The sequence below is a fragment of the Pantoea sp. RIT413 genome (assembly GCF_003057675.2).
Lineage (GTDB): Bacteria > Pseudomonadota > Gammaproteobacteria > Enterobacterales > Enterobacteriaceae > Pantoea > Pantoea eucrina.
Genome location: NZ_QBJB02000003.1, coordinates 1 through 115,343 on the forward strand (window position 1 = coordinate 1; position 115,343 = coordinate 115,343).

Genomic DNA, 115,343 nt, shown 5'->3' on the forward strand with positions numbered 1-115,343 from the left:
CGCGGTGAGCAGGAGCGAATGGCGGCCGGTCCCGGGGAAGCGGGCTTGAGCGAGGGAACCGCGCAGCGGCGGATGGGGCTGGCGCAGGGCCGGGGAGTGCAGAGGGCGCGGCCAGGCGTCCTCTGCCCGGTCGCCGTGCCGGGGCACAGGCTGCTGCCGCCGCTGACGGCGAACGGAACCGGCCCCGGAGCAAACGGAACCGGCCCCGGGGCAGCAGCGCCGTGCCGGAGCACAGGCCGCCGCCGCAACTGACGGCGAACGGAACCGGCGCTTAATCTGCGCCCCCGCAGCTGACGGCGAACGGATCCAGCCCCCGTGGGGCGAACGGAACCGGCTCGTAACCAGCCCCCGCGTCCTAACTAAACCACTTCCCGAACCAGCCGTGGAATTTCATCATAATAAAATCCCAGATCCGCCCGACAAAGCCGCCTTCCGGTATGGCTTCCATCGCCACCAGCGGGCGCTGCTCGATGGTTTTTCCATCCAGCTGGAAATCGATAGTGCCGACAACCTGATTTTTAGCGATGGGGGCTTCCAGCTGCGGCGTATTCAGGGTAAAGCTCGCTTTCAGATTTTTCATCTGACCTTTAGGTACGGTAATCGCCGCATCTTTCGCCACGCCGAGATCCACTTCTCCCTTATCACCAAACCAGACGCGCTGGCGGGCAAACGGCTTATCTGCCTTGATAGGCGTTACCGTTTCATAAAAACGGAATCCCCAGGTCAGCAGCTTTTCACTTTCGCGAAAACGAATGGCGTCGGTTTGTGCGCCCAGCACTACCGAGATCAGACGCATATCGCCATCAACGGCAGACGCCACCAGATTGTTGCCTGCGCCTGAGGTATGTCCGGTTTTAATGCCGTCCACTTTCAGGTTGGAGCTCCAGAGCAGCCGGTTGCGGTTGCGCTGCTTAATATTGTTAAACGTGAACTCTTTCTCGCTGTTCAGCGCATACTCGTCCGGCACATCGCTTATCAGCCGCTGGCCGATAATCGCCATATCGCGGGCGGTGCTGTACTGCCCTTCCGCGTCCAGACCGTGCACCGTCATAAAATGCGTATTTTGCAGACCGAAGGCTTTAACGTAGTTATTCATCAGCCCGATAAAGGCATCCTGGCTGCCGGCAACATAATCTGCCAGCGCAATACAGGCATCGTTGCCGGACTGAATAACAATGCCTTTATTTAATTCTGATACCGGAATACGGTCGCCGGGCTTGAGGAACATCAGCGATGAGCCGCGCAGCTTTGGATTACCGGTCGCCCAGGCATCCTGGCCAATCGTCACCATATCACCGTTGTGAATCTTTCCTGATTTCAGCGCCTGCCCTACCACATAGCTGGTCATCATCTTGGTCAGACTGGCAGGATCGAGCCGCTGATCGGCATTCGATTCAGCCAGAACTTTGCCGCTGTTATAGTCCATCAGAACCCAGGCTTTGGCCTCGATTTGCGGGGCAGCCGGAGCGTCAACGGCCTGAGAAACAGCCGGGAAAATAAACAACAGCGAGGAGGCAGCCAGGGGCCGTAATAACGATGCGCAAAGGTGTAGTTTCATGGGCGTAACCAGATTGTCCTTGTAAAATCGGGGCTTTCGCGGGCGGGCAAGATCTCGTGTAAAACGCTAACGGTTCACGCTGGCGAAAAAAACCGTTGAATCGTAAAGTTAATTAAGTTTTCTTATATTAATCCAGGTCAACATCCTGTCCGGTCCAGTGTAAGCCGTCAGCGGTGGTAAAAAACTGCGCACAATTCTGAATTTGTCCGGAAAAGCTAAGCCTGTCACAAAATTCCGCTACGCTGGGATCAGTCAGCCTGAGGAGAGCGTTATGGATCTTGCCGTGTTCGATCTTGATGAAACCCTGATATGTGATGACAGCACCAGCCTCTGGTTGCGCTGGCTGGTGTCACAGGGGTTTGCGCCTGAAACAGTGATTGATGAGGATCGCAGGCTGATGCAGCGTTATTACGCCGGCGAGCTGCCCATTGAAGAGTATATGCACACCACGCTGGCACCGCTGGCTGGCATGGCCACGCCGACCGTGGCTGGCTGGATAAGACGCTTTATCCACCGTGACATCCTGCCGCGTGTGTTTCCTGCCGCACGGGAGCGCATTCAGTGGCATCAGCAGCGTGGTGATAAGGTGCTGATCGTGACCGCCAGTGGCGATCACCTTGCCATTCCTATCGCTGAACGTCTGGGCGTGGACGGTGCGCTGGCCATTCATGCTGAAGTTGTTGATGCCCGCTACAGCGGCTCTATGCTTGGCACCGCAACCTATCGCGAAGGTAAAGTGGTTCGCCTGCGCGACTGGCAGGCCCGTCAGCAGGCGCTCAGTTTCACACGCACCTGGGCCTACAGCGACTCGTTTAATGACCTGCCGCTGCTGGCCTGGGCTGACCACGCCTGGGCAGTCAATCCGGATGCGCGCCTGCAGCATGAGGCGGAGCAGCGCGGCTGGCAGATTTGCCGCTGGGCGCGCTGATTAGTTACCTGTTTCAGCCTGCTCCGGCTGCACGCCTACCCGGAGCAATTTACCGCTGGCTTCATCGGTCAGTACGTAAAGCCAGCCATCCGGCCCCTGACGCACATCGCGGATACGTTCATTACGATCGCTCAGCAGCCGCTCCTCCTCCGTGACCCGATCGCCCTCAACGCGCAGCCGGATCAGGCTTTTATCTTTCAGTGCACCGATAAACAGCGCGTTTTTCCACTGCGGAAAGCGCGTACTGTTGTAGAACGCCATGCCGCTGAGAGCCGGTGACACTTTCCACCAGAACAGCGGCTGGTCGGTTCCTGCTACCTGCGTGCCCTTCGCTTCCGGCACCGGCTGCCCGCTGTAATCGATGCCGTACGTGGCAAGCGGCCAGCCATAGTTGTGGCCTTTCTCCAGCCGGTTTACCTCATCGCCGCCGCGCGGCCCGTGCTCACTTTCCCACATCTGCTCCGTCCAGGGATTCAGCGCCAGTCCCTGAGGATTACGCACGCCATAGCTCCAGATCTCCGGACGGGCGCCCTGGGTGTGAACAAACGGATTATCCTGCGGTACGCCGCCCTCCTGCGTCAGGCGAACAATTTTTCCTGACAGCTTATCCAGCTGCTGGGCGCTGCTGCTGACAAAATTGTCGCCGAAAGCCACATAGAGAAAGCCCTGCCGGTCAAAGGCGAGCCGGGTACCGATATTGGCACCACCGGAGAGTTTAGGCGTCTGCTCCAGCACCACGCGAAACCCGTTAAGCTTCTGCATATCCTCGCTCAGCTGACCGTAACCCACGACGCCACCGGCACGCCCGCGGCTATCGGCCGTGGTGTAACTCAGCCATACGCGGCGGCTTTGCGCGAAATCAGGTGCCGGAACCACATCCAGTAACCCGCCCTGCCGCTCAGCCCAGACCTGCGGCACGCCCTGAATCGGCTTCGACAGGCCGCCTTCAGGCTGCCAGCTGCGCAGCTGACCGGTGCGCTCGGTGATAAGCAGCGTGCGGTTATCCGGCAAAAAAGCCACCGACCAGGGATGAGAGAGGTTGTCCTGTAGCACCTTTACCGCCACATCCGCAGCCAGCGCCAGAGAAGAACAGCTTAGTGCGCCGGAAATCAGCGCTGCTCGCCAGATATGCATAGGTTGCTCCTGTATTCGCTCTGCCGTTAAGGGTAGACAGCGCGCACGCAGCAGCGGGGGAAATTTACAAAACATTAAGCCCGGCGCAGGCCGGGCTGGAGGAGATTACTCGAAGCAGGTTTCAGGGTTGTCAGACAGGCAGATAAACTCTGCGCCGCCTTTGGTCAGGGCGTTGATTTTCCCCGTTTCGATATCGTAAACCCAACCGTGCAGACGCAGCTTGCCTTTACGCAAAGCAACCGAGACGGAAGGATGCGTTTTGATATTGTTCAGCTGCGCTATAACGTTCTCTTTCACCATCTCATTAAGGCGCACCTCAACAGAATCGTAGTTGCGCTCGTCAACCACGGCTTTTGCGGCGTTAGCGTAGTGCAGCCAGTGATCGACCGCCGGCATGTTTTCCAGATCGGCGTTGGAGGCGATCGCGTTCATTGCGCCACAGTTGGAGTGACCGCAAATAATGATTTCCGTTACGCCCAGCGCCAGTACCGCATACTCGATGGTGGCAGAGACGCCGCCTGGCTCCGGGCCAAACGGTGGCACAATGTTGCCGGCGTTGCGGATCACAAACAGCTGCCCTGGCTCCTGCTGCGTGACCAGCTCCGGCACCAGACGGCTGTCTGAACAGGAGATAAACAGCGCTTTAGGATTCTGGTTGGAAGCCAGACTCTTGAAAAGATCCTTCCTTTCAGGGAATACGTTCTGTTGAAAATTCAGAAAACCTTTGACGATCTCTTGCATTTGTCTGCTCTCACTCTATGCACTGCTGCGCTGTCATCGCATAGCCTGCCAGCGCACGCGTTTAAATTCTTCAGCGTTGAGAATAAGTTACCTTCAACAACCCGTCATTTAAGCAAAATCGCAGCAACCGCACAACCCGCTGCGGGCTTAAATACCCGGCGTCAGGCTGCGCCGTGCACTCTAAGCATAGCGCTGCATTCACATTCTGCAGGCAGGCAGATTGTTGCTTCAGCTATACATTTTCCGCTGCAACCTCTGTACAATCGCGCTCCTGTCCATACTAATTATGATGAATTTTTATCCTTATGAGCCATGTCACTAATCCGCCACGCGTGGGCTTCGTCTCACTCGGTTGTCCTAAAAACCTCGTTGACTCAGAACGTATCCTGACGGAACTGCGTACTGAAGGCTATGACGTGGTACCACGCTACGATGACGCGGAGATCGTTATCGTTAATACCTGCGGATTTATTGACAGCGCGGTTCAGGAATCTCTGGAAGCGATTGGTGAAGCGCTGAATGAAAACGGCAAAGTGATCGTCACCGGCTGTCTGGGTGCCAAAGTGGATCAGATCCGCGAAGTGCATCCGAAAGTGCTGGAGATCACCGGTCCGCACAGCTATGAGCAGGTGCTTGAGCACGTGCATACCTATGTACCTAAACCTGTTCATAACCCGTTTCTGAGCCTGGTGCCTGAGCAGGGCGTGAAACTGACGCCGCGCCACTACGCCTATCTGAAAATCTCGGAAGGCTGCAACCACCGCTGTACGTTCTGTATTATTCCGTCCATGCGCGGCGATCTCGACAGTCGTCCGATTGGCAGCGTGCTGGATGAAGCGAAGCGTCTGGCTGAGTCAGGCGTGAAAGAGCTGCTGGTGATCTCGCAGGATACGTCTGCTTACGGCGTGGATGTGAAACATCGTACCGGTTTCTGGAACGGTGCGCCGGTAAAAACCAGCATGGTGAGCCTGTGTGAACAGCTGGCAAAACTCGGCGTCTGGGTACGCCTGCACTATGTTTATCCCTATCCGCACGTGGATGATGTCATCCCGCTGATGGCAGAAGGCAAAATTTTGCCCTACCTCGACATTCCGCTGCAGCACGCCAGCCCGCGCATCCTGAAGCTGATGAAGCGTCCGGGCGCCGTGGAGCGTACGCTGGAGCGCATCAAACGCTGGCGTGAGATCTGTCCGGAGCTGACGCTGCGCTCTACGTTTATCGTGGGCTTCCCGGGTGAAACCGAAGAAGATTTCCAGATGCTGCTCGATTTTCTGAAAGAGGCGCGCCTCGATCGCGTAGGCTGCTTCCAGTACAGCCCGGTAGAAGGCGCCACCGCCAATCAGCTGCCGGATCCGGTTCCGGAAGAGGTAAAACAGGCGCGCTTTGACCGCTTTATGCAGCTGCAGCAGCAGATCTCCAGCGAACGCCTGCAGGAGAAAGTGGGCCGCGAAATACTGGTCATCATTGACGAAGTGGATGAAGAAGGTGCCGTCGGACGCAGCATGGCAGACGCACCGGAAATCGACGGTGCCGTCTATCTCAACGGCGACCGGCAGGTAAAAGCAGGTGATGTGGTGCGGGTGAAAGTGGAGCACGCGGACGAATACGATCTGTGGGGCAGCCGCATCTAACCATATTTCTGCTGGTGCGCTTTTTTACGCTTCAGATAATCTTCGTCGGCGCGTAATTTATCCCAGCACGCTTTAAAGATGGCCGCCGCTGCGGCCTTCTCTTTTTCTACCGTGCGCGGCAGCTCTTTGCCATCCGCATCATATTTACGTCCTCCCTGATGATTGCTGTAGCGCCGGGCGCGCGTATACCCCATCTGAATAAATTTGCGCGCCATATCCATACCGACAAAATCATCTTTCTCGCGATACGCTTCAAACAGCTGCATGATTTTTTCCGAGGACTCTTTCGCTACCTCTACGGTACGAAAACGCCACCAGGGCAAAATCTCACTTTTGTAAGGCTCCACCATCAGTACGCCCTGCTCGCCCCGCCCCACGCGATAAAGCTCAGGGTGCTGTCGCAAATCAAGATTTTTATAATCCTGCTGATAATCAAACGGTTCCATCTCTCTTCTCCTTTGCGCCCTGAGCTGCCACCGGGACGGCTTTGCGCCGGCAGCATCCTTACCGGCGGAGCAACGTCCTGCGCAACGGCCCGGGGAAAATCTGTGAAAGCGTTATCGCTGCTCCTTTAATATTAGACACTTTTAGTAGCCCGGGCCGGTTCGCTGCTCAGCTTTTCAGTTTTGGATCCAGCGCATCGCGCAGGCCGTCACCCAGCAGGTTAAACGCCAGAACGGTCAGGAAAATCGCCAGGCTGGGGAAAATAGCGACGTGAGGCGCCATCACCATATCCGCTCGCGCTTCATTCAGCATTGCTCCCCACTCCGGCGTAGGCGGCTGTGCGCCGAGCCCCAGAAAAGAGAGGCTGGCGGCGGTGATAATTGAGGTACCAATACGCATGGTGAAATAGACCATGATGGAGGAAATCGTGCCGGGCAAAATATGCCGGAAAATAATCGTGCGATCTGACGCGCCAATGCTGCGCGCCGACTCGATATAGGTCTGCTGCTTGAGCACCAGCGTGTTACCGCGCACCAGCCGGGCGAACGCAGGTATGCTGAAAATCGCCACCGCCACAATAACGTTGCTCATCCCGCTGCCCATAATGGCGACGACCGCTATCGCCAGCAGAATACCGGGAAAGGCAAACAGCACGTCGCAGATGCGCATAATCAGCCGATCCCACCAGCCCTCATAGTACCCCGCCAGCAGACCCAGCAGCGTACCGATCAACGCGCCGATAATGACAGAGAAGAATCCCGCCATCAGTGAAATACGGGTGCCTGCCAGCACCCGGCTGAAAATGTCCCGCCCCAGCGAGTCCACGCCAAACAGGTGCAGCCACGACGGCCCTTCATTCAGACGATCGTAGTCAAAATAGTTTTCCGCATCGAAAGGCGCGATCCACGGCGCAATAAAGGCCAGTACAATCAGCAGCAGGACAAAGCTGCCCGCCAGCAGCGCCACATGCTGCTGGCGAAAACGGCGCCAGAACTCACGCCACGGGGTACGCACCCGGTTTTCCGTCAGGTGCGGCAGCTGTTTCACCACCGCATCGCGTCGCCAGTTTTTCAATCGCGACTCCTTATTTGTAGCGAATAGCCGGATTGATTGCCGCGTAAAGCATATCGACAATCAGATTGATCAGGATAAATTCCAGTGAAAACAGCAGAACTTCCGCCTGAATCACCGGGTAATCCCGCATCTCCACGGAGTCCACCAGCAGGCGACCGAGGCCAGGCCAGTTAAACACCACCTCCACCACGATCGATCCTCCCAGCAGAAAACCAAACTGCAGGCCCATCATCGTGACCACCGGGATCAGGGCGTTGCGCAGCCCATGTTTCACCACCACCAGCGATTCGCGCACGCCTTTAGCCCGGGCGGTGCGCATGTAATCTTCCTGCAAAACCTCAATAAATGAGGCGCGGGTAAAGCGCGCCATAATCGCGGCAACGGCAGCGCCCAGCGTGAGAGAAGGCAGAATATAGTGCTGCCAGCTATCTGCGCCCACGGTGGGCAGCCAGCCCAGCTCCACCGAAAAGATCTGCATCAGCAGCATACCCAGCGCAAAGGCCGGAAACGAGATGCCGGAAACCGCCAGCGTCATGCCGATGCGATCGGGCCAGCGGTTGCGCCACACGGCAGAGACAATACCCAGCGCCATACCCAGCAGCACTGACCACGCCATACTGGTCAGCGTCAGCCACAGCGTCGGGTAGAAGCGCTGCGCAATTTCGTCCGCCACCGGGCGTTTTGAGACCAGCGACTGGCCAAACTCTCCCTGCAGCGCATTGAAAATAAAATGCCAGAACTGCTGGATCAGCGGCTGATCCAGCCCGAGTTCGCTGCGTACCAGCGCAACAACGGAGGCATCCGCTTCGGGGCCGGCAATCAGACGGGCCGGATCGCCGGGCAGCAGATGTACAAACAGAAACACCAGTACGGCAACAATCAGCAGCGTGGGGATCAGTCCCAGCAAGCGTTTTAAAAAGTAGTTGAGCATGCAACATCCTGCGCAGCAGCGGCCAGCCGGAGCGGCTGGCCAGTCTGGTTACTTCAGATCCGCTTCGTCGAAATTAAACGAGGTATCCGGCATGACGTAGAACCCGGTCAGGTTTTTGTTGCTGGCCGAGAGCAGCTGCTCGACAACCAGCGGGATCCACGGATGGTCATTCCAGATGCGATCCTGCGCATCTTTATAGAGCTGCGCTTTGCGTTCACGATCGGTAGTCTTTAATGCATCAGCCAGATCTTTATCCACCTGCGGATTACTGTAAAACGCGGTATTGAAGATCGCTGGCGGCCAGGAGGTCGTGGCGAACAGCGGCGTCAGCGCCCAGTCGGCCTCACCGGTCGAGGCGGACCAGCCGGTATAAAACATGCGTACGCCACTCTCTTTTTGCCCTTTGCTTTCCACTTCCGCAGCGCGCTGTCCGGCATCCATAGCGGTGACTTTCACTTTCACGCCCACCTGCGCCAGCTGCTGCTGGGTAAACTGCAGCACTTTCTGCGCCGTGCTGTGGTTATGCGAGGACCAGAGCGTGGTCTCAAAGCCGTTGCCGTAGCCCGCTTCTTTCAGCAGCGCCCGCGCTTTAGCCGGATCGTATTTGATAGCCGGGTAACGCTGAGCGAAATCGATAGAGGGCGGCACGATACCGGTAGCGGGCGTGGCATACCCGGCAAACGCCACTTTTGCCAGCGCCTCGCGGTTAATGGCATATTCCAGCGCCTCACGCACTTTCGGGTTATCAAACGGCTTTTGCGTGACGTTCAGGCTGATATAACGCTGCATGATCGAAGGCGTGGTAATGACGTTCAGCTTAGCGTTACTTTCAAGGCGTTTGGCCTGCTCAAAAGGCACCGGAAAAGCAAACGTCGCCTCGCCGGTCTGCAGCATGGCCGCACGGGTGTTGTTATCCACGATAGGACGCCAGGTAATGGTATCGAGTTTCGGATAGCCCGGCTTCCAGTATCCCGCCCACTTTTTCACTTTGACAAAATCGGTCTGATTCCAGGTTTCAAACACATAAGGGCCGGTGCCGACCGGATGGAAGCCAATCTCTTTGCCATACTTTTTCAACGCGGTGGGCGAAATCATCGCCGCCGCCGGATGCGCCAGGTTGTTGATAAACGCTGAAAAAGGCTGCTTTAGCGTGATTTTTACCGTGAGCGGATCGACCACTTCCGTGGTCGCAATATATTTGAACAGGTTATAGCGTTTGAGATGGTTATCAGGATTACTGGCGCGATCGAGGTTCACCTTAACCGCCTCAGCGTTGAAATCGGTACCATCCTGAAATTTAATGCCGGAACGCAGTTTGATGGTGTAAGTGAGCCCGTCATCACTGGCCTGAGAGCTTTCGGCCAGCACGTTTACCAGCTTCATCTCTTTATCAAAGCTGAACAGCCCCTGATAGAAAGATTTGGCAACCGCCTGCGACAAGGTGTCGTTGGCGTCGTAAGGATCCAGCGTGGTAAAGGTTGAGCTCACGGCAATGACCGCATCTTTTGCCGCCCAGGCGGGCAGCGTCAGCGCAGCGCTCAGCACGCCAGCGGTGATAATCCCGTTACGCATAATCTGGTGCATGATGGTGCTTCTCCTGTAGTCCCTTGTGCTGCGTCCTGGGTTCAGGACGCTATGTTATTCGTCAGGCGCCACCGATCGCATGGCGTGCCACAAAGTGTCCTGGCGCCACCTCCAGCAGCGGCGCGACGTCCGGCTCATCCCCCAGCGGACGTACGGCGCTGGGGATCTCATCAACCATTAACGCCCGTTCGCGATGCCGGTGTGCCGGGTCCGCCACCGGTACGGCCGCCATCAGTTTGCGGGTATAAGGATGACGCGGCTGCTCAAACACCGCCTGGCGCGGTCCTGTCTCAACGATCTGCCCCAGATACATCACCGCTACACGGTGGCTGATACGCTCCACCACCGCCATATCATGCGAAATGAACAGAAAAGCGATGCCGGTTTCCCGCTGCAGATCCAGCATCAGATTGATAATTTGCGCCTGGACCGAGACATCCAGCGCTGACACGGACTCATCCGCAATGACCACTTTGGGATTCAGCGCCAGCGCTCGCGCAATACAGATGCGCTGCCGCTGGCCGCCTGAGAACTCATGCGGGTAGCGCTGCGCATGCTCCGGCTGCAGCCCTACCCGCTCCAGCAGCCAGGCAACGCGCTTCTCCGCCTGCGCGCGGCTCATCACGCGATGGACCAGCAGCGGCTCCATCACAGAAAAGCCTACCGTGAGGCGCGGATCGAGCGAGGCGTAGGGATCCTGAAAAATAAACTGAATATCGCGCCGCAGCGCCGCCAGCGCGCTCCCCTGCAGCGCGTCGATACGCTGACCGTTAAAGGTGATGCTGCCGCCCTGACTGGCGACCAGCCGCAGCAGTGAACGACCGGTGGTCGATTTACCGCATCCCGACTCGCCAACCAGCGCCAGCGTCTCTCCGGCATAGAGATCAAAGCTCACCTTCTCTACCGCGTGCACCCGGCGCGTAACCCGGTTAAAGAGACCGCTACGCAGGTCGAAGCGGGTTGTCAGATCGCGCACCTGCAGCACCGGCGGGCGATCGCGACGCACGGTATCCTGCGGCAGAGCCGGCGCCTCCTGCCCGGTGGTGCTCAGCAGAGGAAATTTTGCCGGCAGTGGCTGCCCGCTCATCGCGCCCAGCCGGGGCACGGCCGCCAGCAGCGCGCGGGTATAAGGCTGAGCCGGCGCGTTAAACAGCTGCTGCACCGGCGCCTGTTCGATAACATCGCCGCGATACATGACCTGCACGCGATCGGCCATTTCAGCGACGACGCCCATATCGTGCGTGATAAAAATCACGCCCATCTGCATCTCTTTTTGCAGCACGCGGATAAGCTGCAGGATCTGCGCCTGAATAGTGACATCCAGCGCCGTCGTCGGCTCATCGGCAATCAGCAGTGCGGGCCGGCAGGAGAGCGCCATCGCAATCATGACGCGCTGGCGCATCCCGCCAGAGAGCTGATGCGGATAACGCGACAGGATAGCGTGCGCATCCGGAATGCGTACCAGATCCAGCATGCGCCGCGCTTCAGCGAGCGCCTGCTGATGGCTCATCTTCTGGTGTAGTCGTACTGACTCAGCAATCTGTTCGCCCACGGTAAATACCGGATTCAGCGAGGTCATCGGCTCCTGAAAGATCATCGCCATGTCAGCGCCGCGCACCTGCCGCATCTGACCGGACGACGCGCGCATGACGTCCAGGATCTCCCCGTTTCGGCGGCGCAGCTTTATCTCACCGCTGATCTCGCTGCCCGCCTGCTGAATCAGGCGCATCAGCGCCAGTGACGTCACTGATTTCCCTGAGCCAGACTCCCCGACCAGCGCCAGGGTTTCTCCCCGCAGCAGATCGAGCGAAAGATGACGCACCGCTTCAGTTTTACTATCTTCATGCTGAAAAGTGACGCACAGATCGCGTACCGCCAGCACCTGTTGCTGTTCCATTCTGCCTGCTCCTTAGCTGTCGCGGTAAATGGCCACCTCAACGGCACCCTCAACGTAAGCAAAACCCCGGTACATGCCTTCGCTGTTAAACGGCAGTGCAAGGTTACCCTGTGCATCAACTGCAATCAGCCCGCCGCTGCCTTCCAGCTCCGGAATGGTGTCGTGGATGACGCTGGCGGTCGCCTGCTGCAGCGAGCGTCCTGCATATTTCATCTGTGCCGCAACATCATAAGCGGCCAGCGTTCGCATAAAGACTTCGCCAGTACCGGTGCAGGAGACAGCCACGCTGTCGTTGCTGGCATAGCAGCCGGCGCCAATCAGCGGCGAGTCGCCCACGCGGCCAGCCTGCTTGTTGGTCATGCCACCGGTTGAAGTCGCCGCGGCAAGATTGCCGTGCAGATCCAGCGCCACCGCACCCACGGTGCCGAGTTTGCGATCCTCATCCAGCGGCGTAGCAGCCGCGTCGTGATCGAGCTGCGTGGTGTTGCTGTCGCGCACGCGCAGCAGCTGCGCCAGGCGTTCTGGCGTTGAGAAAAAGTCAGCGGCAACGGGTTCCAGCCCCTGCGCCACGGCAAAGGCTTCTGCGCCGGCGCCGATCAGCAGCACGTGGGGACTCGCCTCCAGCACTTTACGCGCGGCGAGGATCGGATGTTCAATATGGCTGACGCCCGCTACTGCGCCCGCCTGCAGCGTGCGGCCATCCATGATGCTGGCGTCCAGCTCGTGTGTGCCCTGATGAGTGAACACCGCGCCCCGTCCGGCATTAAACAGCGGGCACGCCTCCAGCCGCCGCACCGCGTCAGTCACCGCATCCAGCGCGCTGCCGCCCGCGGCCAGAATCTGCTGCCCCGCTGCGACAATGTCGTGCAGCTGCTGCCGGTATTGCTGCTCGCGCGCCGCGCTCATGGTACTGCGGGAAAGCGCGCCCGCGCCGCCGTGGATAGCGATTACTGCCCTGGTCATTAGCTGCACCTGTCAGGATTATCAGCAGAAAAAACACTGATTTAGAATGGTTTTCATCATTTTCAGACAATTTTCGACTATAGGAAGCACCCGGCAGCTTGTAAAGCAGAAAGTGCATCAGCCCTCATAACCTTTTCTCAGGCTTTATATCTTTTTCCTTTGCCGGCAGACCCCATTGGCGGCTCACCGCGCGATCTGTGCGGCCGCGCCAAACGGGTCTGGCCTTACGCCAGCGCCTTAACCCATAATAGGTGACATCTGACATTTATCCGCCAGGGAGCGATATGGAACCCAACACCGCAGGCTTAATTTCACTGGAAGAGGCGCAGCACATGATGCTGCAACCGCTGCAACCGGTCAGCGGGACTGAACAGGTTAGCCTGGCTAATGCTGCCGGGCGCATTACCGCAGAGGCGGTGGTTTCACCGCTGGATGTCCCCTCATTTGATAACTCCGCAATGGATGGCTACGCGGTACGGCTGAGCGATCTCGGCGCTGGCGCGCCGCTTGCCGTGGCGGGCAAAGCCTTTGCCGGTTCTCCCTGGCACGGTGAATGGCCGGCAGGCAGCGCGATCCGTATTATGACCGGCGCTCCGATACCGGCAGGCTGCGACGCGGTAGTCATGCAGGAGCAAACGGAGCAGCATGCGGATGGTATTGTGATGACGGCGCCGGTAAGCGCAGGCCAGAATATCCGCCGTATTGGTGAAGATATTCGCGCCGGGCATCAGGTTCTGGCAGCGGGGGTGCGGCTGGGTGCCGCTGAGCTGCCGCTGCTCGCCTCGCTGGGCATTGCCAGGGTAACGGTACGGCGCAGGCTGCGCGTGGCGATATTCTCCACCGGGGATGAGCTGCAGGCGGTGGGTGAACCGCTGGCAGAGGGCCAGATTTATGACACCAATCGCCTTACCGTCTCTCTGATGCTCAGCAAGCTGGGCTGCGACGTCATCGACCTCGGCGTTATCGCGGACGACCCGGCCGCGCTGCGTCACGCCTTTACCACAGCAGACAGCCAGGCTGATGTGGTCATCAGCACCGGCGGTGTCTCCGTAGGCGAAGCTGATTTTACCCGGGAGATCCTCAACGAACTCGGATCTGTCAGCTTCTGGAAGCTGGCGATCAAGCCAGGTAAACCGTTCGCTTTCGGCCAGCTGGCGAATAGCCTGTTCTGCGGGCTGCCGGGCAATCCGGTCTCCGCCGCCGTGACCTTTTATCAGCTGGTGCAGCCGCTGCTGGTCAGGCTGAGCGGCCAGACAACGCCGGCAATGCCGCTGCGCCAGCGTGCGCGAACGCTGGATCGCCTGAAAAAATCGCCGGGGCGCCTCGATTTTCAGCGTGGCGTGCTCAGCCGCAGCAGCGAAGGTGTGCTGGAGGTGCGCTCCACCGGTGCGCAGGGTTCACATGTTTTCAGTTCGTTTGCGCTGGCCGACTGCTTTATTGTGCTGGAGCGCGAACGCGGTACGGCAGAAGCGGGTGAATGGGTTGAGGTTGAGCCCTTTAACAGCCTGCTGGAGGGGTAATGTCACGCGAACTGACGCATGAAGAGATGCTGCGCTATAACCGGCAAATTGTCCTGCGCGGCTTCGACTTTACCGCACAGGAGCAGCTCGCTGAGTCACGCGTGCTGATCGTCGGCCTGGGGGGGCTGGGATGCGCGGCTGCCCCCTGGCTCGCCTCCGCCGGCGTGGGGTATCTGACGCTGCTCGATTTTGATACCGTCAGCCTGAGCAATCTGCAGCGGCAGATCCTGCATCGCGATGAGACGATTGGCCAGCCCAAAGTAGAATCAGCGCGCGCGCAGCTGGCGGCAATCAATCCGCACTGCATTATTGAAACCTGTGACGTGCAGGCCGACGATGCGACGCTGAGCGCACTGATTGCGCGGCATGACGCGGTGCTGGACTGCACAGATAATGTGGCCACGCGTGAGCAGCTGAACCGCCTCTGTTTCCGGCAAAAGGTCCCGCTGATTTCCGGTGCGGCGATCCGCATGGAAGGTCAGCTGAGCGTTTTTACCTGGCAGCCTGGCGAGCCCTGTTACCGCTGTATCAGCCGCCTGTTTGGCGAACAGACGCTGAGCTGTGTGGAAGCTGGCGTCATGGCCCCGCTGGTGGGCGTAATTGGCGCGATGCAGGCGATGGAGACGCTGAAACTGCTTACCGCGTTTGGTGAACCCGCCCGCTCTCGCCTGCTGATGTATGACGCAATGCGCGCTGAATTTCGCAGCATGAAAGTGATGCAGGACGCACACTGTGACGTGTGTGGCTCCCCCTGAAATGCAAACAGGCCGCCCGGTCGGGCGGCCTGTTAAGCAGACAGAATGAGCAGGATTATGAAATGCCCTGACTGCGCAGGTAATCTTCATAGTTGCCGGTGAAGTCAACGATGCGCTCACCTTTCATCTCCATCACGCGCGTCGCCAGCGAGCTGACAAATTCACGGTCATGTGAAACAAAGATCAGCGTGCCTTCATACATCTCCAGCGCCATGTTCAGTGATTCGATCGATTCCATATCCAGGTGGTTGGTCGGCTCATCCATAATCAGAATGTTAGGCTTCTGCATCATCAGCTTGCCAAACAGCATCCGGCCTTTCTCACCGCCCGACAGCACTTTGGCCGGTTTTTTGATGTCATCATGGCTGAACAGTAAGCGGCCCAGTACGCTGCGCACGGCCTGTTCATCATCGCCATCCTGCTTCCACTGGCTCATCCAGTCGAACACGCTAAGGTCTTCAGCAAAATCTTCGGCATGATCCTGTGCGTAATAGCCGATGCGCGCATTTTCAGACCATTTAACGCTGCCGCTGTCCGGCGTTAATTCGCCCACCAGCGTTTTCAGCAGCGTGGATTTACCGATACCGTTGGCACCCAGAATTGCCAGCTTCTCGCCCACTTCCAGCATCAGATTCAGCTTATTAAAGAGCGGGCCGTTATCAAATCCTTTCGTCAGCGCTTCAACTTCCAGCGCATTACGGAATAATTTCTTATCCTGCTCAAAGCGAATATAAGGGTTCTGACGACTGGAGGCTTTGACTTCATCCAGTTTGATTTTATCAATCTGTTTTGCGCGCGATGTTGCCTGACGGGATTTAGAGGCGTTAGCACTGAAGCGGCTGACAAAAGATTGCAGGTCAGCAATCTGCGCTTTCTTTTTCGCGTTATCGGCCAGCAGACGTTCGCGCGCCTGCGTCGCCGCGGTCATATATTCATCATAATTACCGGGATAAACGCGCAGCTCACCATAATCAAGATCCGCCATATGGGTGCAGACCATATTTAAAAAGTGACGGTCATGCGAAATGATGATCATGGTACTGTTACGATCGTTCAGCACCTGCTCAAGCCAGCGGATAGTATCAATATCCAGGTTGTTCGTCGGCTCATCAAGCAGCAGAATATCGGGATTAGAGAACAGCGCCTGCGCCAGCAGCACACGCAGTTTCCAGCCCGGTGCGATTTCGCTCATCGGCCCGTAATGCTGCTCCACCGGAATACCGACGCCCAGCAATAACTCACCGGCCCTGGATTCCGCGCTATATCCATCCATTTCACCGTAGGCGACTTCGAGATCGGCAACTTTGTAGCCTTCTGCTTCACTCATTTCTGGCAGTGCGTAAATACGATCGCGCTCTTCTTTTACGGCCCAGAGTTCCTGATGCCCCATTATGACCGTATCCAGCACACTATATTGTTCAAAGGCAAACTGATCCTGACGAAGCTTACCAATACGCTCGTTGGGATCGAGTGAGACATTGCCGTTGGTAGGCACCAGATCGCCGCCCAGTATTTTCATAAAGGTCGATTTACCGCTGCCGTTTGCACCGATTAAACCGTAACGGTTACCCCCGCCAAACTTAACGGAGATATTTTCAAACAGCGGCTTGCTGCCGAACTGCATAGTGATATTGCTGGAAACTAACACGGCATTGACCTTTGTTACACGGTGGATGAAAAAACAGCGGGCATTATGCCAGAGATGGGCTATATGAGCCAGTCTGCGCCTGGCGTTGGCGCAGCTTTTACGCAAAGGGATTGTTAGCAGACGCAAAATAGTGTTGCCGGCATCCGGCAGCAGACGCTTCTCGCCTGCCGACGTTACGTCATCGTTATCAGTTAGCGCAGTTTGTTACACAAATTAAAACGTCAGCCAATAAAAAAAGCCGGGGGCAATATGCCCCCGGCTCCCATATACAAGGATTGCGTCGCTTATTTAATCAGGAAACTGTCCAGGCTCTTGCCGGCATCCAGGGCTTTTTTAATCGCTGCTGGCGTGCGGCCCTGACCGGTCCAGGATTTTTCATCACCGTTTTCGTCGGTATAAGTATATTTAGCCGGACGCGGTGCGCGCTTGGCGCGTTTTTTACCGGTTTCAAGTGCGCCCAGTAATTCGTTAGGATCGATGCCATCAGCCAGCAGCATTTCGCGATATTTAGACAGCTTCTCTTCTTTTTCGCGGTTTTGCGCTTCTTCGGCTTCAACTTCTTCACGACGCTCAGTCACAACGACAGTTAATTTTTCCAGAATCTCTTCCAGATCGCTCAGTGGCAGTTCACGCGCCTGCGCACGTAATGTGCGAATGTTGTTCAGTACTTTAAATGCGTCACTCATCACAATGTCCTTGTTTAAGGGGTATAAATAAACTGTAGCGGCAAGATTACCCAATTCAAATAAAAAAATAAATTAATTTTGCAGACCGGATTATTCTTAACAGGTTCGCTTATTGTTATTGTTCAGTAAGGATAACCCTCACCGGTTAACATTAAGCGTTAATAAACTGATAAGGTTTCCCGGCAGCTGTTGCATTGATATCGATTTCATTTGCTAATCCCGCGAGCGAAACAAGTAGTTAGCAAAATTTTAGTTTGTGACATTCTGCAGGCGAAGCGTAAAAATAATTAATCATGTATCCGTTATTCACTTTTAATGCGCGTTTTAATGACGTGGCTCTCAGCCTGACTGACAGACTAAAAAGAAAAACCGGCCTGCGCCGGTTTTATCAGGGAAATCTATTTTTAACTACCCTTTTGGGCCGATGGCCTCATTACCTGACGCGGCGATGTTTCCGTCAGCCAGTCGCGCAGATAATGTTCAATCTGCTCCAGTGAACGATTACGGGTTTCCGGTACGCAGCAGAAAACAAACAGCGTTCCGAACAAGCCGGCTGCGGCAAAAATAAAAAAGGCACCTGACAGCCCCACCCATGCAAGCAGCAGCGGAAACAGTAACGAGATAGTAAAATTAGTCAGCCACATGGCAAATACCGCCCCGCCCATAAATATACCGCGCAGCCGCGTCGGAAAAATTTCGGATAAGAGCAGCCAGGTAACCGGCGATAACGCTCCCTGCTGAAAACTTAAAAACAGCAGCATGCCCAGCAGGACCATATAGCTGCGCAGCATATCAGGCTGACCGTTTACCGTTTCCGGCATGAAGTAGCTGACGGCCCCGATCAGAACCAGGCAGGCGGTACATCCTATCTGTCCGATAAGCGCGAGGGGGCGGCGTCCGATACGCCCAAGCAGCCAGATCCCCGCAAAGGTCATCAGCACTGAGATAACGCCATTGGCGATAGTAGCAACCAATGCCGCATTATCATCCATACCGACTGCTTTCAGCATTACCGGCGCATAGTACATGATGGTGTTGACGCCGGTGAGCTGCTGAATAGCGGCTATGCCTGTGCCGATGAAAAAGAGCTTCAGCAGCCAGGGCTGGCGTAACTCCCGCAGGCGTGGGCGCTGCTGCTGCTCCTCTTCCAGCGTCTCAGTGATTTCGGTCATCTCCCACTCCACGTCCTCACGTGCGCGGGTCCGCTCCAGGACTCTGCGGGCTTCAGCCAGACGCCCCTTCATGGCATACCAGCGCGGCGTATCCGGCATAAACATCATGCCAAACCAGAGCAGCACTGCGGGCAGCGTCGCCACCGCCAGCATCCAGCGCCAGGTACTCTCACCGCCCCAGGCGGCATGAAACCCGGCATTGGAGATATAAGCCAGCATCTGGCCGGAGACGATCATCAGCTCCTGCATTGTGACCAGCTGACCGCGTTTATTGGCAGGTGCCATCTCCGCAATGTAAACCGGAACGGTGGCAGACGCGCCGCCGACGGCGACCCCGAGGATCAGGCGGAAGAAAATCATCCATTCAGCATCCGGCGCCAGCGCCGTGCCCAGCGCGCCGGCCGCAAAAATGGTTGCCAGTACCAGAATGATTTTTCTCCGCCCGACCGCTGCGGCAAAATGCCCCGATATCAGCGCACCAAATGCCGCACCAAACAGCAGGCTGCTGGTGACAAGGCCGGTGGTTAATGGCGTCAGATGTATATCATCCCCCATGAATAGCAGTGCGCCGGAGATAACGCCGGTGTCATAGCCGAACAGCAGTCCGCCGAGGGTGGCAACGGCCGCAATAACTTTAACAAAGGGTTCAGTACGCGTATTACTGTTCGGCCCTGAGGCTTTATTGAGGGTAAGCCAGGTTTCACGAGGCATAACTAACTCCATTTCTGAAAGATGCATCAAAAATAGAGTATTTTTGCCATAAAAATTAAATATGAAATTTTAGTTTTGCCATATTCATCATAACTGATGCCAGGAAATCAGATACCGATCACATAAACTCAGCGTGAATATCTTTTTATGTCAGCGACAATACGCTCAAAATTTAATCCTTACATAAAAAGGAACATTTATTTCAATTATCAGGTCGTCCCGGTGGCGGGACGACCCGGGGGTCAGTTGACCTGCGTGGCCGGACCAAATACTGCGTAATCCGGCAGAGTCACCTGCTGATAATTTTCCCAGCCGCCGCCCAGCGCTTTATAGAGCGCGACCAGATCGAGCGCGCTTTGCGTACGCGCCTGAACCGACTGTGCTTTTGCCTGCGCCAGCTGCCGCTGCGCATCCAGCACGTCAAGAAAGGTCGTCAGGCCCTGTCGATAGCTGTCGCTGGCCAGGTCGAATGTCCGCTGCAGTGCGCCGGTAGTTTCATCCAGCGCGGTAACCTGCTGCTGATCCGCCCGGTAGCTGACCAGCGCATTCTCCACATCCTGCAGCGCCGTCAGCACTGTCTGCCGGTAATCCAGCGCGGCGCTGGCCTGCTGTGCCCGCGCCAGCTTCACGCTGGAAACCAGCCGTCCGCCCTGGAAAATCGGAATAGAGAGTGACGGACCGATGCTGAAAAAGTGGCTGCTCCAGTCATCAAGGTAGCTGGCGTCGGTGTTCCTGACCCCGAGCTGCCCCGTCAGGGAGAGAGCCGGGAAGAGGCTGGCAACCGAGACGCCAATATTGGCGGTCTGCGCGTGAAGCGTGGCCTCAGCCTGACGAATATCGGGCCGCCGGCGCGCCAGCGTCGCCGGGATCCCTACCGGTACCAGACCTGGCAATGCTGGCAGCGCTTTCGCCGTCATCAGCTCACTATCCAGCGCACCGGGCGTTTTACCGAGCAGGACCGCCAGACCGTTCATCGCCTGCCGCGCCTGCGCCTCATACTGCGGCAGCTGCGCATTAAGCGAGGCGAGCTGCGCCCGGGCATTTTCCACATTTGTCGCCGGTGCCAGCCCGTTTTGCTGCTGGCTTTGCGTCAGCTCCCAGGTCTCCTGCGCCACCTTTATCTGCGTCTGCAGCGTAGCCAGCACCGCCTGCGCCCCGCGCAGCTGCAGATAGGCGCGCGCCACTTCAGCTTCCACTGAAATCAGCACGTCGTCACGCTGTGCGACAGCCGCCTGCTGCTGCGCATCGGCGGCCTCCATCTGCCGGCGTACCTTGCCCCAGATATCCAGCTCCCAGCTGGCATCAAAGCTGCCCTGATAGAGCGTTACGGAATGGTTCAGTCCATCCAGCTGTCCGGCGATATCATCATCCACCCGATCGTATACGCCGTTGGATTTCAGCAGACCTTTCAGGCCCAGCTGCTGGCGCGTGACTTTAGCTGAGCCATTCAGCGCGGGAAACAGCCCCCCGCGCGCCTGCGCCAGCTGCTGCCGCGCACCGGCGATGCGTAACACCGCCTGCTGCAGCGAGAGGTTACCGCTGATGGCGCGATCGATCAGGCTATTGAGCTGCGGATCGTTAAAGCTGCGCCACCAGAGCGGGTTGGGTGCGGCGGCCAGTGGCTTAGAGGTTTCCTGTGACGACAGTGCGCGAAAGCTGCCGGGCGTCTGCGGGCGCGGGGCCTGATAGTCGGGGCCGACGGCACAACCCGCCAGCAGCAGCGTCAGCGGCAGCGCAACGCGTGAAAAGGTTCTCATTTTAGTGTGCTCCTGCACTGCCTTCGCTCTTAATCGGCGAAAGTAACCAACATAGAGGGATCAGTATCATGGCGACGATGCTCAGTCCCGTGAACACGTCGATATAGGCCAGAATGCGCGCCTGAGCGATCATCTCCTGATAGAGCTGACCCGCGGCAAGCTGCAGCGGATCGCCAGCTACCTGCGTAAAATCGCGGATCGCCTGAGCCCACTGCTGCAGTGTCAGGTTGAACTGCTCATTCAGCGGCGACATGTTATGCACCATGTGCGCGGAACGCACCTGTTCACGCTCGGTGATCCCGGCGGTTGCCAGTGAGATACCGATAGAGCCGGCCACGTTACGAAACATGGTAAACAGCGCGGACGCATCGGCGTTAAGCTTCTGCGGGATGGTGACAAACGCAATGGTGGTAAGCGGAACAAACAGAAAGCCCAGCCCGATAGATTGCGCGCTGCGCATCATCACCAGGGTTTTAAAATCCACGTCCGGCGTCAGCGTACTGGAGTAAAAAAAGGCCAGCGCCAGGCAGCTGAAGCCGAAGGCGATAATATAGCGAGTCTGCACAACTGGCATCAGCTTCAGTACCAGCGGAATGGTCAGCACGATCAATACGGCTCCGGGCGACAGCACCAGTCCTGACCAGGTGGCGGTATACCCCAGATCCTGCTGCGCCAGCTGCGGCAGCACCACTGAGCTGCCGTAGAGGATCATAGCCATACCGGCCATCAGCAGACCGGCGACCCAGAAGTTGCGATCTTTCATCACGCGGATATCCACGACCGGCTTACGCGCATAAAGCAGCCAGTAGACCGCGCCCACCAGCCCCACCGCGGCCAGCATGGCGAACAGACGAATAAAGTGCGAAGCGAACCAGTCTTCATCTTCACCGCGATCGAGAAACACCTGCAGACAGCCAAGGCCAAGCGTGATCAGGCTGATGCCGATATAGTCAATTTTCAGCCGGCCTTTATCCCACTTGCGCTCCCACGGCGGATCTTCAAGCAGCTGGTAAATCGCCAGCACGGTTAAAATCCCTACCGGAATATTAATAAAGAAGACCCAGCGCCAGCTGTAATTGTCGGTGATCCAGCCGCCCAGCGTCGGGCCAATCACCGGTGCTACGATAATCGCAATCGAAGAGAGGCCAAAAGCTTTGCCGCGATCGGCAGGCTTGAAGTAGTCGAGCAGTACCGATTGCTGAACCGGCTGCAGGCCACCGCCAAAAAAGCCCTGCAGCACACGAAACAGAATGATTTGCCACAGCTCGGTGGCAATGCCGCAGAGAAACGAGCAGATAGTGAACATCACAATACAGATCAAAAAGAACTGCTTGCGGCCAAACAGACGGCTAAAGAAGGCGGAGATCGGCAGCACAATGCCATTCGCAACCAGGTAGGAGGTGAGTACCCAGGTGGATTCGTCATAGCTGGAGGAGAGCGAACCCGCAATATGCGGCAGCGCAACGTTTACGATGGTGGTGTCCAGGATCTCCATGAACACCGCCAGCGTAACCGTGATGGCGACCAGCCAGGGGTTGCTGGCCGGGCGCCAGCTCTCGCCTGCACTCATTCTACTGTCACCTCAGGCTCTACCGAGAGTCCAAGCGGCAGTGGATGAGCAGGATCCAGTCCGCTATCGATAACGATTTTAACCGGGACGCGCTGCACAATTTTCACATAGTTACCGGTAGCGTTTTCCGACGGGAAGGCGGAGAAACGTGAGCCTGACCCCATCTGGATGCTGTCGACGTGGCCGTGCAGTTTCATATCAGGCCATGCGTCCACGCTGATCTCGACTTTGTCACCCGGATTCATGCGCGCCAGCTGTGACTCTTTAAAATTAGCGGTGATCCAGATGTCGGGTGACACCAGCGAAAAAAGGGCTGACCCAGCCTGCACCAGCGTACCGAGCTGCACGTTGCGTTTGGTGACAAAACCGTCGTAAGGGGCACGCACTTCGGTGTAAGAGAGATTGAGCTCTGCGGTATTAAGCTGCGCCTGCGCCTGTTCCACCTGCTGCTGGCGCGCTTCCACATTTGTTTCCTGTTGCCGGATCTGCAGTTTGACCTGTGAGGCGACCTCAACCTGCGCTTTAGCACTCTGCAGCTGCGCTTCCGCTGAGCGCAGCTGCGCCGCGGCGGTATCGATATTACGCTGAGACGTGGCGCGGGGATCCACGCCGCGCTGCCGGCGGTAATCCGCCTGCGCATTAAGTAAGTTCGCCTGCGCGCTCGCCTGCTGCGCCAGCGCCTGATCGCGCTGCGCCGGATACTGCACGCGCGACAGCGCCAGCTGCGCCTGCGCCTGATGCAGCTGAGCCTGAGCCAGCCCCAGTTGTGCTTTTGCCTGATCGCGCTGTGCAGCACTGTCGCGCGGATCGATCACCACCAGCAGATCGCCTTTTTTTACCCGCTGGTTATCTTTTACCAGCAGCTGCACCACGTAGCCTGAGGCTTTAGGTGCCACGGTAACGGCGTTACCTTCCGTAAAGGCGTCATCGGTGGTTTCAATATTGCGGGTGGTAAACCAGAACCAGAACCCCACGATCAGCATAATCACCACAACAATCGCGAGAATAATCAGCGGCTTTTTACCCGGCCGCTTACGCGGCTGATCGTCATCCTGATTATCTTTGTCCTGTTGCTGCTGCTGGCTGTTGTCCTGCTGCGGATCGTTGTCGTTATCTGACGGCTTCTGCGGGTCCTGCTGCTGATTTTCGCTCATAATTTGTCATCACTGGCTGAAAGCCCGATCCCCGGGCATAAACGGTCAACTTAACATTAGATAATAAATTGACAAATTCCAGTGTAACTTTACATAAGCAGAGACGGGCGGCACGTTATGCCACAGCGGTGGCTAAGGCGCTGAAGAGCCAGCGCCCGCACTCAGTGAAGCCACTGCAGCAGCAGCCAGCCGCACAGCATTGACCACGCCAGCATCGGCAGTGAGTAGAGATGAAAACGCCACCAGACTGCTTTGTCCTGCGCCATGCGCAGCGCAATCAGGTTGGCCAGCGAGCCTGGCAGCAGGCCAAAGCCGCCAATATTCACCGCCCAGGCGAGCACCACAGAGGGATCGGTTTTTTGCAGCAGCAGGATAGTGGCCGGGACATTACTGATAAACTGCGACAGGCCGATAGCCAGTAAATAGATACCGCCCTCCCCCAGCTGTCCGATACGGGCAAACCACGGCTGCAGCGCAGGCAGATGCATGAGCAAAAAGACGTCGATAAACATTGCGACAAAAACCAGCAGCAGGCTCCAGTCAATGGCGGCCAGCACCCCTCGCGCCATGATCAAAAAGCAGGCGGCGACCAGCAGCAGCGCCCAGCCCGTCATCTTCAGCTCCAGCGCCACGATAAATACGATATAGAGCAGCAGGCTGACGCTGAACAGGCGCCGGCTCCACTGCTGCGCACCGGCGTCACTGTGTTTATCTATGTGCTGCGCCGGGAAGCTCCACCAGGTCAGCGCGACCAGCGTTATCATCAGCACGGCTGCCAGCGGCAGCATCTGCAGGATGAATCCGCCCACGCTCAGCGAGCCGTGACTCCACAGCAGGATATTTTGCGGATTGCCGACCGGGGTCAGCAGCGATCCGGCGTTAACCGCCAGTGCTTCAAAGATAATGAGCCGCGAGACCGGCAGATGTGAAAATTTACGCAGCGTCAGCGTCAGCGGTACCAGAATAAATAGCGCGACATCGTTGGTCAGAAAGGTTGAAAGCAGCGCGGCGGCGCAGACCATAAACAGCGCCAGCGCACGTTCATGCTGAAAGCGCTGAATCAGGCGGGCGCCCAGTACGTCAAAATAACCGCTGTTCTCCAGCCCTTTCGTCAGCATCAGCAGGCCGGTCAGCGTCATGATGGTCTGCCAGTCGACGGAAGCCGGCAGCTGCGACCAGCGATACTCTGCCAGCGGCAGCAGTATCACACCCAGCAGTAACAACAAATGCAAAATACGGTCACGCATTAAGGATCGAAGCACGATGGGCATGATAGCGGCAGGCCTTATAAGTTAGCGATTCTCGTAAAATTTCTGAAAGACGGCCAGGGTTTCGTCGCTGACGTGATGCTCCAGCCCTTCAGAGTCGCGGCGTGCGGTCTCCGGGCTGACGCCTAATGCCAGCAAAAACGTTTCAACGATATGGTGGCGAACGCGGCTCGCCTCGGCGAGTTTTTCACCTTCCGGCGTCAGGAAGACGCCACGATAGGGCACCTGCTCTACCAGGCCGGTGGTGCTCAGGCGCTTCAGCATTTTTGCCACGGTAGGCTGGGATACGCCAAGGCGCGCCGCCATATCCACCTGACGCGCCTCACCAAATTCACGAATGAGATCGGAGATCAGCTCGACGTAATCATCAATCAATTCACGACGATGAGCTTCGCGCACCTGACGAAAGCCTTCAACATGCTCCTCAATATCCTTAAGCGGCCCCTGAGGGGTATTGATGGCATTTTTCGCACGACGACTCATTAAGCTTCCTCTTTATTATCTGCCGCACCTTACCTGCCGTGCGGACTGGCTGCGCTCATTGTAAACCAGGCGCAAATAAGCACAAATTTTTCATGAATAGTGTTGGCTAAAGAGTATAGCCAATGCTATCTTTGTACATGATGTAAGCGAAAAGCGTGAAAAGGCAGCAATGTCCGGTACGCACCAGCGCTTACGCATCATCTGTTATTCATGGGGAGGTGAAGATGAGCACCCTGAAAAACTGCCTTGATTGCGGCAAATGCCCGCAAGCCGCTCAGCGCAAGCCCGCTTTTGATATCAAATCGCTGCTCTGCCTGTTCAGCCGCTCGCCCTTTGCGCTCCGCCTGATGCTGCTGGAAAAGCTCGCAGGCAAAAAGTGCGAACGCCCGTGCAACCAGATTATCTGGCGCGGCTGAAAGCCCGCAAGGCTACTGCTTAACCCGCCCGATGGCGGGTTTTTGTTTTTCTGCTCTGCTGCACCGGCACCCTCTTCAGGCAAAAAAAAACGGCCCCCTGCGGGACCGTTTCATGTGCAACTCTGGTCTAAGCTAAACTTAGAAGCTGTAGCCGACGCCAGCGATCCAGGTGCCTACGTCAACGTTGCGGATGCGGCTCTGCTCGTAGCCTACGTCCAGTGCAACGTTTTCAATTGGGTTGAACTGCATACCTGCGCCGTAAGCGATGCCTACGTCGCTGCTGTCAGATTTAGACTGACCGGCAGATTCGTTCTGCTGGAATTTACCGTAGCCGATACCTACAACGCCGTAGATGCTCGCCCAGTCGTTCAGACGGTAAGCCGGGCCGCCGGTGAAGCCGTAGTACTGGCCTTTGTTATAAACGCCATCTTCAGTACGATCTTTTTCGGTGTAGGTGAAAGAACCGATCCAGCCCAGTGGGTTTGAACCGTCTTCGTAGCGGTATTTCAGGTTGAAGCCGTTAGCTTTGTTAGCAACGCCCTGATAATCGCTCTGTGCGTAACCGCCAGAAACGGTGCTCTGTGCCATGGCTGAGCCAGCAGAAACTGCCAGTACACAAGCCAGTGCTGAAAGACATGCAATTTTTTTCATAACCACCTCAAATGTGAAAATACTTCTCTCCTGACAACGCTAAAAATATAACAAAAGTTAGGGAGAAACTCTGCCCGGATTTTGTTGTCCAAGAGATTGTTTGGTGTAACAGAAAGTTAATGAAGTTTCCTATGTCATTCATTTTACTTATAAAATGCCTCCCTGTTTAGTTCAATAATTCTGCGAACAAAAAATGCCTTTAAGTAAATTCCTAAAGTAATCTGACAATTCTTTACAAAATTGGCCCTGTAAACGGCTCTTTTTTAGCCATTTTCTGAAGCGAAACTGGCCTTATTTTTTCCCGTCAGCCTGCAATTGCTTTAAGCTACTCTCCTTCGCTCACCCCTCATTTCCGGAATCGACAACAGGATGTCTGCGCCTCTTTCTCGTAAAAATAGCTTTCCCGTATGGCTGCCCATTGTGATTTTGCTTTTCGCTATGATGTCGCTGCAGGGTGGCGCCTCGCTGGCAAAATCGCTGTTTGACGTCGCGGGCGCGCCCGGCATCACTGCGCTGCGTCTCGGACTCGGTACGCTGCTGCTTTGTCTCTTTTTCAAACCCTGGCGTTTGCGCTTTACTCCGGCGCAGCGTAAACCCCTGCTGATTTACGGCCTGGCGCTCGGCTGTATGAACTTTCTGTTTTACCTCGCCCTGCGGACAATCCCGCTGGGTGTGGGCGTGGCGCTGGAGTTTCTCGGTCCGCTGGCGCTGGCGCTGGCAGGCGCGCGCCGCCTGCTTGATTTTCTCTGGATAGCGCTGGCAGTCGCCGGGCTCTGGTTTCTGCTGCCAATCGGTGACGGCATCAGCCATATTGATCCGCTCGGCGCACTGCTGGCAGTAGGTGCCGGCGTCTGCTGGGCAATCTATATCCTCTCCGGACAGCGTGCCGGCGCGGAGCACGGCCCGGCAACGGTGGCAATGGGCTCGCTTATCGCTTCTGTTATCTTCGTGCCGCTGGGACTGCTGTTTGCCTCCCCCGGCATCTGGCACTGGGAGATCCTGCCGCTGGCGCTGCTGATCGCCCTGCTCTCCAGCGCAATTCCCTATTCACTGGAGATGATTGCCATGACCCGCCTGCCGGCGCGGATCTTTGGCACCCTGATGAGCCTCGAACCGGCTGTCGCGGCCCTTTCCGGCATGCTGTTTCTGGGTGAACAGCTTACCCTGCCGCAGTGGTCAGGACTGCTGGCGATTATCGCCGCGTCGGCAGGCACCACGCTGACCATGCGCCAGAAAGCCCGTCTGAAAGAAGTCGCCTGAGTTACGCTTAATTAACGCTGTCTATCGCAGCCTGTTATTTCAGCAGGCTGCGCCGGCATCCGGAATCATTATCATTCCGTTATTGCATCGCCGGGCCGTTATTATTTTGTCACACAGATAACATCTTTAAGACCTATATAATAAACCATTGATTATGGTTACTTAATTCATGATTGCATCCGCAACGTTGCATGACGTCTTTATCTATCTCTGCTATCGGCCAGATCGCTTCAGCATATTTTATAACAGCTGCTATACTTATTTCCGTGCTTGATTAGGACAACATCAATTAGAGGACATAAATGATGAGTACCGCAAAACTGGTTAAAAACAACGCTTCCGATCTGATTTACACCCGCAATGATGTGGCTGACAGCGAAAAGAAAGCCACCATTGAGGTGCTCAACCGTCTGGTTGTGGAATTCATTGACCTGTCCCTGATCACCAAACAGGCGCACTGGAACATGCGTGGCGCAAACTTTATTGGCGTGCATGAGATGCTGGATGGTTTCCGTGCTGCTATCACCGAACATCAGGACACCATCGCTGAGCGCGTGATCCAGCTGGGTGGCGTAGCGCTGGGTACCACGCAGGTCGTGAATGATAAAACGCCGCTGCAGAGCTATCCGCTGAACATTCACAGCGTTCAGGATCACCTGAAAGCGCTGGCCGATCGCTACGCCATTGTGGCTAACGATACCCGCAAAGCGATCACCGAAGTCAAAGATGAAGATACTGCCGATATCTTTACCGCAGCGTCCCGTGACCTCGACAAGTTCCTGTGGTTTATCGAAGCCAATATCGAATAATCATCAGAGGCGGGTTAACCCGCCTTTTTTATTGCTTCAGATCCGCTTTTTTGACCCTGTTAACACTTCTTTCATCCCACCCTTTCCTTGTCATTATCCTGATGCACACTGTGGCTGCACCAAAAATGTTTCATGCACCATAATAGTGCCCACAAATGGTGCAAAGGATCATTTTTCTGCAAAATCGTGTCAGCTGACAGCCCTGCCGCCGGTAATTTCGGGCTGTTATTAAAGTTGGCATAATTTTTTCATATGACAGTCGTAGTGCAGACCATCAGGTCTGCAGAGCAATAAAGGATAAAATGATGAAGTCTCTGTTTAATGTCTCTGTGGCCGCGCTGGCGCTGGCCTTTTCTCTTTCTTCTACTGCCGCAGATAAAAAACTGATTGTCGCAACCGACACCGCATTTGTTCCTTTTGAGTTTAAGCAGGGCGACAAATATGTGGGTTTTGATATCGACCTGTGGGATGCGGTGGCAAAAGAGCTGAAGCTCGATTACACCCTGAAACCTATGGATTTCAGTGGGATTATTCCGGCTCTGCAAACCAAAAATGTCGATCTGGCGCTGGCCGGTATTACCATTACTGACGAACGTAAAAAAGCTATCGACTTCTCTGATGGCTACTATAAAAGCGGTCTGCTGGTGATGGTGCGCAATAACGAAAACGAGATCAAAGGCATTGACGATCTCAACGGCAAAACCGTTGCGGTAAAAAGCGGAACCGGTTCGGTGGACTACGCCAAAGCGCATATCAAGACCAAAGATTTGCGTCAGTTCCCGAATATCGATAACGCCTATATGGAGCTGGGAACCAATCGCGCCGATGCGGTGCTGCACGATACGCCGAATATTCTCTACTTTATCAATACCGCCGGTAAAGGTCGTTTCAAAGCGGTTGGCGAGTCGATTGAAGCTCAGCAGTATGGTGTGGCGCTGCCAAAAGGCAGTGATGAACTGCGTGACAAAATCAACGGCGCGCTGAAAACGCTGCGCGACAACGGTACGTACAACACAATCTATAAAAAATGGTTCGGTACTGAGCCAAAATAATGCCTGCATAAGCGGGCTTATGCAGCAGGGCGCCCTTTGCGCCCTGCTTTTACCTTTTCCATTGCAACATATTCCGGAGTAACACCATGGAGTTTGACTGGAGCGTCATCTGGCCAGCCCTGCCGATTCTGATCGAAGGCGCCAAAATGACCCTGCTGATTTCCGTTCTTGGCCTGATAGGCGGCCTGATTATCGGCCTGGTGGCTGGCTTTGCCCGCGCCTACGGTGGCTGGATCACCAATAACGTCGCGCTGGTATTTATTGAGCTGATCCGCGGCACGCCCATTGTCGTGCAGGTCATGTTTATCTACTTTGCGCTGCCAATGGCTTTTCCCGATCTGCGCATCGATCCTTTCACGGCGGCAGTCGTGACCATCATGATCAACTCAGGCGCCTATATTGCTGAGATTACGCGCGGCGCCGTGCTCTCTATCAACAAAGGCTTTCGCGAAGCGGGACTGGCGCTGGGCCTGTCACGCCGCGAGACCCTGCGCTATGTGATTATGCCGCTGGCCCTGCGCCGTATGCTCCCGCCGCTGGGCAACCAGTGGATTGTCAGTATTAAAGATACGTCGCTGTTTATTGTTATCGGCGTGGCGGAACTGACGCGACAGGGCCAGGAGATTATTGCCGGTAACTTCCGTGCGCTGGAGATCTGGAGCGCGGTTGCCATTATCTATCTGATTATTACGCTGGTGTTGAGCTTTGTGCTGCGCCGTATTGAGAAAAGGGTGAAAATCCTGTGATTGAATTTAAAAACGTCTCTAAAAATTTCGGTCAGACGCAGGTTCTGCACGACATCAATCTGAAAATTAATCAGGGCGAAGTGGTGGTGATTATCGGTCCTTCCGGCTCCGGTAAATCAACGCTGCTGCGCTGTATCAACAAACTGGAAGAGATCACCAGCGGCGATCTGATTGTGGACGGCATGAAAGTCAACGATCCGAAAGTGGATGAGCGGCTGATCCGTCAGGAAGCGGGCATGGTGTTTCAGCAGTTTCATCTGTTTCCGCAGATGAGCGCGCTGGATAACGTCGCCTTTGGTCCGATTCGCGTCCGCGGCGCGAAAAAAGAGGAGGCCCACAGGCTGGCGCGCGAGCTGCTGGGCAAAGTGGGCCTGGCGGAACGGGCGCATCATTTTCCGGCTGAACTCTCCGGCGGTCAGCAGCAGCGCGTGGCCATTGCGCGGGCGCTGGCCGTGAAGCCAAAAATGATGCTGTTTGATGAGCCGACGTCCGCGCTCGATCCGGAGCTGCGTCATGAAGTTCTGAAAGTGATGCAGGATCTGGCCGAGGAAGGCATGACGATGGTGATCGTCACGCATGAAGTGGGGTTTGCACAGAAAGTCGCGTCGCGCCTGATCTTCATTGATAAAGGTACGATTGCGGAAGATGGCGATCCGGATACCCTGATTACCGCGCCGCCAAGCGAACGTCTGCGCGAGTTCCTGCAGCACGTTTCCTGACGCGCTGCGCGCGCTGAATAAGGCCGCACCGGATAACCGGGCGGCCTTTTTATCGGGTGATACGCTTAGCGCTTCATCCGCTGCGCGCGGGCGGCGGGCGTCATAAAGCTCCAGGCGAGGAAGCGGCTCTGTTTCTGACCCTGCGCCATATTGACGATGCGCACCTCACAGGCCTCTGCTGCGAGCCGGTCGCGCAGCGCCGGTAAGTTCTCTTTTCGCGAAACCAGCGATGTAAACCAGACAATGCTGCTGCCCAGCGCGACGCTCTCATCGATCATCCTGCCGATAAACGCCAGCTCGCCCCCTTCACACCACAGCTCAGTCTGCTGACCGCCAAAATTGAGCGGCGCGTTCTGCTTCAGTCCCAGGTTGCGTACTTTGCGCTGGCTGCCCGCTGCGGCATCAGCTGCCGATGCGTGAAACGGCGGATTGCACATCACGGCATGGTAGCGCTCATTTTTATGGATCACGCCGCTGAAAATCGCCTGCGGCTGTTTCTGGCGACGCAGACGTACCGCACGCTGCAGGCCGGGATTACCCGCCACAATCTGGCTGGCGGCGGTAATCGCCTCAGCGCTGGTATCCGTACCGGTAAAACGCCAGCCATACTCGGCGTGGCCAATCAGGGGATAAATGCAGTTGGCGCCGCAGCCAATATCCATGACGTCCAGATCGCGCGGGATCGCCCCGCCGTTATCACCCGCCAGCAGATCGGCCAGCGCGTGAACGTAATCAGCACGCCCCGGTACCGGCGGCGTCAGATACCCTTCCGGCAGCTGCCAGTTAAGGTTATAAAAGAGCTTCAGCAGCGCCTGATTAAGCAGCATTACCGCCTGCGGATCGGCGAAATCGATCGACTGCTCGCCGTGACCGTTAGGACGAACCTTCGGCGCAAGCGGCGGATGCGCGGCAATCAGCGCAGGAAAATCGTAACGCCCCTGATGGCGATTACGCGGATGAAAGGGCGCACTGGCGGCTGGCTTATTCATAGTCTCTCCGGAAAGTAAGGCGGGCGTAAGATACTCCGGCTGCCGCCAGCGCACAATCCGCTTACCGCAATTTTACGTTTACACCAGACTCTCTGCGAACCCTTTTACTGCAATGCACGCCGCCTGCCGCGACGTGCCTTCACCCTGACTCAGGAGTTTTTATGACGCGCCATCGCTACAGCTACCAGCCCCGGACCGGACACGGCCTGCCCCACGATCCGCTGAACGCCATTATCGGTCCGCGTCCGATTGGCTGGATCAGCTCCCGGAGCGGCAGCGGCCAGGATAATCTTGCGCCGTACAGCTTTTTTAACTGTTTTAATTACCAGCCTCCGATCATCGGCTTTGCCAGCAGCGGCTGGAAAGACAGCGTGCAGAACATCAGCGAAAGCAAGGTGTTTGTCTGGAATCTGGCCACGCGTCCGCTGGCGGAAGCGATGAACGAAAGCTCCGCCTCGGTCAGCAGCGATGAGTTCGCGCTCGCGGGCCTGACGCCGGTTGCCGCTTCCCATATCGACTGCAGCATGGTGGCAGAGAGCCCGGTTAACTTTGAGTGTCGCCTGACGCAGCTGATCCGGCTGCAGGATGCGCAGGGCGGGGAGCTGGAGAGCTGGCTGGTGCTGGGTGAAGCGGTCGCCATTCATATTGATGAAGCCCTGCTGGAGGATGGCATTTACCAGACCGCCAGAGCGCAGCCGATTCTGCGCGCCGGGGGGCCTTCTGCCTATTACGGCATCAGTGAGGCGCAGCGTTTTGATCTGGTCCGCCCGGACGCGCGTAAGCGGTAAGCGTTTAACGCTTTCCTGCCGCCAGCAGCGCGCCGATCAGCTGCTGCAGCACCGGCTGCAGCTGTGAGGCGCGCGCTGGCTGCCAGGCAAAAGTCAGCGACTCATCCATATAGTTGTGCTGCGCCAGCTCCAGCTGTACCGCCTCGACGCCCTGCGCCGGCTGGCCATAGGCGCGCGTAATATAACCGCCTTTAAAACGGCCATTCAGCACCCAGCTATAGCGCTGCTGAGCCTTACACACCTGCCCCAGCGCGTCGCTCACCGCCGCTGAGCAGCTGGCGCCATCACTGGTTCCCAGATTCAGATCGGGCAACACGCCGCTGAACAGCCGGGGCACCCGTGAAGCGATAGAGTGCGCATCAAACAGCAGCGCATAGCCATATTGCGCTTTCAGGCGCGCCAGCTCCTGCTGCAGCTGCTGATGATAGGGCTGCCAGAGGGTCTGCAGATAGCGCTGACGCGTCGCCCGATCCGGCGTCATGCCCGGTCTGAACACCGGCGTGCCGTCAAACAGCGTCTCTGGCCAGAGTCCGGTAGTGGCGGTGGTATAGAGCGGCCGGTCGTCAGGCGGCCGGTTGAGATCGATAACGAAACGGGAATAGCGTCCGGTCAGCACGCTGGCGCCAATATCCTGCGCAAAATCGTACAGCTGCGGCAGATGCCAGTCGGTGTCCGGCAGCGGGCGTGCCGCGTCGCTCAGCCCCGCCTCAACCTCCGGCGTAAGCTGCGTACCGGCATGCGGTATTGAGATCAGCAGCGGCAGCCTGCCCGGTACAAAATCAAAGCTCATTGTGCTTCTCCACGATAGATAACCCGGCACGGCAATTCGCCGCCCAGCCAGTAAGCCAGCTCGCCCGGACGCGTCAGCGGCCAGTGAACAAAGCTGGCGACTTTGCCCGCCTCCAGTGAGCCGTGCGTCTGCTGCAGACCCAGCGCTTTCGCGCCCCACAGCGTCACCCCCGCCAGCGCCTCCTCCGGCGTCATGCCAAACAGCGTACAGCCCATATTCATCATCAGCCGCAGTGAAAGCGCGGGTGATGTCCCTGGATTAGCATCGCTGGCGAGCGCCATCGGGACGCCGTAGCGGCGGAACAGCGCGACCGGTGGCCGCTGCGTTTCGCGCAGCAGATAGAACGCTCCCGGCAGCAGCACAGCAACGGTGCCATGCTCTGCCATCGCGCGGACATCCTCCTCGCTGGCGTACTCCAGATGGTCAGCGGAGAGCGCGCCATAGCGTGCGGCCAGCGCCGCCCCGCCCTGCGCCGAGAGCTGCTCAGCGTGCAGTTTGACCGGCAGATCCAGCGCGCGCGCCGCATCAAACACCGCGCTGACCTGCGCAGGCGACAGCGCCAGATGTTCACAGAACGCATCCACCGCATCCGCCAGCCCCTCCTCTTTTACCCGTGGCAGCAGCCGCTGGCAGATAATATCGATCCAGCCCTGCGGATTGGCGTGAAACGCCGGCGGGATCGCATGTGCGGCCAGGCAGGTTGCGATGACATCAGCCGGCACGCCGGCTGCCAGCTGGCGTATGGCCCGCAGCATTTTCAGTTCGCTCTCTTCATCAAGCCCGTAACCCGATTTGATTTCTACCGTGGTGACGCCCTCCGCCAGCAGATGCGCCAGCCGCCCGCGCGCTGACGCCACCAGCGCCTCCTGTGAGGCGGACCGCGTGGCGCGTACCGTGGCGAGAATACCGCCGCCCTGCGCAGCAATTTCTGCATAGCTGGCACCGTTGAGACGCTGCTCAAATTCCGCGCTGCGATCGCCGGCGAACAACAGATGCGTATGGCAATCCACCAGCCCCGGCGTGATGATGCCGCCGCTAAACGTATGCCGCTGACGCGGCGCAAATGCCGGCAGTTCACCGCGCGCCCCGACCCATATCAGTACGCCGTTATCCACGGCCAGCGCGCCATCGGTGATGATGTTGTAGCGCCCGTCGCGCAGCGTAACGATATCTGCGCCCAGCCACAGGCTGTCGATCTGCTTCGCGTCTCTCATGCCCTGTTCCCTGCGTACGGGCGATTTACACACCCGGTTAAAGTATGTATATGTATATACAACTTTCCAGCCTGAAGGATCAACCATGACCACCTATTTTGCCCCGCGCGCTCAGCTGGCAGATGGCTGGCACAGCCACGTGACGCTGGAGGTCAGCGACGCCGGTTTTATCACCCGCGTTACGCCAGATAGCGCGCCGGGCGCTGCTATACCGCTGGCGGGGGCCGTCATTCCCGCCATGACCAACCTGCACTCGCACGCTTTTCAGCGCGCGATGGCGGGACTGGCTGAGGTGGCGGGCGATCCGCAGGACAGCTTCTGGACCTGGCGCGAGCTGATGTATCGCATGGTAGCGCGGCTGACGCCGCAGCAGGTGGGCGACATTGCGACCTGGCTCTATATTGAGCTGCTGAAAGGGGGCTACAGCCAGGTCGCTGAGTTTCACTATCTGCATCACAATCCGCAGGGCCAGCCCTATCCGGATGATGCCATGCTGCAGCAGCTGATGCTGGCCGCTGAGCGCACCGGCATCGGCCAGACGCTGCTGCCGGTGCTTTACAGCTACAGCAGTTTTGGCGCACAGCCCGCCAGCGCCGGACAGCGCCGTTTTATCCAGCAGACCGGCGCTTATCTGCAGCAGCTGCAGCGCGTGGCCGCGGTCTGCGCAGATAAACCGCTGCTGAACTACGGCGTCTGTTTTCATTCTCTGCGCGCGGTCAGCGAAGCGCAGATGCACGACGTGCTGGCCGCAGCGCCGGGCGATCTGCCGGTCCATATCCACATTGCCGAGCAGGAAAAAGAGGTCAGCGACAGCCTGGCGTGGAGCGGTGAGCGTCCCATCGCCTGGCTGATGCGCCGCTTTAACGTTGATGCACGCTGGTGCCTGATCCACGCCACCCATCCGGATGAGAGCGAGCTGCAGCAGCTCGCCGCCAGCGGGGCCGTTGCGGGATTATGCCCGACGACTGAAGCCAACCTCGGCGACGGTATTTTTCCGGCGAGTACCTATATTGCGCGGGGCGGACGCTGGGGGATCGGCTCTGACAGCCACGTCTCGGTCAGCGCCCGTGAGGAGCTGCGCTGGCTGGAGTACGGGCAGCGGCTGCGCGACAGGCGGCGCAACCGTCTGGCGCTGCCGCAGCAGCCGTCGGTAGGCGATCTGCTGTGGCAGCAGGCTGCGGCCGGAGGCGCTCAGGCGTGCGGCATCCGCAGCGGCGTGCTGGCACCCGGCCTGCGCGCCGACTGGCTGGTACTGCGCGACGACCCGCTGCTCAGCGCAACCCCTTCCGATGCGCTGCTCAATCGCTGGCTGTTTGCCGGCGCGCGCAGCGGGATCCGCGATACGTTTGTCGCCGGCCGGCAGGTGATCGCTGACGGCCAGCATGCAGAAGAGGCGCAGGCGGCCATCCGCGTTGCCGACGCGCTGCGGGCGCTGCAGTGATCCGCCGCTTTTGCCACGACGCGCTGCCGGTCAGCCGCTGGCGCAACGGCGGCGGCGAGACGCGCGAAATCGTCAGCTTTCCCCCCGGCGCGGCGGATTTCGCCTGGCGTGCCAGCATCGCCACGCTTGACGCCAGCGGCCCTTTTTCGCTGTTTCCTGGCGTGGATCGGGTGATTACCCTGCTGCAGGGCGACAGCCCGCTGCTGCAGAGCGGCGGGCTGACGCACCGGCTGCAGCCCTGTCAGCCGTGGCGCTTCGCCGGAGAAGCCCCGGTGCAGGCGACAGTGCACGGCCGCTGCAGCGATTTCAATATCATGACCCGCCGCGACAGCTGGCGGGCGGAGGTCAGCATCCTGCAGCAGGCACCGCAGCAGAGCCGGCACGGGGTGTCGTATGTGTTAGCCGGTGCGTGGCAGTACGCCTCCGGCGAGGTCCTGCACCAGACGCAGGGGATCTGGTGGCTGGATGAGCCACTGACGCTGACGCCGCAGAGCTGCGATGCCCTGCTGCTCTGGTGCCGGCTCAGCCGTGTCCTTTAAAACGTCCCAGCAGCTTATAGCGCGAGCCGGGATAGAGCAGCCGCGCATAGGTCACAATCTTACTGTCGCTCCACGTCTGCCGCCGAATCAATAAGCAGGGTTCGTGCTCCTCCAGCGCGAGATGCCTGCGCTGGCGCAAATCGGGCAGTACCGCCTCAACAATATGCTCGCCGGCGGTCAGCGGCGCGACCCGCATCAGATAGGTATAAGGGGTAACGCTGTGATAATCCTGCTTCAGGTAGTCCGGCGCCATCTGCGGGTTCACCAGGCGATCTTCCAGCTGTACCGGCAGATCGTTTTCGTAATGCACCATCAGCGAATGAAACAGCGGCTGGCCGGTGCGCATCCCCAGCAGCGCCGCCTGCTCCGGATCCGCCCGCCCCTGCGTCAGGGTCAGGATCTGGCAGCGGTGCTGATGACCGCGCTGCGCAATCTCATCCGCAATATTGTGCACCTCCAGCATCGCCGTGTAGCCTTTCATCTCCGCGACAAAGGTGCCCACCCCCTGCATACGCAGCAGATAGCCCTCGGCGGTGAGTTCACGCAGCGCGCGGTTGATGGTCATCCGGCTCACGCCCAGCTCGCTGACCAGCTCGCTCTCGGAGGGCACACGCTGCCTGGCTTTCCACTCTCCCGCGCGGATCTGGCTGATAATCGCCTGTTTGACGCGCTGGTAAATCGGTGCCGGTTCATCGCCCATTGCGGCGGCTAACTGCGCCAGTGCCGTTTGCTCGGTCATCTGCTGTTCCTTTCTGCTCTGAGAAGGAAAGTTTACTGTTCCGCCAGGCAGATGTATAGACATGCAGTAGTGCAGCGCAGCGGCTGCGGGTGCAGAGGCTGCTGCTTTAGCGTGCATCAAATTGGCTGATTAGCCTGCCTGCCCGCAGTGCGGCACATTTCACAAATTGCAGTGAAACTGGCATAGCGCTTGCTACTTGTATAGACAGGAATAACAAACCTGTGCTTCACTCGGTTTACCGCGGGTGAAGTAACCTGACGCATGGCGTTAAGAAGCGTGACTTTTCCCGCCACTTACTTGTATATACAGGAGTAGATCATGTCGCATGCACTGCAGGAAATCTGCCTGGAACCCGGTAAGGTGGATCTCGCGACCCTGCGCACTATCTATCAGCAGCCGGTGACGTTACACCTGACGCCAGCGGCGCGCAGTGCTATTCACCGCGCTCATGCGACCGTCGACGATATCGTCGCGTCCGGCAGTGTGGTGTATGGCATTAATACCGGCTTTGGCAAGCTGGCACAGACGCAAATTCCCGCTGCCCGCCTGGCTGAGCTGCAGCGTAACCTGGTGCTGTCGCACAGCGTTGGCCTCGGCGATCTGCTGCCGGATAACGTCACGCGTCTGGTGGTTGCCAGCAAGATTATCAGTCTGGCGCGCGGTCATTCCGGCGTCCGTATTGAGCTGGTGGATGCCCTGCTGGCGCTGTTTAACGCCGGCGTGATGCCCTCTATTCCGGCTAAGGGCTCAGTAGGCGCGTCTGGCGATCTGGCTCCGCTGGCACACCTGTCGCTGATGCTGCTGGGTGAAGGCGAGGTGCGCATTGCCGGTGAACGGCGGCCGGCAACGGAAGGTCTGGCGCGCGCCGGACTGACGCCGATTGTCCTCGGGCCAAAAGAGGGACTGGCGCTGCTGAACGGAACCCAGGTCTCAGCGGCCCTGGCGCTGCGCGGCCTGTTTGAAGCGGAAAATCTCTTTGCTGCTGCACTGATGGCGGGCGCGCTCTCGCTGGAGGCGATTAAAGGCTCGGTTAAACCCTATGATGCGCGCATTCATCAGGCGCGCGGCCAGCCTGGCCAGATCGCTGTCGCCGCCGCCGTCAGCTCGCTGCTCAGCGGCAGCGGGATCCTGCAGTCGCACACCCACTGCGGACGGGTTCAGGATCCCTACTCTGTTCGCTGCGTGCCGCAGGTGATGGGGGCCTGCCTTGATAATCTCAGCCACGCCGCGCGCGTCCTGCAGATTGAGGCCAATGCCGCCTCCGATAACCCGCTGGTTTTCAGCGACAGCGGTGAAGTGATCTCCGGGGGCAACTTCCACGCCGAGCCGGTGGCGTTTGCGGCTGACATTATTGCGCTCGCCGTGGCCGAAATAGGTGCTATCTCCGAGCGCCGTCTGGCGCTGCTGCTTGACAGCACTCTCTCCGGCCTGCCGCCTTTCCTGGTGCAGGATGGCGGCGTCAACTCCGGCTTTATGATTGCCCAGGTGACCGCTGCCGCGCTGGCATCAGAAAACAAATCGCTGGCGCACCCTGGCAGCGTAGACAGCCTGCCTACGTCAGCGAATCAGGAAGATCACGTCTCTATGGCCACCTATGCAGCACGCCGTCTCGGGGAGATGTGTTTTAACACCGCTGCGGTGGTCGGCATTGAAGCGATGGCCGCAGCCCAGGGCATTGAGTTTCACCGGCCGCTGCAGAGTTCGGCCATCCTTGAACAGGAGATGCAGCGCATTCGCAGCAGGGTGGCGTTTCTTGCCAGCGACCGCCTGCTGGCACCCGATATCGAAGCGATGCGTCTGTGGGCTGCGGGCACGCAGTGGCCCGACGCGCTAATAACCTTGCTGCCGAGCCAGCGCCAGAACCAGCACTGAGGAGTGAATCATGAGCGAAACCCTGACGCAGGCCGTGGCCCGCGAAATCCGTGCCCCGCATGGCAGTGAACTGCACTGCGCTAACTGGCTTATCGAAGCGGCCTGGCGCATGATCCAGAATAACCTCGACCCCGATGTCGCCGAACGTCCGGACGATCTGGTGGTCTACGGTGGCATCGGCAAAGCCGCACGTAACTGGCCCTGTTTTGAGCAGATCCTGCGCTCGCTGCGCCTGCTGCAGCCGGATGAGACGCTGCTGATCCAGTCCGGTAAACCGGTGGGCGTATTCCGCACCCATGCCGACGCACCGCGCGTGCTGCTGGCTAACTCTAACCTGGTGCCGCACTGGGCGAACTGGGATCATTTTCATGAGCTGGATCGCGCCGGCCTGATGATGTATGGCCAGATGACCGCCGGCTCGTGGATCTACATTGGCGCCCAGGGCATTGTGCAGGGAACGTTTGAGACCTTCGCCGAAGCGGGCCGCCAGCACTATAACGGCGATCTTACCGGTCGCTGGATCCTCACCGCGGGCCTCGGCGGCATGGGCGGCGCACAGCCGCTGGCCGGCGTGCTGGCGGGTGCCTGCGTATTAGCGATTGAGTGCCAGGAGTCGCGCATCGATTTTCGCCTGCGCACCCGCTATCTCGATCACAAAGCGCGTACGCTGGATGAGGCGCTGGCGCTGATTGAACAGGCCACGGCGGCAAAAGAGGCGATCTCTGTCGGCCTGCTGGGCAATGCGGCGGAGATCCTGCCGGAGCTGGTAAACCGCGCCCGCGCCGGCGGCATACGCCCCGATATCGTGACCGATCAGACTTCTGCGCACGATCCGGTCAACGGCTATCTGCCGCAGGGCTGGGAGGTGGCACGCTGGCAGGCGGAGCGCCAGCGCAATCCGAAAGGCGTTGAACAGGCGGCGCGCGCCTCCATGGCAGTGCACGTCCGGGCCATGCTCGATTTTCACCATATGGGCGTGCCGACCGTGGACTACGGCAATAATATCCGGCAGGTGGCGCTGGACGAGGGGGTCAGCAACGCTTTTGACTTCCCTGGTTTTGTTCCCGCCTATATCCGCCCGCTGTTCTGCGAGGGCAAAGGCCCGTTTCGCTGGGTGGCGCTCTCGGGCGATCCGGAAGACATTTATAAAACGGACGCAAAATTAAAGTCGCTGTTTCCGGATAACCTCAATCTGCATCGCTGGCTCGACATGGCGCAGGCGCGTATCGCTTTTCAGGGCCTGCCCGCCCGTATCTGCTGGCTCGGACTGGGCGAACGCCATCTGGCCGCGCTGGCGTTCAACGAGATGGTACGCAGAGGCGAGCTGAAAGCGCCGGTGGTGATTGGCCGCGATCATCTCGACTGCGGTTCGGTGGCATCGCCTAACCGCGAAACGGAAGCGATGCGCGACGGCTCGGACGCGGTCTCTGACTGGCCGCTGCTTAACGCGCTGCTGAATACGGCCGGTGGCGCCACCTGGGTCAGCCTGCATCATGGCGGCGGCGTCGGCATGGGTTTTTCCCAGCACGCCGGCGTCGTAATTGTCTGTGACGGTACGCCGGAGGCGGATGCACGGCTGGCGCGCGTTTTGTGGAATGACCCGGCCACCGGGGTAATGCGCCATGCCGATGCCGGCTACGAGCAGGCGCAGGCGTGCGCCGTGCGGCACGGGCTGAACCTGCCGATGCTAACGTAACGGCCGTTTACGCAGGGAAGCGTAGCCGCTATCAGGGAGAGTTGTATATTCCACAAGGATATAATCTATAGCCAAATTATTCCTTTTAGCGATAGACGCTCCGGCGACATATCACTACAGTGATGACTTATCCCCTGCGCTGGCGCGCGTTGCAAACGGAGCCCTCTGTTATGAGTCTGCCTGCTCTCCTGCTGGAAAATGCCCTTAACTGGCGTCATCAGTTACATCAACTGCCTGAGCTGGGCTATCAGGAACAGCAGACCAGCGAGCTGGTCGCCCGCGTACTGGAGCAGGCCGGGCTTCAGGTATTCCGCGGCATAGCGGGCACCGGCGTCATTGGTACGCTGGAGAACGGTCCGGGGCCGGTGATTGGACTGCGCGCTGATATGGATGCGCTGCCGATCACAGAAAAAGGCAGCGCGGAGTGGAAATCGACCCGGCCCGGCGTGATGCACGCCTGCGGTCACGACGGCCATACCGCTATTCTGCTGGCCGCCGCCTGCCAGCTCGCCGCCACGCGCGATTTCAGCGGCACCATCCACTTTCTGTTTCAGCCCGCCGAAGAGAACCTCGGCGGCGCACGCCGCATGGTAGAAGAAGGTCTTTTCTCGCGCTTCCCTATGGATGCCGTCTATGCAATGCACAACTGGCCCGGACTGCCGCTCGGCACGCTGGCGGTGAATCCGGGGGCGATGATGGCGTCGCTCGACTCCTTTGAGATCACCCTTTCCGGCCGCAGCTGTCATGCGGCCATGCCGGAAAGCGGCGCCGATCCGATGGTCGTGGCGGCTGAGCTGGTGCTGGCGCTGCAGACCATCCCTTCACGCCGCCTTTCGCCGCTGGCGTCCGCCGTGGTGAGCGTGACGCAGATCCACGGCGGCGAGGCGATTAACGTCATCCCGGAGCAGATCACGCTGCGCGGCACGGTACGCTGTCTGCAGCCGGAGGTGCGCGAGCGGGTGCGCGGCCTGATTGAAGAGTTTGTGACCGCGCTGCCGCGACCGTTTGGCGTCAGCGGTGACATTCACTGGTATCCCGGCTATCCGGTGACCGCAAATCACCCTGCCCCGGCACAGCAGGTGCGCGAGGTGGCGGAGCAGATGCTGGGGGACGCGCAGGTAAAATGGGCGTGCAGCCCGTCGATGGCGTCAGAAGATTTCGCCTGTATGCTGGAAGCCTGTCCGGGCGCCTACTTCTGGCTGGGCGCCGACGGCGAGGTGCCTTCTGCGCCGCTGCATAACGCCAGCTACGATTTTAATGATGCGCTGCTGCCGGTGGGGATTACTTTCTGGCAGAAACTGGTGGAGAGCGTACTGGCGAAACGCTGAGCCGCTGCCGTCTGCTAAACCGGGTGCGCAGCACGCCCTGCACCGCGCTTACATGCCCGCCTGCTGCAGCCTGATCTCAGCAGCAGATAAGTTTGCCGCTTCACCCGTTGCCACCAGGCAGCAGGCGAGCTGCAGCCGCAGCGACTGCGGCACGGCACGCGTGCCGTTCAGCACCTCATCACTCCAGCGCGCGGTGGTTTCAGCCTGTTTGTTCTCCGGCAGCGCTTCCACACGCTCCGGCTGCCGCTCAACCCAGATCTGCGCCTCACCCGCCGCGCCGGCAATATAGTTGATCGCCGGACAGCGCAGCGGACTGGCATATACCTCGCCTTCCGTGCCGTTGAGCAGAATAGCGGGCGCGTCTATCGCCTGGAAAAATGCGCCGACGCGCGGCACATATTCAGGATGCGACACGCTGGCAAGACGCAGCGCGGCGCGTTCGGCAAACGGCGTGGCCAGCTTTGCCAGCGTATGCGCGCTGTTGCGCACGCCCATCCGCCAGCGCAGCGCCAGCTGTCTGGCCACAGGCGGACAGAGGTTATCGATGGTGATAAACGCCAGCTCGCCGTTATCCAGCGCCGCCTGCGCCTGCGCGGCGGTCGTTACCGCCGCGATGCCTGATGCGGCAAGCACCGCTTCACTGGTTACGCGCGTGGCGTCTTCGCTGACACCGTGCAGCAGCACCGGAAAGCCCAGCTTTACCAGCAGCCGCGCCAGCAGCGGCGTCAGATTGCCCTGACGGCGCGCGCCGTTATAGCTGGGGATCACAATCGGCATCGGCCGGCCGGCCGGCGCCTGCAGCCGCAGCATACGCTGTTGCATGGCGTGATAGAAACCGCGCATTTCCGCTTCGCCTTCGCCTTTAATCCGCAGCGCAATCAGGATCGCACCCAGCTCCAGCTCCGGCACCTCGTCTGCCAGCATGGCGCTGTAGAGCGCCACCGCAGTGTCGAAATCGATATCGCGCGCATGGTTTTTACCGCGCCCGATCTCTTTAATAATTTTATTCAGTTCCATAGTTACGCTTCCTGCTTTCTGGGCGCGCCGCAGTGCGGCGGCCGGAACGAGTAGCCGCTCAGCGCGGCTACTCAGGCTTTTCGTTTGCGCCTGGCGCTTTTTTTCTCTTCCGGCACCGCAGGCTGCTCGATCGGAAACACCGGCAGCGCCGCCAGCAGCCGGCTACCGTAGCTTTTGCTGAGCAGACGGCGATCGTAGATCACAATCTCACCAAAACAGTGATGACTGCGGATCAGGCGCCCGACCTGCTGTATCAGCGTAAACGAGGCGCTGGGCAGGCTCTGGACTTCAAACGGATAGCGGCGCAGGCTTTTCAGCCACTCGCCTTCGGTCAAAATTACCGGACTGTCTACCGGCGGGAAAGCGATTTTATGAATATGCACCTGCGACAGCAGATCGCCTTTAAGATCGAGCCCTTCGGCAAACGACTGCAGGCCCACCAGAATGCTGCTGTTTCCTGCGGCCACCCGTTCGCGATGCAGCGTCACCAGCCGGGAGCGCGGCTGATCGCCCTGCACCAGCATCGTGAGACGCAGCTCCGGCAGCTGCGCAACAAACTGCTGCATCGCCCGTCCGCTGGCAAACAGCACCAGCACGCCTTTATGTTCCCCTTCCGCCATCTGCTGGCGGAAAAAGCGCGCCATTTCGGCGATGTGCTCAGCTTCGTTTGCCAGCAGCGGCTCATAGCGCATCTGCGGGATCACCAGCTTGCCCTGGTCGACATGATTGAACGGAGAATCGAGCGCCACGAAACGATCGCCCGCTTTCTCACTCAGTCCCGACATCTCCTGCAGGCGGCTGAAGCTGCTGAGCGAACGCAGCGTGGCTGATGTCACGACCACATGCGGAATTTTACGCCACAGCAGCTTCTCCAGCTGGTCGCTGACGCGGATGCCGGCGCAGTGAAACAGCAGGTGCGCCTGCCCCTCGCGCAGTTCACGCGTAACCCATTTAGAGACCGGCGCGTTTGAGGCTTTTTCCATCGCCGCCAGCCGCCAGAGTTTACTGATGGCTTCAAACCAGCCAAAGTGCCGGTTGAGCTGCAGAATCGCTTTATGCAGGCGCATAATATCCGCCTTACCGGTCTGCTCGCCCAGCTCATTCAGCAGCCCCTCACTCAGACCGCGCAGCGCGTCGCTAAGCTTAAACAGTCGCGCACAGAGCGTGAGCAGCGCTTCCGGCAGCTCCCCCAGCACAAAACGAAACTCACCCGGCTGATTATCGGGCGGCAGCAGCGGATTGAGCGCCTGACTCAGCGCCTGCAGCAGCTCGCGCATCTCTTCGCAGTGCTGTTTGAGCCGTTCAGGATTGGTCAGCGGCGGGGGCGATTTGGGGCGGAACTGCGCCATGATCGTCTCCACCAGCCGTATGAAGAGATCGAGCTGCAGCCCGCTCCAGCCTGGCGTGATCTCGGCGCTCATCTCCAGCGCGTCACGCGCCACTTCCGGCAGATGGTGGCCCTCATCCAGTATCAGCATCAGATGCTTTGCCGGCGGCAGCACCGACTCATTTTCCATAGCTGCCATTACCAGCGCATGGTTTGCGACGACGACGTCAGCCTGTTCAATCTCGCGCCGGGCGACAAAAAAGGGACATTCACGATACCAGCGGCAGTGGTGAGCCAGACAGTTGGCTTTATCGGTCGAGAGGCGCCGCCACAGGCTGTCATCGATCGCCTTCTCCGCGTGATCGCGCAGGCCATCCCATGTATGGCGGCTGAAATCTTTCTCCAGCCCGGAACAGATTTTCTGCTCCTCTTTTGAGCCGGTCACCGCCTCTTCATCCAGATAGAACAGCAGGTCGCCCTGCTGATCGTCGCTGGCGGCCAGCGCGGCCAGATTACGCGGGCAGACATAGCGTCCGCGGCCAAAGGCCGCCGTAAAGGTGAGATCGGGGATGATCTTTTTCAGCAGCGGGAGATCTTTGGTGAAAATCTGATCCTGCAGCGCCACGTTGGCTGTGCTGATCACCAGTCGTTTTTCATCGGCACGGCTTACCGCAATGCCGGGGATCAGATAAGAGAGCGTTTTACCCACGCCGGTAGGGGCTTCAATAGCCAGATGGCGCCCCTCATCGCCCGCCAGACTTTTTGCCACTTCGGCAATCATCTGGCGCTGCGGCGCGCGCGGGATAAAGTCAGGAACCTGCTGCTGCAGCGCCTTATACCATTGCGCAATCTGGCTTTTAATCGCTGCTGTCAGAGCCATAATTATTACTGTTGAGTTAATCCGGCCTGTATTTTTACACAGTAATCTGGCAGCGTCAGCCTCAGCGCATCTTTTTTCGCACCCGCTGCCCGTTACAGCAGTTTGTACATCAGGGTGGTCGCCTCCATAACCCCTTCCGTTGAGCAGGCATAGTGCGGTATCTCTCCGGCGCTCTGCCAGCCCAGAGAGAGATAGAGCTGGCTGGCCACGTCCCCGCTGCGGGTATCCAGCACCAGCAGCGTTTTTTTCTGCGCCCGGGCCAGCTCTTCCGCCTGCAGCATCAGCTGACGCGCAATGCCCTGCCGTCGCCGCTGCGGGTGCACGAGCAGCTTGCTGATTTCTGCGCGGTGATAACCATTAGGCATCGGGCTGCCGCTCAGTGTTACGGTCGCCACCGGGATCTGATCCTGCCAGGCCACCAGCAAAATATGACTTTCATCTGCCAGCGCAGCGGCTCTCGCCTGCCAGAAGCGCTCTATAACCTGCCGATCGCCGGCGTCGGTAAAGCCCACGCTGGCACCGTCTGCGACACAGGCCTGCAGCAGATCGCTCAGCGGAGCGATAGCGTGTGCTGCGCTGGCAGCAGTAAGCTGAGAAAACGCGATCATGGTTTGCATACCGCCAGAATATAGCGGGCGCCCGCTTGCGCATCGGCGCTGAAGGCGGAGCGTCCCGTCAGGTGAAAACGCAGGCAATCGCCGGCAGCCAGCGTCCAGCGCTGCTGCTCCATCACGATCGTTAAGCCGCCGCTCTGCAGCCAGATATGCTGCTCAAGCCCCTGAAGAGGAGGCGTGTCATAATAAATATGTGCGCCTGGCGGGAGTACCCCTTCAATCAATTCTGTTTTAAACTGCCTTGCAGGAGGAGAAAGGGTGCGACGCTGAAAGCCGCTATCGGGATCGCGCCAGCAGGTTTGCTGGTCAGCTTTTATCAGCAGCAGCGTCTCATCTTCGACCTCCTGCAGCAAACGTGACATTGTCACGCCATAGGCATGACATAACCGGTTAAGTAATGCGGCGGTAGGACTGGTCTCAGCGCGTTCAATGCGCGACAATGAGGCCCGGCTGATGCCCGTAGCCTGAGCGAGTTCATCCAGCGACCAGCCCTGCTGTTCACGAAGCTCAGCGAGCCGCAGCGCCAGCCGGTTATCCGTTTCAGTTACTGACATAGTGCCCTCTCAGATATGAGAAATTACTCTCTTATTTGAGAATTAACCGAAAATCGGGAAAAAACTCAAGTTGTACAATAAAATAAAGATTGTACAAGGCAGCCCCGACGGTTAAGGTGTTTTTATGCAGGTCGCAATATTTGAGGACATTATGGCCTTATACAGTATCGGCGATGTTGCCGAGCGCTGTGGAATAAACCCGGTAACACTTCGCGCCTGGCAGCGACGTTACGGTCTGTTAAAGCCTCAGCGCACCGAAGGTGGTCATCGACAATTTGATGATGAAGATGTTCAGCGTATCGAAGAGATTAAACGCTGGATAGAGAGCGGCGTGCCCGTCGGTAAAGTAAAAGCGCTGCTTGAGGGTGAAACGGTCAACGTGCACGACGGCTGGACTGCGCTGCAGGAAGAGCTGATGAGCGTGCTGCGCCACGTCCGCGCGTCAAAGCTGCGCACCAAGATTGCCACCATCGGTCGTGAGCATCCGATTGATGCACTGATCGATCACGTTTTTGTGCCGGTACGCCAGCGTCTGGGTCTCGATCAAAACACTGCCCGCACGATGTGCAGCCTGCTGGACGGCGCTATCATCGATTACGTCGCGTTTTGTCTGGCGGGTGCCCGCAAAAAACCAGGTAAAGATGCGCTGATTATCGGCTGGGCCGTGGAAGATCGCACCCGAATCTGGCTGGAAGCCTGGCGTCTGGCACAGCACGGCTGGCGCATGGATGTGCTGGCTGAACCGCTGGATATGCCGCGCCCTGAGCTCTTTCCGGGACAGCATCTGTTTATCTGGACCGGGAAACGGCCAACGCGGCGTCAGCAGGAGCAGTTTGAACACTGGCAGGCGCAGGGGTTTTCCATACAGATGCACGAACCGGCTTAATGTAAAACCGCACGTCAGGCCTTTTTCCTCTGCCGGGCGCGCGTTATCATGCCTGACTCACGGCATTAATCAGGTACTGCAATGAACTGGAATAAAATTTTTATCGGTACGCTGTTCGCCATCATGGCGATAGGCGGTATGGGTGGCATGATGCTGGTAGGCTACAGCCTTATTCTGCATACCCGGTAAACCAGCGCTGCACCCGCTCCAGCAGCCGGTCGCAGATCAGCGCCAGCAGCGCAACCAGTATGGCTCCCTGAATGACATAGGCGGTGTTAAAGCCGCTCAGACCAATGATAACGGGCGAACCCAGACTGGCCGCGCCTACCGTTGACGCGATAGCCGCAGTCCCGATATTGATCATCACCGATGTGCGTATACCCGCCATCATCACCGGCGCAGCCAGCGCCAGTTCAATCTGCCAGAGGCGCCGCCACGGCCCCATGCCAAGCCCGGTTGCGATCTCCCGGTTACTGGCCGGCACGCTCTCAATACCCGCCAGCGTCCCCTGCAATACCGGCAGTACGCCATAAAGAAACAGCGCGACAATTGCAGGCGTTGCGCCAAATCCCATCACCGGTACGGCAATCGCTAACACCGCAACCGGCGGAATGGTCTGTCCTGCCGCAGCCAGCGTCTCCAGCGTTGGCCGGAACGCCTCGCCAGCGCGGCGCGTGGCAAAAATTGCCCCGCCCACGCCCACAATCGTTGCCAGCAGAGTGCCGCTGGCGACCAGCCAGAGATGGGCCAGCGTCAGACGCCAGAAGCTCTCCTGCTGATAGAGCGGACGCTCCAGCCGGGGAAACCACCAGGCAAACAGCGCCTCACTGTGCGGTAATCCCCACAGCAGCAGTAAAAACAGCCCAATCAGCCAGCTAAGCGGCTCGCGTAACAGGCGCTTCATTGCGCCTCCCGCGGGCGCAGCAGATCGCTGAAATGCAACACGCCCACCCGCTGCTGCTGCTGATCCACCACCGGTAAGGTATCGGTCCCGCGTGCGATAAACTGCGACAGCGCTTCACGCAGCGACAGCGCAGCGGTAATCGGCTCGGCATCAACCCATTCGCCGCGGCGCGCCATGCTGCCCGCCTGCCCCAGCGCCAGCAGCCGCACGCCCAGCTCGCTGCGGCCAAAAAAGTTGCGGACAAAGTCGCTGGCGGGCTGCGTCAGCAGCGTAACCGGTGCGCCCTGCTGCACAATCTTACCGTTATCCATCAATACCAGCTGGTCAGCCAGCGTCAGCGCCTCATCAATATCGTGCGTCACCAGCACGATGGTGCGGCCGGTAAGCCGCTGAATGCGCAGCATCTCCTGCTGCAGCGCCTGGCGGTTTACCGGATCGAGCGCCCCGAAAGGCTCATCCATCAGCAGCAGTTCCGGATCGGCAGCCAGCGCGCGCGCTACCCCCACCCGCTGCTGCTGCCCGCCGGAGAGCTGATGCGGATAGCGGGTCGCCAGCCGGGGATCGAGATTCAGCAGCGCCAGCAGCTCTGCCACCCGTGCCGCAATTTTCTGTGCGGGCCAGCCCAGCAGCGATGGCACGGTGGCGATGTTTTTCGCCACGCTCCAGTGCGGGAATAAGCCGATTGACTGAATGGCGTAGCCGATGCGCCGGCGCAGTGCGCGGACGTTCATCTGGCCGATAGGCTCGCCCGCAAAGCGGATCTCGCCGCTGTCATGCTCCACCAGCCGGTTGATCATCTTCAGCAGGGTCGATTTACCGGAGCCGGATGTGCCGATCAGAACCGTAAAACTCCCCTGGCCGATCTGCAAAGAGAGATCGGAAATCGCCGTTTTACCGGCAAACTGTTTGCTCACGTTATGAAATTCAATCATCTTTTCTCTCCAGCAGCGCGGACAGCAGCCGCAGCAGCGCATCACAGAGTACCGCCAGCGCCACTACCGGGATCACCCCCAGCAGAACCAGATCCAGCGCGCTGCTCAGCAATCCCTGAAAGACGATAGCCCCGAAGCCGCCGGCACCAATCAGCGCCGCCACGACTGCCAGACCTACGGTTTGCACCACCACCACCCGCAAACCGGCAAGCCAGACCGGCAGCGCCAGCGGCAGCTCCGCCAGCCAGAACTGCTGTCCGGAACTCATGCCCATGGCGCGTGCGGTTTCGCGTACTTCAGGCGGCACCTGCTCCAGCCCGGCCACCACGCTGCGTACCAGCGGCAGCAGCGCATAGAGCACCAGCGCAATCAGCGCCGGCGCCATACCGATACCGCTGATGCCAAAACGGCCGAGTACGGGAAAATGTGCAGCCAGCCCGGCCAGCGGCGCGATAAGCAGCCCGAAGAGCGCCACAGAGGGAATGGTCTGGATAAGATTCAGCAGGCTGAATACCGGCCGCTGCCAGCCAGGACGGCGCGCAATGGCCAGCCCCAGCGGCACCCCCGCCAGCAGCACCGGCATCAGCGTACCGCAGACCAGCAGCAGGTGCTGGCTAAAGGCCGCATGGAACGTGGTGCTGCGGCTGGCATACTCTTTCAGCAGCGACAGCTGATCCAGCCAGCCGGTCAGTAAAAGCAGCAGCGGCAGCACGCCGGTCTGCAGATTCAGCAGAATGCGCCAGACAGCCTGCCGGCTTATTGCTCTGATCGCTTCTGCTGCCAGCAGCAGCGATAATCCGGCCGCACACCATAAACCGCTGCCAAACGCCGTGCGCGCCAGCGGCGAACTGCTGCGCGCCAGCTCGCTGGCACCGCTGCCGCCGAGGCCGATAAGCAGTGCAAACAGACCCTGCGCGCCCAGCAGGGTTAGCAGAGCCGTACGCCGGCCCGGCGGCCCGAACAGGCTCAGCCAGAGCAGCGCGATCGGCAGCGCCAGCCAGCCGGCGTGCGCAACCTGCCACACCATCAGCGGCTCGCCCGATACCAGCCGGTTAGCCGCAAAGCGCAGAAACGGCAGCGTCAGCAGCGTCAGCGTGATAAGCGCCGTCAGCAGCAGCGTGACCGGCTGGCGGCCGGGGCGCAGCAGCAGCTGTCGCACCTTTTACAGCAACTTGTTCTGCTGCAGCCACGCGATTGCGACCTGGCTGGCGTCCTGCCCTTCTACCGCAATCTGCGCATTAAGCTGCTGCAGCGTTTTTTCATCCAGCTTGCTGAACACCGGCTGCAGCCACTCTGCCATCTGCGGATACTGCTTCAGTACCGCTTCACGCACGACCGGCGCCGGCGCATAGATTGGCTGTACGCCTTTGGGATCGCTCAGCGTCTGCAGACCCAGCGCCGCGACCGGGCCATCCGTTCCGTACGCCATCGCCGCATTGACGCCAGAGGTTTTCTGCGCCGCGGCTTTAATGGTGACCGCCGTATCGCCGCCTGCCAGCGAAAGCAGCTGCGACTGATTGAGTTTGAAGTTATACGCTTTTTCAAACGCCGGCAGGGCATCACCGCGTTCAATAAATTCCGCAGAGGCAGCCAGTTTGAACGTGCCGCCCTGTTTCAGATACGCGCTGAGATCGTCAAGCGAGTTCAGCTTATTCTGCTGCGCCACGTCGCCACGCACGGCGATGGTCCAGGTGTTATTGGCGGGTGCCGGCGTCAGCCAGATAAGATGATTCTTCTCTGCATCGAGCTGTCTGACTTTCTCATAACCCTGCTGCACATTTTTCCACGCGCTCGCTTTTTCATCGTTAAAAAAGAAAGCGCCGTTGCCGGTATATTCCGGATAGATATCCAGCTCGCCCGCGACGATGGCACCGCGAACAACCTGCGTATTGCCGAGCTGAATTTTGTTGACGGTTTTGACCCCGTGCTTATTGAGCACCTGCAGAATAATATTGCCCAGCAGCGAGCCTTCTGTATCGATTTTCGACCCGACCTTGACCGCATCGGCGGCGTGCGCCGCGCCCATGCTCAGCGACAGGGCAATCAGCCCCAGTAACCCCTGTTTAATCATGATGTTTTCCTTATGCCCTGTTTAGCACCCGGTGATAAACAAGCGTAGCCTGGCGCAGCAGGCGACGGGAAAAAAGCGCAGATTTTACGTCTGTTTTGTTAAGCCGGGCAAAAATTGCCCCGCACAGAAGGCGCGAGGTGTGTCCGGAGAGAGGGGCGTGTCAGGCGGTGAGGCGAAAGTCACCCAGCGTATGCGGAATACGCGGGAAGGTGTGCAGAAACCATGGCGTAAACTGTTCCGGCTCGGTCTCCATCTGCTGCTGGATCTGCCCGACTGAACGGTAGCACCAGGCGTCCGCTTCTTCCGGGTTCAGCACCGGCTCTTCATCGCTGATGGCAAAGAAGACGTGTCCATACTCATGTTCAATCAGGCCGTTACTGAGCGGCAGGTTGTAGCTCAGCTCAAATACCGGCGTCAGCGCCAGGTTCAGTCCCATCTCTTCACGCAGACGGCGCTCAGCGGCATCGAGCGTCGGCTCCTGCGGAAACGGATGACTGCAGCAGGTATTACTCCAGAGTCCGCCGCAGTGGTATTTGCTGCTGGCACGCCGCTGCAGCAGCAGCTCATGACGCGAATTAAACACGTAAACCGTTACTGCGCGGTGCAGTAAGCCTTTTTCATGCACTTCCAGCTTTTCCATCTTGCCGGTGGGACGATCGAGGTGGTCAACAAGAATAACTTCTATGGCAGGCATGAGGGCTCCTTCAGAAAAATCCCTGCTATTGTACACAATCGCCGTGGCAGCAGCGGAGAAAAAGGCGCACGTTTCGTGCGCTGGCGCGGTAAAAAATAAGCTTAGCAGGCATAATCTGAATCGGCGAAGAAGAAGGTATGCAGAGGTAAAGCACAATGAGATTGCGGCAGCCTGTAAGCCGCCGCAATAGTGATGAGTGCGGTTATAGTCTGAAGCTCTGCACCACCTGTTCCAGCTGCACGCTCTGCTCCTCCATTGCACGCGCGGCTGAAGAGACCTGCTCTACCAGCGCGGCGTTCTGCTGCGTGCTGCCATCCAGCTGCGTGATCGCGACGTTAACCTGATCGATACCCATGCTCTGCTCACGGCTGGCGGACATAATTTCGCTCATCAGGGTGGTGACGCTGCTGACGCCCTGCATCAGCTCATCCATGGTCTGTCCCGCCTGCTCAACCAGCTGGCTGCCGGTATCAATATTTGCCACTGACTCTTCAATCAGCTTTTTAATCTCGCGCGCTGAGTTAGCTGAGCGCTGCGCAAGGTTGCGTACTTCTGAGGCCACCACCGCAAAACCGCGCCCCTGCTCTCCGGCGCGCGCCGCTTCAACCGCCGCGTTCAGGGCCAGAATGTTGGTCTGAAACGCGATGCTGTCGATGACGCTGATGATATCGACGACTTTACGCGATGAGTGGTGGATCTCCCCCATAGTGGTCACGACCTGACGCACCACTTCACTGCCGCGCGCCGCCACGGTGGCTGCGCCGTCAGCCAGCTGATTAGCGTGGGTGGCGTTATCGGCGTTTTGGCGCACGGTGCCGGTCAGCTCCTCCATTGAGGCTGCCGTCTCGACAATGGAGCTGGCCTGCGATTCGGTGCGCGCAGAGAGATCGGCGTTGCCGCTGGCAATTTCGCGCGAGGCCGCCGTGATCGCCAGCGCGCTGTCGCCCACCTGACGCATCAGCCCCTGCAGGTAGCTGATGAACTGGTTAAAGCTCTCAGCCACGGCGTTAAATTCCGGGCTATTGCTGGCAGGCAGGCGCTGTGTGAGGTCGGCGCCGCCGGTTGAGAGTGCTTCAATATTTTTGTGCAGCACGCCCAGACGCTTCATCATTGCGCGGACAAAGCCCAGCGATACCAGCAGCAGAATAATAGCCAGCGGGATCTGTACCACGCCCAGCCGCGTCAGCATACTGTGCGTCTGTGCATCCAGCAGGCTGGAGGGGACGTCGCTGGCGAGATACCACGGGCTGCCGGGGATCGCCTGCAGGAACAGCGTATGCTCACCATCCTCACCGCTAAACGTTGTCTGCGCCGGCTCGCTCCCCGCCTGCGTCAGCAGCGACTTCAGCGCAGTGGCCATCGGCAGCCGGGTATCGCTCAGGTTTTCCAGCTTTGGCGCACCGTCCAGCAGCGCCGCGTTCCCGACCACTTTGCCATCCGCTTCAACAATCAGCACGCGGCCTTTAATGGCGTCACCCATCTGCTTCGCCAGCTGATTAAAAAAGCCCAGCGTGACATCGATTGTGGCGACGCCCCAGACGCTGCCGTCGCGATAGATAGCCATCGCACAGTTGGTACGCGGCTGCGGGCTGGCCGCATCCTGATAGGCTTTGGCCCAGGCGCACTGCCCTTTTGCTGCCGCCATACCCGCTTTGTACCACGGCTGCTCCCAGTACTTATCGGCCGCATCGGAGTTCCAGTAAGTATTGACCTGCAGCTGATTGCTGGCGTTGCGCGCAAAGAAGGTGCTGTCTTTCTCTTTTGCCGGATCGCGCCGGTTCGGCAGCGGCCAGATCCCGCCGCCAAATACGTTGCTGTCCTGGTACTGGTTTACCAGCGCCGGCAGCAGCGTTTCTATCGTTGCGCTCTCCATCACGCCCGCTGCTTCCGTTATCGCCCGCTGCTGCGCCTGAACCCGGTTCATCTGTTCAACAATGCGTCCGGCCAGACCATCAACTTCATAGCGCACCAGGCGGCTCTCATTCTGACTCAGCTGCGGTGCGATAAACTGATTGATCACCAGTACAGTGACCAGCATCAGCACAACAAAAAATGCGACCAGCGTCGCGGTGAAACGGGATTGTGTCGTTTTAAACATTCGGATGCCCTTACCCTGGTTGGCGAGTTGCCTGATCGAGGTTAACGGCGTGTTAATGGGGAACTTGAGAGGCGCGGGATCACAAAAAAAGCAAATAGTTGAATCGGGTGACTATTTTTACAGGGTAGGAATAACCGGCGATAAGCAGAGCGGAGAATTGCCTGCCTGGAGACAGCGCGCCCCTCTTCACAGAAGAAGGGCGGGCGTTTACTGAGGCGGCGCCACCACCTCCTGACGCGGGCGGAAGATATGGCTGTTGCCCTCCGCCAGCAGCCGCTGAAGCAGCTGCTGTCCGCCCTGTTCATCCGACTGCGCAAAGTGGCGTTCCGCTTCGGTGATCGGCGTCGCCCAGAGCAGTTCCGGCCGATCGCCGTCGCGCTTCGGCAATCGCAGCGACACCGCCTCCGGTGCCAGCGCGTTAGCCAGCAGAAAGCTTTCAAAGCCGACCGGCGCCACTTCAGATGCCAGCGTATGCCCTTCGCCAATCCACGTCAGCCGCGCCCACGGCAGATGGGCAAACTCAGCCAGCGCGCTCGCCATCTGCACCGCGTTGGCCTCGGTCATCACCTCGCCATCTACCGCCAGCGCCAGCTCAACCCGCCGGTACTGGGGAGCCAGCTCTTCAAACAGATAATCGACCTGCGGCATCGGACGAATGCTCATTCCCAGCGTGACAAAATACCAGACGCCGTTATGCCAGTGCTGAGAAAGCGCCATCGGCGGCCAGCTGCCCTGATCGATAGCGTAATATTTGACCGACTCACCCCACCGCGCCTGGAAGACCTGCAGCATTTCATGCTGAATTTTTTCCCACTGCTGGTCGTCGTGCCAGTCGCGCCAGAAGTGACGCTGCTGCTCAGCACGCGCATAGTATTCATTGGTGGAGGCGGAACCCAGCGGCGCCGTCAGGCGGTTTTTCCTGATACAGCCGGCTGAGAAGCTGACCTGTTTGCTCTGATAGAGGCTCCAGCCGGGGATCACCGCCAGCAGCTGGCCGTAGTACCACAGGGCAGCACCGGTATCATCCGGCTCCCACAATACCTGCAGGCCTGCGGGATCGAGCATCGGCTCCGCCTCCAGCGTGCGGCAATACTCTGCGCTCAGCAGCGGCGCGATCCCCTGCTCCATCGCTTCGCGATCTTCCTCTGCCGGTGCCGGCAGAAGGTTGCGCAGCCAGCAGCCGCGAACAGCGTACTGGCTGCGAAACAGGTCGTTGGGCCAGATATAAAAATAGGCGGTGCGCGCATCCTGTTCGACGATCGCGGTTAAAGTATGTTGCTGATTCGGCACCTCAGCAATCAGAGGGTAACTGGTCATAACGCCTCGACAATGCCTGGAGGGATCCATTTTCCCCGAGAATAGAGCAGGATCGGCACTCGCGCCATGTGAGACAAGGGTAAAACTCTCAAAGTGCGGCTGCGCTCGCGCTGAGCGTCTGGCTTTGCTTCAGCGGTAGCGGGCGTCACGCCCCATACGCTGCATCGCCCGTGACCAGGCGCCGCGCTGTATCGACCAGCGCAGCAGGCGCGCCAGCAGCAGCATCTGCCGGTCGGTGCGCCACTGCGTCAGCGGGCTGACCGGGCGCTGCAGCTGCTGCTGTGCCCACGCCGGCAGCAGACCGATCCCCGCCTGCAGCATGGTGCGCATTGCCGGTCGCGCCTGCCAGCCGGGTGCCGGCGCATTCATCAGCAGCGCCATCATCTCCTGCGTGCGCGCATCAAAACAGAGCTCCGGACGTATCGCCTGCAGATAGTGCTCAACGTCGGTGACGCTGCACGGCACCTGCTCTGCGCCCAGCGCAATCGCCACCTGCGCCGCCTCCTGATAGTAGCGATCCTGCTCAGCCCGGCTGAGCGCCGGGTTTTTATAGCGCAGATGGGCCGCCAGAAAACGGCTGGTTTCCGCCACGTGCACCCAGGTCAGCAGATGCGGATCGCTGGCCGCGTAAGGATTACCGTTGCTGTCCGTGCCGCTGACCTGCAGATGGATGCGCTTCACCCGCTCAATCAGCGTCCGGGCATCGGCACTGTTGCCAAAGGTCGTTACGGCGATGAACTGGCTGGTGCGGCGCAGCCGGCCGAGCATATCCTGACGGAAGCTGGAGTGATCCCAGACCCCGGCCAGCGCCGCCGGATGCAGCATCTGCAGCATCAGGGCGCTGATACCGCCGCAGAGCATCGCCGGAAAATCACCGTGGATGCGCCAGATAGTGGAGTCGGGGCCGAACAGGCCGGGATCGCCGGGGGGCTGTGAGAGGTCAAACTCGTTGAGTGCCAGCCCGTTAAGGCGAAAGATCTGCTGTTCAATGCGATTGCGAAGCGTCATGGTGGCGTGGTGTCGGATAAAAAGGCGTCAGGGATAGCGCTCCCGGCCTGGCGACCGGGAGACGCGGTTATCCGTTAAAGATAGTCGAACTGCGCATCCTGAGTGCGTACGGAATCCAGGCCAATCATAATGTTAAATTTGCCGGGTTCCGCCACGTGCTGCATCTGCTGGTTCCAGAATTTCAGCGCGTCAGCATCAATCGTAAAGCGCACGGTTTGTGACTCACCGGCTTTCAGCATAATGCGCCGGAAGTCGCGCAGCTCCTGAACCGGACGGCTGATACTCGCCACCGGATCGTTGAGATACATCTGTACCACCGTTGCCCCGTCGCGTTTACCGCTGTTGGTCACCGTTACGCTCGCTTCAATGCTGCCGCTGCGCGGCATCGTGCGGGCGGAGAGCGTCACCGGTGAAACGGTAAAGCGGGTATAGCTCAGGCCGTAACCAAACGGATAAAGCGGGCCGTTGATGGTGTCGTAGTAGTGAGAAGTATATTTATTCGGCTTTTCCGGATTATAAGGTCGCCCGGTTGGCAGATGATTGTAGTAAAGCGGGATCTGCCCCACTGAGCGCGGGAACGTGACCGGCAGCTTGCCGGAAGGGTTGTAATCGCCAAACAGCACGTCCGCGATAGCATTGCCGCCTTCGGTGCCGCTGAACCAGGTTTCCAGCATCGCATCCGCCATGCGGTCTTCATTCACCAGCGTCAGCGGCCGGCCATTCATCAGCACAATCACCAGCGGCTTGCCAGTGGCTTTCAGGGCCGCCAGTAATTTCTGCTGGCTGGCCGGGATCGCCAGTTCGCTGCGGCTGGACGCTTCATGCGCCATGCCCTGCGCTTCACCCACCGCAGCGACGACCACATCCGCCTTCTCTGCCTGGGCTACCGCCTCATCAATCATCTGCTGCGGGGTGCGTGTATCGACGCTCACCGCCTGCTCGTAAAGATTGAGGAAGCCCTGAATACCTTTGTTGTCAGAAACGTTAGCCCCTTTGGCGTACAGCAGCGTGCCTTTGTCCGCCATGGCATTGCGCATCCCCTGCAGCAGCGTCACTGACTGCTTTGCCACACCCGCGGCTGACCAGCTGCCCATGATATCGCGCTGGCTGTCCGCCAGCGGTCCCACCAGCGCAACGGTCGCGTCACGCTTCAGCGGCAGCGTCTCGTGCCAGTTCTTGAGCAGCACCATGCTCTTGCGCGCCACGTCGCGCGCTTCAGCACGGTGCAGACGGCTCTCAGCGTTGGTATCCTGCGGATCGCTGCTCTGCGGTCCGAGGTGGCTGTACGGATCGTTAAACAGCCCCATGTCATATTTCACGTTGAGCACGTGACGGGCGGCATCATCAATTTCACGCATACTCACCGCCCCGCTTTTCACCAGCGCCGGCAAATATTTACTGTAGTACTCATCGCTCATGCTCATGTCGATGCCTGACTTCAGCGCAATGCGCACCGCATCCTGCGGATCGCTCGCCACACCATGTTTGATCAGCTCTTTAATCGCGCCGTGATCGCTGATGGTAATACCTTTAAATTTCCACTGGTCACGCAGCAGATCTTTCAGCAGCCAGCCATCGGCGGTGGCCGGGGTGCCGTTCAGCGAATTCAGCGCCACCATCACGCCACCGCTGCCGGCATCGAGCGAGGCTTTATAAGGCGGCAGGTAGTCCTGTGCCAGCCGCTGCGGACTCATATCCACGGTGTTGTAGTCACGCCCGCCTTCCACCGCGCCGTAGGCGGCAAAATGTTTCACGCTGGTCATCACGGCGTAACGATCGGCCGGGCTTTTGCCCTGCATCGCTCTGACCATGGCGCTGCCCATCTGCGACGTAAGATAAGTATCTTCGCCAAAGCCTTCTGAGCCACGCCCCCAGCGCGGTTCGCGGCTGACATCCACCATCGGTGCCCAGGTCATATTCAGACCATCATCCGCGGCCTCATAAGCAGAAATACGTCCCACTTCACCAATCGCATCGCGATCCCAGCTGGCCGCGAGGCCCAGCGGAATCGGAAAAATAGTGCGCTGCCCGTGCACCACATCGTAGGCAAAAAAGAGCGGGATTTTCAGGCGGCTAAGCTGCATCACCTGATCCTGCATGGCGCGAATATCCTGGCGGGTGACGGTATTAAAAATCGCCCCAACCTGACCCTGCTGGATCATGTCGCGAATCGCCTCTTTCGGCGTGTCGGGTCCGACGCTGATCAGCCGCATCTGGCCGATTTTCTCATCCAGCGTCATTTTGCTGAGCAGCTGGCTGACATACGCGTCGCGCGCCTGCTCCGTCAGGGGATGTGTTTCACGCAGCGTATCGGCAAACGCCGGCTGCAGAGCCAGGGAGACCGCGAGGCTAACAGAGTAAATCCATTTCATCAGGTTGGGTTCTCTTAAGTAACTGCGCACAATAAAGATTACCGGGGCAGTGTGCCACAAGATGAGGATAGCAGGTAGCCGCCTTTGTCACACGGCGACCAGAGCCGCGCCGCGTGCTACAGTAGAAACGCCACGTTAACGACAAGGACAGGCTCATGAATTCTCACCTTTCTCACCCTGCACTGGTTGCCGACCTGCGCCGTCTGGTTGGTGCCTCTCATCTGCTGACTGACGCGGAGCAGACCGCGCGCTACCGGACCGGCTTTCGCTCCGGCGCAGGCGATGCGCTGGCGGTGGTCTTTCCGGGGTCGCTGCTTGAACTCTGGCGGGTCCTGCAGGTGCTGGTCAGCGCGGACGCCATTATCCTGATGCAGGCGGCAAATACCGGCCTGACGGAGGGTTCCACCCCCAGCGGCAACGATTACGATCGTCCGGTGGTGATCGTCAGCACCCTGCGTCTCGACCGGCTGCAGCTGATTGATGGCGGCAAACAGATCCTCGCGTTTCCCGGCAGCACGCTTTATCAGCTGGAAAAAACGCTCAAACCGCTCGGGCGCGAGCCGCATTCGGTCATTGGCTCCTCCTGTATCGGTGCGTCGGTGCTGGGCGGGATCTGTAACAACTCCGGCGGCTCGCTGATCAAACGCGGACCGGCCTACAGTGAGATGGCGCTGTTTGCGCAGGTGGACGCCAGCGGTAAACTCAAGCTGGTTAACCATCTGGGAATCGATCTGGGCCACTCACCGGAAGAGATCCTCGGGCGGCTGGATGATGAGCGCTGGCAGCAGAGCGACGTGCGCTGGGATGAGCGCCACGCCTCGGACCATGAATACGCCGGGCGGGTACGTGATATTCACGCCGATACGCCGGCGCGCTTTAACGCTGACGCCCGCCGGCTGTTTGAAGCCTCCGGCTGCGCCGGTAAGCTTGCGGTGTTTGCCGTGCGTCTGGATACCTTTCCGACTGAGCCACAGCAGCAGGTATTCTATATCGGCACCAACGACCCCGCCGTGCTGGGCGACATCCGCCGTCATATCCTGGCAGAGTTCACCCATCTGCCGGTGGCGGGTGAATATATGCACCGCGATATCTTCGATATTGCCGAAGTGTACGGCAAAGATACTTTCGTGATGATCGACAAGCTCGGCACCGATAAGATGCCGCTCTTTTTCACCCTCAAGGGCCGGGTTGATGCCTGGCTGAACAAGCTCAGCTTTGTGAAGCCGCACTTCACCGACCGTCTGCTGCAGCGTATCAGTCGCCTGTTCCCGGCCCATCTGCCGAAACGTCTTAAGCACTATCGCGATAAGTATGAGCACCACCTGATGCTGAAGATGTCCGGCGAAGGCGTTGCCGAAGCGCAGGCGTATCTGCAGGACTATTTCCGTGAGGGTGGCGGCGAGTTTTTCGCCTGCGACAGCAAAGAGGGATCGCATGCCTTTTTGCATCGGTTTGCCGCCGCCGGTGCCGCCGTGCGCTATCACGCGGTGCATGCGGATGAAGTGGAGGATATTCTGGCGCTGGATATCGCCCTGCGCCGCAACGATGAAGCCTGGTTTGAACAGCTGCCGCCGGAGTTTGATAACGATCTGATCCACCGGCTCTACTATGGCCACTTCTTCTGCCACGTGTTCCATCAGGATTACATTGTGAAAAAAGGCGTGGATGTGCACGCGCTGAAAGAGAGGATGCTGGCGCTGCTCAGCGCGCGCGGGGCAGAGTATCCGGCGGAACATAACGTCGGCCATCTCTACAAAGCGAAACCGCAGCTGCAGGCGTTTTATCGTGAACTGGACCCGACCAATACCTTCAACCCCGGCATCGGTAAAACCAGCAAGCAGAAAGGCTGGGCAGTCAAAGCCTGAGACCGGTCGTCATGTGCAGGGTGGTCCGATAACCACCCTGCCATTGACTCAGGATTGCGGCGCATCCTGCTCCTGCGTAGCCGCCGCCAGAGCGCGGCGCTCGATGATCATGGTCTGCGGCGCCGACAGCACAATGCCCTCTTTACGCAGCCGCGTCAGAATATCGAACAGCAGATCGCTTTTCGCACCCGAAATCTGGCGCTGGCTGGCGACGTTGCCGGTTACGCTCAGCACTATGCCCGACGGGGTAAGATCTTTAAACGATACCGAAGGTTCAGGCGTCTCCAGAATGCGCTCATTCTCGTTATAGACCTCCAGCAGCAGCTCGCGCACCCGCACCGGATCGATATCGAGCGGGAACGTCAGCTGAATGGTCACCACCCCCTGTGCATTGCCCATAGTGGCATTACGTACGTTCTGTGAAATCAGCTGCGAATTAGGCACGATCACCGTTGACTTGTCGCCCAGCTGAATCTCAGTGGCGCGAACGTTAATCCGCCGGATATCGCCCTCAATGCCGCTGATGCTGACCAGGTCGCCTACCTTGACCGGCCGTTCGGTGAGCAGGATCAGACCGGAAATAAAGTTTTTAACGATCTCCTGCAGACCAAAACCGATACCCACCGATAGCGCGCTGACAATCCACGCCAGCTTGTTCCACTGCAGCCCCATGATGGAGAGCGTCAGCAGGATAATCAGCACGTAGCCGATATTGCTGAACAGCGTCACCAGCGAGACGCGCATGCCGATATCCATAGTGGTTTTCGGCAGAAAATCGTTATCCAGCCAGCGGCGCACTGAGCGCAATATCCAGATGCCCGCTACCAGGCAAATAAGGGCATTTACCATATGCGCCGGTACGATATTCAGCGACTCCAGCCCTTTGCCACCCCAGAACTCAATGACTTTCTGAATAAGCTCTACCGGCGTGGAGGAGGCGAACGTGCCGGTCATCAGCGCCAGCGCCACAATCCCCATCAGCAGCGCTTTACCCAGCGCGCTGAGCAGCGTGGCGGCCTGCTGCAGATAGCGCTCATCGATATTGAGCGAACTCTGCAGGCGGCGCCCGGCGGCGCTGCTGGTGGAAAACAGGCTTTCACAGCCGTCGGTAATGACGTGGCTTAAAAAATAGAAGGAGCCAAACAGGATCCCGCACCACACCACCTCGTAGCCCAGAAAGCGCGCCAGCGTCACATAGCCGATCGTCAGTGAAATCAGAATCGCAACGGCAGTCAGCGTGAGCGCCAGCTGAACCAGTCCGACCACCGTCGGACGCGCCTCTGGCGGATTGCCGAGCCGGGCCATCCGGCGGCGCACGCGGTTGGTACGCATACTGATAGCGAGCCCGGTGCTGCCAATCAGCAGCGCGGTCAGGCCATTAGCAAAAATCGTCGTGCTGAGACTGGTACCTACCGTGTAGTTAAACGCTTCTGCGGTCTGAAAGATAAACACCAGCGCAGCGGTAATCGGCGGGAACGGCTTCAGCGCCAGCGCAACCTCATTAGAGATGGCCGGCAGACGCCAGCTGGGACGACGGGTCGAGAGAAACGCCCGTCCCAGACCGGCAATCAGCCCGCAGTAGACGCTCAGCTGCACCAGGCGGGTAACAAAATCCTGTACGTCGCCGGAGACTTCATCCCGGCGGGTAAACGCCAGCGCGCTAAAGTTAAAGGTCAGCACCACTGCAGCCAGCGTGGTCAGCGCGATGGCAGCCGCGAGGAAGCTGCGCCGCAGCCGCCCTTCCGGCAGCTTGTTAATACTCACCCAGGCGAGAAACTCTTCGCTGTAGCGCCGTCCCAGCGTCATCACCAGCATCGCCGCCACCAGCCAGCCGATGGTACCGACGCGCCAGTCCGGCTCCCACGACAGTGCCGCCGACGCCTTCAGCTCCGTAATAAAGTCACTGATTTTTTCGCCGTCGAGATCCTGACGGCTCACCAGCGGCGCCCAGAAGCGCGGGCCAAAAATACTGCCGGAATTGAGCGCCAGCTGATTTTTCAGCTGATCGCGGCGCAGGTTCACAATCTGCGAAGAGAGCACCAGCGCACCGTTTTTAATGCCTTCTGCCTGCTTGATCTGATCGTCCAGCTTGCCTTTCTGGTTTTCCAGCGAGCGGCGCTTGCGCGTCACCTCCGGCGTCTCTTTAACGCCGCTGTCCGCTTTGGGCGCGGGACCCAGTACCGCCAGCTGCGCATCAAGCTGCTGGCGCTGCGGGACTAACGCCTGTCCCAGCGTCTCTGCATTGCCCGACAGCTCCAGCGCCATCTCATTAAGCTGGTTGAGCTGGTTTTCGCTGGTTTCTCCCGATACCTGTCCTTTGATCTTATCGAGAATTTTTTGCATTTTTGGCAGCTCAACCGCCGGATTCGCCTGCGGCGGCGCTTCTTCGTCCTGTGCCGGCTGCTGTTGCGTCACATCGGGCGCGTCATCCGCCTGGCTCAGCGCGGGCACGCACAGCATGAGCAGTAACAGCGGAACAGTGAAAAAACGAAACTTAATCATAGAACGACATTCCAGCGAAAAAGCCAGTTAAACGAGTGTGGCGGCCAGTACAGGAGGTCGCCGCCGGGATGAAAACAGGTGTGATAAGGCTAAATCAGGGTACTGATGATACGCCAGTTTGCAAGTGGCGCGCCCCTCCTGCTGGCGGGCGCACCCTCGCCGTTACTCCACTACCGTATTGCTGGTGGTGAGGCCCGCTTTCTGTTTTTTATATGCCAGCGCTGCCGCCGGAACCGGGGCCGCTTTACCGGTTTCCAGCCAGTCGCGCAGGCGATTAGCATCGGCAAAGTGGGTATATTTACCAAACGCATCCAGTACCACCAGCGCCACCGGGCGGTTGTTGATCACGGTACGCATCACCAGACAGTGGCCCGCCTCATCGGTGTACCCTGTTTTCGTCAGCTGGATCCGCCAGCCCTCTTTGTAAACCAGGTGATTGGTGTTGCGGAACGGCAGTGCGTAGCTCGGGTGCTGAAACACCGCCGTCTGCTCTTTCGTGGTGCTGAGCTGGCCCAGCAATGGGTACTGACGCGTCGCTTTCAGCAACTTAACCAGATCGCTGGCGCTGGAGACGTTCTGCGTGGAGAGGCCGGTGGGTTCTACATAGCGCGTATGCGTCATACCCAGCGCGCGCGCTTTGGCATTCATGGCGCGGATAAAGGCGTTATAGCCGCCCGGATAGTGGTGCGCCAGACTGGCCGCCGCGCGGTTTTCAGACGACATCAGCGCCAGCAGCAGCATCGAGCGGCGGCTGATTTCGCTGTTGAGTTTGACGCGCGAAAACACGCCGCGCATCTCGCGCGTCTGGCTGATATCTACCGAAAGCATCTCATCCATCGGCAGCTTTGCATCCAGCACAACCATCGCCGTCATCACTTTGGTAATGGAGGCGATAGGCCGCACGCGGTCAGGATGGCTGGAGAACAGCACCTTGCCGGTATCGAGATCAACAATCATTGCGCTGCCGGAGGCGATTTGCGGCTGGGCCAGCGGTGCCAGACCCGACAGCGCGGCCGGTGCAGCCAGTACAGGTGTTACCGCCGCCGGGGCCGTCATAAACAGCGCCAGCGACAGCAGAGAAACAGGTAATTTAACAGACATCGTGTCAGTGAGATCCGATCAGGAGTTTTGCGCTGTGAAAGCTCCACAGGCCGCCCGCATCAGGCCTGTCAGGGTGCGGGCTGGCAGCGGCATAATACGCGCAAATGCGGCAAATTTCTTAGTGAGATTGTTTCCGGGCGTTAAAAAGGCCGCAGTTATGTGCGGCCTCAGAAAAAAGCAGGGAAATCAGAACAGCCTTGGTCCATAGCCCCACAGCACAACCGTCAGCGCCAGCAGCACTTCAAATACCAGTACCCCTATCGCCAGCGTTGAACCGGAGAAGCGCATGCTCTCTTCGCGGTCGATATTCAAAAACACCGGGATGCCGACATAGAGCAGGTAGCCGGTGTAGACCAGCGCCACGGCACCCGCCAGTACGCAGAGCCATACCAGCGGATAAAGTGCGACCAGACCGCTGAGAAACAGCGGCGTGGCGACATAGCCGGCGAACACGGTACAGCGCTGAATACCGGGACGCTGCGGATAGTCGCGCGCCATCCAGTGAATGACCCGCCCCATTACCGCGACGCCACCCAGAATTAACAGATAAAAGAGAATACCCAGACCGAGGCCAGTGAGCAGATTGAGCTGAATAAAGCGATTGTCGCCCAGATTCCAGCCAAATTGTGTCGTGCCGATAAAGGCGCAGATAACCGGTATCGCTGCCATCAGCAGCACGTGATGCGTATAATGATGTGAAACGCTTTCGTTTTCCTGCTTGATATGGCGCATTTCCTGATTCGGATGCGCCAGAAGACCCCAGACATGATTCATAAAATCACTCCTCTGATGCAGTGGGCCGCCCCTTTAGCATTCAGTCAGACTCCGACAGGCAGCGTCTCTTCAAGTATAACCAGCGCGCCTGTTTTTGCGGCCCGCTGCACAAAAAAAGCCGCCTGCAGCTACACTGCTCAGGTGTCTGTTCTGTCCAGGGAGAAAAAATTGCATCTCGATATCAATGGATTAATCACCCAGTATGGCTATCTGGCCCTGATGATTGGCTGTATTGCCGAAGGGGAAACCTTTACCTTGCTGGGCGGCGTGGCGGCGCATGAGGGGCTGCTGCACTACGGCGGCGTGGTGCTGGCGGCGATGGCAGGCGGCATCATTGGTGACCAGCTGCTGTTCTGGCTTGGCCGCCGCTACGGTACGCGCATTTTGCGCCGCTTCAGTAAACATCAGGCGACGATTGGCAAAGCTAACCGTCTGATCCAGAAGCGTCCCAGCCTGTTTGTTATCGGCGTGCGCTTTATGTACGGTTTTCGCCTGATTGGGCCGATTATCATCGGCACCAGCCGTCTGAAGCCGCTGCGCTTTTTTGTGCTTAATGTTATCGGTGCTGCGCTCTGGGCGCTGATTTTTGTCACGCTGGGCTATTTTGCCGGCGAAATCATTGCGCCCTGGCTGCATAAGCTCGATCAGCATCTTAAACATCTGGTCTGGCTGGCGGCGGCTATCGTCACCGGTATTGTCTTACGCTATCTGATCCGCCGCTGGAACCACCGCCGCGCCGGTTAACTGTGGTAGCCTTTGAACTGCGGATTCGCCAGAGTGAATCCGCCATCACACGCTCTCCTCGCTGTTAACGATTTTTCAGTACAGAAGTTATCCATCCGTGCCACGGCGCTGCCCGGCCAGCCGTTTCGTCTATAGTTAACAGTCAGATAAGGTACCGGAGGCGGGATGAGCAAAATTAAACGCAGAATTGATGACCACGGCGTAATCGGCGATTTGCGCACCTGCGCCCTGATCGCAAACGACGGCACTATCGACTATCTCTGCTGGCCAGAGCTGGACAGCCCTTCTGTCTTTGCGGCGCTGCTCGACAGCGAAGAGGCGGGCCGTTTTACCCTTGCGCCTGACTGGCCACAGGCGCGTCGCCAGCAGCTCTACCTGCCTGATACCAATATTCTGCAGACCCGCTGGCTGGCCGATGAGGGGGTGGCGGAGATCACCGACTATATGCCGATCTGCGACGAGAGCAGCAAAGTCCCGCGGCTGGTACGTCGGGTAAAAATGGTGCGCGGCACCGCTACTTTTCAGCTGGTCTGCGCGCCGCGTCACGATTACGCCCGGGCTGAGACGCGTGCTGAAGTGCGCGAAGGCGGCGTGGCGTTTCTGGCGGAGGGGCAGCCCGCGCTGCGCCTGAGCGCCACGCTGCCGCTGCGCTGCGAAAATCAGGCGGCGGTAGCGGAATTTACGCTGCAGAGTGGCGAACACGCAGAGTTTGTCTTTGGCAACGATGACGATCCGCACGTTGAAACCATCTCAACGGCGCGCTGCTTTCAGGATACGCTCGATTACTGGCTGCGCTGGAGTAATCACAGCTCCTATCAGGGGCGCTGGCGTGAAATGGTGACGCGTTCAGCGCTGACGCTGAAGCTGCTTACCTCACATGAACATGGTTCGATCGCCGCCGCCGCCACCTTTGGCCTGCCGGAGGAGCTGGGCGGCGAGCGCAACTGGGACTACCGCGCCTCCTGGATCCGCGACGCCTCGTTCAGTATGTATGCGCTGATGCGCCTTGGCTATGTAGAGGAGGCGCACGATTTTACCCGCTGGGTCGGCCGCTGCGTTGAACACAGCCATGACGACACGCCGCATCTGCAGGTGATGTATCGTCTCGATAGCGGCACCGAACTGCATGAAAGCGAACTGCTGAACCTCTCTGGCTACGCCGATTCACGGCCGGTTCGCATCGGTAATGACGCGTGGCGTCAGACGCAGCTTGATATTTATGGCGAGCTGATGGACGCCATCTATCTGGCCAACAAATATGGCGACGCCATCTCCCACCGCGGCTGGCTGCACGTCTCCAGCATGATTGATTACGTCTGCGACAACTGGAACCAGCCGGACGCCGGCATCTGGGAGATGCGCGGTGAGCCGGAGCATTTTCTCCACTCGCGCCTGATGTGCTGGGTGGCGCTGGATCGCGCGCTGCGGCTGGGCATGAAGCGTTCACTGCCGATGCCTTACGATCGCTGGGACCGGGTGCGCAGCGAGATCCGCGACGATATCTGGCAGAACTTCTGGAACGCCGACCTGGGGCATTTCACTGCGACGCGCGGCGGCACCGCTTTGGATGCCTCAATGCTGCTGATGCCGCTGGTGCGCTTTGTCAGCTCCACCGACCCCGACTGGCTGGCCACGCTGGATGCCATCAAGGCTAACCTGGTCAGCGATGGTCTGGTACGGCGCTATAATATCAGCGAAACACCGGCTGACGGATTGGCCGGCGGCGAAGGCTCTTTTGTCGCCTGCTCTTTCTGGTACGTAGAGTGCCTGGCGCGCGCCGGCCGGGTGCAGGAGGCGCATTTTGAGTTTGAGAAGCTGCTAAGCTATGCCAACCCGCTGGGTCTGTATGCCGAAGAGTTTACCGAGCGCGGCTATGCCCTGGGCAACGTTCCGCAGGCGCTGAGCCACCTGGCGCTGATCAGTGCCGCCTTTTTTCTTAACCGGAAACTCAGCGGTGAAGTCACGCTCTGGCAGCCCTGACTATTCACAATTTGGGTCATTGCGCCAACAGATTTATCTGTGAAGAAGGACTTTTTGCGTAAAGTATCTTCAGGCAGTAAAAATCATCATTCCCATCGCCGCGGCAATGCACATATAATGCGCAGCGGGTCACACTGACCACGATGGATTCGATACTCTGACAAGCCTGAAACACGGCCATAACGACTTGTAAAAACATGAAAAAAAGCATTCGCGCGTTCGCTTCACTAGCTCTTGCCCTGGCCGCTTTCAGCCAGTCAGCCTTTGCTGTCGTCTATCCGCTTCCTGCAGCGAATAGCCGCCTGATTGGCGAAAATATTGAAATCACCGTGCCGGAAGAGAGTAAACTTCCGCTGGAAGCTTTTGCGGCTCAGTACCAGATGGGCCTCAGCAATATGCTGGAAGCGAATCCCGGCGTTGACGTTTATCTGCCTAAAGCGGGCAGCAAAATGGTGATCCCACAGCAGCTGATCCTGCCTGACGCACCGCGTGAAGGCATCGTGATCAACAGCGCTGAGATGCGTCTCTACTACTACCCGAAAGGCACAAAGACCGTGGTCGTGCTGCCTATCGGTATCGGTGAGCTGGGTAAAGATACTCCGGTAAACTGGACCACCAAAGTAGAGCGTAAAAAAGCGGGTCCGACCTGGACGCCAACCAAGGCGATGCACGCTGAATATGCGGCACGTGGCGAAAGCATCCCGGCGGTCTTCCCGGCTGGCCCGGATAACCCGATGGGGCTGCACGCGCTCTATATCGGCCGCCTGTATGCCATTCACGGGACTAACGCCAACTTCGGTATCGGCCTGCGCGTCAGCCACGGCTGCGTCCGCCTGCGTGCCGACGATATCAAATGGCTGTTTGACAACGTGCCGGTCGGCACCCGCGTTCAGTTTATCGATCAGCCGGTTAAAGCGACCGTTGAGCCGGATGGTTCACGCTGGATTGAGGTGCACAACCCGCTCTCCACCACGGAAGAGCAGTTCAACTCACGTGAGCTGGTCCCGATCAATCTGACTTCAGCGGTGACGAAAGTGGTTGCTGACGCCAGCACCCGTCAGGATGCGGTCAACAATGCCATCCAGGCTCGCAGCGGCATGCCGACCAAAATCAACGGTCAGGCTGACGACGCGCAGCCGGCAGCGATTGCCGTGCAGGAATCGGCTGATGCGATGCCAAAAGAGGAACCGATGACGCCGCAGGGCGCAACGGCCGTTGCACCGCCAGCCGATCAGCCTGCTGCACAACCGCAGGCAGAACAGCAGCCGGCACCGGTCGATCAGGCACAGCCAGCGACCAGCAGCAGCCTCTGATATCGTTCTGACGCCGTCAGAAAAGCCAGCCTCCGGGCTGGCTTTTTTATTGCCATCATCATTCTGTCACACTGCAGGCGTATCACACTGCCAGTAGCGGATGCCGTGGGTGCATCCGATCATCAATGGGGTGTGTCATGGCTGAAACCAGTTTACCGGCGGCGCGCGGACGTCCCGATCTGCAGCGCGGCAGCGGTCCGCTCTCCCGCATACTGTTTCTGCTGCTGCTGGCCGCAGGGCTGATTTTTACCGGGGTTAACCTGTTTAACGATGTGGCGGAAACCGGCGCGGTGGTCACCACCTATACGCCCTTTGTGCTGCTGACGCTGGCGTTGCTGATTGCGCTGGGATTTGAATTTGTGAATGGCTTTCACGACACCGCCAATGCCGTAGCCACGGTGATCTACACCCATTCTCTGACGCCCGGCGTGGCGGTGGTCTGGTCCGGCATCTGCAACTTTCTTGGCGTGCTGCTCTCCAGCGGCGTGGTGGCGTTTGGCATTATTTCGCTGCTGCCGGTCGAGCTTATTCTGCAGGCGGGCAGCGGACACGGCTTTGCCATGGTCTATGCGCTGCTCTTCTCTGCCATTATCTGGAATCTGGGAACCTGGTATTTTGGTCTGCCGAGCTCCTCATCCCATACGCTGATTGGCTCCATCATCGGCGTCGGCGTAGCGAATGCGCTGCTGCATGGCCGCAGCGGCACCAGCGGCGTTGACTGGGATCAGGCGCTGAAAGTGGGCTACGCTCTGTTGCTCTCGCCGATCGTGGGATTTGTCTGCGCGGCTCTGCTGCTGCTGGCGCTGAAAGCGCTGGTGCGTAATCGTCAGCTCTATCAGGCGCCCGACAGCGCCCGCCCGCCGCCGGTCTGGATCCGCGGGCTGCTGATCCTGACCTGCACCGGCGTCTCTTTTGCACACGGCTCTAATGATGGTCAGAAAGGCATGGGGCTTATCATGCTGATTCTGGTCGGCACGATGCCCATTGCCTATGCGCTGAACCGGTCGCTGCCGCCGGAGCAGATCCCGCGCGTCGCCGCGCTGGCGCAGGTCACGGAGCAGCAGCTGCTGACGCTGCAGCCGGCACCCGGGGCGATGCCGGCACCGCGTACGGTACTGACTGAGTTTGTCCGCAGCCGTCAGCCCCGGCCTCAGGTGCTGCCGGCGCTGGGCCTGCTGCTGGGTGATATCAGCGATCAGATCCGGCGCTACGGCTCGGTGAATGATATTCCGGCACAGGCGGTGACCAATACCCGTAACGATATGTACCTGGCTTCGGAGAGTATCCGGCATCTGCAGAGCAGCAGCGTAACGCTGCCCGAAGAGACCGCCCGCAATCTCAGCGCCGTGAAGCGCGAGCTGGACAGCGCCACGCGCTTTATTCCGCTCTGGGTAAAAGTGGTGGTGGCGCTGGCGCTGGGTCTGGGCACGCTGGTGGGCTGGCGACGTATCGTCATTACGGTAGGCGAGCGCATCGGCAAATCGCATCTCAGCTATGCCCAGGGTGCCAGCGCCGAACTGGTTGCGATGGCGACTATCGGCGCAGCTGATGCGTTTGGCCTGCCGGTCTCCACCACGCACGTGCTCTCATCGGGCGTGGCGGGAACCATGGCCGCAAACCGTTCCGGCCTGCAGCTTGCCACGCTGCGCAACCTGGCGATGGCCTGGATCCTGACGCTGCCGGTCTCCGTGCTGCTGGCGGGCGTGCTTTATGCGCTATTTGCCCGGATATGAGCGCCGGTAAGGTAAAAAAAAGCCAGCACGGAGGCTGGCTTTTACTGTGGGAAGCGCATAACGCTTAGCGCACCAGGCGCGCCGCATAGCGCTCAATCGCTGCGGCGATATCGGCAGATACCCGCAGCGTCCGCACTTCGCTGAAGAGATCGTTCGCTTCGGCGTAGGCTTTACGCAGATAGCCCAGCCACTGTTTGATGCGCGCAACGTGGTAGTTGCCGGTATCTCCCTGCTTCTCCAGCTGGGTATACTTCAGCAGCAGCGCCACCACGTCCGGCCAGGCCATCGGCGCCTCGTTATGCTTCACTACGCGCCCGAGGTTAGGCACATTCAGCGCACCGCGGCCCAGCATCACCGCATCGCAGCCGGTGATACGCATACAGGCCTGCGCATCTTCCCAGCTCCAGATCTCACCGTTGGCGATAACCGGGATCGAGAGCCGCTGACGAATTTCGCCAATCGCCTGCCAGTTAATGCATTCAGCCCGGTAGCCATCCTCTTTGGTGCGGCCGTGTACCACCAGCTCGCTGGCCCCCGCCTGCTGTACCGCATCGGCAATTTCAAAGCGGCGATCGCTGCCATCCCAGCCGAGCCGCACTTTAACCGTGACCGGCAGGTGATCCGGCACGGCGGCACGCATCGCCTGCGCGGCGCGGTAAATCAGCTCCGGATCTTTCAGCAGCGTGGCACCGCCGCCGCTGCCGTTAACCAGCTTTGACGGACAGCCGCAGTTAAGATCGACGCCCCACGAGCCGAGTTCAGCTGCGCGGGCGGCGTTTTCTGCCAGCCAGGCCGGATGCTGTCCCAGCAGCTGCAGCCGCACCCGCGTACCGGATGGCGTGCGGCTCTGGTGGCGCAGCTCCGGACAGAGGCGATAGAACGACTTTACCGGCAGCAGCTGATCGACCACGCGCAGAAACTCAGTCACGCAGAGATCGTAATCATTGACGCCGGAGAGCAGTTCACGCACCAGTGAATCCAGTACGCCCTCCATCGGAGCCAGTAACACCCGCATCGCGTTATGCGTTCCCGTTGCCTTTGGCAGCCGGACGACGTGAACGTGCCGGTTTGCCCGCGTGACCTGTCGCCGGACCGTTACCGCTCTGACGACGCGGCGCGCGCGACTCACTCTGCGGACGTGCCGCACCATTGCCCTGACGCTGACCGCCGCCGGAGCGACCGGCGTTGCCGCCCTGCCCCTGACCACGACCGCGCGGCTGCTGCTGGCGACCATTCTGGATCGGCTCCGCTTTAATGCTCGGATCCGGCTCAAAGCCCGGCAGCGCGATGCGCGGTATTTCACGCTTCAGGAGGCGTTCGATATCACGCAGCAGCTTGTGCTCATCAACGCAGACCAGCGACAGCGCGGCGCCGGTTGCCGCCGCGCGTCCGGTACGGCCGATACGGTGTACGTAATCTTCCGCTACGTTTGGCAGCTCATAGTTCACTACGTGCGGCAGCTCTTCGATATCAAGACCGCGTGCGGCGATATCGGTAGCGACCAGCACGCGAATGCTGCCCGATTTGAAATCAGCCAGCGCGCGGGTACGGGCGCCCTGACTCTTGTTACCGTGGATAGCCGCCGCGGTGATGCCATCTTTGTTCAGCTGCTCAGCCAGATGGTTGGCACCATGCTTGGTACGGGTAAACACCAGTACCTGCTGCCAGTTGTCACGGCCAATCATCAGCGACAGCAGTTCCCGCTTGCGCTTTTTATCAACAAAGTGCACCTGCTGCGACACCTGCTCTGACGCGGTGTTGCGGCGGGCCACTTCTACCTGCTCCGGATTAGTCAGCAGTTTTTCTGCCAGCGTTTTGATTTCATCGGAGAAGGTTGCTGAGAACAGCAGGTTCTGACGCTTCGCCGGCAGCTTCGCCAGGACGCGACGGATATCGTGAATAAAGCCCATATCGAGCATGCGATCGGCTTCATCCAGCACCAGAATTTCTACCTGCGAGAGATCGACCGCATTCTGATGCGCCAGATCCAGCAGACGGCCTGGCGTCGCCACCAGTACGTCAACGCCGCCGCGCAGCTTCATCATCTGCGGATTAATGCTGACGCCACCAAATACCACCAGAGAACGCATGTTCAGGTACTGGCTGTATTCGCGCACGTTCTCACCGACCTGTGCGGCCAGCTCACGCGTTGGCGTCAGGATCAGCGCACGCACCGGGCGGCGGCCGCGTGCAGCGGCAGGGTTTTCAGAAAGACGCTGCAGCAGAGGCAGCGTAAAACCGGCGGTTTTACCGGTACCGGTCTGGGCGCTCGCCAGCAGGTCGCGGCCAGCCAGTACCACAGGAATTGCCTGACGCTGAATTGGCGTCGGTTCGCGATAGCCCTGTTCTGCTACCGCACGCAAAATATCGGCATTCAAGCCGAGAGAGTCAAAGGACATGCAGGTGTATTACTCCGAACCGCCCTGATCGCGCTGCGCGATGTAGTTTTCAGGGGGGATATGACGCAGCCCCGGGGGCCTGCGTGTGAAAAGGGCACAAACTACCATGCGTAAGGAGGCGAGTGTACCAGCTTTCACTGCGCACTGCGACCTGCAAAACAGGCACGTCGCTGGTTGCTGCTGCGTGACGTGAGGTGCAGCAGGCAATAAAAAGGGAGCCTTTAAGGCTCCCTGACTGGCGGGATGCGCAGCGGTCAGCTACGCTTTTTCTCCACGCGGGGGGCAGGTTCTCTGGCCAGCAAAGAAACCAGCGCCGGGCCCACCAGCATCACGACGCCCAGGCAACCAATCAGCAGGTTGTTATGGAAAAAGCGTGAGATCAGGAACAGCGTCAGCATCGCTGCGCCAAAATAGTAGGTTGTGGTGACCTCTTCCAGAGTGTCACCCATACGGCGTAAACGGGCACTACGCTGCAGGGCCAGCATGGAGATAAACACCACTGCATAAGCTGCCACCAGGGTACTGCTCACTTCAACCAGTGCCTTATGTTTCCAGCCCCAGACCAGTGCGGCAATCACCAGCAGATGCGTGGCGATGTGGAGACAGGTTTGACCGGTAACAATCTGAACACGATTAGACCATTTCATACTTTTCTCCTGGCAGACCCAACAGGTCGCCCAAGTGTATCTGACCGAAGCCAGACGGATTTCCTCAATGTAAAACAAATTTCAGATAAGACCTTAATTTTCTCGCCCTGGCACCACCCGTTTGTGACAAAGACTACACTTTGTTCTATTCATGATGAAAAGGAGCGCGTCGCAGTATGCCACAAAACACGCAAGGATTTTCATTTAAAGTCCTGACGATCAATACCCATAAAGGTTTCACCACGTTTAATCGTCGTTTTATTCTGCCGGAATTACGCGACGCCGTACGCGCCACATCAGCGGATATCGTCTTTTTACAGGAGGTAATGGGTACCCACGCTATTCATGCCGCACAGATAGAAGCGTGGCCTGAGAACTCACATTATGAGTATCTGGCTGACACCATGTGGCACGACTTCGCCTATGGCCGCAACGCGGTTTATCCCGAAGGCCACCACGGCAACGCGATACTGTCACGCTTTCCTATTGCTGAATATCAAAATCGCGACATTTCTGTTGCTGGCAGCGAAAAGCGCGGCATGCTGCACTGCCAGATTACGCTGCCCGACCGGGCGCAGCCGCTGCATGTCATTTGCGTCCATCTTGGCCTGAAAGAGAAGCATCGGCTGACGCAGATGAAGATGATGTGCGAGGTGATCAACGCGCTGCCAGCGGATGCACCGCTGGTCGTGGCCGGGGATTTCAACGACTGGCAGGTGCGCGCTAACCGTTTTCTGCAGCGCGGTGCCGGTTTGAAAGAGGTGTTCAGCCTGAAAAATGGCCGGCCGGCGCGCACGTTCCCGGCACGCTTTCCGCTCTTACGCCTTGATCGTATCTATATTCGTAATGCGTCCGTCAGCCAGCCCTGGGCGCTGCCGGTCAAACCCTGGTCTCATCTGTCCGATCATGCGCCGCTGGCGGTGGAGATATTCCTATGAATTTCAACTGGCGTGACGGCAACCAGCTGCGCCTGCTGGAGAATGGCGAAGCGTTTTTTCCGCGCGTATCGGGTGCCATCCAGCGCGCCGAGCGCACGCTGCTGCTCGAAACCTTTATTCTCTTTGAAGATAACGTAGGTAAGGCGCTGCACCGTGACCTGCTGGCGGCGGCACAGCGCGGCGTGAAGGTCGAAGTCATGGTAGATGGCTATGGCTCTCCCGATCTCTCTGATGAGTTTGTTAATACCCTTACGGAGGCGGGCGTTCGGTTTATCTACTACGATCCGCGCCCGCTGGTCATGGGGATGCGTACCAATCTTTTTCGCCGTCTGCACCGTAAAATCGTGGTGATCGATGAGCAGATCGCCTTTGTCGGCGGCATCAATTTCTCGGCTGAGCACAACACCGATTACGGTCCGGAAGCGAAACAGGATTATGCCGTGGAGGTAAAGGGGCCGGTGGTGATCGATATCGCCCGCTTTGTCCAGATGGCGATGGGCAGCGATCAGATCACCCGCCGCTGGTGGGGAAAACCGTCAAGACATGTGGCCGTTAATGCCCAGCCCGGCAGCGCTCAGGTGCTGTTTGTTTATCGCGACAACAATGAACACCGCGACGACATTGAGCAGCACTATCTGGATATGCTGCGCAAAGCGAAACGCGACGTGATTATCGCTAATGCCTACTTCTTCCCTGGCTATCGCCTGCTGCGCGAGATGCGCAACGCTGCCCGGCGCGGCGTGCGCGTGCGGCTGATTGTGCAGGGTGAGCCCGATATGCCGATTGTAAAAGTGGGGGCTGAACTGCTCTATAACTATCTGGTGGATGGCGGTGTGGAGGTCTATGAGTATTGCCGCCGGCCACTGCATGGCAAGGTTGCGGTGCAGGATCAGCACTGGACCACCGTCGGCTCCAGTAACCTCGATCCGCTCAGCCTGTCGCTTAATCTTGAAGCTAACCTGATCATTCACGACCGCGCTTTCAACCAGACGCTGCGCGATAATCTGGAAGGCCTGATTCAGCACGACTGTGTTCGCGTCCAGGATGACAAACTGCCGCCGCGCAACTGGTGGCAGTTAACCAAGGGCGTCATTGTATTCCACTTTCTGCGCCACTTCCCGGCCATTGCTGGCTGGCTGCCTGCGCATACGCCTCAGCTATCCCAGGTCTCGCCTCCGGTTCAGCCTGAGATGGAGACGCAGGATCGGGTGGAAGCCAATAATGAAGGAGCGAAATCCTGATGAGCAAAAAGAATCCGAAGTGGCGGCTGGCGAAAAAAATTCTCACGTGGCTCTTTTTTATTGCCGTCGTTGTTCTGCTGGTGGTCTACGCGCGCAAAGTCAACTGGGAAGATGTCTACAAGGTTATCACCGGCTACAACCGCTATGTGGTGCTGGGCGCGGCCGGGCTGGTGGTGGTCAGTTATATTACCTATGGCCTGTACGATCTGATTGGCCGCGTCTACTGCGGTCATAAGCTATCGAAGCGGCAGGTCATGCTGGTGTCGTTTATCTGCTACGCCTTTAACCTGACGCTCAGCACCTGGGTGGGCGGCGTCGCCATGCGCTACCGCCTCTATTCACGCCTGGGCCTTTCAGGCAGCACCATTACCCGCATTTTTTCACTGAGCATTGCCACTAACTGGCTTGGCTATATTTTGCTGGGCGGCGTGGTGTTTGTCTCCGGCATGGTGCCGATTCCGCCACGCTGGTTTATCGGTGAAGGCACGCTGCGTATCATCGGTGGTGCACTGCTGCTGCTGACGGCAGTCTATCTCTGGGCCTGCGCCTTTGCGAAAAAGCGGCAGTGGACGGTGAAGGGCCAGCGGCTGCAGCTGCCTTCACTGCGTATGGCGCTGTTTCAGTTTGCCGTCTCCTGCGCAAACTGGATGGTGATGGGCACCATTATCTGGCTGCTGCTGATGCGTGAAGTGGACTATCCCATCGTGCTGGGCGTGCTGCTGATCAGCAGTATTGCCGGCGTCATTATTCATATTCCGGCGGGTATCGGCGTGCTGGAAGCGGTGTTTCTGGCGCTGCTGAGCGGACAGCACGCGTCACACGGTGAAATTATCGCCGCGCTGCTTGCCTACCGTGTTCTTTACTTCATTCTGCCGCTGCTGCTGGCGCTGGTGCTTTATCTCTGGCTGGAGAGCCGGGCGAAGCATCTGCGACACAAAAATCAGCAGAAAATGGCAGAGCAGTAACCGCAGCTGGAAGGATAAAAAACGGGGGCGCATCGCTGCGCCCCCGGTAAAGATAAAGCCGATGTCTTAGCGGCGGTTGCCGAAAATCCGCAGCAGCATCAAAAACAGATTGATGAAGTCGAGGTAGAGCGTCAGCGCCCCCATAATGGAGTAGCGACGCAGGTTTTCGCTATCGCGGGCGTCAATATTTTCACCCACCGCTTTCAGTTTCTGCGTGTCATAGGCGGTCAGCCCCACAAACACCACCACGCCGATATAGGTAATAGCCCACATCAGCGCCGGGCTTTTCAGCCAGAAGTTCACCAGCGACGCCAGCACGATACCAATCAGCGCCATAAACAGCAGGCTGCCGATACGGCTCAGATCGCGTTTGGTGGTGTAGCCGTAAAAGCTCATCGCCCCAAACATTCCGGCGGTAACAAAAAAGGTGCTGGCGATAGACGAGTAGGTGTAAACCAGAAAAATACTCGCCATGGTCAGGCCGGTCAGCGCCGAATAGAGCATAAATAGCGCTGTCGCCACGGCCCCGCTCATACGCTGGACCAGACCCGACAGCACAAAGACCAGCGCCAGCTGTGCGATGATCAGGCCAAAGAAGGTAATGCGGTTAGCGAACACCAGCTCCATGACCGCAGGCGTACGCGCGGCAAACCAGGAGACAAACGCGGTGAGCAGCAGGCCGCAGGTCATCCAGCCGTACACCTGAGCCATATAGGCCTGCAGCCCGGCCGACGCCGGCTGCACAAACGAATCATTACGTGGATATCGATCCATGATGCACCTCTCAAATAGAAATTACAGGGTCAGAGTGAAGTGTATACCATGCCGCCTCAACGGCGCGTCATACACTGCTGATATCGGCTGTTAACCCGCTGGGCAAACCACGCGGTGGTGAGATTACGGGTAATTTTCGGGCTCTCCAGTTTGATCCCCGGCAGCATCTCACGCGGCACCCGCTTGCCCGCCATTTTATCCGCCAGAATAAAGGTCTGTTTCCACAAGGTTGTATTGCTGAAGTCCGCCGTATCCCCTTTTTCCAGATCGCGACGAATTTCCCGATCGCTCATATCGAGGCGTTTGCCCAGCGTACGCACCGCCAGCTCAGTCGAGCCCGCCTGCTCGCTGCCATAATTGATCAGGTCGCCATCCAGCGCGAGGCGGATCCCACTGGCGCGCGCAATCGCGGCCTGAAACGCCGCGTTGCGGCTGGCATACCAGCCTGCGTTAAAGTCGGCAAAGCGATAGAGCGGCTGACTATAGTCTGCCGGATAGCCCAGCAGATGCTTCGTGCCGAACCAGATCCCTCCGCGCCGGCTGAACACCTCGCGCCGGATCGAACCATCGATGGCATACGGGTAGCCCTGCGCATGCGCCTCGGCAAAGGCAACGCTTACCTGCATCGGCCCGCCGGTGTGTACCGGGTTCAGCCTGCCAAACAGCGTCTGCCCCATCGGCACCATATCGATAAAATCATCAAAAATGGCGCTCAGCTCCTTTTCACTGCGCACCTTGTCCAGCCGCGCGGCGTAGCTTTCACCATTGGAGGATTTGATCAGCAGCGCAGTCCGCACCAGAAATGCCGGAATGTGCAGCTTTGCCGCGCGCCGGTCAATCTCCCCCCAGGCAATTTTTGGCAGCCCGGGCACCTCAGCATCGGCGCTGAAATTTGACTCCTGCCCGGCGACGGCGATCACCGCGCACAGATTGCTGGCGCTCGTATCGAGCTGCTGGACACGGAAAGCGGTATAGATGTCATCAGCCCAGGCTGATTTTTGCGTCACGTACCCGGGCAGCAGCTGCTCAATCTGCGCTTTAACATCTGCGGGCTGGCGCGCCGGCGCCTGCGGCTCTTTTTTACTGCTGCAGCCGGCTACGATCAGCGCGGTCAGCAGAAGCGCGCCGCGGCGTAAGAAGGTTGGTTTCATCCTGCTCCCTGATAAAAAAATGCGTGCTTCAGGCACGTTGCGGGCGCGAGGCTCCCGGCCTCCGCCCTGTCCGTTATTACTCCCAGCGCGCCGCTGCCTGATGGTCGCTGTCACGCGCATCCACCCAGCGATCCCCCTCCGGGGTGGCTTCGCGCTTCCAGAACGGCGCACGGGTTTTAAGATAATCCATAATAAATTCTGCGGCTGCGAATGCGCTGCCGCGGTGTGCGCTGCTGACGCCCACCAGCACTATCTCATCACCGGGAAAGAGTTCACCCACGCGATGGATCACTGTTATCTGCTGCAATGGCCAGCGCTGCCGGGCAGCCTCAGCGATTTCCGCCAGCGCTTTTTCCGTCATACCCGGATAGTGCTCCAGCGTCAGCGCCGCTACGTCGGCGCCGAGGTTATGATTGCGCACTTTACCGGTGAAGGTAACGATAGCGCCATCCCGATCGTCTGCAGCCAGCAGCCGGTATTCAGCCCCGGTATCAAACGGCTCAGGGCCAACGCGAATACGGGTTGTCATGGTTAACCTCCGGTGACCGGCGGGAAAAACGCCACTTCATCACCCGCCTGCAGCGGATGCGTCATGGGGACCAGCGTCTGATTGACTGCGGCCAGCAGCCTGCCCGATTCCAGCGCCAGCGCCCAGCGGTCGCTGCGCTGCGCCAGTGCAGCACGCAGTGCCGCCACGTCAGGATAGGCTTCCGGCAGCGTCAGTTCGCTGGTGCCGCTCAGCTCACGCACCTGGGCAAAAAACAGGACTTTAATCATGGCTGACCGCCCTGAAGTCACCTGACTTCCCGCCGCTTTTGCTCAGCAGGCGCAGCTGGTCAATCACGATATCTTTCTGCACCGCTTTGCACATGTCGTAGATGGTCAGCGCCGCCACGGAGGCGGCCGTCAGCGCCTCCATCTCCACTCCGGTTTTACCGGTCAGGCGGCAGCGCGCGGTGACGCGTACCCGGCTCTGCGCCGGTTCCGCTTCCAGCGTCACTTCCACTTTACTCAGCATCAGCGGATGACAGAGCGGTATCAGCTCCCAGGTGCGCTTTGCCGCCTGAATGCCGGCGATACGGGCCGTGGCAAAGACATCGCCTTTATGATGGCTGCCTTCCATGATCATCTGCAGCGTGGCAGGTGACATCAAAACCAGCGCCTCCGCCTGCGCTTCGCGCACGGTTTCATTTTTGCCGGAGACATCAACCATGTGCGCTTCGCCAGCGGCGTTAATATGCGTTAACTGATTCATACAGTGACTTTCTTCAGATGAGAGACAAAATTACAGGGCCGGGTGCGCGCATCCAGCTGATCGGCGATGATGCGTTCCCAGCCGCAGCGGCAGGCGCTGGTGGAGCCTGGCAGGGCAAAAATCAGAGTCTGATTGGCGAGGCCGGCAACGGCACGCGACTGCAGCGTTGCGCTGCCGATATCTTCATACGAGAACATACGGAACAGTTCGCCAAAGCCGTCAATTTCGCGGTCAAACAGCGGCAGCAGCGCTTCCGGCGTACTGTTTTTGCTGTTAAAGCCGGTGCCGCCGTTCACAATCACCACCTGGATATCGTCGCTGGCGATCCAGCGCGATACCGTGGCGCGAATGCGGTAGCGATTGTCAGGCAGAATAGCGTGATCCACCACCTGATGCCCCGCGTCCGCCAGCGCCTCACGCAGATAGTCTCCTGAGGTGTCACTCGCCGCATCGCGGCTGTCGGATATGGTCAGCACCGCGGCAGTCAGAGCGGTAAATTCGCCGGTTGGTTTAGCCATGGCTGTAACTCCTGTGTTTAGCCACCAATGAAAGAGAGATTTTGCGTAATACCGGTCTGGCCCTGATGCAGAAAGTGGGTCTGCTTTTTCTGGCCAAGACTATGGGCGATACGCGCCTGCAGCTCGTCCTGCTGTGCATCGGAGGCGAGCAGATCGCGCAGCTCTACCCCACCGTCGCCAAACAGGCAGAGGTGCAGTTTACCGGTGGCCGAGACGCGCAGCCGGTTGCAGCTGGCGCAGAAATCTTTTTCATAAGGCATAATCAGGCCGACCTCACCCTGATAGTCGGGATGACGAAATACCTGTGCCGGCCCGTCGCTGCGGCCGCGCGGCTGCCGCTGCCAGCCCTGCACGATCAGCCGGTCGCGGATCACCTCACCGGAGATATGGTGACGCCGGAACAGATCGCCCCCTTCACCGGTTTCCATCAGCTCAATAAAACGCAGCTGAATCGGACGCGTGCGGATCCAGGCCAGAAACGTATCCAGACTCTGGCTGTTAACATCACGCATCAGCACGCTGTTAACTTTGACTTTTTCGAATCCGGCGTCAAACGCGGCGTCGATACCGGCCATGACCTCAGCAAATTTGTTCTGTCCGGTGATGGCATGAAACTGCCGCGCATCCAGGCTGTCCACGCTGACGTTGATGTGCGTCAGCCCTGCATCGCGCCATGACTGTACGTCACGCGCCATGCGATAGCCGTTGGTGGTCACCGCAATCTGTCGCAGCGCGGCGTTTTCACGCACGGCAGCGATGATGTCGGTAAAGTCGCGACGCATCGAGGGTTCACCGCCGGTAAGCCGGATCTTCTCCGTTCCCGCCGCGGTAAAGGCGCGGGTCACCCGGCGGATCTCATCCAGCGAGAGAAAGCTTTTGTTGCGGGTACTGCCAGGCTTGTAGCCGTCCGGCAGACAGTAAGTACAACGGAAATTACATACATCCGTGATCGACAGGCGCAAATAGTAGAAGCTGCGCGCCCAGGCATCTGTAAATTGTGGCACCTTAACACCTTTCCAAAGTCGGGAGATGCAGGCATTTCTTTCTGCACCCTGGCAGCATGACGCTGCGGCCAGGCGGCCCTATCATTTGACTTAGGCGCGCAAGGCTTGGGAGTTTGTTGTCATTGAGGACAACGCGGTCTCTGGATGGTAGCGCGCTTTGCGTCAGTCAGCCAGTCACTGCGTGCGTTGTATAACATGATATATAACAATTTTTCGCGGCATTATCGCAGCAGAATAGGCTAAACTGCGCCACATGACGCTGCCCCCGGCAGCAAAGAATTGGCTTTCAGCGCAGTGGACCGATAAGGAGCAGCATGAATCGAACGCTGGCAGATTTAGATCGCGTGGTGGCACTGGGCGGCGGACACGGCCTGGGCCGCGTCATGTCAGCGCTGGCGCCGCTGGGCTCGCGACTCACTGGTATAGTGACCACCACGGATAATGGCGGCTCCACCGGACGTATCCGCCGTTCAGAGGGGGGGATCGCCTGGGGAGACATGCGCAACTGTCTTAATCAGCTGATCACCGAGCCCAGCGTCGCTTCCGCGATGTTTGAATACCGTTTTGCCGGTAATGGCGAACTGGCGGGCCACAATCTTGGCAACCTGATCCTGAAAGCGCTGGATCATCTCAGCGTGCGTCCGCTGGAAGCGATTAACATTATCCGCAATCTGCTCAAGGTTGATGCGTTTCTCATCCCGATGTCAGAGCAGCCGGTTGATCTGGTCGCGCAGGATGCAGAAGGCAACATGGTGTATGGCGAAACCGCGATTGATGAGATGCGTCAGGCGCCTCAGGCGCTGATGCTGCATCCGGCGGTTAATCCCACCCGCGAAGCGATGGACGCCGTGGCTGAAGCCGATCTGATCCTGATTGGCCCGGGCAGTTTCTATACCAGCCTGATGCCGATTTTGCTGATGGAAGAGATGGCGCGCGCGCTGCGGCGTACGCCCGCTACGATGGTATTTATTGGCAATCTTGGCCGCGAGCTTAGCCCGGCAGCCGCCCGTCTTAGCGTGGCAGATAAGCTGGCCATTATGGAGCAGGCGATTGGTAAACGGGTTATTGATGCCGTAGTGATCAGCCCGACTGCCGATACGCAGGGTCTGGCGCAGCGCATTATTGTGCAGGAGCCGCTGGAAGCTGAAGATATCCGTTATCGCCACGATCGACAGCTTCTGCGCCTGGCGCTGGAGCACGCCATCCAGGCGCTTTAAAGCCGCCAGCCGTATAAATACGCCAGGGCCGCATAAATACGCCAGGGCCGCATAAATGCGGCCCCTACAGATATTGGTGTAGGGGCGCCATTTATGGCGCCCTGGTCGCGTATGAATTCGCGGAATAAACGTAGGGGCGCCATTCATGGCGCCCTGGTTGCGTACAAATCCGGTGGTGAATGGATACGCCAGGGCCGCATGAATGCGGCCCTCTACGGAATGCGGCCCCTGTGGAATGCGGCTCCTGCGGAATGCGGCACGGGTTGGTGGTTATGAGGCGGCAATAAACAGTTCGCGCAGCTCATGCAGCCGGTCGCGCAGGCTGGCGGCTTCTTCAAACTCCAGGTTTTGCGCATGCTGCTGCATCTGCGCTTCCAGTTCGTGAATTTTCTTCTGCATCGCCTGTGGCGTAAGCGCCAGGTAATCAGCATCATTCTCTGCTGCCGTGCGCGTGGCCGTTTTGCCTTTGCCGCGCGTTTTCACCACGTTTTTGCCCAGCTCAAGAATATCCGTGATCTTCTTATTCAGCCCCTGCGGCACAATGCCGTGCTCGGTGTTGTAGCGCTCCTGCTTCTCGCGACGTCGCTCTGTCTCTTCAATCGCGCGTGCCATAGAGGGCGTGATTTTATCAGCATAAAGAATCGCTTTGCCGTTCACGTTACGCGCTGCACGACCAATCGTCTGGATCAGGGAGCGTTCTGAACGCAGGAAGCCCTCTTTGTCGGCGTCGAGAATCGCCACCAGGGAGACCTCCGGCATATCAAGTCCCTCACGCAGCAGGTTAATCCCTACCAGCACGTCAAACTCGCCCAGGCGCAGGTCGCGAATAATCTCCATGCGCTCAACGGTATCGATATCAGAGTGCAGATAGCGCACCTTCTCACCATGCTCTTCAAGATATTCAGTGAGGTCTTCAGCCATACGCTTGGTCAGCGTCGTCACCAGCACGCGTTCGTTGATCTCCACGCGTTTGCGGATTTCAGAGAGCAGATCATCCACCTGTGTGCCGACCGGGCGCACCTCAAGAATGGGATCGAGCAGACCTGTCGGACGCACTACCTGATCGATCACTTCCGTGCCCGATTTTTCCAGCTCATATTTACCCGGCGTGGCGGAGACATAAATGGTCTGCGGGGCCAGCGCCTCAAACTCTTCAAACCGAAGCGGACGGTTGTCCAGCGCGGACGGCAGGCGGAAGCCGTACTCCACCAGCGTCTCTTTACGCGCGCGGTCGCCGCGATACATGCCGCCAATCTGCGGAATAGTAACGTGCGACTCATCCACCACCAGCAGACCATCGGCCGGCAGATAGTCAAACAGGGTCGGCGGCGCTTCACCCGGTCCGCGTCCCGAGAGATAGCGGGAGTAGTTCTCAATCCCCGAGCAGTAACCCAGCTCGTTCATCATCTCCAGGTCAAACTGGGTGCGCTGCGTAATGCGCTGCTCTTCCAGCAGCTTGTTGTTTTCCAGCAGCACCTTACGGCGCAGGGCCAGCTCATCTTTGATCTCTTCCATCGCCTGCAGGATGCGCTCGCGCGGCGTAACGTAGTGCGTTTTGGGATAGATGGTAAAGCGCGGGATCACTGACTCAATTTGTCCGGTAAGCGGATCAAATAGTGAGAGCCGCTCAACCTCTTCATCAAACAGCTCCACCCGCAGAGCCATATCGTCGGACTCCGCCGGGAAGATATCGATCACCTCCCCGCGCACGCGGAACGTACCGCGCTGAAACGCCTGATCGTTACGCGCATACTGCAGCTCAGCCAGACGCCGTAAGATACTGCGCTGATCGATGATCATACCGCGCGTCAGATGCAGCATCATTTTCAGATAGAGATCGGGATCGCCCAGACCATAAATTGCCGAGACCGACGCGACCACGATGACATCGCGTCGTTCCAGCATCGCTTTGGTGGCGGAGAGGCGCATCTGCTCAATGTGCTCGTTCACCGCCGCATCTTTTTCGATAAAGGTGTCAGAACTCGGCACATAGGCTTCAGGCTGATAGTAGTCATAGTAAGAGACGAAAAATTCTACCGCGTTATCCGGGAAAAACTCTTTCATCTCCCCATAGAGCTGCGCCGCCAGCGTTTTGTTAGGCGCCAGCACCATCGTCGGCCGGTTGAGATCGGCAATCACATTGGCAACGGTAAAGGTTTTGCCCGATCCCGTTACGCCGAGCAGGGTCTGATGCGCAAGGCCATCTTCCAGCCCCTCCTCCAGACGGCGGATCGCTTCAGGCTGATCGCCTGAAGGCTTAAAGGCGGAGTTGAGTTTAAAGACTTTGCTCATGATTTCAGAATTCCTGCTGAAGAAAAGGGCTGGCAGGCTGATAATTCTACTCTGCTACGGCGATTTTGCCAGAAAAAAACACTGGATATATTTACAGATAAACGTCACGATGGTCCTGCTGCCCGTGGCGCCGCTTCAGAGGCACTAAAGCGGCAGCTGGCTAAAATATGTCGCGCCAGGTTATCCCCAGGCGGGCCGGGCTTTTAACAATTGTCAAGAGAACGTCATTAAAATGCAGCGGTAAACTTCAGCCGGAGTTTTACAGGCTTGCTTTTAGATAACATACTGAATTTAATGAAAATAGACCAAAAGCCCAGTTTCGCAGCATAATGTATCCAGGCCGCGTATTTCCTCGCTTGCGCCCGGTTTTCAGTCGCTAATGCACAAGGTTATCCACAGGAATAGTGGATAAGTGAAGCCAGCCCCGAGCCCGCAGGCTGTGTATAAAAAATCCCGCCCTCTTCTGCGCTAACAAAAAAATTTTTTTTATGATTATTTTTCCAGCAGGGCTGGCGCAATTAACTATTCTTTTTTGATTCCACAGCGCCGCCACGCCTGGGCTGCGCTGTTTTCCTGCGCTGGCCCGCTGCCTTATTAATGAACAGATGCACCAGAAAAGCTTAGTAATCAGCACCGTCAAAGTGCAGCAGCTTAATCACCCCTTTTCACAGTTAAGCTTTCCTGATGTTTAAGGCGCGATGATGGACATTTAATAACGCCAGAAACGCAGGATTATCGATCTGGCCCGTTGATTGCATCTCTTTTCCGGCGGCAGAACATTCAGGTTTAACAGGGACGCCCTGATGTCTGATACCACCGCGTTACTTAATCTGTCACTGCATGCCAGACGACACAGAGCGGGTGCATTCAGGCTAACTATCTGTAAGGAGAAGATCAGATGCTGAGTTTACGATCGGTGAATCAGTTTTATGGCCAGAATCAGATTCTGTGGGATGTCGATCTTGATCTGCCTCCGGGATCCTGCACCGGCGTGCTGGGCAGTCCGGGGATGGGGAAAACCACGCTGGTAAACTGCATTATGGGCCATCTGCCGGTCAACAGCGGCTCTATCTGCTGGCAGGAGGCGGGCTATCCGCCGGAGAACCTGCTGCTGCAGCCCGCCGTGCAGCGGGCGCGGATGGGCATCGGATATGTGCCGCAAAAGCGCCATATCTTTACGCAGATGAGCGTTGAGGACAATCTGCTGATCGCCCTGCTGGCGGCTGAAGATGAGCGCAACCGCGCCATTCCGGAGATGGTGTTTGAGCTGTTTCCCGCGCTCTATTCACTGCGCCATCAGCGCAGCGGTGAGCTGCCGGTTAATCTGCAGCAGCAGCTGGCACTGGCGCGCGCGCTGGTACTGAAACCGCGCCTGCTGATCCTCGATGAGCCTTCCGGTACGATGTCGCCGTGGCTGGAGGAGGAGACGGGCAACCTGATCCGGCGGCTCAACCGGGAGTATGGCCTGACCATCCTGCTGCTGGAGCAGCACGTCTCGTTTATACGCCGCGTCGCCGACTACTTTCTGCTGCTGCACCGCGGACGTAATGTGGCGCAGGGGCGCGTTGCGCAGCTGGACGATCTTACCGTGAACAAATGGCTGACGCCGGCCTGATGTCTTAAGGGATGCTTATCGCTCAGGGCAGCGTCAGGTAGCGTCCGCAGGTCGCCTGCTCCGTCCCGGACGCCAGCCAGGGGATTTCGCCCAGAAACGGCGCGTCGATGCGCTGGCGCAGCGACGCAATATATTCACGATGCCGCTTGCCCGGCGGCTGAATATCGTTTGCGATCCAGCCTGCCAGTGGTAAGCCGGCTGCCTTGATCGCCGCAGCGGTCAGCATGGCGTGATTAATACAGCCCAGCTTTACGCCCACCACCAGGATCACCGGCAGCTGCTCTGCGATGACCCAGTCCGCATAGGTCTGCGTCTCAGAAAGCGGCGTAAACCAGCCGCCCGCCCCCTCAACCAGCAGCCATTCAGCCTGCGCTTCCACGCTGCGCAGACCCGCCGAGAGCTGTGCAAAGTCGATCGGCCTGCCCTCTTCTGCGCTCACGATATGCGGTGAGGTCGGTTCCATAAATGCCAGCGGGTTAACCTGCTCATAGCGCAGCGGCACGCTGCTGTAGCGCTGCAGCGCCAGCGCATCGCTGTTGCGCACGCCCTCCGCCGTCATCTCACAGCCCGACGCTACCGGTTTATACCCTGCCGTACGCAGCCCGGCCGCGCTGGCCGCCTGCAGCAGCGCGCCGCTGGCAACTGTTTTTCCCACTTCGGTGTCGGTTCCGGTGATAAACCAGCGTTTCATTTTTGCAAAACTCCATACATCAGGTGATAAGTGAGGCGATAGCCCTGTTCATCCTGCGGCCAGTGCCGCTCAAGCTGCGCCAGCTGCTGACGCGTCAGTACGCTGTTGCTGCGTCCGCCGTGCAGGTGGGTCGCGCCAATTCCCTTCAGCGAGCGCATCGCACTCAGCGCATCCGGAAAGTGAAGCGTAACGATCTGCTGCGTGCTGCGCAGCGGCTGGGCCCGCGCGGCAGCGGCAACCTCACCGGCCTGAAGAAAGCGGTTGGCGTGACGACGGGAATCTATCGCTGCCCATGCGCGATCCACCTCCGGCAGCGATCCCGCCAGCAGCGTGGAAAAAAGCGCGGTGCCGCCGGGCCGCAGCACGCGATAAAATTGCTGCAGAGCCACGCTCAGATCGCTGCTCCACTGCACCGCCAGGTTGCTCCAGACACCATCCACGCTGCCGTCAGCCAGCGGCAGCCGGTCGATATCGCCCTGCAGATAATGGTGTGCCGATCGCTGGGCGCGCGCGGCGTCCAGCATCGGCAAAGAGAGATCGAGCGCGGTTACCCGACGGTCGCGATCGCGCCAGTACCGGCTGTACCAGCCGGTGCCGCAGCCGGCATCTAGCAGGTGCGGACCAAATCCGGCTGGCGCACAGGCCAGCAGCGCATCGCCGCTCAGGCGCTGCAGCGCGGCGTGCTGCTCATAGTGCGGCGCGGCGCGGCCAAACGCCTGCGCCACCGCCTGCTTGTTAACCTGCAGCGTCATACAGCGCCTCCAGCAGCGCGTCGATATCTTCCGGCTCATGCGCCGCCGTAAGGGTAATGCGCAGCCGGGCCGTACCGGGCGGCACGGTAGGCGGGCGGATGGCGCTGACCCAGCATCCCGCCTGCGCCAGCCGCTGCGAGAGCGCCAGCGCGGCCGCGTTCTCCCCCACAATCAGCGGCTGAATGGCGCTCTCTGAGGCGGGAAGGCTCCACGGCAGCTGCGCTGCGCCGGCGCGAAAGCGGCTGATATTGGCCCGCAGTCGTGCCCGCAGCGCATCGCCCTGCTGCACCTGCTGCAGCGCCGCCAGCAGCGCGCAGCACTGCGCCGGCGGCATGGCGGTAGAGTAAATAAGGTGGCGCGAGAACTGTTCAACGTAATCGGCGGTCGCATCATCGCACAGCAGCGCTGCGCCGCTGACGCCAAAGCCTTTGCCAAACGTCACCACCAGCAGCTCAGGTTTCACCTGCTGCTGCCAGCAGCTGCCGCGCCCCTGTTCACCGCTCACGCCAATGCCGTGCGCGTCATCGACCAGCAGCCAGCCGTCCGCAGCCCGGGTCGCCGCAGCAATCTCTGCCAGCGGTGCGCTGTCACCATCCATACTGAAAACGCCTTCGGTGACCACCAGCGTGGCGCCCGCCCCCGGCTGCGCCAGCAGCTTTTGCAGACTTGCCGGCTGATTATGCGCAAAACGCCGCAGCGTGGCCGGGCTGTGACTGGCAGCATCCAGCAGCGACGCGTGCGCCAGTTTGTCCGCCACGATGCGGTCCTGCTTCTGCGCCAGCAGATGAACAATCGCCTGGTTGGCGGCAAAGCCGGAGATAAACAGCAGCGCACGTGAATAGCCGAGCCAGCCTGCCAGCTGCTGCTCCAGCTCTGCGTGATAACGGCTATAGCCGGTCACATACGCGGACGCCCCTGCCCCGGCTCCCGCCTGCGCCGCACCCTGCTGCCAGGCCGCAATCACCGCCGGATGCTGGCTCAGCCCGAGATAGTCGTTACCGGAGAAGTGGCGATAGCGCTGACCGTCCAGCGTGATTTCCCGCACGCTGTTCTGCTCAACACAGCGCCGGTAGCGCCAGCCATCCGCGTTCCGGCGCGCCTGCAGCGCCCCGGTAATACGTTCAGCCCACATTTACACCGCCGCGTTGTAAAACTGCGGCGTGTCGGCCTCAGCCAGCTGCGCCTGCAGCTGATGCTGCTGTGCGTTATCCCCGCTCGCGGTTGTGGTATGTTCCGGATTCAGCCCCAGCTTGCGGAACAGGATCAGATCTTTATCCTCCTCCGGATTGGGCGTGGTCAGCAGTTTGCAGCCATAGAAAATAGAGTTAGCGCCCGCCATAAAACACATCGCCTGCGTCTGCTCGCTCATCTGCTCACGCCCCGCTGAGAGACGCACGTGCGAAGAGGGCATCATGATGCGCGCTACGGCGATAGTGCGGATAAAATCAAACGGCTCCACGTCAGCGTTATCCGCCATCGGCGTGCCTTTGACTTTTACCAGCATGTTGATCGGCACGCTCTCTGGCGGCACCGGCAGGTTTGCCAGCTGCACCAGCAGTCCGGCGCGATCCGTCACCGTTTCACCCAGACCGACAATGCCGCCGGAGCAGACCTTGATACCGGCCCCACGCACTTTATCCAGCGTATCGAGACGCTCCTGGTAGGTACGGGTCGTGATGACGCTGCCGTAAAATTCCGGTGAGGTATCCAGGTTATGGTTGTAGAAATCGAGTCCGGCCTCTGCCAGACGCTGCGCCTGGTTTTGTTCCAGCGTTCCCAGCGTCATGCAGGTTTCCATGCCGAGCGCTTTCACGCCCTGCACCATCTGCTCCAGATAAGGCATATCGCGTTCGTGCGGGTTTTTCCATGCGGCGCCCATGCAGAAACGGCTGGAGCCGGCCGCTTTAGCTTTACGCGCCGAGGCGAGCACCGCCTCCACCTCCATCAGCCGTTCTGACTCCAGTCCGGTTTTGTAGCGCGCGCTCTGCGGGCAATATTTACAATCTTCCGGGCAGGCGCCGGTTTTAATCGACAGCAGCGTGCTGACCTGTACCTGACGTGGGTCAAAATGCTGGCGATGCACCTGCTGCGCCTCAAACATCAGTTCCAGAAAAGGTTTATCAAACAGGGCCTGGGCCTGGGCCAGTGTCCAGCGGTTAGCCATTACATACTCCAAAAAGGGGTTCATCCCGACAATGATCGTGGTTATACTTGTAAACTAAATCTTTTCAAAATGGTTTACAAGACAGATGTTCACGCCTGACGACCTCGATTTTGACCGCCAGCATATCTGGCATCCCTACACCTCAATGCGCGACCCGCTGCCCTGTTATCCGGTGGTGGCCGCCCAGGGTTACCAGCTGCAGCTGGCAGATGGACGCGAGCTGGTTGACGGTATGTCGTCATGGTGGGCGGCGATCCACGGCTACAATCATCCGCGTCTCAACCAGGCACTGCAGCAGCAGATGGCGCAGATGTCACACGTGATGTTCGGCGGTATTACCCATCCGGCAGCAGTCGCGCTGAGCCGTCAGCTGGTGGCGATGACGCCTGAAGCGCTGGAGTGCGTGTTTCTGGCTGACTCCGGATCCATTGCGGTGGAAGTCGCGATGAAAATGGCGCTACAGTACTGGCTGGGTCGCGGCGAGAGGCGCCAGACATTCCTGACGCTGAAGCGCGGCTATCACGGCGATACGTTTGCGGCGATGGCGGTATGCGATCCGGAAAACTCAATGCACAGCCTGTGGCGTGGCTATCTGCCGGAGCATCTGTTTGCCGCTGCGCCGCAGTGCGGTTTCACTGATACATGGGATGATGCCGATTTCAGCGACTTCGCCCGGCTGGCGGAGCAGCACCATCGCGACATTGCCGCGGTGATCCTGGAACCGATTGTGCAGGGTGCGGGCGGGATGCGCTTTTACCATCCGCGCTATCTGCAGCAGGTGCGGGCGCTGTGCGATCGCTACGGGCTGCTGCTGATCGCCGATGAGATCGCCACCGGCTTCGGCCGCAGCGGGAAACTGTTTGCCTGTGAACACGCGGGCGTGACACCCGACATTTTATGCCTCGGTAAAGCGCTGACCGGCGGGACGATGACGCTCGCCGCCACGCTGACCACGCGCGAGGTGGCTGACACCATCAGCCGCAGCGCCGCTGGCTGCTTCATGCATGGCCCGACCTTTATGGGCAACCCGCTGGCGTGCGCAGTTGCCGCTGAAAGCCTGGCCATGGTGGCGGAAGGCGAGTGGCAGACGCAGGTCGCGGCGATTGAGCTGCAGCTGCAGCGGGAGCTGCTGCCGCTGCAGCTGCATCCCGCCGTGGCGCAGGCGCGCGTGCTGGGTGCCATTGGCGTTATCGAAACGCATCAGCCGGTGAATATGGCCGCGCTGCAGCAGTTCTTTGTTGAGCGCGGCGTCTGGATCCGCCCGTTTGGCCGGCTCATCTATCTGATGCCACCTTATCTGATTTCTGCGCAGGCGCTGAGCCAGCTCACCCGCGCCATTCGGGACGCGCTGGATCACACCGGCCATTTTCAGCCCTGACGCCGCTGGTATCTGCGGCGGTTTTGCACCATGATGGCCTTCCGCGATTAGCAAAAAGGAGGAGTTATGCGCCTGTTTAGTCAGGATTTTAACGACGGCGATAAGATGCCAGAGCGCCACGTGTTTAACGGCATGGGTTATCAGGGCGATAACCTGTCGCCCCATCTCGCCTGGGATGAGGTGCCGGAAGGGACAAAGAGCTTTGTCGTCACCTGCTACGACCCCGATGCGCCCACCGGTTCCGGCTGGTGGCACTGGGTGGTAGCCAATATTCCGGCTGAGGTCACGGTGCTGCCGCAGGGCGCCGGTTCCGGCGTGGCAGAGCTGCCTGAAAGCGCCATCCAGACCCGTACCGACTTCGGCCAGACCGGCTACGGCGGCGCCGCGCCGCCGCAGGGTGAATCACACCGCTACATTTTCAGCGTGCACGCGCTGGACGTGGAGACGCTGGATGTGGATGAAGGCGCCAGCGGCGCAATGGTCGGCTTTAACGTGCATTTCCATGCGCTTGCCAGCGCATCGGTTACGGTAAAATACGCCTGATCGCACCGGGCGCGCTTCGCTGCGCACCCTGATAAAGGTCGCCTCTGAGGGCGACCTTGCGTGACATCATCACGCCAGCGCGAGGATCGCTACCCACATCGGCCCCTGCCCGACCGCATAACGCGCCAGCGGCTGCAGCAGGCCACGCTCCGCAATCCGGTACACTTCAATATGATGCGATTTCTGTCCCGCAGCCACCAGGTAAGCGCCACGGCTATCGATATTAAAACCGCGCGGCTGCGTTTCCGTTGGCTGATGGCCCTCAATGGTCAGCGCATCGCCCGCTTCACTGACGCTGAACACGGTAATCGTGCTGCTGGTGCGATCGCAGGCGTAGAGCGACCGGCCATCCGGTGTGATATGAATATCTGCCGCCCAGCGTGTGCCGCTGAAATCAGCCGGCATCATATCCAGACTTTGTACGCACCTCATCTCGCCCTGCAGTGACCAGACATCCACCGTGCTGTTGAGTTCATTGACCACATAGCCATAAGCGCCGCCGGGATGAAACGCCATATGGCGCGGGCCTGCGCCTGCGGCAGTATTGACGTCTGCCTGCGCGTGCGGCGTCAGCGTGCCATCCTGATGCAGCTGAAAACGGCAGATGCGATCCTGCTTCAGCGCCGGCACCAGCAGCGTCTCGTTATCCAGGTCGATGTTGGCGGAGTGGCATCCCTCAAGGCCGTTGATCACCTGCGACGGGGCCTGCGGCAGGCCGTTCTCATCCAGCGGACTGATGCTGACGCAGGCGTCATTATAGGAGCCGCAAAAGAGAAACCGGCCTTCGCGATCGGTGGAGATATGCGTCGGGCTGCCTGGCAGCGGCGCTTCACCCGCCAGCGTCAGCGTTCCGTCTGCGGCGATGCGGTAGGCGAGCACGCGAAAATCGGGACGTACGCCCACATAAAGAAAATCTTTTTTCGGGCTCACCACCATTGGCTGCACCTGACCGGCCACATCGGTAACCTGCAGTAGCGTCAGCGCGCCATCTTCCTGAAGCTGCCAGGCGTGGATCTGCTGGCTCTCGGGACTGGCGGTATACACGACTTGTTTCATGCGTTTTTCCTTATTCGCTGCCTGATGAAAGGGATAACTGTAGCCTGTTTCAGCCGGCTACGCTGGCGGGATTTTTGCCCGCTTTTTTGTCTCAGCGCGGCTGGCAGGTGTAGACTTGATGCCTGGTTATTCAAAGACGGAACCCGTAATGAGCTATCGCGTAATCGCCCTCGATCTGGATGGCACCCTGCTGACACCCAATAAAACTATTCTGCCTGAATCGCTGGAGGTGCTGGCCCGCGCGCAGCAGGCGGGCGTTAAAGTGCTGATCGTTACCGGTCGCCATCACTGCGCTATCCACCCTTTTTATCAGGCGCTGCAGCTTGATACACCCGCAATCTGCTGTAACGGTACCTATTTGTATGATTATCAGGCAAAAAAAGTGCTGGCCGCCGATCCGCTGGCGAAAAGTCAGGCTGCAAGGGTAATAGAGATGCTTGATGAGGAGAACATTCACGGTCTGCTGTACGTCGACGATGCCATGCTCTACCAGGAGCCGACCGGTCACGTCACCCGCACGCTGAACTGGGCGCAATCGCTGCCGGAAGCGCAGCGCCCGCTGTTCCTGCAGGTGCCCAGCCTGGCGCAGGCGGCGCAGGATGCTGAAGCGATCTGGAAGTTTGCCCTGTCACATCCGGATACCCGCGCATTACAGCAGTTTGCTGAACGTACCGAAGCGGAGCTGGGCCTGGCGTGTGAATGGTCCTGGCACGATCAGGTTGATATCGCCCAGGCGGGTAACAGCAAAGGCAAACGCCTGGCGCAGTGGGTGGAGAGCCAGGGCTTCAGCATGCAGGAGGTGCTGGCGTTTGGCGATAACTATAACGACCTTAGCATGCTGGAGCAGGTGGGACTGGGCGTTGCAATGGGCAACGCCGATGATGCCATCAAAGCGCGCGCGGCCGAGGTGACCGGCACCAACCTTGAGCCGGGCATTGCAGAGATTATTCGCCGGGAAGTGCTGTGACGGCAGCCGCCTCCGTCAGGCAATAACTGAAACGCTTTTGAGCTGGACATAGAGCCACTGATCGACGCGAATGCCCAGCTCATCGCGTGCCCACGGCGTGATGCGTGCCCAGAGCTCGCTGCTGCCGATGCGGACCCTGACTTCGACCTGATCGTCAATATCCAGCAGCTCCATGACCTGCGCAGGCAGAATGTTACGCACGGAGGTATGCTGGGCTGGCTGCAGCGCCAGTGAGACATCGGCTGACGCGATGCGAATGCGCAGCGTGCTTTTTGCTGGCAGGTTAACGCGACTCACCCAGATATGCTGATCGCCCAGCAGCAGTGCGGTCATGGGATAGTAAGGATGCTGCTCCAGCACCTGCACGCGCAGCACGCTGGTGCGTTCGCTGACCGGCAGCCAGGGGCGCATTGCGCTGCTGCTCCAGACTTTCTCCAGCGGGCCTGCCGCTTTAACGCTGCCGTTATCCAGCACCAGCACGTTGTCCGCGAGCTGCACAATCTCATCCAGGCTGTGCGAAACGTAGAGCACCGGCACGGCAATCTGCTTTGTCAGCTGCTGCAGCCACGGCAGCAGCTCACGCTTGCGCGGCAGATCCAGTGACGCCAGGGGTTCATCCATCAGCAGCAGATCGGGCGCACTCAGCAGCGCCCGGCCAATCGCCACGCGCTGTTTTTCACCGCCTGAAAGCGTGGCCGGAAAGCGATCCAGCAGCGCATCCAGTCCCAGCAGCGTCACCAGCTGCGCAAACTGCGGCTTCATTGATGCGGCCATGCTGTACTGCAGATTGCCGCGCACCCGATAGTGCGGAAAGAGTCGCGCGTCCTGAAACACATAGCCGATACGCCGCTGCTCCGGCGGCAGATTGATGCCGCGCGCGCTGTCAAACAGCAGCCGCTCATTGATCTGTATGCGGCCCTGCTGCGGCTGGGTCAGGCCGCTGATAGCGTTGATCAGCGACGTTTTACCCGCGCCCGAGACGCCAAACACGGCGGTAATACCGTGCGCCGGCAGCGTCGTATCCAGCTCCAGCAAATGATCACCCAGCCGCTGGGAAAACTGCAGCGTCAGCATCAGGCGATCCCCCAGCGTTTGCGGCCCCAGCGCGCCAGTAATTCTGACGCCACCAGCGACAGCAGCGCCAGTGCGATAGCCACCGCACAGAGCCGCGCGGCGGTGCTTTCTGCACCCGGCGTTTCAATCAGGGAAAACATCGCGGAAGGAATGGTACGGGTTTCTCCGGGGATATTGGAGACAAAGGTGATCGTGGCGCCAAACTCCCCCAGCGAACGGGCAAACGCCAGCACGGTACCGGCAATAATGCCCGGCAGCGTCAGCGGCAGCGTAATAGTAAAGAAGACCCGCCAGCGCCCCGCTCCCAGCGTTCGCGCGGCCTGCTCCAGCCGGGTATCCACCGCCTCCAGCGCCAGCCGGATGGCGCGCACCATCAGCGGAAATGCCATCACCGCCGCCGCCAGCGCCGCACCGCGCCAGCTGAAGGCGAAGGTAAAGCCAAACCACTCCCAGAGCCAGGCACCGATCGCGCCGCGACGTCCCAGCGCCAGCAGCAGCAGATAGCCCACCACTACCGGCGGCAGCACCAGCGGCAGATGCACCAGGCTATCGAGCAGCGTTTTACCCGGAAAACGGCAGCGTGCCAGAATCCAGGCCATGAGAATGCCAAACGGCAGGCTGCACAGCACCGCCACGCAGGAAACTTTCAGGCTGAGCGCAACAGCCTGCCACTCGGGATCGCTCAGTATCATTTTTTCGGCGTAAATCCATACTGTTTAAAAATAGCTGCGGCCTCAGGTCCCTGCAGATAGTGCCAGAAGGCGCTGACCGCCGCGTTCTGATGCGCTTTGACTATGGCCATCGGATACTCCACCGGCGGATGAGAATCGGCGGGAAAACGCCCGGCTACAACAACCTCTTTACTCGCGACGGCGTCAGATCCATACACGATGCCATAGGGGGTTTCGTTACGCTCAACCAGCGCCAGCGCGGCGCGCACGTTGCTGGCTGGCGCAAGCTGTGACGCGAGCTGCTGCCAGGCGCCCAGCTTCTGCAGCGCTGCTTTGGCGTAAATCCCGGCGGGCACATGTGCCGGATCGCCCACCGCCAGACGCTGCCCCTGCAGCAGATTTTTCCAGTTGGTGGCGGCAGAGATGGTTACGGGTGCCGCGCCGGCAGCTTTAGGCGCGATCAGCACCAGATCGTTACCCAATAGCGTTACGCACGTCTCCGCTTCAATGCTCTGCTTTGCCGCCGCATCATCCATCCACTGCTGATCGGCAGAGATAAAGAGATCGGCCGGCGCGCCCTGTTCAATCTGGCGTGCCAGCGTGGAGGAGGAGGCAAACGAGGAGACCACTTCGGTCCCACTCTGCTGCTGATAGCGGGTAGCGATCTCCTGCAGCGCATTGGTCAGTGATGCTGCAGCAAACACCGTAATTTTATCAGCCGCCACCGCCTGGCCCGCCAGCGAAAGGGTCAGCGTAGCCGTAGCCAGCCAGTAAGAAGATTTGTTCAGCATGTAAGACTCCCTGTTTCGTTGTATACCGAATGATACAACGCCTGGGCAGATGCCGCTATGCGCAGCATGCGGATAAATATTATCAGAGTGGGTATCGGCAGGAGCGGGCGGAAATTGATAAAAAAACGCCCGCAGCGTGCGGGCGGGTCAATCAGTGCTGTGAGCTTTTCGCCGGGCGGTCATTGCGGCGGCCAAATTTGGAGATAATGTTAAACACCTCTCCGAGGCCGTAAATCAGACCCAGCATAATCGCCATCACAATCGGCACCATGATGACCGCGACGGCCAGGCTTTTTATCAGTTCCAGCATGGAAACCTCACGCAGAATTTAAAAAAGTGATTGTAGCGGCAGCGGAAAAAAAGGCGCTGCCCTTTTCGTGCTTTTACTTTACGCCGTACACTACCCGCTTCCGACTAAAGGAGCTGACATGCAAGCCGATCTCTCACTTCATATTCGTCTTCAGCAGAAACTGTTTGCCGATCCGCGCCGTATTGAACTGCTGCGGCGGGTTGCTGAGACGGGGTCAATCAGTCAGGGTGCCCGGCTGGCGGGCATCAGTTATAAAAGCGCCTGGGACGCCATCAACGAGATGAACCAGCTGGCGGATGAGACGCTGGTTGAGCGGGCTACCGGCGGCAAAGGCGGCGGCGGCGCCCGTCTGACGCGCTATGGCACACGACTGATCCAGCTGTTCGATCTGCTGGCGCAGATCCAGCAGAAAGCGTTTGATGCCCTGCAGCAGGATAACCTGCCGCTCGACAGCCTGCTGGCTGCGATTGCGCGCTTCTCGCTGCAGACCAGCGCGCGTAATCAGCTGTTTGCCACCGTGCGCAGCCGTGATAACCGGCCGGTGCAGCAGCATATTGAGGTGGTACTGGCCGATGGCGTGACCCCGGTTAACGTGGCGCTGACCGCGCGCAGCGCGCAGCGGCTGCAGCTGGTACCCGGAAAAGAGGTGCTGGTGCTGATCAAAGCACCGTGGATCCGGCTCGGTGACGAAGGAGAACCCGGCGATAACGCCCTCTCTGCTCAGGTCAGCGCCATTGAAGAGGGAGAAGAGATGAGCGAAGTGCTGCTGACGCTGAGCGGTGGTGAAACGCTGTGCGCTACTCTGAGCGCAGCGCAGCTGGCGCAACAGCCGCTGCGGCCAGGCGACGCAGTCACCGCCTGCTTTAGCGCTGAACAGGCGATTATTGCCACGCTAATCTGACGCCTCTGCCCTGATTGACTTCCGTAGCAGCGGCCGTTACAACAGTAACAACGATGCACAAACCGGAATAAATCATGTCTTTATTGCAGATTTCGCAAGGCACATTTCATCTTAGTCACCATCGCGCGCTCAGCATTAACGCGCTGACCGTTCAGCGCGGTGAGAGCTGGGCCTTTGTTGGCGCTAACGGCAGCGGTAAATCTGCCCTGGCCCGGGTGCTGGCAGGTGAACTTAACGCGGGAAAAGGCCACTTCAGCAGCGATTTTCGCCGGCCGATCCGCCTCTCATTTGAGCAGCTGCAGCAGCTGGTGAGTGAGGAGTGGGAGCGCAATAACACCGATATGCTCAGCGAAGGGGAAGAGGATACCGGCCGCACCGCTGCAGAGATCGTCCAGGCGGACGTCAGCGATGAAGCCCGCTGCCGCGCGCTGGCGCAGCAGTTTGGTATCCAGGATTTGCTGGATCGCCGCTTCAAATATCTCTCTACCGGTGAAACCCGCAAAACTCTGCTTTGTCAGGCGCTGATGGCAGAGCCGGATCTGCTGATCCTTGATGAGCCGTTTGACGGGCTGGACGTCGCGTCGCGCGCCAGCCTCACCGCGCTGCTGCAGCAGCTGCATACGCAGGGCTATACGCTGGTGCTGGTGCTGAACCGGTTTGAAGATATCCCCGATTTCATTCAGCAGGCGGGCGTGCTGGCAGAGTGCACCCTGACCCACGCCGGTGACCGCAGGACGCTGCTGGCGGAAGCGCTGGTGGCCCAGCTGGCGCACAGCGAACGATTGCAGGGCATGGCGCTGCCGGAGGCAGATCGCCCCGATCTGCTGCCGGCGCTGGCCGTTGACACGCCACGCGTAATACTGCGTCATGGCAGGGTCGCCTATGATGATTGTCCTATCATCGATAACCTCAGCTGGCAGGTTAACGCCGGCGAACACTGGCAGATTACCGGGCCAAACGGCGCCGGCAAATCCACCCTGCTTAGCCTGGTGACCGGCGATCATCCGCAGGGCTACAGCAACGACTTAACGCTGTTTGGCATCCGGCGCGGCAGCGGCGAAACCATCTGGGATATTAAGCAGCATATCGGCTACGTCAGCAGCAGCCTGCACCTTGACTACCGGGTAAGCTGCAGCGTGCGCACCGTGGTGCTCTCCGGCTTTTTTGACTCGATTGGCCTTTACCAGGCCGTTTCAGAGCGGCAGAAAGCGCTGGCGCGTCAGTGGCTGGCGCTGCTCGGCATGGATAACTCGTTGGCAGATGCCCCTTTTCACAGCCTCTCCTGGGGTCAGCAGCGGCTGGTGCTGATTGCGCGCGCGCTGGTTAAACATCCCGCCCTGCTGATTCTGGATGAGCCGCTGCAGGGGCTGGACCCGATTAACCGTCAGCTGGTACGCCGCTTTACGGATGTGCTGATTGGTGAAGGCCGCACCCAGCTGCTGTTCGTCTCGCACCACGCTGAAGATGCGCCGCGCTGTATTACCCATCGCCTCAGCTTTGTCAAAACCCCACAGGGTTACTGTTATCAGCAGGAGGCGTTGCACACGCCGCAGCCCTGACCGCGTTCTGCCCCGCTTACTCTGCCTTGCCGATCGCCTGCTCCGTCAGGCAGGCGACCGGTGCCTCACCTGCTAATGTAATCGCTACCACTAATCTGTGCTAAATTTGAATCCATCTGTTTCACAGACCGCAAAATTAAGAATAAGCGACTTGTGTAAACGATACCATTTATCCAGACTTGATCACGCTTTTGCCTGCGGGCATATGCTAGTTTGAGCGCAGAAAACGTTTACTGTTTGCCGTTACCAGGACAAGTTATGCAAAAATTTAATCCGGTGGATCATCCGCATCGCCGCTATAACCCGTTAACCGATCAGTGGGTCCTGGTGTCACCGCACCGGGCGAAACGCCCGTGGCAGGGCGCGCAGGAGACGCCAGCGCGTGAGACGCTGCCGGCGCACGATCCCGACTGCTTCCTGTGCGCGGGCAATACCCGTATCACCGGTGATAAAAACCCTGATTACACCAACACCTATGTTTTCACTAACGACTTTGCTGCGCTGATGGAGGAGACCCCGGATGCACCGCAGAGCGACGACCTGCTGATGCGCTGTGAAAGCGCCCGCGGCACCAGCCGGGTGATCTGCTTTTCGCCCGATCACAGCAAAACGCTGCCGGAGCTGTCGCTGAGCAACCTTGAAGCCATTGTTGCGACCTGGCAGCAGCAGAGCGCTGAGCTGGGACAGCACTATCCGTGGGTGCAGGTGTTTGAGAACAAAGGCGCGGCCATGGGCTGCTCCAATCCGCATCCGCACGGTCAGATCTGGGCTAACAGCTTTCTGCCTAATGAAGCGCAGAAAGAGGATGATAACCAGCGCCGTTACTATGCCGAAAAAGGCACGCCGCTGCTGCTGGATTACGCGGCACGCGAGCAGCAGGACGGCAGCCGTACCGTCGTGGAGACGGCACACTGGATCGCCGTAGTACCGTGGTGGGCCGCCTGGCCGTTTGAAACCCTGCTGCTGCCAAAAACGCACGTAAGACGCCTGACCGAACTCAGCGCAGAGCAGAGCAGCGACCTGGCGCGCGCGCTTAAGCTGCTGACCAGCCGCTATGACAATCTGTTCCAGTGCTCATTCCCCTATTCGATGGGCTGGCACGGCGCGCCGTTTACCGAAGAGGCCGGCGATCACTGGCAGCTGCATGCGCACTTCTATCCACCGCTGCTGCGCTCGGCAACGGTGCGTAAATTTATGGTCGGCTATGAGATGCTGGCTGAAACCCAACGTGATTTAACGGCGGAGCAGGCAGCAGAACGTCTGCGCTCTGTCAGCGATATCCATTTTCGTGAGGCGCAATAAATGTCTTTGAAATCGACTACCCGGCAGCTGTTCGCTGACACCTTTGGTTATGCTGCCACCCATACCATTCAGGCGCCGGGCCGCGTCAATCTGATTGGTGAACACACCGATTACAACGACGGCTTTGTGCTGCCGTGCGCTATCGATTATCAGACGGTAATCGCCTGCGCACGCCGCGACGATCGCCAGGTCCGGGTGATCGCCATGGATTATGACAACCAGCAGGATAGCTTCTCGCTGGATGCGCCGATCGAACCGGTAAAAGAGTCGATGTGGGCCAACTATGTGCGCGGCGTGGTGAAACACCTGCAGCAGCGTGACGCCGGCACCGGCGGCGTGGATATGGTGATCAGCGGCAACGTGCCGCAGGGCGCCGGCCTCAGCTCCTCTGCGTCACTGGAAGTGGCCGTCGGCACGGTATTCCGTGAACTCTGGCAGCTGGATCTCGATGGCGCGGCGATTGCGGTCAACGGCCAGGAGGCGGAGAACCAGTTTGTTGGCTGTAACTGCGGCATTATGGATCAGCTGATTTCAGCACTCGGCAAACAGGATCACGCCATGCTGCTCGACTGCCGCACCCTGGCGACCCGTGCGGTGCCGATGCCGGACAACGTCGCCGTGGTTATTATCAACAGCAATTTCCGCCGCTCGCTGGTAGGCAGTGAATATAATACCCGCCGCGAGCAGTGTGAGACCGGCGCGCGCTTCTTTAACAAACCGGCGCTGCGCGACGTCACGCTGGAGGAGTTTGAAGCACGCGAGCATGAGCTGGATAAGCTGGTGGCGAAGCGCGTGCGTCATGTTATTACCGAAAACGCCCGGACGCTGGAAGCGGCCGACGCGCTGAGTCAGGGCGATCTTGAACGCATGGGCGAGCTGATGGCGGCTTCACACGCCTCTATGCGCGACGATTTTGAAATCACCGTACCGGCAATCGATCAGCTGGTGGCGATTGTTAAACAGGAAGTGGGTCCGCACGGCGGCGTGCGCATGACCGGCGGCGGCTTTGGCGGCTGCATCGTGGCGCTGATGCCGGCAGAGCGGGTAGATCAGGTCAGAGCGGCCGTGGCGGAAAAATATGAAGCGCAGACCGGTATCAAAGAGACCTTCTACGTCTGCAAGGCCTCAGAGGGAGCGGGTCAATGGTAAGCGACGTCAACTCCCATGCGCCAGACGGACAGCCGTGGCGCATCACGGTTCTGCGCAACCGTCACGGCATGGTGGCCACCTTTATGGACTGGGGTGCCACCTGGCTTTCGGCGCGCGTGCCGATGCAGGATGGCAGCGTGCGTGAAGCGCTGCTGGGCTGCGCCACGCCGTCAGATTATCTGCATCAGGACGCCTATCTCGGCGCCACGATTGGCCGCTACGCCAACCGCATCGCGCAGGCTGAGCTAAAGACGCTTAATCTGAAGCTGGCTGCCAATCAGGGGCCGCATCAGCTGCACGGCGGGCCGGAAGGGTTTGACAAACGCCGCTGGCAGATTGTCAGCCAGAGCGACAGCAGCGTGCACTACCGGCTCGACTCGCCGGATGGCGATCAGGGCTATCCGGGTAATCTTATCGCCTCCGTGACCTATGAACTCACGGAGGATAATACGCTGGCGATCCGCTATCAGGCGGAGACCGATCGCGCCTGCCCGGTTAACCTGACAAATCACGCCTACTTTAACCTTGATGCGCATCATGGCGACGCCCGCCAGCATCGGTTACAACTGCAGGCAGATCGTTACCTGCCGGTAGACAGCGCGGGCATCCCCGCTGCGCCGCTGAAAGCCGTTGCGGCGACCAGCTTCGACTTCCGCCAGCCTAAGCGCGTGGCGGACGAGTTTCTGGCTGATGCCGATCAGCAGGCGGTCAAAGGCTACGATCACGCGTTTTTACTGAACGCGGCAGGCGACATTACGCAGTGTGCCGCCGGGCTATGGTCCGCTGACGGCGCGCTGCAGCTCAGCGTGTTTACCACGGCACCTGCGCTGCAGTTCTATACCGGCAACTACCTGGCGGGAACGCGCGCCCGCGAGCAGGAGAGCTATACTGCTTTCCAGGGCATTGCGCTGGAGAGTGAATTTTTACCCGATTCGCCTAACCATAGCGAGTGGCCGCAGCCCGATTGCTGGCTGCAACCCGGTGACATCTGGCGCTCAGAGACGCGGTATCGCTTTACGGCACACTGAGACGACGGCTGAAAAACGCGCACTGCGTATGCGACAGACTTACGCCGTGCGCCGTTTTCCGTTATGGTATGGCGCTATCAGTGTGCCGCCGCTTCAGGCGGCCGCAGCCGGGTTCATTACTAATCTACTTAAGCATTAAGGAGTAAAGCTATGGCCGTAACTAAGCTGGTTCTGGTCCGCCACGGCGAAAGCCAGTGGAATCAGGAAAACCGCTTCACCGGATGGTATGATGTGGATCTCTCTGACAAAGGTCGTACCGAAGCGAAAGCGGCGGGTCAGCTGCTGAAGAAAGAGGGCTTCGTGTTCGATTTCGCCTATACCTCCGTGCTGAAACGTGCCATCCACACCCTGTGGAACGTGCTGGATGAACTGGATCAGGCCTGGCTGCCGGTAGAGAAAACCTGGCGTCTGAATGAGCGTCATTACGGCGCACTGCAGGGGCTGGATAAAGCAGAAACCGCGGCTAAATATGGCGACGATCAGGTTAAACAGTGGCGTCGTGGTTTTGCCATTACTCCGCCAGAACTGGATCGCAGCGATGAGCGTTTCCCCGGCCATGATGCACGTTATAAATCACTGACCGATGCACAGCTGCCAACGACCGAAAGCCTGGCGCTGACCATTGATCGCGTCATCCCTTACTGGAACGAGACCATTCTGCCGCGCATCAAAAGCGGTGAGAAAGTTATCATCGCCGCACACGGTAACTCGCTGCGCGCACTGGTAAAATATCTCGATAACATGAGCGAAGATGAGATCCTCGAACTGAACATCCCGACCGGCGTGCCGCTGGTGTATGAGTTCGATGAAAACTTCAAGCCAATCAAACACTACTATCTGGGTGATGCCGATGAGATCGCAGCGAAAGCCGCGGCCGTGGCAAACCAGGGTAAAGCGAAGTAAACCTCCGCAGTAAACCTGAAGGCCAGACGTTTGTCTGGCCTTTTTTATGACTTACTTTCAGCCGCGACGGGTACGGATCGCCTGCGCCAGCTGACGCAGCGCTGTTTCCGTATCTTCCCAGCCAATGCAGGCATCGGTTACGCTCTGGCCGTACACCAGCGGCTTCCCGCTCTCCAGGCTCTGATTGCCTTCAACCAGATGGCTCTCAATCATCACGCCGGTAATCGCCTGCTCGCCGCCGGCAATCTGCTGTGCCACATCTTCCGCCACAACCATCTGCCGCTGGAACTGCTTGCTGCTGTTGGCATGGCTGAAATCGATCATCACCTGCGGACGCAGGCCCGCTTTTTCCAGCCCGCTCTTCACTGCCGCAACGTGCTCAGCGCTGTAGTTTGGCTCTCTGCCGCCGCGCAGGATGATGTGGCAATCTTCATTGCCGCGCGTCTCAACGATAGCCGAGTGCCCATATTTGGTTACTGACAGGAAGCAGTGCGGCGCGCTGGCCGCGCCAATGGCGTCAATAGCGACTTTGATCGTGCCGTCGGTGCCATTTTTGAACCCTACCGGACAGGAGAGACCGGAAGAGAGTTCGCGATGCACCTGCGATTCGGTGGTGCGTGCACCGATGGCGCCCCAGCTCATCAGATCGGCCATATATTGCGGCGTGATCATATCCAGAAACTCGCCGGCAGCCGGCAGACCGGTGTCGTTGATATCCACCAGCAGCTTACGCGCCAGACGCAGTCCTTCATTAATCTGAAAGCTGCCATCCATGTGGGGATCGTTAATCAGCCCTTTCCAGCCCACCGTGGTGCGCGGCTTTTCAAAATAGACGCGCATCACCACTTCCAGCTCGCCGCTCAGCTCATCGCGCAGCGTCAGCAGGCGTGCAGCGTACTCTTTCGCCGCTGCCGTGTCGTGGATTGAGCAGGGACCGATCACCACCAGCAGGCGATCGTCCTCGCCATGCAAAATGCGGTGAATGGCCTGACGCGCCTGCGATACGGTCGCCGCCGCGCGCTCCGTTGCCGGATATTTCTCCAGCAGCGCTACCGGGGGAAGTAACTCTTTGATCTCTTTAATGCGTAAATCGTCGTTCTGGTAATCCATACTTATTCCATTCAGATTTTCGCCCTGCGTGCGCCGGACGTAACCCCTTCAATCTATCCCTTCAGCCGGCATGAGTAAATTAAGAGCGTTATAAAATGCTTTTGTCTCATTTGCATTTATAGAGCCATAGACTAAGCTTTTAAACGTAAGCACTGAGGAACGAGTCGCTTACACTATATATTTTTACGCCGAACACTCCTGACGAAATTTAATTTCGTTACGGCCCGCTTTTTTCGTCACACAGCACCCGTGGGTGTCAAACGGCAACTATCCATTTATTACAGGAGCATAATGATGAATAAGTTTGCAATTGTTTTTCTGACGGCAGCAATGACTCTGGGTAGCGGTGCAGCGATGGCTGCAAACAACAATGGACAGGCCAACGCATCAGCTGAAGCGGGTGCGGCAGCGGGCGGCGCAAAACAGAATCTGCCTCCGCACAATGTTGATAATAGCGATATCAACACCGGCAACACCAATACCAACGGCGCAGCAATGTCAGGCACTGAGTCAGGCGATATGTCTGCCAAAGAGGTGCACAAAAACACCATGTGTAAAGATGGCCGCTGCCCGGACATGAACAAAAAAGTCGAAACCCAGTCGGGTAGCGACAACGTGAATACCAAAACCGACGGCACAACTCAGTAAGAGATGTCTCTGCGGTAATCAGGGCGAGCGCAGGCTCGCCCTTTATTTTTGCCGGCCCCGCTTTTCCGCTATGCTAACCGCCATGAAATTCACAGGAACGGTGACATGGCTACCCTACTGCTTATTGACGATCACCCGCTGGTTGAAGTCGCACTTCAGGCTGCCTGCCAGCACGCCCCTATTCCTCTGCAGCTCTATGCCGCCGCTGATGAATCTCAGGCACGCGCCTGCCTGCAGCAGCATAATATTGACGTCATTATTCTTGATATCGGCCTGCCGGATTGTGATGGTCTGGAGCTGCTGCGCCGCCTGCGCGCCCGCGATGCACAGCGCCCGGTGCTGATCTACTCTGCACAGCAGAGCCGCCACACCTTACTGAGCGCCGCTTCGCTGGGGGCGGCAGGCTATGTGGTGAAAAGCCAGAGCATGGCTCAGCTGCTCAGCGCCATCCTTGCAGTGCTGGGGGGACAGCAGGCCTTTCCGCCGCTGCCGGAGCGCCTGGACCTGCCGCTGACGGAGAAAGAGCAGCAGATTGTAGCGCTGCTGGTGCGCGGCCTCTCTAACCTGCAGATTGGTGAGCAGCTGCATATCAGCAATAAAACCGTCAGCACGCATAAAAAAAATATCATGGCCAAGACCGGCGTAACCTCGGTGGTTGAGCTGGCTGAACTGTGGAAAGCGCAGCAGTGAAGCGGCTCTGGCTGCTCTGCTTGCTGCTGGTAGCCGGCGCACGCGCTGAACTGCTGCCCGCCAGCAGCGTCATGCTGCCTGCGGTTATGCCGGTGCCTCACGCTGCGCCACCGCCCGCCACGCAGCTGCGCGTGGCGGTGCCGGTGCAAAATAGCGCGCCCTGGTCGATGCGCATCGGCGATCGCCTGTGGGGCATTGATGCTGACTATCTCAGCGCCCTCAGCCAGCAGAGCGGCGTACGGTTTCAGCTGCAGGGCTACCCTGACCGGAGCGCGCAGCTGCAGGCGCTGAAGCGCGGTGAGGTGGACCTGGTTTTGACGACTGAAAGCGCACCGCTGCCTGCCGGCGCCTCGCTCAGCGCCAGCTGGTTCAGCACGCCGCTCCGTATTTACCGCAACCGTGCAAATCAGCGCGCGGTAATGTTTAACAGCGATAACGCTCAGCTGACGATTGCCGGCAGCACGCTGACGCAGCTGCCGCCGGAGCTGGCAGCGCGCCACCGCTGGCATCCGCTGGCCGGCAACTTACAGGCGCTCTACGCCCTGCTCAATCAGCAGAGTGATTATCTGGTCGCCGATGAAGCCAGCGCCGGCTTTCTGCTCAGCCAGCTGCAGCAGGGAGAGATCTACCAGATCACCGCCGATCCGGATGCGGTACTGACGCTGCGCACGATCGCCCGCGATCCGGCGCTGACAACATGGATCGATGCGCAGCTTCGCCTGCTGCCGGCGGAGTTCAGCCGGCAGGTTGCTCAGCGCTGGAGCCCGCCGCTGCCGCGCTATCAGGATACGCAGACGCTGATGCTCAGCCCGGCAGAGCAGCAGTGGCTGGCGGCGCATCCCGTTGTCACCTACGCCGCCGCGCCAGATAATGCCCCCTGGAGCTACCGGGACGCCAGCGGTAACGCGCGCGGCTTTGGTATTGACCTGCTTAATGCGCTGGGCCAGAGCACCGGCATCCGCTTCACGCCGCGCTGGGTCGCTAACCCGCAGCAGGCGCAGGCGCTGCTGGCACAGCAGGCGGTGATGCTTACGCTGCTGGAGCCTCTGGATACGCCCGATGCGGCCTCCACCACGCTTCCGGTATGGCGTGCTATCTGGGGCGTTTACAGCCGGATGCCGCTTGCGCCTGCCGACTGGTCCTCGCTGCAGGGCAAACGTCTTGGCGTACTGCGCGGCGATCTGGCCCGTCAGCTGCTGCCGCCGGGTATTACGCCACAGTGGTTTGACGACCGCACCCGGCTCTGGCAGGCGCTCGGCAGCGGACAGATTGATGCGCTGGTGGATAATGTGATCTCAGCACGCTGGCGGCTGGCCAGCCGCGATGACACCGCGCTGCGTCTGGCGTTTGCCGCCAGCGATATCGCCTGGCCGATGGCGCCCCGGGTAACCCCGCAGCAGCCGCAGCTGCGCGCCCTGCTCGATCGCGCGCTGCAGCAGATACCGCCAGAAACGCTGAACCAGATGCGGGCAAGCTGGGCGCAGCCGCCGCAGCCCGGCAGCACGATGATGATGCGCAGCATACCAAAACTGCTGCTGTTTGCAGCGGCGCTGATTATTGCAGGGCTGCTGCTGCTGCAGCTGCGTCACGTGCTGCAGCAGCGGCGTGAACGGCGGCAGCGCGCAGAAGCGGAGCGCGCCAGTGCGGCTAAAAGCCAGTTTCTCGCGACCGTCAGTCATGAACTGCGCACGCCGATGCAGGCGATCCTTGGCCTGCTGGAGCTGGAACAGCAGCAGCATGTGCCCTCACGGGTCGCGCTGATGCACAGCAGCGCCCGCTCGCTAATGGCGCTGCTGAACGATTTGCAGGATCATGCGCGGATTGAGAATCAGAGTTTCCGCCTGAATCCGCACCCGCTGAATCTCTCCCGCTGGCTGCAGCAGCAGCGGCAGCTTTACCATCCGCTGATGCGCCCCGGCGGTCCGCAGCTGCGCGTAACGGCCCTGACGCCGCTGCCCGCCAGCGTGCTGCTGGATAGCGATCGCCTGCAGCAGGTCATTAATAACCTGGTGGCTAATGCACTGAAGTTCACCCGTGAAGGCGAAATAAGCCTTACGCTGGCGGCAGAGGAGCAGATTACGCTTGTTGTAACGGACAGCGGCAGCGGCATTCCGCTCAGCGAACAGGCACACCTGTTTGAGCCATGGTATCAGGCGCCGTCTGGCCGGCGTCATGCGGTACAGGGCAGCGGTCTGGGGCTCTTTATCTGCCGGGAAATCGTACAGCGAATGGGCGGTACGCTGCAGCTGAGCTCTGCGCCGGGCCAGGGCACGCGCGTCAGCGTAACGCTGCCGCTGACGCCCTGTGACATTGCGGATGCCGGCGACGATCCGGTCTGGCCGCGCTATCCGCAGCTGCGGGTGGCGATTGTTGACGATCATCCCGCTAATCTGCTGGTGCTGCAGCAGCAGCTGGCTACTTTTGGCATTCAGGCTGAGACCTTTGATGCGGGACGCGCCCTGCTGCTCGCCGATGCCAGGCAGCCGTTTGATGTGCTGTTTATCGATCAGATGATGCCGCATCCCGATGGCCTGACGCTGCTGCGCATTCTGCGCCGCCGCCAGCGGCAACGACCACACCCTGCCCTGCGCGTGATCTGTTCCGCCGACGTGCAGCGCTTGCGCCTGCCGCTGCAGGCGCATGAGGCGCAGCTGGTGAAGCCCGTTACGCTGCAGGCGCTGGCCGCGCTGCTGGCGCAGGCGCAGTCCGATCCGCTGGCGCAGCTGCCGGCAACGCTGCAGCAGCTGGCTCAGCACGACGCCAGCTGGCTGCCGCGCATCTGTGAAACGCTGCAGCGCGCCGTTACGCAGGATCGCGATGCGCTGCTGCAGGCCAGCGGGCAGCGCGACTGGGCGGCGATTGAAAAAGCGGCTCACCGCCTGAAAGGCAGCTGGCTGATGCTGGGCATTGAAGATGCCGCCGGAGCGTGTCAGCAGCTGATTGACGCCGCGAAACAGCAGCAGCTCCATCCTGACACGCTCAATTTACTGATATTATTAACCAACAGGCTACTCAACCAACTGGAACGCTATGGCACACTCTCACTCTCACGGTGACCACAATGCTAATCGCACCCGCCTGGCGGCGGCGTTTAGCGTCACGGCACTGTTTATGCTGGCCGAAGTGATCGGCGGCCTTCTTTCAGGTTCACTGGCGCTGCTGGCCGACGCCGGACATATGCTGACCGACGCCGCCGCCCTGCTGATGGCGCTGCTGGCGGTGCAGTTTGCGCGCCGTAAACCCAATGCGCGGCATACCTTTGGCCTGCTGCGTCTGACCACCCTGGCGGCGTTTGTAAACGCGATTGCGCTGCTGGTGATCACCGTGCTGATTGTCTGGGAGGCGATCCGGCGTTTTACTCATCCGCAGCCGATTGAGGGCGGCCTGATGCTCGGTATCGCTATCGCCGGGCTGTTTGCTAACCTGCTTTCATTCTGGCTGCTGCATCGCGGCAGCGGCGAGAAAAATCTCAACGTGCGCGCCGCCGCGCTGCACGTCATGGGCGATCTGCTTGGTTCGGTGGGCGCCATTGCCGCCGCGGTTATCGTTATGCTTACCGGCTGGACGCCCATCGATCCGATTCTTTCACTGCTGGTTTCCGTGCTGGTGGTGCGCAGCGCCTGGGCGCTGCTGCGTGAAAGCCTGCATGAGCTGCTGGAGGGTGCACCGGTGAATATCAACATTGATAAGCTGGCGCGCGAGCTGAAGCTGAACATCGATGAGGTGCGTAACGTTCACCATATTCACCTGTGGCAGGTGGGAGAGAAGCCGGTGCTTACGCTGCATGTTCAGGTGGTGCCGCCGTACGATCACGACGGCCTGCTGCGAAAAATTCATCACTATCTGCATCAGCACTATCAGATTGAACATGCCACGGTGCAGATGGAGTATCAGGCGTGCAGCCTGCCCGACTGCGCGCTCGGTTCAGAACACGCCGCTGATGACGATCATCATACGGTGCTGGACGGACACGCGCATCATCATCACTAACCCGCCAGCGCACGTGAGCCCTGCTCGCGTGCGCTCTGTATCCACAGACGCGAGCCGTTCAGCGCAATCAGCGTGAGAATGGCGTACTCCAGCGACATCGCATATACCCCCTGCCGGGCAAAAATCATTACGCTAATGACGTTGATGACCACCCACAGCAGCCAGTTTTCGACATATTTACGCGTCATCAGAATCATTGCCACGACAGAGAGCACCATCATGCAGGAATCCCAGAAGGGAAACGCGTCAGGCTGCAGCTGCGGCATGCTGACCTGCAGGCCGATTCCCTGCATGATCTGCACTGCGCTGCGGGTAAGGAAGCCAAACACCACATCGATATAGCGCGTCATCAGCGCAATCGCAATAACGCAGGCGGCGCCCCATGCCAGCGCTTTCGGCAGCGACAGCCAGCGAATTTTTAACGCGCGCTCATGGTCACTGGTTTGCCGGCTCCATGCGTACCAGCCATAGAGATTGGCGACAAAGAAAAAGAGCTGCAGCAGCAGGCTGGCATAGAGCTGGATCTGAAAGAAAATCACCGCAAACAGCGTGACGTTGATCAGACCAAACAGGTAGTTACTGATTTTTTCCTGGCTTGCCAGCCAGATACAGAGCAGCCCGGCCAGCGTGCCGAACGCTTCAATCCATGAGAGGTCGTATCCGCCGGCGCCCAGAGGGATATGTACCAGGATATTTTGCGTGCTGAAAATGTCCATTACTGGCTCCTGTGCCTGAAATGCAGGGTGCGTAAAAGAGCGGTTCGCCTGCCGCCGATCCGGTGGCGCACTACCGCATCAGTGTTTTATATAATTAACAACAGAAGCCACGAAAATACTATAAAGCATAATAAATCGCTATTTAGTTTTTTATACTAAACAACCGGCGCACCCGGCTCTTTACCTGCCCGCTCCAGCTCCAGCAAAAACGCCTTAACCGGCAGGCCACCGGCAAAGCCGGTCAGTTTGCCGTTGCTGCCAATGACGCGGTGGCATGGAGCCATAATAGAGAGCGGGTTTTTGCCGTTGGCAGCCCCCACCGCGCGTACGGCTTTGGGATGCCCAATCTGCTCGGCTATCTGCCGGTAGCTGCGCGTCTCTCCAAATGGGATGGTCAGCAGGGCGGCCCATACCTTTTGCTGGAACGGCGTGCCGGACGGGTCGTAGCTCAGGGTAAAACGCTGCCGGGTGCCGGCAAAATACTCCTGCAGCTGACGCTCCGCCTCGCACAGCACCGGGTGCGACTCGTTACGTGACAGCGGCGTCAGCGGCACGCGCTGCGATCCTTCATTTTCCCACAGCACGGCTGCCAGGCCTTTATCGCTGGCAATCAGCGTCAGCTCGCCGACCGGCGTCACGATGGTTTTAGTATGGTACATAACAGATCTCCGCAGTGGATGACTCCCGACTATTATTGCATTAATCGCGCCGCAAACTGGCTGTTTTCGGACAGGCACATAAACTGATTAGCTGTCCGAAAGCAGCGTGTTTCCGCACCCGGACTGCGCCATGATGCCCTTTATTTACCGGAGAAGACGATGCTTGATCCTGAAATTGCTTACCAGGCGCTGACGTCGCGCGACAGTCGCTTTGACGGGCTGCTCTACGTGGGCATAACCTCAACCGGTATTTACTGTCGTCCTGTCTGTCCGGTGCGCAAACCGCTGCTGAAAAACTGCCGCTTTTTTCATAACGCAGAAGCAGCGGAAAAGGCGCGCTTTCGCCCGTGCCTGCGCTGCCGCCCGGAGCTGGCGCCGGGATTTGCGCCGGTAGATAACCATCACCGCATTGCCGATCGTCTGATCCGTCGCGTTGAAGAGGGCATGCTGGAGGAGCAGACCTCGCTGGCAGATATTGCCGGTGAGTTCTTTCTGAGTGAACGTCAGCTGCGGCGCGTTATTCAGCAGGAGCTGGGCGTTTCGCCGCTGGAGCTGCGTCAGACGCGGCGTATGCTGCTGGCCAAACAGCTGCTGACCGAAACCGCGCTGCCCGTAACGGAGATCGCTTACGCCAGCGGCTTTCGCAGCCTGCGCCGCTTTAATGATGTGTTTCAGGCGCGCTATCACATGACGCCTTCCGCGCTGCGTAAGCGGAGCCAGCCGGAAGGCGCTGCGCTGCCACAGCAGAGCGCCACCCTGCAGCTGAGCTACCGTCCACCCTATGACTGGGCGGCGATGCTGGAGTTTCTTGAAGCGCACGTCATGAAGCAGGCTGAGTGGGTGGCCGATGGCGCTTATCACCGCACCGTCGCGCTGGGCGGCTGTCGCGGCTGGGTGCGCGTCAGCGCCCTGCCCGATAAGCATGCGCTGCAGGTTGAGTTCACTACCACACTGACGCCGGTGCTGCCTGCCCTGCTGCGCCGGCTGCGCGATCTGTTCGATCTGGATGCTCAGCCGCAGGCGGTGAGCGAGCTACTGGGCCGCGATCCGCTGCTGGCAGAGAGCCTGGCGCGCCACCCGGGCCTGCGCGTGCCCGGCGCGTTCGATGCGTTTGAGTTAAGCGTGCGCGCGATTCTCGGCCAGCAGGTTACGGTAAAAGCGGCTGTAACGCTCAGCAGCCGTCTGACGGAGCGCTTTGGCGAGCCGCTGGAGACGCCCTGGCCAGCGCTCTCCCGCCTCTCTCCGGACGCGGCCACGCTGGCAGCAGCAACGGTCGATGATATTGCGGTGCTCGGCATAGTCAGCGCCCGTTCAAATGCGATTATCGCACTGGCCCACGCCTGCGCCAGCGGCGCGCTGCGCTTTAACGGATCTCTGCCGCCGGATACCGTACAGCAGCAGCTGCTGGCGCTGAAGGGGGTCGGCCCGTGGACCGCCAGCTATATCGCCATGCGGGCGCTACGCTGGCCTGATGCTTTCCCGAAAGAGGATATCGCTATCCGTAATAATCTCGGTGGCGTAACGGCCAGAGAGGCAGAGCAGCTATCGCAGGTCTGGCGGCCATGGCGCAGCTATGCCGTGCAGCATATCTGGAAAAGCCTGATGCCCGAAAAAGCCTCCCGGAAAAAGCCGGCACGGTAGCGGCCAGGGCGCCATAAATGGCGCCCCTGCGGATAGATGGGCATATTCCGTCAACGCAAACGCATTACCGCTCCTCATACCCGTAGGGGTCGCATTAATGCGAACCTGGCGTGTTAATGCGACCCTGACGCGTTCATTAATTATCGGGGGTTATACGCGGCCAGGACGCCATAAATGGCGCCCCTACGTATGGATGGGCATATTCCGTCAATGCATTACCGCTCCCCATACCCGTAGGGGTCGCATTAATGCGACCCTGGTGTATTAATGCGCGTCTGTGGGGGGGGGCATTCCCGTACTGCGGAAAACGAAAAAAGCGCCCGTTGGGCGCTTTTTTCTGAATCTGGTGGGTCGTGCAGGATTCGAACCTGCGACCAATTGATTAAAAGTCAACTGCTCTACCAACTGAGCTAACGACCCGCTGTGGAAGCGGCTTACAACTTTAAACTTGATGGTGGGTCGTGCAGGATTCGAACCTGCGACCAATTGATTAAAAGTCAACTGCTCTACCAACTGAGCTAACGACCCATCAAGGTTGTGAAGCTAACTGAAGAACCCGCCTGAACCTGTGGTTGAGATGGTGGGTCGTGCAGGATTCGAACCTGCGACCAATTGATTAAAAGTCAACTGCTCTACCAACTGAGCTAACGACCCATCTTCAGCGTCGCCGATACGCATTTACATATGTCCCGGCAACGGCGGCATATATTACTGATTTAGCGGGAGGGCGCAACCCTTATTTTCCCGCAGATAGCTCAACTGCTTACCTTTCAGGCGGCAAGACCAGAAATCAGGCGAAATCTGGTCTTTTTCGTACAAATTACAATCCGGCCAGCCGCTTTTGCGCCTGCTTTGCTGACTCACTATCCGGGAACTGCTTGATCACCTGCTGATAAACCGCTTTGGCTTTTGCCGTGTCTTTTTTATCCTGCATGATCACGCCAACCTTAAACAGCGCTTCCGCCGCTTTCGGTGATTTGGGATAGTTCTTCACCACCGTGGCAAAATAGTAAGCCGCATCGTCCTTCTTGCCTTTGTTGTAATGCAGCTGCCCCAGCCAGTAGTTGGCATTTGGCTGATAGGTAGAGTCAGGATACTTCTTCACCCATGCCTGCAGTGCAGAGATAGCCTGATCGTACTGCTTCTTCTCCAGAATCAGCGCGACGGCAGCGTTGTAATCGGTATTTGCATCGCCGGTTTGTGCAGGTGCGGCAGCCGTATTACTGCTACCCGCATCAGCGTTTCCCGCTGCGGCACCGGCAGCATCAGCGTTACCGCCGCTCTGTGCAG

103 protein-coding genes, 3 tRNA genes and 1 riboswitch (1 of these 107 running past the window's edge) are annotated in these 115,343 nt (G+C 59.0%); of the genes, 41 read left to right on the top strand and 65 right to left on the bottom strand.

The features are described 5' to 3' along the window. Positions 1–355 precede the first annotated feature (355 nt). On the bottom strand, positions 356–1,558 hold the full coding sequence (locus DBY66_RS05490) for a serine hydrolase (protein WP_071669030.1): 1,203 nt from the start codon (positions 1,556–1,558) through the stop codon (positions 356–358). A 271-nt stretch (positions 1,559–1,829) separates the two neighbouring features. On the opposite strand from DBY66_RS05490, the gene DBY66_RS05495 reads away from it, so the two are divergent. Continuing rightward, complete coding sequence (locus DBY66_RS05495; protein WP_039383460.1) at positions 1,830–2,486, top strand: HAD family hydrolase; 657 nt, start codon at positions 1,830–1,832, stop codon at positions 2,484–2,486. On the opposite strand, the gene DBY66_RS05500 is transcribed toward DBY66_RS05495, so the two are convergent. Together DBY66_RS05500 and DBY66_RS05505 are read right to left on the bottom strand one after the other, a co-directional pair. Then, positions 2,487–3,620, bottom strand: coding sequence for a PQQ-dependent sugar dehydrogenase (locus tag DBY66_RS05500; protein ID WP_108569733.1), 1,134 nt, complete (start codon positions 3,618–3,620; stop codon positions 2,487–2,489). A gap of 105 nt (positions 3,621–3,725) precedes the next feature. Continuing rightward, the gene (locus DBY66_RS05505) at positions 3,726–4,361 is read right to left on the bottom strand and encodes a carbonic anhydrase (RefSeq protein WP_039383457.1); all 636 of its coding nucleotides are present in this window, start codon (positions 4,359–4,361) and stop codon (positions 3,726–3,728) included. Positions 4,362–4,666: 305 nt separating this feature from the next. Here DBY66_RS05505 and rimO point away from each other — a divergent pair, with 305 nt between their 5' ends. Beyond that, on the top strand, positions 4,667–5,992 hold the full coding sequence (gene rimO / locus DBY66_RS05510) for a 30S ribosomal protein S12 methylthiotransferase RimO (RefSeq protein WP_065649744.1): 1,326 nt from the start codon (positions 4,667–4,669) through the stop codon (positions 5,990–5,992). On the opposite strand, the gene DBY66_RS05515 is transcribed toward rimO, so the two are convergent. From DBY66_RS05515 to DBY66_RS05540, 6 genes are all read right to left on the bottom strand, one after another. Next, a complete protein-coding gene (locus tag DBY66_RS05515; protein ID WP_094111991.1) occupies positions 5,989–6,438 on the bottom strand; it encodes a DUF4385 domain-containing protein in 450 nt (149 codons plus the stop codon). The genes rimO and DBY66_RS05515 overlap by 4 nt on opposite strands. A gap of 166 nt (positions 6,439–6,604) precedes the next feature. After that, a complete protein-coding gene (gsiD, locus tag DBY66_RS05520) occupies positions 6,605–7,510 on the bottom strand; it encodes a glutathione ABC transporter permease GsiD (RefSeq protein WP_039383451.1) in 906 nt (301 codons plus the stop codon). Between the two features lie 10 nt (positions 7,511–7,520). Beyond that, a complete protein-coding gene (gene gsiC / locus DBY66_RS05525) occupies positions 7,521–8,441 on the bottom strand; it encodes a glutathione ABC transporter permease GsiC (RefSeq protein ID WP_039383449.1) in 921 nt (306 codons plus the stop codon). Between the two features lie 48 nt (positions 8,442–8,489). After that, entirely contained in the window at positions 8,490–10,025 is a 1,536-nt protein-coding gene (gene gsiB, locus DBY66_RS05530) for a glutathione ABC transporter substrate-binding protein GsiB (protein WP_094111989.1), read from the bottom strand. Between the two features lie 61 nt (positions 10,026–10,086). Continuing rightward, entirely contained in the window at positions 10,087–11,922 is a 1,836-nt protein-coding gene (gene gsiA, locus DBY66_RS05535) for a glutathione ABC transporter ATP-binding protein GsiA (RefSeq protein WP_108569732.1), read from the bottom strand. 12 nt (positions 11,923–11,934) lie between these two features. Next, the gene (locus DBY66_RS05540; RefSeq protein ID WP_094111987.1) at positions 11,935–12,885 is read right to left on the bottom strand and encodes an isoaspartyl peptidase/L-asparaginase; all 951 of its coding nucleotides are present in this window, start codon (positions 12,883–12,885) and stop codon (positions 11,935–11,937) included. 284 nt (positions 12,886–13,169) lie between these two features. Between DBY66_RS05540 and moeA the strand changes: the two genes are divergently transcribed. Continuing rightward, positions 13,170–14,405: a molybdopterin molybdotransferase MoeA gene (gene moeA, locus DBY66_RS05545; protein ID WP_071669027.1), complete on the top strand. Its 1,236-nt coding sequence runs from the start codon at positions 13,170–13,172 to the stop codon at positions 14,403–14,405. Then, complete coding sequence (moeB, locus tag DBY66_RS05550; RefSeq protein ID WP_039383436.1) at positions 14,405–15,160, top strand: molybdopterin-synthase adenylyltransferase MoeB; 756 nt, start codon at positions 14,405–14,407, stop codon at positions 15,158–15,160. The genes moeA and moeB overlap by 1 nt, the downstream gene beginning before the upstream one ends. Positions 15,161–15,215: 55 nt before the next feature. Here moeB and DBY66_RS05555 read toward each other — a convergent pair whose 3' ends face one another. The 8 genes from DBY66_RS05555 to mntR form a co-directional block, all read right to left on the bottom strand. Beyond that, positions 15,216–16,808, bottom strand: a complete 1,593-nt coding sequence (locus DBY66_RS05555) for an ABC-F family ATPase (protein ID WP_039383434.1) — start codon at positions 16,806–16,808, stop codon at positions 15,216–15,218. A 284-nt stretch (positions 16,809–17,092) separates the two neighbouring features. Further along, positions 17,093–17,494 (bottom strand): H-NS family nucleoid-associated regulatory protein, encoded by a 402-nt coding sequence (locus DBY66_RS05560; RefSeq protein ID WP_039383432.1) that lies wholly within the window; start codon positions 17,492–17,494, stop codon positions 17,093–17,095. Between the two features lie 404 nt (positions 17,495–17,898). Next, positions 17,899–19,377, bottom strand: a complete 1,479-nt coding sequence (locus tag DBY66_RS05565; protein ID WP_108569731.1) for a sugar porter family MFS transporter — start codon at positions 19,375–19,377, stop codon at positions 17,899–17,901. Positions 19,378–19,619: 242 nt separating this feature from the next. After that, entirely contained in the window at positions 19,620–21,134 is a 1,515-nt protein-coding gene (locus tag DBY66_RS05570; protein WP_108569730.1) for an efflux transporter outer membrane subunit, read from the bottom strand. A 1-nt stretch (position 21,135) separates the two neighbouring features. Beyond that, positions 21,136–22,704: a DHA2 family efflux MFS transporter permease subunit gene (locus DBY66_RS05575; protein ID WP_071669025.1), complete on the bottom strand. Its 1,569-nt coding sequence runs from the start codon at positions 22,702–22,704 to the stop codon at positions 21,136–21,138. Beyond that, a complete protein-coding gene (locus DBY66_RS05580; RefSeq protein WP_104084701.1) occupies positions 22,701–23,858 on the bottom strand; it encodes an HlyD family secretion protein in 1,158 nt (385 codons plus the stop codon). The genes DBY66_RS05575 and DBY66_RS05580 overlap by 4 nt, the downstream gene beginning before the upstream one ends. Before the next feature lie 161 nt (positions 23,859–24,019). Next, positions 24,020–25,129 carry an SLC13 family permease gene (locus DBY66_RS05585; RefSeq protein ID WP_108569729.1) on the bottom strand — a complete coding sequence of 370 codons (1,110 nt, stop codon included), beginning with the start codon at positions 25,127–25,129 and terminating at the stop codon, positions 24,020–24,022. A 21-nt stretch (positions 25,130–25,150) separates the two neighbouring features. Next, the gene (gene mntR / locus DBY66_RS05590; RefSeq protein WP_039383416.1) at positions 25,151–25,609 is read right to left on the bottom strand and encodes a manganese-binding transcriptional regulator MntR; all 459 of its coding nucleotides are present in this window, start codon (positions 25,607–25,609) and stop codon (positions 25,151–25,153) included. A 224-nt stretch (positions 25,610–25,833) separates the two neighbouring features. Here mntR and DBY66_RS05595 point away from each other — a divergent pair, with 224 nt between their 5' ends. Then, the gene (locus DBY66_RS05595) at positions 25,834–26,025 is read left to right on the top strand and encodes a hypothetical protein (protein ID WP_071669023.1); all 192 of its coding nucleotides are present in this window, start codon (positions 25,834–25,836) and stop codon (positions 26,023–26,025) included. A 138-nt stretch (positions 26,026–26,163) separates the two neighbouring features. Here the strand turns inward: DBY66_RS05595 and ompX are convergent, their stop codons facing one another. Continuing rightward, a complete protein-coding gene (gene ompX, locus DBY66_RS05600; RefSeq protein WP_094111982.1) occupies positions 26,164–26,676 on the bottom strand; it encodes an outer membrane protein OmpX in 513 nt (170 codons plus the stop codon). Positions 26,677–27,045: 369 nt separating this feature from the next. Here ompX and rhtA point away from each other — a divergent pair, with 369 nt between their 5' ends. The 5 genes from rhtA to glnQ all read left to right on the top strand — a co-directional run bounded on the left by rhtA (position 27,046) and on the right by glnQ (position 31,262). Continuing rightward, positions 27,046–27,936: a threonine/homoserine exporter RhtA gene (rhtA, locus tag DBY66_RS05605; RefSeq protein ID WP_039383412.1), complete on the top strand. Its 891-nt coding sequence runs from the start codon at positions 27,046–27,048 to the stop codon at positions 27,934–27,936. A 305-nt stretch (positions 27,937–28,241) separates the two neighbouring features. Next, a complete protein-coding gene (dps, locus tag DBY66_RS05610) occupies positions 28,242–28,745 on the top strand; it encodes a DNA starvation/stationary phase protection protein Dps (protein ID WP_039383410.1) in 504 nt (167 codons plus the stop codon). Positions 28,746–29,050: 305 nt separating this feature from the next. Beyond that, positions 29,051–29,797, top strand: a complete 747-nt coding sequence (glnH, locus tag DBY66_RS05615) for a glutamine ABC transporter substrate-binding protein GlnH (protein ID WP_039383409.1) — start codon at positions 29,051–29,053, stop codon at positions 29,795–29,797. 86 nt (positions 29,798–29,883) lie between these two features. Next, positions 29,884–30,543, top strand: coding sequence for a glutamine ABC transporter permease GlnP (glnP, locus tag DBY66_RS05620; RefSeq protein ID WP_039383407.1), 660 nt, complete (start codon positions 29,884–29,886; stop codon positions 30,541–30,543). Then, positions 30,540–31,262: a glutamine ABC transporter ATP-binding protein GlnQ gene (gene glnQ, locus DBY66_RS05625; RefSeq protein ID WP_108569728.1), complete on the top strand. Its 723-nt coding sequence runs from the start codon at positions 30,540–30,542 to the stop codon at positions 31,260–31,262. Before glnP ends, glnQ begins: the two co-directional genes overlap by 4 nt. Before the next feature lie 65 nt (positions 31,263–31,327). Here the strand turns inward: glnQ and rlmF are convergent, their stop codons facing one another. Beyond that, positions 31,328–32,251 (bottom strand): 23S rRNA (adenine(1618)-N(6))-methyltransferase RlmF, encoded by a 924-nt coding sequence (gene rlmF, locus DBY66_RS05630; protein WP_108569727.1) that lies wholly within the window; start codon positions 32,249–32,251, stop codon positions 31,328–31,330. Positions 32,252–32,412: 161 nt separating this feature from the next. Here rlmF and DBY66_RS05635 point away from each other — a divergent pair, with 161 nt between their 5' ends. Further along, positions 32,413–33,039 (top strand): flavin reductase family protein, encoded by a 627-nt coding sequence (locus DBY66_RS05635; RefSeq protein WP_071669021.1) that lies wholly within the window; start codon positions 32,413–32,415, stop codon positions 33,037–33,039. A gap of 4 nt (positions 33,040–33,043) precedes the next feature. Here DBY66_RS05635 and hutG read toward each other — a convergent pair whose 3' ends face one another. Further along, positions 33,044–33,829, bottom strand: coding sequence for an N-formylglutamate deformylase (gene hutG, locus DBY66_RS05640; RefSeq protein WP_104084698.1), 786 nt, complete (start codon positions 33,827–33,829; stop codon positions 33,044–33,046). Continuing rightward, positions 33,826–35,043 carry an imidazolonepropionase gene (gene hutI / locus DBY66_RS05645; protein ID WP_108569726.1) on the bottom strand — a complete coding sequence of 406 codons (1,218 nt, stop codon included), beginning with the start codon at positions 35,041–35,043 and terminating at the stop codon, positions 33,826–33,828. Before hutI ends, hutG begins: the two co-directional genes overlap by 4 nt. Positions 35,044–35,128: 85 nt before the next feature. Here hutI and DBY66_RS05650 point away from each other — a divergent pair, with 85 nt between their 5' ends. Together DBY66_RS05650 and DBY66_RS05655 are read left to right on the top strand one after the other, a co-directional pair. Then, positions 35,129–36,484, top strand: coding sequence for a formimidoylglutamate deiminase (locus DBY66_RS05650; RefSeq protein WP_108569725.1), 1,356 nt, complete (start codon positions 35,129–35,131; stop codon positions 36,482–36,484). Continuing rightward, on the top strand, positions 36,481–37,023 hold the full coding sequence (locus DBY66_RS05655) for a HutD family protein (RefSeq protein WP_108569724.1): 543 nt from the start codon (positions 36,481–36,483) through the stop codon (positions 37,021–37,023). Before DBY66_RS05650 ends, DBY66_RS05655 begins: the two co-directional genes overlap by 4 nt. On the opposite strand, the gene hutC is transcribed toward DBY66_RS05655, so the two are convergent. Further along, entirely contained in the window at positions 37,007–37,762 is a 756-nt protein-coding gene (hutC, locus tag DBY66_RS05660) for a histidine utilization repressor (protein ID WP_039383392.1), read from the bottom strand. The two genes, DBY66_RS05655 and hutC, sit on opposite strands and share 17 nt — an antisense overlap. A gap of 318 nt (positions 37,763–38,080) precedes the next feature. On the opposite strand from hutC, the gene hutH reads away from it, so the two are divergent. The 3 genes from hutH to DBY66_RS05675 all read left to right on the top strand — a co-directional run bounded on the left by hutH (position 38,081) and on the right by DBY66_RS05675 (position 42,658). Beyond that, a complete protein-coding gene (hutH, locus tag DBY66_RS05665) occupies positions 38,081–39,634 on the top strand; it encodes a histidine ammonia-lyase (RefSeq protein ID WP_039383390.1) in 1,554 nt (517 codons plus the stop codon). 10 nt (positions 39,635–39,644) lie between these two features. Then, entirely contained in the window at positions 39,645–41,330 is a 1,686-nt protein-coding gene (gene hutU, locus DBY66_RS05670) for a urocanate hydratase (RefSeq protein ID WP_071669017.1), read from the top strand. A gap of 170 nt (positions 41,331–41,500) precedes the next feature. Further along, positions 41,501–42,658, top strand: coding sequence for a M20 aminoacylase family protein (locus DBY66_RS05675; protein ID WP_108569723.1), 1,158 nt, complete (start codon positions 41,501–41,503; stop codon positions 42,656–42,658). Between the two features lie 48 nt (positions 42,659–42,706). Here DBY66_RS05675 and ybiB read toward each other — a convergent pair whose 3' ends face one another. The 4 genes from ybiB to DBY66_RS05695 form a co-directional block, all read right to left on the bottom strand. Continuing rightward, positions 42,707–43,675, bottom strand: coding sequence for a DNA-binding protein YbiB (gene ybiB / locus DBY66_RS05680; RefSeq protein ID WP_039383385.1), 969 nt, complete (start codon positions 43,673–43,675; stop codon positions 42,707–42,709). Positions 43,676–43,746: 71 nt separating this feature from the next. After that, entirely contained in the window at positions 43,747–45,882 is a 2,136-nt protein-coding gene (gene dinG / locus DBY66_RS05685) for an ATP-dependent DNA helicase DinG (RefSeq protein ID WP_108569722.1), read from the bottom strand. A gap of 92 nt (positions 45,883–45,974) precedes the next feature. After that, positions 45,975–46,490 carry a GNAT family N-acetyltransferase gene (locus DBY66_RS05690; RefSeq protein ID WP_108569721.1) on the bottom strand — a complete coding sequence of 172 codons (516 nt, stop codon included), beginning with the start codon at positions 46,488–46,490 and terminating at the stop codon, positions 45,975–45,977. Continuing rightward, positions 46,487–47,050 (bottom strand): XRE family transcriptional regulator, encoded by a 564-nt coding sequence (locus tag DBY66_RS05695; protein ID WP_108569720.1) that lies wholly within the window; start codon positions 47,048–47,050, stop codon positions 46,487–46,489. The genes DBY66_RS05690 and DBY66_RS05695 overlap by 4 nt, the downstream gene beginning before the upstream one ends. Positions 47,051–47,201: 151 nt before the next feature. Here DBY66_RS05695 and DBY66_RS05700 point away from each other — a divergent pair, with 151 nt between their 5' ends. Continuing rightward, positions 47,202–47,936 (top strand): MerR family transcriptional regulator, encoded by a 735-nt coding sequence (locus tag DBY66_RS05700; protein WP_039385767.1) that lies wholly within the window; start codon positions 47,202–47,204, stop codon positions 47,934–47,936. A 169-nt stretch (positions 47,937–48,105) separates the two neighbouring features. On the opposite strand, the gene DBY66_RS05705 is transcribed toward DBY66_RS05700, so the two are convergent. The 9 genes from DBY66_RS05705 to bglX all read right to left on the bottom strand — a co-directional run bounded on the left by DBY66_RS05705 (position 48,106) and on the right by bglX (position 59,332). Then, the gene (locus DBY66_RS05705) at positions 48,106–48,840 is read right to left on the bottom strand and encodes an ABC transporter permease (RefSeq protein ID WP_104084692.1); all 735 of its coding nucleotides are present in this window, start codon (positions 48,838–48,840) and stop codon (positions 48,106–48,108) included. Next, a complete protein-coding gene (locus tag DBY66_RS05710; protein ID WP_039383375.1) occupies positions 48,837–49,772 on the bottom strand; it encodes an ABC transporter ATP-binding protein in 936 nt (311 codons plus the stop codon). The genes DBY66_RS05705 and DBY66_RS05710 overlap by 4 nt, the downstream gene beginning before the upstream one ends. Next, positions 49,765–50,931 carry an ABC transporter permease gene (locus DBY66_RS05715; protein WP_108569719.1) on the bottom strand — a complete coding sequence of 389 codons (1,167 nt, stop codon included), beginning with the start codon at positions 50,929–50,931 and terminating at the stop codon, positions 49,765–49,767. The genes DBY66_RS05710 and DBY66_RS05715 overlap by 8 nt, the downstream gene beginning before the upstream one ends. 3 nt (positions 50,932–50,934) lie before the next feature. Then, entirely contained in the window at positions 50,935–51,843 is a 909-nt protein-coding gene (locus DBY66_RS05720; RefSeq protein ID WP_108569718.1) for an ABC transporter substrate-binding protein, read from the bottom strand. Between the two features lie 160 nt (positions 51,844–52,003). Continuing rightward, positions 52,004–52,537, bottom strand: coding sequence for an isopentenyl-diphosphate Delta-isomerase (gene idi / locus DBY66_RS05725; protein WP_039383369.1), 534 nt, complete (start codon positions 52,535–52,537; stop codon positions 52,004–52,006). Between the two features lie 202 nt (positions 52,538–52,739). Continuing rightward, entirely contained in the window at positions 52,740–54,635 is a 1,896-nt protein-coding gene (locus DBY66_RS05730; protein ID WP_071669012.1) for a methyl-accepting chemotaxis protein, read from the bottom strand. Between the two features lie 207 nt (positions 54,636–54,842). Continuing rightward, a complete protein-coding gene (locus tag DBY66_RS05735) occupies positions 54,843–55,952 on the bottom strand; it encodes a suppressor of fused domain protein (RefSeq protein WP_108569717.1) in 1,110 nt (369 codons plus the stop codon). 129 nt (positions 55,953–56,081) lie between these two features. After that, positions 56,082–56,960 carry an oxygenase MpaB family protein gene (locus DBY66_RS05740; protein WP_108569716.1) on the bottom strand — a complete coding sequence of 293 codons (879 nt, stop codon included), beginning with the start codon at positions 56,958–56,960 and terminating at the stop codon, positions 56,082–56,084. A 74-nt stretch (positions 56,961–57,034) separates the two neighbouring features. Continuing rightward, entirely contained in the window at positions 57,035–59,332 is a 2,298-nt protein-coding gene (gene bglX / locus DBY66_RS05745) for a beta-glucosidase BglX (protein WP_108569715.1), read from the bottom strand. A 155-nt stretch (positions 59,333–59,487) separates the two neighbouring features. On the opposite strand from bglX, the gene dld reads away from it, so the two are divergent. Then, positions 59,488–61,197: a D-lactate dehydrogenase gene (gene dld, locus DBY66_RS05750; protein WP_108569714.1), complete on the top strand. Its 1,710-nt coding sequence runs from the start codon at positions 59,488–59,490 to the stop codon at positions 61,195–61,197. A 48-nt stretch (positions 61,198–61,245) separates the two neighbouring features. Here the strand turns inward: dld and DBY66_RS05755 are convergent, their stop codons facing one another. The 3 genes from DBY66_RS05755 to DBY66_RS05765 all read right to left on the bottom strand — a co-directional run bounded on the left by DBY66_RS05755 (position 61,246) and on the right by DBY66_RS05765 (position 65,574). Then, on the bottom strand, positions 61,246–63,699 hold the full coding sequence (locus DBY66_RS05755) for a DUF3772 domain-containing protein (RefSeq protein WP_108569713.1): 2,454 nt from the start codon (positions 63,697–63,699) through the stop codon (positions 61,246–61,248). 162 nt (positions 63,700–63,861) lie between these two features. Next, a complete protein-coding gene (pbpG, locus tag DBY66_RS05760) occupies positions 63,862–64,800 on the bottom strand; it encodes a D-alanyl-D-alanine endopeptidase (RefSeq protein ID WP_071669009.1) in 939 nt (312 codons plus the stop codon). Positions 64,801–64,986: 186 nt separating this feature from the next. Continuing rightward, positions 64,987–65,574 (bottom strand): Yip1 family protein, encoded by a 588-nt coding sequence (locus tag DBY66_RS05765; protein WP_039383350.1) that lies wholly within the window; start codon positions 65,572–65,574, stop codon positions 64,987–64,989. Positions 65,575–65,742: 168 nt separating this feature from the next. Between DBY66_RS05765 and DBY66_RS05770 the strand changes: the two genes are divergently transcribed. The 4 genes from DBY66_RS05770 (at position 65,743) to DBY66_RS05785 (ending at position 71,344) form a co-directional block, all read left to right on the top strand. Then, positions 65,743–66,318, top strand: coding sequence for a DedA family protein (locus tag DBY66_RS05770; protein WP_094112246.1), 576 nt, complete (start codon positions 65,743–65,745; stop codon positions 66,316–66,318). A gap of 165 nt (positions 66,319–66,483) precedes the next feature. Then, positions 66,484–68,298, top strand: coding sequence for a glycoside hydrolase family 15 protein (locus tag DBY66_RS05775; RefSeq protein WP_108569712.1), 1,815 nt, complete (start codon positions 66,484–66,486; stop codon positions 68,296–68,298). Between the two features lie 197 nt (positions 68,299–68,495). Beyond that, positions 68,496–69,611, top strand: a complete 1,116-nt coding sequence (locus tag DBY66_RS05780; protein WP_104084686.1) for a L,D-transpeptidase family protein — start codon at positions 68,496–68,498, stop codon at positions 69,609–69,611. Between the two features lie 137 nt (positions 69,612–69,748). Next, on the top strand, positions 69,749–71,344 hold the full coding sequence (locus DBY66_RS05785) for an inorganic phosphate transporter (protein WP_108569711.1): 1,596 nt from the start codon (positions 69,749–69,751) through the stop codon (positions 71,342–71,344). 64 nt (positions 71,345–71,408) lie between these two features. Here DBY66_RS05785 and dusC read toward each other — a convergent pair whose 3' ends face one another. The 3 genes from dusC to DBY66_RS05800 all read right to left on the bottom strand — a co-directional run bounded on the left by dusC (position 71,409) and on the right by DBY66_RS05800 (position 74,390). Beyond that, complete coding sequence (dusC, locus tag DBY66_RS05790; RefSeq protein ID WP_104084684.1) at positions 71,409–72,359, bottom strand: tRNA dihydrouridine(16) synthase DusC; 951 nt, start codon at positions 72,357–72,359, stop codon at positions 71,409–71,411. 4 nt (positions 72,360–72,363) lie between these two features. Next, on the bottom strand, positions 72,364–73,743 hold the full coding sequence (gene rhlE, locus DBY66_RS05795) for an ATP-dependent RNA helicase RhlE (protein WP_104084683.1): 1,380 nt from the start codon (positions 73,741–73,743) through the stop codon (positions 72,364–72,366). A 254-nt stretch (positions 73,744–73,997) separates the two neighbouring features. Next, a complete protein-coding gene (locus DBY66_RS05800) occupies positions 73,998–74,390 on the bottom strand; it encodes a YbhQ family protein (protein WP_039383339.1) in 393 nt (130 codons plus the stop codon). A gap of 176 nt (positions 74,391–74,566) precedes the next feature. Here DBY66_RS05800 and DBY66_RS05805 point away from each other — a divergent pair, with 176 nt between their 5' ends. Genes DBY66_RS05805 through DBY66_RS05815 form a run of 3 tightly spaced genes read left to right on the top strand, consistent with a single transcriptional unit; the run spans position 74,567 to position 77,534 of the window. After that, complete coding sequence (locus DBY66_RS05805; protein WP_071669005.1) at positions 74,567–75,328, top strand: endonuclease/exonuclease/phosphatase family protein; 762 nt, start codon at positions 74,567–74,569, stop codon at positions 75,326–75,328. Further along, complete coding sequence (clsB, locus tag DBY66_RS05810) at positions 75,325–76,569, top strand: cardiolipin synthase ClsB (protein ID WP_039383337.1); 1,245 nt, start codon at positions 75,325–75,327, stop codon at positions 76,567–76,569. The genes DBY66_RS05805 and clsB overlap by 4 nt, the downstream gene beginning before the upstream one ends. Beyond that, positions 76,569–77,534, top strand: coding sequence for a lysylphosphatidylglycerol synthase domain-containing protein (locus DBY66_RS05815; RefSeq protein ID WP_108569710.1), 966 nt, complete (start codon positions 76,569–76,571; stop codon positions 77,532–77,534). The genes clsB and DBY66_RS05815 overlap by 1 nt, the downstream gene beginning before the upstream one ends. Before the next feature lie 66 nt (positions 77,535–77,600). Here the strand turns inward: DBY66_RS05815 and DBY66_RS05820 are convergent, their stop codons facing one another. From DBY66_RS05820 to moaA, 7 genes are all read right to left on the bottom strand, one after another. Further along, complete coding sequence (locus DBY66_RS05820; protein ID WP_039383334.1) at positions 77,601–78,308, bottom strand: Bax inhibitor-1/YccA family protein; 708 nt, start codon at positions 78,306–78,308, stop codon at positions 77,601–77,603. Between the two features lie 56 nt (positions 78,309–78,364). Beyond that, positions 78,365–79,459, bottom strand: a complete 1,095-nt coding sequence (locus DBY66_RS05825; protein WP_108569709.1) for a DUF1615 domain-containing protein — start codon at positions 79,457–79,459, stop codon at positions 78,365–78,367. A 76-nt stretch (positions 79,460–79,535) separates the two neighbouring features. Continuing rightward, complete coding sequence (gene moaE, locus DBY66_RS05830) at positions 79,536–79,988, bottom strand: molybdopterin synthase catalytic subunit MoaE (RefSeq protein ID WP_039383330.1); 453 nt, start codon at positions 79,986–79,988, stop codon at positions 79,536–79,538. 2 nt (positions 79,989–79,990) lie between these two features. Then, positions 79,991–80,236: a molybdopterin synthase sulfur carrier subunit gene (gene moaD / locus DBY66_RS05835; RefSeq protein WP_039383327.1), complete on the bottom strand. Its 246-nt coding sequence runs from the start codon at positions 80,234–80,236 to the stop codon at positions 79,991–79,993. After that, on the bottom strand, positions 80,229–80,714 hold the full coding sequence (moaC, locus tag DBY66_RS05840) for a cyclic pyranopterin monophosphate synthase MoaC (protein ID WP_039383325.1): 486 nt from the start codon (positions 80,712–80,714) through the stop codon (positions 80,229–80,231). Before moaC ends, moaD begins: the two co-directional genes overlap by 8 nt. After that, positions 80,711–81,232 carry a molybdenum cofactor biosynthesis protein B gene (gene moaB / locus DBY66_RS05845; RefSeq protein ID WP_039383322.1) on the bottom strand — a complete coding sequence of 174 codons (522 nt, stop codon included), beginning with the start codon at positions 81,230–81,232 and terminating at the stop codon, positions 80,711–80,713. The genes moaC and moaB overlap by 4 nt, the downstream gene beginning before the upstream one ends. 17 nt (positions 81,233–81,249) lie before the next feature. Continuing rightward, positions 81,250–82,236, bottom strand: a complete 987-nt coding sequence (gene moaA / locus DBY66_RS05850; RefSeq protein ID WP_039383320.1) for a GTP 3',8-cyclase MoaA — start codon at positions 82,234–82,236, stop codon at positions 81,250–81,252. Continuing rightward, positions 82,226–82,360: riboswitch (molybdenum cofactor riboswitch) on the bottom strand. Its footprint overlaps the gene before it by 11 nt. Positions 82,361–82,550: 190 nt before the next feature. Here moaA and yvcK point away from each other — a divergent pair. Next, on the top strand, positions 82,551–83,453 hold the full coding sequence (yvcK, locus tag DBY66_RS05855) for a uridine diphosphate-N-acetylglucosamine-binding protein YvcK (RefSeq protein ID WP_108569708.1): 903 nt from the start codon (positions 82,551–82,553) through the stop codon (positions 83,451–83,453). A gap of 270 nt (positions 83,454–83,723) precedes the next feature. Here yvcK and uvrB read toward each other — a convergent pair whose 3' ends face one another. Next, on the bottom strand, positions 83,724–85,745 hold the full coding sequence (uvrB, locus tag DBY66_RS05860; RefSeq protein ID WP_039383316.1) for an excinuclease ABC subunit UvrB: 2,022 nt from the start codon (positions 85,743–85,745) through the stop codon (positions 83,724–83,726). A gap of 898 nt (positions 85,746–86,643) precedes the next feature. Here uvrB and DBY66_RS05865 point away from each other — a divergent pair. Next, entirely contained in the window at positions 86,644–87,360 is a 717-nt protein-coding gene (locus tag DBY66_RS05865) for an ABC transporter ATP-binding protein (protein WP_094112315.1), read from the top strand. A 22-nt stretch (positions 87,361–87,382) separates the two neighbouring features. Here the strand turns inward: DBY66_RS05865 and bioD are convergent, their stop codons facing one another. Genes bioD through bioB form a run of 4 tightly spaced genes read right to left on the bottom strand, consistent with a single transcriptional unit; the run spans position 87,383 to position 90,967 of the window. After that, positions 87,383–88,051, bottom strand: coding sequence for a dethiobiotin synthase (bioD, locus tag DBY66_RS05870; RefSeq protein ID WP_071669003.1), 669 nt, complete (start codon positions 88,049–88,051; stop codon positions 87,383–87,385). Further along, the gene (gene bioC / locus DBY66_RS05875) at positions 88,048–88,803 is read right to left on the bottom strand and encodes a malonyl-ACP O-methyltransferase BioC (protein WP_108569707.1); all 756 of its coding nucleotides are present in this window, start codon (positions 88,801–88,803) and stop codon (positions 88,048–88,050) included. The genes bioD and bioC overlap by 4 nt, the downstream gene beginning before the upstream one ends. Next, positions 88,787–89,935, bottom strand: a complete 1,149-nt coding sequence (gene bioF, locus DBY66_RS05880) for an 8-amino-7-oxononanoate synthase (RefSeq protein WP_108569706.1) — start codon at positions 89,933–89,935, stop codon at positions 88,787–88,789. The genes bioC and bioF overlap by 17 nt, the downstream gene beginning before the upstream one ends. Next, a complete protein-coding gene (bioB, locus tag DBY66_RS05885) occupies positions 89,936–90,967 on the bottom strand; it encodes a biotin synthase BioB (RefSeq protein WP_071669001.1) in 1,032 nt (343 codons plus the stop codon). An 85-nt stretch (positions 90,968–91,052) separates the two neighbouring features. On the opposite strand from bioB, the gene bioA reads away from it, so the two are divergent. Both bioA and DBY66_RS05895 read left to right on the top strand, forming a co-directional pair. Next, entirely contained in the window at positions 91,053–92,345 is a 1,293-nt protein-coding gene (bioA, locus tag DBY66_RS05890) for an adenosylmethionine--8-amino-7-oxononanoate transaminase (RefSeq protein ID WP_108569705.1), read from the top strand. Positions 92,346–92,411: 66 nt separating this feature from the next. Beyond that, positions 92,412–92,888, top strand: a complete 477-nt coding sequence (locus DBY66_RS05895; RefSeq protein WP_065649814.1) for a kinase inhibitor — start codon at positions 92,412–92,414, stop codon at positions 92,886–92,888. Between the two features lie 69 nt (positions 92,889–92,957). Here DBY66_RS05895 and pgl read toward each other — a convergent pair whose 3' ends face one another. After that, the gene (gene pgl / locus DBY66_RS05900; RefSeq protein ID WP_039383299.1) at positions 92,958–93,944 is read right to left on the bottom strand and encodes a 6-phosphogluconolactonase; all 987 of its coding nucleotides are present in this window, start codon (positions 93,942–93,944) and stop codon (positions 92,958–92,960) included. 148 nt (positions 93,945–94,092) lie between these two features. On the opposite strand from pgl, the gene DBY66_RS05905 reads away from it, so the two are divergent. Further along, positions 94,093–94,911: a pyridoxal phosphatase gene (locus tag DBY66_RS05905; protein ID WP_108569704.1), complete on the top strand. Its 819-nt coding sequence runs from the start codon at positions 94,093–94,095 to the stop codon at positions 94,909–94,911. A 15-nt stretch (positions 94,912–94,926) separates the two neighbouring features. On the opposite strand, the gene modC is transcribed toward DBY66_RS05905, so the two are convergent. The 4 genes from modC to DBY66_RS05925 form a co-directional block, all read right to left on the bottom strand. Continuing rightward, positions 94,927–95,985: a molybdenum ABC transporter ATP-binding protein ModC gene (gene modC / locus DBY66_RS05910; RefSeq protein ID WP_094112177.1), complete on the bottom strand. Its 1,059-nt coding sequence runs from the start codon at positions 95,983–95,985 to the stop codon at positions 94,927–94,929. After that, the gene (modB, locus tag DBY66_RS05915) at positions 95,985–96,677 is read right to left on the bottom strand and encodes a molybdate ABC transporter permease subunit (protein ID WP_039383292.1); all 693 of its coding nucleotides are present in this window, start codon (positions 96,675–96,677) and stop codon (positions 95,985–95,987) included. The genes modC and modB overlap by 1 nt, the downstream gene beginning before the upstream one ends. After that, entirely contained in the window at positions 96,674–97,447 is a 774-nt protein-coding gene (modA, locus tag DBY66_RS05920) for a molybdate ABC transporter substrate-binding protein (protein ID WP_108569703.1), read from the bottom strand. Before modA ends, modB begins: the two co-directional genes overlap by 4 nt. Positions 97,448–97,598: 151 nt before the next feature. After that, positions 97,599–97,757, bottom strand: coding sequence for an AcrZ family multidrug efflux pump-associated protein (locus tag DBY66_RS05925; RefSeq protein WP_039383289.1), 159 nt, complete (start codon positions 97,755–97,757; stop codon positions 97,599–97,601). A gap of 118 nt (positions 97,758–97,875) precedes the next feature. On the opposite strand from DBY66_RS05925, the gene modE reads away from it, so the two are divergent. From modE to gpmA, 6 genes are all read left to right on the top strand, one after another. Then, complete coding sequence (gene modE, locus DBY66_RS05930) at positions 97,876–98,658, top strand: molybdenum-dependent transcriptional regulator (RefSeq protein ID WP_071668998.1); 783 nt, start codon at positions 97,876–97,878, stop codon at positions 98,656–98,658. Positions 98,659–98,732: 74 nt separating this feature from the next. Then, the gene (gene modF / locus DBY66_RS05935) at positions 98,733–100,217 is read left to right on the top strand and encodes a molybdate ABC transporter ATP-binding protein ModF (protein ID WP_108569702.1); all 1,485 of its coding nucleotides are present in this window, start codon (positions 98,733–98,735) and stop codon (positions 100,215–100,217) included. A gap of 258 nt (positions 100,218–100,475) precedes the next feature. Continuing rightward, positions 100,476–101,519 (top strand): galactose-1-phosphate uridylyltransferase, encoded by a 1,044-nt coding sequence (gene galT / locus DBY66_RS05940; protein WP_108569701.1) that lies wholly within the window; start codon positions 100,476–100,478, stop codon positions 101,517–101,519. Continuing rightward, a complete protein-coding gene (gene galK / locus DBY66_RS05945) occupies positions 101,520–102,668 on the top strand; it encodes a galactokinase (protein ID WP_108569700.1) in 1,149 nt (382 codons plus the stop codon). Next, positions 102,662–103,696, top strand: coding sequence for a galactose-1-epimerase (gene galM, locus DBY66_RS05950; RefSeq protein WP_104084675.1), 1,035 nt, complete (start codon positions 102,662–102,664; stop codon positions 103,694–103,696). The genes galK and galM overlap by 7 nt, the downstream gene beginning before the upstream one ends. Before the next feature lie 150 nt (positions 103,697–103,846). Then, positions 103,847–104,599 carry a 2,3-diphosphoglycerate-dependent phosphoglycerate mutase gene (gpmA, locus tag DBY66_RS05955; protein ID WP_104084674.1) on the top strand — a complete coding sequence of 251 codons (753 nt, stop codon included), beginning with the start codon at positions 103,847–103,849 and terminating at the stop codon, positions 104,597–104,599. A gap of 57 nt (positions 104,600–104,656) precedes the next feature. Here gpmA and aroG read toward each other — a convergent pair whose 3' ends face one another. After that, entirely contained in the window at positions 104,657–105,709 is a 1,053-nt protein-coding gene (aroG, locus tag DBY66_RS05960) for a 3-deoxy-7-phosphoheptulonate synthase AroG (protein ID WP_039383273.1), read from the bottom strand. A gap of 294 nt (positions 105,710–106,003) precedes the next feature. Here aroG and DBY66_RS05965 point away from each other — a divergent pair, with 294 nt between their 5' ends. From DBY66_RS05965 to zitB, 4 genes are all read left to right on the top strand, one after another. Continuing rightward, positions 106,004–106,357, top strand: a complete 354-nt coding sequence (locus DBY66_RS05965; RefSeq protein WP_108569699.1) for a YbgS-like family protein — start codon at positions 106,004–106,006, stop codon at positions 106,355–106,357. A gap of 105 nt (positions 106,358–106,462) precedes the next feature. After that, complete coding sequence (locus tag DBY66_RS05970) at positions 106,463–107,047, top strand: response regulator transcription factor (protein WP_039383269.1); 585 nt, start codon at positions 106,463–106,465, stop codon at positions 107,045–107,047. Further along, positions 107,029–110,103, top strand: a complete 3,075-nt coding sequence (locus DBY66_RS05975; protein ID WP_108569698.1) for an ATP-binding protein — start codon at positions 107,029–107,031, stop codon at positions 110,101–110,103. The genes DBY66_RS05970 and DBY66_RS05975 overlap by 19 nt, the downstream gene beginning before the upstream one ends. Continuing rightward, a complete protein-coding gene (zitB, locus tag DBY66_RS05980; protein ID WP_104084672.1) occupies positions 110,078–111,037 on the top strand; it encodes a CDF family zinc transporter ZitB in 960 nt (319 codons plus the stop codon). The genes DBY66_RS05975 and zitB overlap by 26 nt, the downstream gene beginning before the upstream one ends. Here zitB and pnuC read toward each other — a convergent pair. Both pnuC and DBY66_RS05990 read right to left on the bottom strand, forming a co-directional pair. Then, positions 111,034–111,753 carry a nicotinamide riboside transporter PnuC gene (gene pnuC / locus DBY66_RS05985; RefSeq protein ID WP_071668994.1) on the bottom strand — a complete coding sequence of 240 codons (720 nt, stop codon included), beginning with the start codon at positions 111,751–111,753 and terminating at the stop codon, positions 111,034–111,036. The genes zitB and pnuC overlap by 4 nt on opposite strands. Positions 111,754–111,908: 155 nt before the next feature. Next, positions 111,909–112,412, bottom strand: a complete 504-nt coding sequence (locus tag DBY66_RS05990) for a methylated-DNA--[protein]-cysteine S-methyltransferase (protein ID WP_039383258.1) — start codon at positions 112,410–112,412, stop codon at positions 111,909–111,911. A 159-nt stretch (positions 112,413–112,571) separates the two neighbouring features. Here DBY66_RS05990 and DBY66_RS05995 point away from each other — a divergent pair, with 159 nt between their 5' ends. Further along, on the top strand, positions 112,572–114,053 hold the full coding sequence (locus tag DBY66_RS05995) for an AlkA N-terminal domain-containing protein (protein ID WP_108569697.1): 1,482 nt from the start codon (positions 112,572–112,574) through the stop codon (positions 114,051–114,053). Positions 114,054–114,397: 344 nt separating this feature from the next. Here DBY66_RS05995 and DBY66_RS06000 read toward each other — a convergent pair. The 4 genes from DBY66_RS06000 to cpoB all read right to left on the bottom strand — a co-directional run. Next, a tRNA-Lys gene (locus tag DBY66_RS06000) sits at positions 114,398–114,473 on the bottom strand. Between the two features lie 32 nt (positions 114,474–114,505). Further along, positions 114,506–114,581: transfer RNA gene (locus DBY66_RS06005), tRNA-Lys, on the bottom strand. Between the two features lie 50 nt (positions 114,582–114,631). After that, positions 114,632–114,707, bottom strand: a tRNA-Lys gene (locus DBY66_RS06010). A 166-nt stretch (positions 114,708–114,873) separates the two neighbouring features. Continuing rightward, positions 114,874–115,343, bottom strand: the 3' portion of a protein-coding gene (gene cpoB / locus DBY66_RS06015; protein WP_071668993.1) for a cell division protein CpoB. It continues 319 nt past the right edge of the window; the window shows 470 of its 789 coding nt (coding positions 320–789); the start codon falls outside the window, past its right edge — the gene reads right to left on this strand; the stop codon is at positions 114,874–114,876.

Bases quoted from the DNA above. Each gene is read 5' to 3' on its own strand.
- DBY66_RS05490 (WP_071669030.1), bottom strand. From the start codon at position 1,558: ATGAAACTACACCTTTGCGCATCGTTATTACGGCCCCTGGCTGCCTCC.
- DBY66_RS05495 (WP_039383460.1), top strand. From the start codon at position 1,830: ATGGATCTTGCCGTGTTCGATCTTGATGAAACCCTGATATGTGATGAC.
- DBY66_RS05500 (WP_108569733.1), bottom strand. From the start codon at position 3,620: ATGCATATCTGGCGAGCAGCGCTGATTTCCGGCGCACTAAGCTGTTCT.
- DBY66_RS05505 (WP_039383457.1), bottom strand. From the start codon at position 4,361: ATGCAAGAGATCGTCAAAGGTTTTCTGAATTTTCAACAGAACGTATTC.
- rimO (WP_065649744.1), top strand. From the start codon at position 4,667: ATGAGCCATGTCACTAATCCGCCACGCGTGGGCTTCGTCTCACTCGGT.
- DBY66_RS05515 (WP_094111991.1), bottom strand. From the start codon at position 6,438: ATGGAACCGTTTGATTATCAGCAGGATTATAAAAATCTTGATTTGCGA.
- gsiC (WP_039383449.1), bottom strand. From the start codon at position 8,441: ATGCTCAACTACTTTTTAAAACGCTTGCTGGGACTGATCCCCACGCTG.
- gsiB (WP_094111989.1), bottom strand. From the start codon at position 10,025: ATGCACCAGATTATGCGTAACGGGATTATCACCGCTGGCGTGCTGAGC.
- gsiA (WP_108569732.1), bottom strand. From the start codon at position 11,922: ATGGAACAGCAACAGGTGCTGGCGGTACGCGATCTGTGCGTCACTTTT.
- DBY66_RS05540 (WP_094111987.1), bottom strand. From the start codon at position 12,885: ATGACCAGGGCAGTAATCGCTATCCACGGCGGCGCGGGCGCGCTTTCC.
- moeA (WP_071669027.1), top strand. From the start codon at position 13,170: ATGGAACCCAACACCGCAGGCTTAATTTCACTGGAAGAGGCGCAGCAC.
- moeB (WP_039383436.1), top strand. From the start codon at position 14,405: ATGTCACGCGAACTGACGCATGAAGAGATGCTGCGCTATAACCGGCAA.
- DBY66_RS05560 (WP_039383432.1), bottom strand. From the start codon at position 17,494: ATGAGTGACGCATTTAAAGTACTGAACAACATTCGCACATTACGTGCG.
- DBY66_RS05565 (WP_108569731.1), bottom strand. From the start codon at position 19,377: ATGCCTCGTGAAACCTGGCTTACCCTCAATAAAGCCTCAGGGCCGAAC.
- DBY66_RS05570 (WP_108569730.1), bottom strand. From the start codon at position 21,134: ATGAGAACCTTTTCACGCGTTGCGCTGCCGCTGACGCTGCTGCTGGCG.
- DBY66_RS05575 (WP_071669025.1), bottom strand. From the start codon at position 22,704: ATGAGTGCAGGCGAGAGCTGGCGCCCGGCCAGCAACCCCTGGCTGGTC.
- DBY66_RS05580 (WP_104084701.1), bottom strand. From the start codon at position 23,858: ATGAGCGAAAATCAGCAGCAGGACCCGCAGAAGCCGTCAGATAACGAC.
- DBY66_RS05585 (WP_108569729.1), bottom strand. From the start codon at position 25,129: ATGCCCATCGTGCTTCGATCCTTAATGCGTGACCGTATTTTGCATTTG.
- mntR (WP_039383416.1), bottom strand. From the start codon at position 25,609: ATGAGTCGTCGTGCGAAAAATGCCATCAATACCCCTCAGGGGCCGCTT.
- DBY66_RS05595 (WP_071669023.1), top strand. From the start codon at position 25,834: ATGAGCACCCTGAAAAACTGCCTTGATTGCGGCAAATGCCCGCAAGCC.
- ompX (WP_094111982.1), bottom strand. From the start codon at position 26,676: ATGAAAAAAATTGCATGTCTTTCAGCACTGGCTTGTGTACTGGCAGTT.
- rhtA (WP_039383412.1), top strand. From the start codon at position 27,046: ATGTCTGCGCCTCTTTCTCGTAAAAATAGCTTTCCCGTATGGCTGCCC.
- dps (WP_039383410.1), top strand. From the start codon at position 28,242: ATGAGTACCGCAAAACTGGTTAAAAACAACGCTTCCGATCTGATTTAC.
- glnH (WP_039383409.1), top strand. From the start codon at position 29,051: ATGAAGTCTCTGTTTAATGTCTCTGTGGCCGCGCTGGCGCTGGCCTTT.
- glnP (WP_039383407.1), top strand. From the start codon at position 29,884: ATGGAGTTTGACTGGAGCGTCATCTGGCCAGCCCTGCCGATTCTGATC.
- rlmF (WP_108569727.1), bottom strand. From the start codon at position 32,251: ATGAATAAGCCAGCCGCCAGTGCGCCCTTTCATCCGCGTAATCGCCAT.
- DBY66_RS05635 (WP_071669021.1), top strand. From the start codon at position 32,413: ATGACGCGCCATCGCTACAGCTACCAGCCCCGGACCGGACACGGCCTG.
- hutG (WP_104084698.1), bottom strand. From the start codon at position 33,829: ATGAGCTTTGATTTTGTACCGGGCAGGCTGCCGCTGCTGATCTCAATA.
- hutI (WP_108569726.1), bottom strand. From the start codon at position 35,043: ATGAGAGACGCGAAGCAGATCGACAGCCTGTGGCTGGGCGCAGATATC.
- DBY66_RS05650 (WP_108569725.1), top strand. From the start codon at position 35,129: ATGACCACCTATTTTGCCCCGCGCGCTCAGCTGGCAGATGGCTGGCAC.
- hutC (WP_039383392.1), bottom strand. From the start codon at position 37,762: ATGACCGAGCAAACGGCACTGGCGCAGTTAGCCGCCGCAATGGGCGAT.
- hutH (WP_039383390.1), top strand. From the start codon at position 38,081: ATGTCGCATGCACTGCAGGAAATCTGCCTGGAACCCGGTAAGGTGGAT.
- hutU (WP_071669017.1), top strand. From the start codon at position 39,645: ATGAGCGAAACCCTGACGCAGGCCGTGGCCCGCGAAATCCGTGCCCCG.
- DBY66_RS05675 (WP_108569723.1), top strand. From the start codon at position 41,501: ATGAGTCTGCCTGCTCTCCTGCTGGAAAATGCCCTTAACTGGCGTCAT.
- ybiB (WP_039383385.1), bottom strand. From the start codon at position 43,675: ATGGAACTGAATAAAATTATTAAAGAGATCGGGCGCGGTAAAAACCAT.
- dinG (WP_108569722.1), bottom strand. From the start codon at position 45,882: ATGGCTCTGACAGCAGCGATTAAAAGCCAGATTGCGCAATGGTATAAG.
- DBY66_RS05690 (WP_108569721.1), bottom strand. From the start codon at position 46,490: ATGATCGCGTTTTCTCAGCTTACTGCTGCCAGCGCAGCACACGCTATC.
- DBY66_RS05695 (WP_108569720.1), bottom strand. From the start codon at position 47,050: ATGTCAGTAACTGAAACGGATAACCGGCTGGCGCTGCGGCTCGCTGAG.
- DBY66_RS05700 (WP_039385767.1), top strand. From the start codon at position 47,202: ATGGCCTTATACAGTATCGGCGATGTTGCCGAGCGCTGTGGAATAAAC.
- DBY66_RS05705 (WP_104084692.1), bottom strand. From the start codon at position 48,840: ATGAAGCGCCTGTTACGCGAGCCGCTTAGCTGGCTGATTGGGCTGTTT.
- DBY66_RS05710 (WP_039383375.1), bottom strand. From the start codon at position 49,772: ATGATTGAATTTCATAACGTGAGCAAACAGTTTGCCGGTAAAACGGCG.
- DBY66_RS05720 (WP_108569718.1), bottom strand. From the start codon at position 51,843: ATGATTAAACAGGGGTTACTGGGGCTGATTGCCCTGTCGCTGAGCATG.
- idi (WP_039383369.1), bottom strand. From the start codon at position 52,537: ATGCCTGCCATAGAAGTTATTCTTGTTGACCACCTCGATCGTCCCACC.
- DBY66_RS05730 (WP_071669012.1), bottom strand. From the start codon at position 54,635: ATGTTTAAAACGACACAATCCCGTTTCACCGCGACGCTGGTCGCATTT.
- DBY66_RS05735 (WP_108569717.1), bottom strand. From the start codon at position 55,952: ATGACCAGTTACCCTCTGATTGCTGAGGTGCCGAATCAGCAACATACT.
- DBY66_RS05740 (WP_108569716.1), bottom strand. From the start codon at position 56,960: ATGACGCTTCGCAATCGCATTGAACAGCAGATCTTTCGCCTTAACGGG.
- bglX (WP_108569715.1), bottom strand. From the start codon at position 59,332: ATGAAATGGATTTACTCTGTTAGCCTCGCGGTCTCCCTGGCTCTGCAG.
- dld (WP_108569714.1), top strand. From the start codon at position 59,488: ATGAATTCTCACCTTTCTCACCCTGCACTGGTTGCCGACCTGCGCCGT.
- DBY66_RS05755 (WP_108569713.1), bottom strand. From the start codon at position 63,699: ATGATTAAGTTTCGTTTTTTCACTGTTCCGCTGTTACTGCTCATGCTG.
- pbpG (WP_071669009.1), bottom strand. From the start codon at position 64,800: ATGTCTGTTAAATTACCTGTTTCTCTGCTGTCGCTGGCGCTGTTTATG.
- DBY66_RS05765 (WP_039383350.1), bottom strand. From the start codon at position 65,574: ATGAATCATGTCTGGGGTCTTCTGGCGCATCCGAATCAGGAAATGCGC.
- DBY66_RS05775 (WP_108569712.1), top strand. From the start codon at position 66,484: ATGAGCAAAATTAAACGCAGAATTGATGACCACGGCGTAATCGGCGAT.
- DBY66_RS05780 (WP_104084686.1), top strand. From the start codon at position 68,496: ATGAAAAAAAGCATTCGCGCGTTCGCTTCACTAGCTCTTGCCCTGGCC.
- DBY66_RS05785 (WP_108569711.1), top strand. From the start codon at position 69,749: ATGGCTGAAACCAGTTTACCGGCGGCGCGCGGACGTCCCGATCTGCAG.
- dusC (WP_104084684.1), bottom strand. From the start codon at position 72,359: ATGCGGGTGTTACTGGCTCCGATGGAGGGCGTACTGGATTCACTGGTG.
- rhlE (WP_104084683.1), bottom strand. From the start codon at position 73,743: ATGTCCTTTGACTCTCTCGGCTTGAATGCCGATATTTTGCGTGCGGTA.
- DBY66_RS05800 (WP_039383339.1), bottom strand. From the start codon at position 74,390: ATGAAATGGTCTAATCGTGTTCAGATTGTTACCGGTCAAACCTGTCTC.
- DBY66_RS05805 (WP_071669005.1), top strand. From the start codon at position 74,567: ATGCCACAAAACACGCAAGGATTTTCATTTAAAGTCCTGACGATCAAT.
- clsB (WP_039383337.1), top strand. From the start codon at position 75,325: ATGAATTTCAACTGGCGTGACGGCAACCAGCTGCGCCTGCTGGAGAAT.
- DBY66_RS05815 (WP_108569710.1), top strand. From the start codon at position 76,569: ATGAGCAAAAAGAATCCGAAGTGGCGGCTGGCGAAAAAAATTCTCACG.
- DBY66_RS05820 (WP_039383334.1), bottom strand. From the start codon at position 78,308: ATGGATCGATATCCACGTAATGATTCGTTTGTGCAGCCGGCGTCGGCC.
- DBY66_RS05825 (WP_108569709.1), bottom strand. From the start codon at position 79,459: ATGAAACCAACCTTCTTACGCCGCGGCGCGCTTCTGCTGACCGCGCTG.
- moaE (WP_039383330.1), bottom strand. From the start codon at position 79,988: ATGACAACCCGTATTCGCGTTGGCCCTGAGCCGTTTGATACCGGGGCT.
- moaD (WP_039383327.1), bottom strand. From the start codon at position 80,236: ATGATTAAAGTCCTGTTTTTTGCCCAGGTGCGTGAGCTGAGCGGCACC.
- moaC (WP_039383325.1), bottom strand. From the start codon at position 80,714: ATGAATCAGTTAACGCATATTAACGCCGCTGGCGAAGCGCACATGGTT.
- moaB (WP_039383322.1), bottom strand. From the start codon at position 81,232: ATGGCTAAACCAACCGGCGAATTTACCGCTCTGACTGCCGCGGTGCTG.
- yvcK (WP_108569708.1), top strand. From the start codon at position 82,551: ATGAATCGAACGCTGGCAGATTTAGATCGCGTGGTGGCACTGGGCGGC.
- uvrB (WP_039383316.1), bottom strand. From the start codon at position 85,745: ATGAGCAAAGTCTTTAAACTCAACTCCGCCTTTAAGCCTTCAGGCGAT.
- DBY66_RS05865 (WP_094112315.1), top strand. From the start codon at position 86,644: ATGCTGAGTTTACGATCGGTGAATCAGTTTTATGGCCAGAATCAGATT.
- bioD (WP_071669003.1), bottom strand. From the start codon at position 88,051: ATGAAACGCTGGTTTATCACCGGAACCGACACCGAAGTGGGAAAAACA.
- bioC (WP_108569707.1), bottom strand. From the start codon at position 88,803: ATGACGCTGCAGGTTAACAAGCAGGCGGTGGCGCAGGCGTTTGGCCGC.
- bioF (WP_108569706.1), bottom strand. From the start codon at position 89,935: ATGTGGGCTGAACGTATTACCGGGGCGCTGCAGGCGCGCCGGAACGCG.
- bioB (WP_071669001.1), bottom strand. From the start codon at position 90,967: ATGGCTAACCGCTGGACACTGGCCCAGGCCCAGGCCCTGTTTGATAAA.
- bioA (WP_108569705.1), top strand. From the start codon at position 91,053: ATGTTCACGCCTGACGACCTCGATTTTGACCGCCAGCATATCTGGCAT.
- DBY66_RS05895 (WP_065649814.1), top strand. From the start codon at position 92,412: ATGCGCCTGTTTAGTCAGGATTTTAACGACGGCGATAAGATGCCAGAG.
- pgl (WP_039383299.1), bottom strand. From the start codon at position 93,944: ATGAAACAAGTCGTGTATACCGCCAGTCCCGAGAGCCAGCAGATCCAC.
- DBY66_RS05905 (WP_108569704.1), top strand. From the start codon at position 94,093: ATGAGCTATCGCGTAATCGCCCTCGATCTGGATGGCACCCTGCTGACA.
- modC (WP_094112177.1), bottom strand. From the start codon at position 95,985: ATGCTGACGCTGCAGTTTTCCCAGCGGCTGGGTGATCATTTGCTGGAG.
- modB (WP_039383292.1), bottom strand. From the start codon at position 96,677: ATGATACTGAGCGATCCCGAGTGGCAGGCTGTTGCGCTCAGCCTGAAA.
- modA (WP_108569703.1), bottom strand. From the start codon at position 97,447: ATGCTGAACAAATCTTCTTACTGGCTGGCTACGGCTACGCTGACCCTT.
- DBY66_RS05925 (WP_039383289.1), bottom strand. From the start codon at position 97,757: ATGCTGGAACTGATAAAAAGCCTGGCCGTCGCGGTCATCATGGTGCCG.
- modE (WP_071668998.1), top strand. From the start codon at position 97,876: ATGCAAGCCGATCTCTCACTTCATATTCGTCTTCAGCAGAAACTGTTT.
- modF (WP_108569702.1), top strand. From the start codon at position 98,733: ATGTCTTTATTGCAGATTTCGCAAGGCACATTTCATCTTAGTCACCAT.
- galT (WP_108569701.1), top strand. From the start codon at position 100,476: ATGCAAAAATTTAATCCGGTGGATCATCCGCATCGCCGCTATAACCCG.
- galK (WP_108569700.1), top strand. From the start codon at position 101,520: ATGTCTTTGAAATCGACTACCCGGCAGCTGTTCGCTGACACCTTTGGT.
- galM (WP_104084675.1), top strand. From the start codon at position 102,662: ATGGTAAGCGACGTCAACTCCCATGCGCCAGACGGACAGCCGTGGCGC.
- gpmA (WP_104084674.1), top strand. From the start codon at position 103,847: ATGGCCGTAACTAAGCTGGTTCTGGTCCGCCACGGCGAAAGCCAGTGG.
- aroG (WP_039383273.1), bottom strand. From the start codon at position 105,709: ATGGATTACCAGAACGACGATTTACGCATTAAAGAGATCAAAGAGTTA.
- DBY66_RS05965 (WP_108569699.1), top strand. From the start codon at position 106,004: ATGAATAAGTTTGCAATTGTTTTTCTGACGGCAGCAATGACTCTGGGT.
- DBY66_RS05970 (WP_039383269.1), top strand. From the start codon at position 106,463: ATGGCTACCCTACTGCTTATTGACGATCACCCGCTGGTTGAAGTCGCA.
- zitB (WP_104084672.1), top strand. From the start codon at position 110,078: ATGGCACACTCTCACTCTCACGGTGACCACAATGCTAATCGCACCCGC.
- pnuC (WP_071668994.1), bottom strand. From the start codon at position 111,753: ATGGACATTTTCAGCACGCAAAATATCCTGGTACATATCCCTCTGGGC.
- DBY66_RS05990 (WP_039383258.1), bottom strand. From the start codon at position 112,412: ATGTACCATACTAAAACCATCGTGACGCCGGTCGGCGAGCTGACGCTG.
- DBY66_RS05995 (WP_108569697.1), top strand. From the start codon at position 112,572: ATGCTTGATCCTGAAATTGCTTACCAGGCGCTGACGTCGCGCGACAGT.